The following is a 115,343-nucleotide window of genomic DNA, read 5'->3' as shown; positions in this document are numbered from 1 at the left end:
AAAAAGGAACAACCTGGAATTTTAAAGGTCGTGAAACTACTAGTGCTACTACTAGAAAAGCAAATAATACTTCGAAAAAAATTTCTTTGAAAATTAAAAATATTGATGGATATAGTACTGTTTATCTATCGTCACCCAGAGGAGGTCTTAATTATTCTGCTTCTGGAACAGCTAATTCAATAGATTATGATTCTATTGAATTACATGGGAACCCTAATAAAATTTTAATTACGGTTCATTTTAAGGAAAAAAAATCAAAATATATTTTTATAGACAATATACAAGATCAACAAAAAGTTAGTGTTGATGGAAGTGAATTAAAAGAATTTGATTCATATATACCTATTAATATACCAGACGATGGTAATACGTATTCTAAAGATTTAACAGCTCGTCTTACATCAGAAGAGTCATTTTCAACAGTTTGGTTTAGTGATATCGAAAGCGAGGCAGCGTCTAATTTTGGTATCCTTAAGGGTTTTTATGATTTTTACATACATATATTTGCATCAAATAATGCAGAAAACTATAGTTATAGATATATAAAAAGATCTCCTACACTCGATGCTATAACTGTTTCACCATACAGTACAGATTTTAAAGTAATCAATAGTTCTATGAACGCTTTTGAGTACACATATACAATGAATCAAAAACACAGTACTAAACAATCAACATGGACACTGTCAATTAACGATAATAAAAAGAATAAGTTTCGTACTGATAATTGGGCTTTCCGAAGTAATGAGCTTCCATATCAAACTATCCCAAAACTACCACAGGAATTTTTAGATCTCTACCCCTTCTTTAAGGTAGAGAATTTAGAATATAACAGTACTGGTTTTTCAAAGGGCGTAACTTATGAGAATTTTTTTACAGATGATAATTCTTTTGAAAACAACAATACATACATTAAAGAATCATTGATTTTCACAAATCCTGATTACGATAACAACAAGTCTAAATCTTTTAAAAAGAATAAAGAGTTTGAAGAAATGATGAAGGAATTTCAACATTATAATCATTAATTTTTAAATACCACTATAATTTTAATACCTATCCGTTTTTACTGGGTAGGTATTTTTTTATCTTAAAAAATCAATGTATCCAGCCTTTAGTTATACCCAAAATATATTAGTATTCTTATTCCGTTTCCACGTCTCTCACATCCGTTTTAGGCTGTAATGGCTGTAATACATGTAGTGCTTTATCTATAGTATCAATCTGCTCAAAAGTTAGTAGTAAACGTAATCCACTTCGGGTTTGTTTTTCTTTCATTTTACACACCTTAGGATTCTGCTGCACGAATTGCAATACAGATGTAAATGCTGGACTTTGATAAAAACCAGATTGTTGATCACTAATAAAATAACCTATCAACTTTTGTTGTTTCATGATTATTTTTTCTAATCCAATAGTGGTAGCAATCCATTTAATTCTAACGGAGTTTACTAAATCTGTTGCTTGGTCTGGTAATTCTCCAAAGCGGTCTATTAATCGTTTTTCATATTCTTGCAGCGCTGATTCTTCTTTAATAGCATTAAGTTCTGTATATAAACTTAGTCTTTCGGTAATATTATTAATATAATCATCTGGGAATAGTAATTCAAAATCGGTATCGATCTGTGTATCCTTTAGGTATACTTTTTCTTCGTTCGTATCTTCATATAGTTGCGCGAATTCATTTTCTTTCAACTCTTCTATCGCTTCATTTAAGATTTTTTGATAGGTATCAAAACCAATTTCATTAATAAAACCACTTTGCTCCCCTCCTAGCAGGTCTCCAGCTCCTCGGATCTCTAGGTCTTTCATTGCGATCTTAAAACCACTTCCTAATTCAGAAAATTGTTCTAATGCTGTGATACGTTTCCTCGCATCTTCGGTCATTGAAGAATATGGAGGAGTAATAAAATAGCAAAATGCCTTTTTATTACTTCGCCCTACACGACCTCGCATTTGATGAAGATCAGAGAGTCCAAAATTATTAGCATTATTAATAAAAATAGTATTAGCATTAGGAACGTCTAATCCACTTTCTATAATCGTGGTAGCAATCAATACATCAAACTCTCCATTCATAAAAGAAAGCATTAGGCTTTCTAGTTTTTTTCCTTCCATCTGACCGTGCCCGATTCCTATTTTAGCATCAGGGACAAGACGTTGTACCATCCCAGCAACTTCTTTGATATTTTCAACTCGATTATGAATAAAGAATACTTGTCCTCCTCGTTGTATCTCATAACTTACTGCATCACGTATTGTTTCTTCTGCAAATCGTATTACATTAGTTTCTATAGGATATCTATTAGGAGGTGGGGTGGTAATCGTTGATAAATCTCGCGCTGCCATAAGACTAAACTGTAATGTTCTAGGGATTGGCGTAGCAGTTAGCGTTAGTGTATCTACATTTTCTTTTATGGTTTTTAGCTTATCTTTTACTGACACTCCAAATTTTTGCTCCTCGTCAATAATTAATAATCCAAGGTCTTTAAATTTTACATTTTTATTCACCAATTGGTGGGTACCAATAATAATATCTACTTTCCCAGAAGCTAATTCTTCTAAGGTTTCTTTTTTTTGTTTTGCAGTACGAAACCGGTTTACATAATCTACTACTACAGGAAAATCTTTAAGGCGTTCTCTAAATGTTTTAGCATGCTGAAATGCAAGAATCGTTGTTGGTACTAAAATCGCGACTTGTTTTCCATTATCTACAGCTTTAAATGCTGCTCGGATAGCAACTTCGGTTTTACCAAAACCAACATCTCCACAGATAAGGCGATCCATAGGACGTTCACTCTCCATATCTGTTTTTACTGCAGCAGTGGCAGTGCTCTGGTCTGGAGTATCTTCATAGATAAAAGACGCTTCCAACTCATGTTGTAAATAGCTATCGGGGTTATACTGAAATCCTTTCTGCAATCTCCGTTTAGCATATAACTGAATTAAATTAAAAGCAATGTGTTTTACTCGTGCTTTGGTTTTTTGCTTAAGAGTTTTCCACGCTTTAGAACCTAACTTATATACTTGCGGGGGTTTGCCATCCTTACCATTATATTTGGATATTTTATGAAGCGAATGAATACTGAGATATAATACATCTCTTTCTCCATAAACTAATTTAATGGCTTCTTGCTTTTTACCCTCTACCTCTATTTTTTGTAATCCTCCAAACTTACCAATCCCATGATCGATATGCGTTACATAATCCCCTACCTCTAGACTTGTTAGTTCTTTTAGAGTTATCGCTTGCTTTTTGGCATATCCATTCTTAAGAGTAAACTTGTGGTATCGTTCGAAGATCTGATGATCAGTATAACAGGTAATCTTAGCATCATGATTAATAAACCCCTGAAAGGCTGAAAAAACAACTGTTTCATATTGTTTTACATCAAGGTCTGCATCATCAAAAATATCATGAAAACGTTTTGCCTGTTGCTGACTTACACAAAAGATATAGTTTTTATACCCTGCTTCGTGATTTTTATTAAGGTCTTCAATTAGCAAATTAAATTGCTTATTAAATGAAGGCTGGGCTTTGATATCAAATTTAATAGCATAATCAGCTTTAGTCATCGGTCTATCACCAACCTCAACTAATGTAAACCCTAATAATTGTTTTTTGATGATTTCTGAAGTTACAAAAAGCTCAGCAGGTTTACTATGCTTGATTGTTGTAGAAAGCGTTTTAAACGCCTCTTCTGCTTTTTCAAAATTTTTATCTATCCTTGCCGAAAGTAAATCGATATCCTTTGTAAATACTACCGTTTTTGAAGCAATATATTTTAAAAAACTCTCTCGGGTTTCTTGTAATGTTTTATTCTCTACATTAGGAATAATAGTAATTTTTTTGATTTGATCGGTAGAAAGCTGCGTTTCTACATCAAAAGTTCTGATACTATCTACCTCATCACCAAAAAACTCTATTCTATAAGGCTCGTCATTACTAAACGAGAATACATCTACAATCCCTCCACGAACTGAAAACTCTCCGGGTTCTGTAACAAAGTCTACTCTCTGAAACTGATACTCAAATAATACTTCATTAATGAACTCTAAAGAGAGTGTATCATTAAGACTAATTTTTAATGTATTTTTTTCAAGCTCTTTTCGAGTGACTACTTTTTCAAATAGTGCATCTGGATAGGTTACAATTAGTGCTGGTTTTTTTTGAGAATTGATACGATTGAGCACTTCTGCTCTTAACAATACATTAGCGTTATCGGTTTCTTCTATCTGATAAGGTCTACGATAACTACCTGGATAAAAAAGTACATTTTTATCACCTAGTAATTGTTCGAGATCATTTAGGTAATAGGCCGCTTCTTCTTTATCATTAAAAATACATAAAAATGGTTTTTCGGCTTGCCTAAAACTGTTTTCAATAACAAAAGATACTGATGATCCTATACTTCCTTGTATATGTGTTTTGGTTTGAGACTGGGCAATAGCTTTTCCTAGTTTCTGCACTTGCAGAGACTTTGAGAAGGTTTGCGAGATTATAGATGCACTCACTTGGCAGATTTTAAGACAAATATAAGCGCAATATCATTTTCAGGCAAAAAGATCATAAAATTCTTAATTGAATTGTGAAGTTAACCGATCAAAATCTATTTTAGAATTATATACATTAGGAGAAACCCGAATAGCATTACCTCTATAAGAAACAAAAATATCTTCTCGTTTCAGTTTAGATTTCAGTAGTTCTAAGTCTATATGATTAGGAAGGTAAATCCCAAAAAGATGATGTGCTCTATACAGATCATCTTCAATAAAGCAACCTAACTGTTTAAGGTATTCCACAGCTTCTTCAGAAATTCTTTTACAGTAGTCTTGGATAGCGGCTGGTGTCCATTCTATTAATTGTTCTATAGCACGAATTAGCATAGGCGTTAACACAAAGTTACTAGACTCACCAACAGAATATCTTGCAGCTTTTTCTTTATAACGATTTTCATATTGAGTTAGCCCTGTAAAATCTTCGCTATTATAGCGATTCATCCAGTTCTGCTCTATCGGTATTCCTTCATTAAAGGCGTCACTATAGTATGCCATTCCTATGGAATACGGTCCTAATAGCCATTTATAACCTCCGCAGATTAAAGCATCTGGCGCTATTTCATCAATAGAAAATGGTAATGCACCTACACTTTGGGTACCATCAATGATTAAAAAAGCATCTACCGATTTAGTTCTTTCTCTAATTGTTTTTAGGTCAAACAACGTTCCATCTGCCCAATGTATATGGGGCATAGCCACAACAGTAGTTTTTTTAGTGATTGCATCTAGAATATTCTGATTCCATAATGCTCCTCGGTTCTTAAAACTTACTGGAGGTTTAATTATTTTTATAGAAGCACCATGTTTTTGGGCAACTTCTTGCCAGATATATACATTACTAGGAAACTGCTCATCTACTACTAAAATCTCATCTCCCATATGTATCGGGATATTCTGAGCTGCATTAGCAATACCATAAGATACAGAAGGTATAATAGCCATATTTTTATAATCAAGAGCGCCAACTAAAGTAGCAAATCGCTGTTTTAAAATTTCTTTTTGGGTAAAAAAATCTTCTCCTGTAATTTTATACGGTTTTGCTTTTTGAGTAACTGCCATAAGACCTACTTCTGTTACTGATTGTAATTGAGGAGACATATATGCTCCATTTAAATACGTAATATCATTAGATAGGTCAAAAAGATGTTTTTGATGTTGCATTGTTTTATTTTAAAAAGAAATTACATTAATACAATATAAGTGCTATTGCATAAAGGTATGTATAATCAAAATTAGATCAGGAATATTTTAAATATTTAGGATTGATAAAAAAAAATGATTTTTTTTTTCGCCAGTTCCGAAAAATGAAACTGGCATGTTTTAATATTGCATTATAAATGGTCATCAAAACCATTTTATATCGTAAAAACCAACATACTGAAAACAATGATAGATGACAACTCCATTTTTTATAATCTTTACCACGGGTAGGACTACGTTTAGATTAAAACTATGGGGCACAAAAGGGTAGAGCCATCTTCATTACATTATCAGTATGTAATTGATTTTTACAATTCCCAGAGTTCTCCCACATTTAGGTGTGGGAGAATTTCTCTTATAACAACAATAAAATAACAAAGGTATATATCAAAACCTTAAAAACAGATTATGTTTTTATTAACAATACAAATTAAACTTATGATACTATTTTAAAATTTTATATTCGCGTTTTATTTTCAGTCCTCTACAAAAACAATAAAATTATTAAAAAAATCTATTTAGAAAAAACTTAGGTATCGGACAAAAAAGTAAAAAATTATACTTAAATCTAGGGAACAAATTTCTAGTACAAGACAACCTAGTTTTATTTTGGTAATCATTACATCAAGAGTAAATAGGATGTGTTCTTGTTCTCCAGCTAGCACGATGCCTCTACTCTTGCCGTCAACTGTCTCGTCCTAAAAAAAGTTTACATATTTTGTAGTAATTCTAAAATAGCTTTACTACTTATTCTTAGCCCTATTATTGTTTTACACTATAAAGTATATCAATAAAAAATATCGTAGACAATTCTTAAGAATTGTCTACGATATTTTTTAAAAGACTGGTATTTTTTTTAGGAAATACTATACATGTTTTCCTTTTTCCCAGCCATGTTTACCAAGATATTGTTCACCAGATTCGATCGCGCCTTCTTCTACCATTGTACCCATAGAGTCATTCCATCGGTTTAGGTATCCAAATAAAGAAATTACTCCTAGCATTTCTACAATTTCACCTTCATCCCAGTAGTTATATAATTCTTCTTTTATTTTATCATCTACTGCATTAGGAAGTATTGATGCTGCAAGAGAAAAATCAAGTGCTGCACGCTCTGCATCACTAAAAGCGGGATGAGTCTTATACTCCCATATATTATCTAATTGTTCCTGCTCTGCTCCATATCTTTCTGCAGCTCGGATTGCATGCGCCTGACAATATCGACATCCTGTAGCATTACTACTCACCCAAGCAATCATACGTTTTAAAGCAGAGGTTACTCTACCTTCATTAGCCATTACAGCTTTATTAAGGTTAATAAACGCTTTAGAAATGGCAGGTCTTCTTTGCATAGTAAGAACAGAATTAGGACAAAATCCTAGGGTTTCATTAAAAAATTCTGCTAATTTTTTAGTATCCGGATCATGATCCGCAGATAATGGAGTAACTAATGCCATGTGTATGTCTATTTTTTAAATTTAATTTTTCAGCTAACCAAAATACAAAACTAATAGCAAACTAAGGGTAGTCTAGATGTTTTTTGTACTTTGGTTTTTTAAAGCTCGAATTTAGTACATAAATGAGATGGACACTACAGCCAAAACCAGATATTTTAAAAATACAGCATTTAGAGAAAGTTCTTAATGTAGACCCCATAATCGCTTCCTTATTGATTAACAGAGGAATAGAGACTTTTGATCAAGCTAAAAAATTTTTTAGACCTTCTTTAGAAGATTTACATGATCCTTTTTTAATGAAAGACATGGATCTTGCTGTTGCTCGAATCCATAAAGCAATTGCTGCGGGAGAATATATAATGATATATGGAGATTATGATGTAGATGGAACGACATCTGTAGCATTATTATCTTCTTATTTAAAAACAGTATCTTCTCAGATTACCACCTATATACCTGATCGATATGATGAGGGATACGGGATATCATACAAAGGAATTGATTATGCCCACGATAATGATATTTCTCTGATTATAGCACTCGATTGTGGTATTAAAGCTATTGAGAAAGTAACCTATGCTAAATCAAAAGACATAGATTTTATCATCTGTGATCATCACAGGCCAGGAGATGAAATTCCTAATGCTGTGGCAGTGTTAGATCCTAAACGAGAGGATTGTAACTATCCATATAAAGAATTATGTGGATGTGGAGTAGGATTTAAACTCATTCAGGCATTAGCAATATATCAAGATCAAAAAATCGATGATTTAGTGCCATATTTAGATTTGGTAGCTACTGCAATTGGAGCAGATATTGTGCCTATTACAGGAGAAAATAGAGTACTGGCATATCATGGTTTACAGGTGATTAATAAAAATCCTAGAACTGGTTTTAAGGCATTATTATCAGAAGTAAAAAAGGAGGTTTTGACAATAACAGATGTTGTATTCAGTATTGCTCCCAGAATTAATGCAGCAGGAAGGATGAAACACGGATTGCATGCGGTTAATTTACTAACAGAAGAAAATCTAGAAACAGCATTACATTATGCCGTAGAAATAGAGTCATATAATAGTAATAGAAAAGAAACTGATAAAAAAATTACTGAGGAAGCTTTAATACAGATTCGTAGTAATAAGGAAGAAGATAAATATACCTCTGTAGTATATCAAGAAAACTGGCATAAAGGGGTAATTGGTATTGTAGCGTCTAGATTAATAGAAACATATTATCGTCCTACCTTAGTTTTTACCAAAAGTGGTTCAAAATTGGCTGCCTCAGCCAGATCAGTAAAAGGATTTGATGTATACAATGCATTAGATGCCTGTTCTGATTACATAGAACAATTTGGAGGACATAAGTATGCAGCAGGATTAACCCTATTAGAAGAACAGTACGAACCCTTTAAACAAAAATTTGAAGACGTAGTCTCTAAAACTATAGATAAAAGACTACTTACTCCAGAGATAGCTCTTGATGCTACTCTGGAACTGGGTCAGATTACCCCTAAGTTTTTTCGTATTCTAAAACAGTTTGCACCACATGGACCCGGAAATATGACTCCCATTTTTATGACAGAAAGATTGCAAGATACAGGATACGGGAAATGTGTCGGTGCTAATCAAACTCATCTAAAATGTAACGTACAAAAAAATAAAATTGCTATAGGTGCTATAGGTTTTAATCTTGGAGCAAAACATGATTTGATTAACAGACAGCAGTTTTTTAAAGCAGCGTATACTATCGATGAAAATGAATGGAATGGTGAGGTCTCTCTTCAATTAAAATTAAAAGACATAAATTAATTTATTTTTATTTAGATTTATTATAAATAGTTGTTATTTTTGAATTAAATATGGATTCAGAATGAACGCTATAGATAAAATTTACAGTAACGAGTTAGGCATTTCTTTTTTTTGGAAACAAGAAGAACATATTTTAAAACCTAAGGTTCAATTGATATTTAAAGATATTGGTTTTTTACTAACGTTAAATGAACTAAAAGATTTTTCAAACTCTTGTATTACTGCAATTAATGATCAGTGCTGTAGTCAATGCAAAAATACGCAATGTAGACCATTATTATTAAAAACACCTTCGGATAAAATAGATCTTGCTGTAAGTAAAAAAGAATTACATCAAATTCAGGAATTAATTACAGGCACTATTTTTAGGGTAGAATTAAAGTATTGGATCAAGAACCTTTCTCTTAATTAAGAAAATCAAGAATTTTATCTACGATTTCGTTTGATTTTGTCTCTTGCAAAAAATGTTTTTCATCTATAAAATGAATATGTTCACTATTAACTTTTAGAGCATTAGCAGCTCTTGTTTGTTGTGGTGGCCATTGTAGCATGGTATCATGGATCCCCCAGATAACAGAGACAGGGATATTGATGTTTTCAAAAACATCAGAGTAGTCGGGTAATATATTACACGTCTGACTATAAAAATAATACATGGCGTGTGTTTTACCTTCTAATAATGGTGTTTTATACCCCGCTACATCCAAAGAATTTAATGTATTTTCTTTTAACCCTCTATTAAAAAGGTTTTTTAGTAGTGTATTGGTTGTTACTCCATTTCGATATCCCCACATTGCTGTTTTGGCAAGCCCACCAGGTTTCATTCGTACAGGAGGATAAAACCCCACTTCATAAATAATCGTATTAAGTACAATCAGATTTTCGATCTTATCAGGAGCTTGTTTCATAAGTTCCCAAGTCCATAATCCACCAGCATCATGCATCACATGAGACCATTTTTCTATGCCTAATGCTTCCATAAGTTCTAAAAGACGTTTCGCATGGTTTTCTGCATTATAAATTTCAAAACCTTCTGGAGAATCACTGGATCCGTATCCTAACATATCTGGTACAATCACTCGATATCCATTGTTTACTAAAGGAGTAATCATCTTACGATATAACCAGCCAGAAGTAGGCACTCCATGTAATAATAGAATTGTAGGTCCTTTTCCTTTATCAATATATTTTAGTAAACCATCATCGGTAGGATACAATCGCTGATCTGCTCTAAAATCCTCATAAGTGATTTGGTTTTTTCTGATCTTGGTATTTTGATATGGTTTACAAGAAAAAAGTAATATCCCTATAAGTGTTAGTATAAAAAGCTTTTGCATAACAATGATAATTTATGGATTAGCAATTTACTCAAAATCATTTTTGTATACTATTGATTGAAGAATTTGATGATAAAAAAAATAATTTATATACAATTGGATATGAGTATGTCTTAAAGTAGAAAAATAACGTTTACTAAATTTTGAATATTTTTACTTAAAATATAGAGGTTATAGTGATTGTATTTCCATTAAAATTAAAAGAACTCCCAATGGTTTTTCCTAATATTAATTTACCAATAGGAGAATTGGCAGCTATGGCAAAATAGAATTGATTTTCTACAGTTAGCTTACCAACAGATATGCTTATAAAGTAATTACCTTGTGTAGTACTCACTAAGCTACCTAAGTGAATATGCTCTGAGTCAGAAAGCTTTATTTTGGATAAAATCTCTTGTAATTTCTGTACTTCGGCTAATTGTTTTCCAGCTTTTTCGCGTTCTAATTGTAACATTGCTCGACCAGTTTCGTGTTTGTCTCCTGCAGTACTTTTGGTTTCGGATGTTAATGATTGTTGGATATCAAAAATTGTATTTTGAATCCTTTGCAATCGTTGATCTACATAGTTTTGACATTGATATAATAATTCTTCTTTGGTTTGTTTTGGATTCATGAGTTGCTATAGCTGATTTAGAGTTTTAAAAGAAAATAGAGCGGATAGTCTAAAACATGAGTTTCATTAAAAACCTTAAAACCTAGTTTTATATAAAAATTCCTATTACGCTCTGTTGTAGTTTCTAAATATATCGGTTTTTCATTTTTATAATATGCCAGTACTTCACTCAATAATTTGGTACCTATTCCCTTACTTCTGTATTTAGGAAGTGTACCCATGATCCATAAATGCAAAAATGGAATTTTAGGGTGGTTATTTTTCAGGATCTTTTCTCTCTTGAGTACATTATATATACTACTGATACCAATACATCGAATTACTAGTTCCATATCCCATAATAGTGTTGTGAATGTTGTTTTTTTCTTTTCAGAATCTAGAAACAGTACACATCCCAACTGATCATCACTAAGAAATATTTCGCCAAAACGTAATGCCATTTTGCATTGATATTTCATTAAATGATAGATACTTTGTGATCTTTTTTTATCTTTTTTTGCAACAAAATTAATAGAATTAGGAAATGTTTCGGTTATAAAAGTAGTATGTAGAATGTTTATTATCGTATTTTGATCCTTAAAAGTAGCCTTTTTCATCATTTGTTATCTTCAAATACTAAAGTACCATAATTTTGCATTTGACTCATAATCCATTTTTTTCTTTTTTGGATATATTTAGAAGCAGGAGTTGCAAGCATTTTTTTTGGATTAGGGAGTATTGCAGCGATAGCGGCAGCCTCATTTTTGTTAAGTGCAATTGCTGAGGTATTAAACCAAAATTGAGCAGCAGCTTCAGCACCATATATTCCATCTCCCATTTCTATACTATTTAAATAGATTTCTAGAATACGTTCTTTATTCCAAAAAATCTCTATTAAAAATGTAAAATAAGTTTCCAATCCTTTTCGTACCCAGCTGCGATGTGGCCATAAGAAAACGTTTTTGGCTGTTTGCTGAGAGATCGTACTTGCACCTCGTAATGATTTTCCGGTTTTGTGTTCGGCTATTGCTTTTTTGATAGCTTTTGTATCAAATCCATTGTGTTTTATAAACTGCTGGTCTTCGCTACAGATAACGGCGAGCTGTACTACTTTAGAAATTTTGGTTAATGGTACCCATTGATGTTTACTGGTATAAGGATTCTCTGATTGTATTTTTCGAATGATCATTAATGGGGTAATCGGAACATTAACCCATTTATATACTACTACCCATAATATGCTCAAGGAAATGAATAGGATACAACTTTTGACAATACATCGGATAATTCTTTTCATAATCGTATTGATTGCCTATAATAAGTCTGCTAATTCTGCACCAATTAAACTACTGATCGCAGCCTCCATTCCTCCTTGTCGTACTCCACAATATACATTGTTTGATAATTGTTTTACAATTGATTTTTTTGCTTTCCGACTCCCATAATCCCACTCCATCGGTTGCTATTTTAGATATCTGGTAAAATTTCTGATAAAATCTCTTCTAACTTTTTTTGTATCAATCCTGTCAAACCAAAATTGGTGGTTTCTTCTTTTTTAACTGTAGCGTACACAGGAAAGCTCTACAGTTTCACTACCAAAATAGAAAATCGGTATTAGATAACAAAGCTTTATATTCCTAATAACTACAATTCATAAAAAAAGCCTCATTGCTGAGGCTTTATTATTAGTTATTTTGCTGGATCTTTCATTTCAAAATCTTCCATAAATTTAGTGGTATAATTACCAGCTACGTATTCTGGATGATCCATAAGTTGTCTATGAAAAGGTACCGTCGTTTTTATTCCTTCTACTACAAATTCATCTAGAGCTCTTTTCATTTTATTGATTGCTTCTTCACGTGTTTGTGCAGTAGTAATCAATTTAGCAATCATAGAGTCATAATTTGGCGGAATAATATATCCACTATATACGTGAGTATCTACTCGTACACCATGACCTCCTGGAATATGTAAATTGGTAATTTTACCTGGTGATGGTCTAAAATCTTTATATGGATCTTCTGCATTGATTCTACATTCTATAGAGTGTAACTGCGGGAAGTAATTTTTACCAGAAATTGGTACTCCTCCTGCTACAAGAATCTGCTCTCTAATTAAATCGTAGTCTACTACTTGTTCTGTAATAGGGTGTTCTACCTGAATACGAGTATTCATTTCCATAAAGTAGAAGTTACGATGTTTATCTACTAAGAACTCTACAGTTCCAGCGCCTTCATATTTAATATATTCTGCTGCTTTTACTGCTGCTTCACCCATTTCTTTGCGCAGTTGATCTGTCATAAATGGCGAAGGGGTTTCCTCGGTAAGTTTTTGATGTCTACGTTGTACTGAGCAATCTCTTTCTGATAAGTGACATGCTCTACCATTACTGTCTCCAATAACCTGAATTTCGATATGGCGAGGCTCTTCTATGAGTTTTTCCATGTACATACCATCATTACCAAATGAAGCTGCTGCTTCTTGGCGAGCGCTATCCCAAGATTTTCTTAGTTCTTCTTTTGCCCATACGGCTCTCATACCTTTTCCTCCACCACCGGCTGTAGCTTTTAGCATTACGGGATATCCCATTTCTTCTGCAAGCTTTTCTGTTTCTTCAAAAGAGTCTAAGATTCCTTCACTACCAGGGATAGTTGGTACTCCTGCTGCTTTCATTGTTGCTTTTGCAGAAGCCTTATCTCCCATTCTATCGATCATCTCTGCGCTGGCACCAATAAATTTTATTTCGTGCTCTTCACAGATCTTAGAAAATTTAGCATTTTCTGATAAGAAACCGTATCCAGGATGTATAGCATCTGCATTTGTAATTTCTGCAGCAGCTATGATATTAGACATTTTTAGGTAAGATTCACTACTGGGTGCAGGTCCGATACAAACGGCTTCATCTGCAAAGCGCACATGTAAGCTTTCTGCATCTGCTGTAGAATATACCGCAACGGATTTAATACCCATTTCTTTGCAGGTTCTGATTACTCGCATAGCAATCTCACCTCTATTTGCAATTAGAATTTTTTTAAACATAACTTTTAAAATTTAAAAATCTCAAATTCCAAACTCCAAACCTAAAATAACTAAGTTCTATGAGTTGTGTATTGGAATTTTAAAATTGGTTATGATGGGTCTACTAAAAATAATGGTTGATCAAATTCTACCGGAGAAGAGTCATCAACTAATACTTTAACAATTTTACCAGAAACTTCGCTTTCGATTTCGTTAAAAAGTTTCATAGCTTCAATAATACAAAGTACGTCGCCTTCTTTAATTGAATCGCCAACTTCTACGAATGTAGGTTTATCTGGTGACGGTTTTCTATAAAGAGTTCCTATAATAGGAGACTTTATTGTTATGTATTTTGAATTGTCTTCAGATGTATTTTCTTCTGTTACATTAGGTGAAGATGCAACAGGAGTTGTTTGTACAGGAGTTGCAGGTTGCTGAGGTGTAACGGTGTTACCTACAGGTATATGCTGTACAAATGTCGTCTCTTTGCTATCATCTGATGCGGTTCTGATGGTGATTTTAATGTCATCCATCTCTAACTTTACTTCGCTTGCCCCTGATTTGGCTACGAATTTAATTAAATTCTGAATTTCTTTTAAATCCATAATATGTGGGTATTGTATGTTTAGTTGTTTAGGAGTTATAAGCCCATTTAAGATAAATAGAGCCCCAAGTAAATCCACCACCAAATGAGGCAAATACTATATTGTCTCCTTTTTTTAGCTGCTTTTCATAATCGCTTAATAATAATGGCAGTGTAGCAGAGGTAGTGTTACCATATCGCTCAATATTCATAAGAACTTTGCTCTCATCTAATTCCATTCTTTTGGCTGTAGCGTCAATGATACGCTTATTAGCCTGATGCGCAACAAGCCAATTTACATCTTGCCCTGTTAGGTTATTACGCTCTAAGATTTTTGTACTGGCATCTGCCATATTAGAAACGGCATATTTAAACACCGTTTTTCCATCTTGTTGTACAAAATGTTGTCTTTTGGCTACGGTTTCTTCTGTAGGTGGTAATATAGATCCACCTGCTTCAATTTTTAAAAACTCTCTTCCGATACCATTCGTACGTAGATATTCATCTTGCAGTCCTAGTCCTTCATCATTTGGTTCAAAAAGGGCTGCACCACCACCATCACCAAAGATGATACATGTGGTACGGTCGGTATAATCAATAATAGAAGACATTTTATCTGCTCCTATCACTAATACTTTTTTATACCTTCCGGATTCTATATAACTAGCAGCGGTAGACATACCATATAGAAAGCTAGAACATGCTGCTTGTAAGTCATAAGAGAATGCATTAACGGCTCCAATCTGCGAAGCAGTATATGCTGCTGTTGCGGCAACGGGAAGATCTGGAGTAGCAGTTGCAAAAATTACCATATCAATCTCTTTTGGATCGAGATTTTTCTTAGCAATTAGATCTTCTGCTGCTTTTATACCTAAGAAAGATGTTCCTTTATCTTTATCTTTTAGTATTCTACGTTCTTTAATACCTGTACGACTGGTAATCCATTCGTCATTGGTTTCGACCATAGTGGCTAATATATCATTAGTTAACACGTAGTCCGGCACATATGCACCTACAGCTGTTATAGCGGCTGTTATTTTACTCATACGATAGTTTTAGTTTCGTGAACTAGGGCACAAAAATGTGCTTAAAAATTCGTTGAAATTACTAAATTGTACACAAATATGGCGCAAAATAATGGGATTTTGAGACATATTCAACTAAAAACAAAAAAACTCTCACAAATGTGAGAGTTTTTTTAAGATTTCAACACTATTATTATGCTACTTCTTCTTCAGTATTATCGATAACAATCTGACCTCGATAGTATAATTTACCTTCATGCCAGTGTGCTCTGTGGTACAAATGTGCTTCTCCTGTAGTAGGATCAGTCGCTATTTGTGGTACAGTAGCTTTATAATGCGTTCTTCTTTTATCTCTTCTGGTTCTCGATATTTTTCTCTTAGGATGTGCCATTGCTTAGCTATTATTTATCTTTATCGTTTAATAAGTTTTTTAACTTGTCCCAACGAGGATCTGTTTCCTCATTGTTCTCTACTCTTGTTTTTTCTTTTGGACTTAATTCTTCTAGTCTTTCAAGTATATCAGATTCTAATGTCCCGTTTTCAACACCAGGATGAACTCTTTTGGATGGTATGGCTAATACAATAAGCTCATATATATATTGCTGAATATTTACTTCATACGATCCGTAAGGGATAATAAGAAGTTCTTCATTTTCATTATTATATTCATCTCCAAACTTTACTACCAAAAAAATATCATTTTCGATAGGTAAGTCAAAAGGTTCATTGGTGAGATCACAATTTACATTTACAGTACCTGTTGCTTTAAACTGAAGTTCCAACATCGTTGTTTTTTTATTGAACTCCATATCAACAATTACTGCAGATGAATTAAACTCATCATACTCAAAATGTTCAAAGAACGTATTCTCAATTTGATACTCAAACTGGTGTAATCCTTGCTTCAGCCCAACAAAAGGAATAGTATACTCTTTAAGTTGTTTCATTTCATCATCAGTTTCAGGCCTCATCGATCTGATTAAGGCGGGTGCAAAGATAGTAAAAAAATTTTATGAAAGTATTTTTGTAAACAAAATTATATCAGATTGTTAGCAAATTAGTGGTGAGTACGCTTCGCTGTGAGATCTCTGCCATCGACAGATGCAAGAGATCAAGTATTTATTGATCTTCTTTTTGGTTAAAATCTCAAACCTAATTACCCTTATTCTGTGGTTTACGAGGTTGCTTCTTTAATGGGTTTTTGGTTAACTCGTCGTATTCATTTCTGTTTTTAAAAATTTTTAATGCCGCAAAAACAGCTTCTTTAAAAGAGCTATTGTCTGCTTTATTTTTTCCTGCAATCTCAAAAGCAGTGCCATGATCTGGTGAAGTTCGTATTTTATCTAGCCCTGCGGTATAGTTTACACCTTTACCAAAAGAGAGTGTTTTAAAAGGAATCAATCCTTGATCATGATATGATGCTACAATAGCATCAAAAGCCTTATATGCAGTAGATCCAAAAAAACTATCCGCAGCATATGGACCATAGACTAATTTACCGGATTCGTTAATTTTTTGAATAGTTGGTTTTAGAACTTCTTCATCTTCTTTACCAATTACACCATTATCTCCACTATGTGGATTAATTCCTAGTACTGCGATTTTTGGTTTAGAAATACCAAAATCTTGTTTTAGGGTGTTATAAATAGTATTTATTTTTTGCTCAATCAGTTTTGGTGTTATGGTTTCTGCAATATCTTTTACAGCTACATGATCGGTTAGTAATCCTATTTTTAGATCATCAGTAATCATAAACATCAAGCTATTGCCTTTTAGTTCTTGATCTAGATAATCAGTATGCCCTGGAAATTTAAATTCGTCTGATTGGATATTGTGTTTATTAATAGGAGCTGTAACGAGTACATCGATATCATTATTTTTTAAAGCTGCTGTAGCAGACTTAAGCGATTTAATGGCATAGCTACCTATTTTTTGATCTTCTTGCCCAAAATTAATATTTACAGGTTCTTTCCAAACATTAAGAACATTAATTTTACCATCCAGAACTTGGGATATTTTATCAATACCATGTAGATTAGTAGTGCTCTTATATTGTTTTTTTAAGAAAGAAAGAATTTTTACTGAAGCAAAAATTACAGGAGTACAAAAATCTAACATTCTAGAGTCTTCAAAAGTTTTAAGTACGACTTCGCTTCCTATACCATTAAGGTCACCAATAGAAATTCCTAATCTTATTTTTTCTTCTTTCTTCATTATATAAATTACTTTATCTGTATTTTTGAAATCTAAAATCAGACCTCAAACTTCAAGGTCACAAATTTAACTAAATATTTCGCATTTATGTTTACAGGAATTATTGAAGAATTAGGAACGGTGGTTTCTTTGCAAAAAACTAACGAGAATCTAGATATTACAGTGCGAGCAAATTTCACTTCTGAATTAAAAATTGATCAAAGTATAGCGCATAATGGTGTTTGCCTAACGGTGGTTTCTATTACTGAGGATATGTATACTGTTACAGCTATCAAAGAGACATTAGATAAGACTAATTTTGCTACTCTTAAGGAAGGTACTGTTGTAAATCTAGAAAGAGGTATGAAGTTAGGAGATCGACTAGATGGGCATATTGTACAGGGACATGTAGATCAAACTGCAATCTGTACTGCTATTGAAGAAGCTAATGGGAGCTGGTATTTTACATTTAATTATGATCCATCATTACATAATATCACTATAGAAAAAGGCTCGATTACTGTTAATGGAGTGAGCTTAACTGTCGTTAATTCTAAACAAAACGAGTTTAGCGTGGCTATTATTCCTTTTACTTATGAACATACGAATTTTAACACTTTTACTATAGGAACTGTTATTAACCTAGAGTTTGATGTTATTGGTAAGTATGTAAAACGAATTACCGAGCTAAAATAGGTAGTGATAAGAAGTAGAATGGTAATTATACCAATTCTACTTCGTTAAATTTAAAAAGTGAAACTCTGTTTCTTTCGATCTTTAGGAGTACTCCTCCCAGATCGTTTAATGTAGCGCAGGATTCAAAATCCAATACTTCACCAAAAAACTGGCTTTTTGTATCAATTACTTTATACTGCATAGTTCTATAATTTGATTTGATTTGTTTTCCTCTTTAATTTTGTAATAGTAGTTCTTTCCCCAAAAAACATATTCTATCTTATTAAAGACAGAGTAAATGTAATGGTCAGATTTCGTTTTTAAAAATAAACTTATTAAGTTTTATTAACAAGAAGAGTGCTTTTTTATCAACAACAACCTACCTATTAAATAGTTACACCTACACTTGTATTGCTTTTTAGACTGCTTTTTTAGGGAAAAATGCTTCTCATTATAGTATAAAACTTGATTTTGTTAGTGGGAATTATTCCATATTTTATATCTTTGCATTGGAATAATTCCTAATTATGTTTTTGTTTTGAAAAGAAATAAGAGTTTAAAATAGGGTATCATAAATTACTCTTTTTATTGTCTTGGCATGTGTTTTGTAAAAACAGACATAGTTGTAAACTTTATAGCTGTAATGATATAAATAGCTAACACAAATAATTTTTTTGTTATGAGTGGTATGAATTACGAGATACAAAATAGAAGACTAGAGTCATATAAACATACGTTTGATTATAATTTTTGCAAAAGAAAATATAATGAGTACGCTCGTATGACACTAGATGAATTTAGGGAATGTTTAAAAGATTCTCGAAAATTAGGAGAGATAGGTCATTTGTGCTGTTTTGTTTTATGGATAAAAAATAAAGAAAAGCATGAGTATAGAGATAGTTTAGGCGATTACGGGTTGATCCATTTGCTATTTCACTGTGTAGAAAATAAACACGATGCAGAGACTCATGCGGAATATATCCATATGTTATTTAAAGAAGATATTAAGTTATCATAATACCTTTTAATATATAGAGTTTATTATAAATCCGTAACTTACGATATAGCTAAATTTAAGGTTTATGAGGGTTTTACTTTTTTTTATGATACTCGTACTATTACAATCTTGTGCTACAAAAAAATACATCAATAAACAGTTGCTTCCTGAGGGAATAGCTTCTGCTACTGAAGAAATTTATGTACTAGTACATGATCAAAAAAAGCTTTTACAGAAAAAAGAGCTCGTTTTTACTAAAAATGGTCGTATCAAATATTCTAAAACGATAGATTCGTTAGGTAATTTATTACAAGAAACAGAAAAACGATTATGGTTTATAAAAGAGTCTTATGCAGATAAAGAACCTTATTATTGTAAGACTCGTTGGAAACCTAAACAACGCGAACGTATCAGTTGCTATACCAGAAAACAATATAAAGAGAATGAAGGTATCTATCACTATAATAAAGATGGGACAATCCACAAGATAGTAGATAATTTTACAACCTTCTATACACAGTATTTTTATTACACAGATAGGCAATTGTCTAAAATTGTTATTAAGGATAAGAATCACAAGCTTATTGATGAAATTCTAATCCATTGTATGGCTATGGATGAAAAAGGAACTTGTTTGCAACAGCGTAGAGTTTCTAGTAAAACAAACCACATAAAAGAGATTCTCTTTTATCCTAATTATCGTTAATCCCTCGTAACGATAGCTCTATATAACAAAATTTACGCCAGTCAGAGTAATTTCTGATAGGAAATTGTATCGAAGATAAGTGATTTTCATCAAAAGTAGTGTGATCTTAAGTCTTTTGATTTTGTTATAGACAGGCTATAAGGCCGAGAGGTTATTTATAAAGACTCTCTCCTGAACTGACGCTTTATAAACACTATAAATTACATCGAACTGAGGATCTATACTATTGTTTTTGGCTAAGTTCTAAAAAAGATATCTTTTACGCTTTGTACGTTTAGGATTTAGGTACAAAAAAATTAACGTTTTAGACCTTCAAGGTTTTTAAAAAACCTTGAAGGTCTGCGTTAAAAGCATAATAGATAAACAAAATATCCGTATAAAGTTTGTTTTAATCATAGAATACAGGGAATTAAACCCTCAATGAGGGATTAAAACAGATAGATAATCGATTACATAATTAGTAATTCAGTTGTTTTGTAGAACAAAGCCTTGTTTTTCTAATTCTTTTTAATAATAGGCTTAATGGGGTCGGCAATAGGAGTAGGAAAAAAAGTTGGGTCAAAACTATCTAGTATTTCTATTGTTGATGTGTTTAGATGTATTTTTAAGTGATATTGCTTAAACAGTTTATTAAAATGATTCGTATCTATGAGTTTATGATCTATTTTTCTGATCTTCATTTCATATACATTTTCATTATCTGTAGTGATTACAATAAGATAATTTTTAATCAATTCTAAAATTCCTTTGGAGGTAAAATATTTAATTTCTTCTAAGGTATTGGCTAGTAGTATGTCATTTATTTTTTTGATTATACTATTATGATTTTTTAGGAGTGTGCCATAAGAATAGGAATCATCCAAACGATAAAGGTTCATTATAAGATCTTCTGGTTTTGTTTTATAACCTATTTCAAATTCCATACCTCCATCCGGAGTTCTTATAACAGAAGGATCTTCCCAGCCTATACCAATGTTTTCTATTCCCCAATTAAATTTATCTTGTTTATAAACTCCTGGGTTAATAAAAAATACAATCTCGTTATAAGAATAATAGTCGTTATGTGTAAGAATTCTTTTGCTGAGGTGAACTCTTGTTACTTGATTAACAGGAAACCCATTATCTTTCATTTTGTTAGCAACTTTTATAATAAACTCTTGTTCTAAACTAGTATATGTTGCTATAGCAGGTTTAAGACCTCTGGTAATATTCATAGGTGAGTTTTTTGGATGTTTTTTTCCACTAAAGAAAAGTACAAGAATACAAAGAGCAATGGTTCGTTTATATGTGTGTTTCATAAAATTATTCTTCTCTTTGATACTTTCATTACTCCATATCCTTATCGTAGTAGTACTTCTATAGGGATATCAAAGTATATGGTTCTGGTATCCAATACTACAACAGTATCTTTATCTTTTATTGTTTTATCTCTAAACTCATATAGGTTATGTTCTTCAGACATTACAGTTGCGACTTCATTAAAATACCCTCGTATGGTATCCTTACCTAGTCGCTTAGGTTTTAAGTAGAAGACTACGGTTTTTTTATGATCAGCAGTATCTATTTTTGTTTTTTCTGCAGGGTATTTGGTATTGTATTTTAGGCTTAGGATGCGCTGTGTTGGGATTCCGTTTTGTGTAGAGCTTTCTTGGTTATAGAATTCTGCATCAAAATTTTCTTTGGTATAGTCTTTCGGTAATATCACTAAGAAATCTCCTTGTTTTTCTTTAAATTTAAAAGCAGGTACATCGGATTGAAAGAAAAACCGTATCGAATCTCCTAGTTTTACTTTCCTAGGATGTACTTTATATTTCATACTTGTTCCCTCTCGTATGGTATCACCCCCAGGGAGCATTAGCCATAGCTGATTGGTATAGGATTCTCCTCTAATAATCTTATATTCTTTTATAAAATCTAGAGTACCTTCTTTAGTATAGTATTTCCATTTTTTAATTTTTCTATCTTTTCCATCGAGAACACCTATCTTGTTTATTTTTCCATTTTCGTTAAAATCTTTGTAATAAATAGAACCATCATCATTCTTAAATTCAATAATCTCTATACTATTAGATAGGTTGTCGTAATAAAAAAAAATGGAATCGTTTCGTTTATCGTTTAAATATGAGGTCTTAGAAAAAACTTTTCCGTTTTTATGATATATTATTCGTTCTCCTTGCCTTAGCGAGTCTTTGTCAATAAAATAATATCCTTTTACTGTACCATCATCATATTTTTCAATAACCTTAGTCAATTCTTTTTTACAGCTTACTACTACTAATGTACTCATACATAATAAGAACAGTACAATTTTATTGTGCATATTTCGGTTCTATTTTAATGGTATATTTTAGCATAGGGGTATTCTTTTTAGTGTGGTATATCGAATCTTTTTCAGCATTTTCTTTTCCGATTAATTAATAAACTTCTATAGGAATATCAAAATAGATCGTTCGGGTTTCTGTAGTTATGGTATCTGAAGTATTGGTTTTTTTTGTTTCGTTAAAATATTCTATGAGATTAGGAACCCCTTTGTTAAATGATTTAACTTCGCTAAATAAACCTCTTATAGTATCTCTTCCTTTTGTTTTTGGTACAATATAAAATACCACAGTTTTGTAATGCTTCGTACTGTCTATTTTTTGTTTATCAAATAAGTAGTTGTTTGTATATTTAAGACTGTAGATATGTTTGATTGCAGAGTTCTTTATGGTATCGTTTGGAATATTAGAAAAATCAGAATTAAAATTATGTTTTGTATACTCTTTGGGTAATGTCACTAAAAAATCAGAATTAATATAGGTAGGCACATCAGATTGAAAGAAAAACCGTATAGAATCTCCATGTTTTATTCTCTTAGAAGACACCTTGTATTTCATACTGGTACCATTATTAATAGTATCACCACTAGGTAATAAATACCATAGCTGGTTTGTATATGATTTATCATTAATTATTTTATATTCTCTAATATAGTCTAAATTCCCATTTTTATCATAATTCTTCCATTTTCCAATTTTAATAGAATCATTATAATATTTCCCTTTTTTTACTATTTTTCCTGAGCTATTGAATGATTTAAAAAAAACAGTATTCTCGTTAATTATATGTTCTATTGCTGTTATTTTCTTTTCTTTAGAATCATAATAATATATAGAAGAATCGATTTTTTTTCCATTTTTATAAATCGATTCGTAACTTATATTTCCACTGTTATAATACCCAATTAATTTTCCTTCTAGGATTGAATCATTGATTACAGTATACACTTCTTTGGTACCGTCTTTATAATTCCTAATGACCTTTTTTTTGTTTTGACTATTAAAACAAGAAACAATGACTATAGAAATAACACACAGGAATATTAGGTGTTTTGGTAGTTTCTTGTCTATGTTTAATCTATATGCCATATATAGCTTTACTATCGTGGTGTTACTTGTATAGGAATATCAAAATATATGGTTCTGGTTTCTGTAGTCATCATGTTATTTTTTGTTTTGTCGATATACTCTTCTAGGTTGTGTTGGCCAGGGGTCATGTTTACTACTTCATTAAAATATCCTCGTATGGTGTCGTTACCTATTCGTTTAGGCTTTAGGTAAAATACTACTGTTTTTTTATGATCAGCAGTATCTATTTTTGTTTTTTCTGTGCGGTATTTGGTATTGTATTTTAGACTTAGGATACGTTGTGTTGGGATTCCTTTCTGTGTCAAGCCTTGTTGGTTATAGAATTCGGGATCAAAATTTTCTTTGGTATAATCTTTAGGGATCTCTACAAAAAAGTCAGACTTATTCCTGTATTGAGAAACATCGGATTGAAAGAAAAATCGTATCGAATCTCCTAATTTCAATTTCCTAGGATGTACTTTATATTTCATATTAGTGCCCTCATTTATAGTGTCACCTGTTTGTAGCATTACCCATAATTGATTGGTATAAGATTTCCCTCTAATTTTTTTAAATTCTTTGGTGTAGTTTAATGTACCATTATCATTGTAAAACTTCCAGATGCCTTTTCTTAATAAGCTATTTCTTTCTGCAAGACCTTCTTCTGATAGACTACCATTTGTATAGAAAGCTTTATAATAAATTTCTTTATCACTTTTCCAGTGCTTAATTAATTTTACTTTTTTATCAGTAGATTTATAATAATATATTGTTGAGTCTATCTTTTTTCCATTTTTATAGAGCGCAATATAATCAAGGCTATTATTAGGGTAATATCCTATCATTTTACCTTGTATTAATGAATCTTTATCAATAGCATACTCTTCTCTACTACCATCTTTGTACATTCTTTTAATTTTCTTAAGGTTATAAGTGCAATTTGTAATGATTTGAGATATAAAAAAAAGCAATAGAACTGATTTATTCTTCATATAAGTGATCTTATTACTCTATACTCCTAACTCCTATCGTGGTAGTACCTCTATAGGGATATCAAAGTATATGGTTCTGGTATCCAATACTACAACAGTATCTTTATCTTTTATTGTTTTATCTCTAAACTCATATAGGTTATGTTCTTCAGACATTACAGTTGCGACTTCATTAAAATATCCTCGTATGGTATCCTTACCTAGTCGCTTAGGTTTTAAGTAGAATACTACGGTTTTTTTATGATCGGCAGTATCTATTTTTGTTTTTTCTACGGGGTATTTGGTATTGTATTTTAGGCTTAGGATGCGCTGTGTTGGGATTCCGTTTTGTGTAGTACTCTCTTGGTTATAGAATTCTGCATCAAAATTTTCTTTGGTATAGTCTTTCGGTAATATCACTAAGAAATCTCCTTGTTTTTCTTTAAATTTAAAAGCAGGTACATCGGATTGAAAGAAAAACCGTATCGAATCTCCTAGTTTTACTTTCCTAGGATGTACTTTATATTTCATACTCGTTCCCTCTCGTATGGTATCACCCCCAGGGAGCATTAGCCATAGCTGATTGGTATAGGATTCTCCTCTAATAATTTTATATTCTTTTATAAAATCTAGAGTACCTTCTTTAGTATAGTTCTTCCAAATTTTAATACGTTCATTCTCTTGACTATACAGCCCTTTTTGTCTTACTTTTCCATTTTCATAAAAATCTTTGTAATATAAAGATCGATCTACATTCGAATATCTAATAGCATAAAGATTATTTTTTTCATTATCCCTATAGTAATAAATAGAATCGTTTCTGAAATTGTTTTTATAAAAAGTTTGAGATGATATTCTTCCACTTTTATAATATATCACTCGCTCCCCTTGTTTAATAGAATCTTTGTCGATAAAATAATATCCTTTTACTGTACCATCATCATATTTTTCAATAACCTTGGTAAGTTTTTTTTTACAACTGATTAGTAGTGTACTCATACATAATAAGAACAGTACAATTTTATTGTGCATATTTAGGTTCTATTTTGATAGTATATTTCTAATGGTTTCATTACTCCATATCCTTATCGTGGTATCACTTCTATAGGTATATCAAAGTATATGGTTCTGGTGTCTGATACTATGGTATCGTTTTTTGTTTTATCAAAAAATTCTTTTAGGTTATGTTTTCCAGGAGTTATAGCAGCTATTTCATTAAAATACCCTCGTATGGTATCCTTACCTATTCGCTTAGGTTTTAAGTAGAATACTACGGTTTTTTTATGATCGGCAGTATCTATTTTTGTTTTTTCTACGGGGTATTTGGTATTGTATTTTAGGCTTAGGATGCGCTGTGTTGGGATTCCGTTTTGTGTAGTACTCTCTTGGTTATAAAATTCTGCATCAAAATTTTCTTTGGTATAGTCTTTCGGTAATACCACTAAGAAATCTCCTTGTTTTTCTTTAAATTTAAAAGCAGGTACATCGGATTGAAAGAAAAACCGTATCGAATCTCCTAGTTTTACTTTCCTAGGTTGTACTTTATATTTCATACTCGTCCCCTCTCGTATGGTATCACCCCCAGGGAGCATTAACCATAGCTGATTGGTATAGGATTCTCCTCTAATAATCTTATATTCTTTTACAAAATCTAGAGTACCTTCTTTAGTATAGTTCTTCCAAATTTTAATACGTTCATTCTTTTGACTATACAGCCCTTTTTGTCTTACTTTTCCATTTTCATAAAAATCTTTGTAATAAATAGAGCCATCATCATTCCAATATTTTATCATATATAAATTATCATTCTCAGAATCTTCGTAAAAATATACAGAATCATTTTTTACATGATTCTTATATGATGTTTTAGACATTATTCGCCCACTTTTATGATATACTATTCGTTCTCCTTGCCATAGTGAATCTTTATCTATATAATAATAGCCTTCTATAGTACCATCATCATATTTTTCAATAACCTTAGTCAATTCTTTTTTACAGCTTACTACTACTAATGTACTCATACATAATAAGAACAGTACAATTTTATTGTGCATATTTCGGTTCTATTTTAATGGTATATTTTAGCATAGGGGTATTCTTTTTAGTATGGTATATCGAGTCTTTTTCAGCATTTTCTCTTCCGATAACATCACTAATACTACCATTGATCACTTTAGCATCAAGCTCTCTTGTAAGACTACGACTAACTCTATAAGTAACTGTATCTACCATATTTTTAGTGTATAACTTTTCACTTTTCCCTTGTTTCTCACTCCCACCATATACTTCATCTGCTTTTACATAGATATCATAGAATTTTTTTATTGATTTGATGCCACTTACGACTAGGTTAAAGACTAGTAGTATATTTTCTCCTTTTAGGGGTCCTTCTCCACGGGGTGCTATCCCTGGGCTTCCCCACTTATTATGGTCTGTAGGATTGCTATCTCTGGGTTCTATACCATAGCCTCCTGCCTGATCAGATGACCCCCATAGGGTTGCACCACCTCGGTCTGTATTATGCCTGCTGTATTGCAGTTGGGGCATTCCCCATTCTTTTCTTTCATCTACTTTTCCGTAGTGATTGGGATGGTCTTTCAATAAGTACCACTTACAGGTACCCTCGTGCCACTTATAGGTATTGCGGATCTCATCTTGCCATAGTTGCCCATCTTCTCTGCCAGGGTATCCTGGTTTTCCATACTTTACAGGGTCGTGTACATATCCATTAGCGATCACCATAGTGCCTCGTAGCTCTCCATCGCGCAGGCGATCTGTATAGGTAATGTCTTTGATCTCTAGTACATCCCCAGGAAAATCTTTTCTAAACAAAGGGTTTCTTGCCAGTTGATTAACTCGTGCTGTAATATTTTTATGTAGTGTATGACTAAGGTTAGTGCTAGGTTGCCCTGCTGCTTCTTGTAGTGTCCTGGCGATGGTTTTTTGTACCTCTCTGCCTACTTTATTTGCCATGCTTCTAAATCCTAGATGCCCCAGATAGATTTCTATATCAGTCATGTGTATATGTATATTGTATGAGTATATGCGTTTAAAAGTACTAAAACTGTTACAGGATACAAAATATAGAGGATATAGATTATATTATTATTTGTATGAAGGCAATCTTACTCTAATGTAAGACCCCATAATTAGGATAAAAAAAGGGGGTATATCGTATTCAATAAGGGCTTTGAGATACAATCCATCATAAAAAATAAAACAACCAGATTATTTAAGTAATTTTGGTTTCGATATATGTTATAGGGTTAGTGTATTTAAAAAATCTGATATTTATTGCAAATGAAAAAATTACGTCCTATTATGTTTGTAGGTACAGGGTCTGATGTAGGTAAGAGTATGTTGGTAACGGGGGTCTGTAGGCTATTAAAACAAAAGGGATACCACCCGGCTCCGTTTAAGGCGCAGAATATGTCGCTTAATAGTTTTGTAACCCCAGATGGGTTAGAGATTGGGAGGGCACAAGCGGTACAGGCAGAGGCTTGTGGTATTGCTTGTACTACGGATATGAATCCTATTTTATTAAAACCCTCGGGAGCGAATACTTCTCAGGTAGTACTCCACGGTAAGCCAATTGGAGATCAAACGATCAGAGATTATTTTTTAGGGAATAATAAGGAGCATCTTTTTAAAGAGGCTAAGACGGCATTTGCTAGACTACAGCAAACCTATAGCCCTATTGTGTTAGAGGGAGCTGGTAGTATCAGTGAGCTGAATCTAAAACATCGTGATATTGTAAATATGCGTATGGCAGCTGCCGCGGATGCTGATGTGTATCTTATTGCAGATATTGATAAAGGAGGGGTTTTTGCTAGTGTATATGGTTCTATAACACTTCTCGAGCCTTGGGAAAAAGCACTGATAAAAGGAGTGATCATCAATAAGTTTAGAGGGGATGCTTCTTTGTTCGAAGAGGGTAAATTGCTCTTAGAGAAACTTACAGGGGTTCCTGTACTGGGAGTGATCCCGTATGCAAAAGAGATCTATATCGAAGAGGAAGATTCTGTAGGGTTACAAAAAAAGAATACGACTACAGCAAGCGGATTGGTTACTATTGCCATTATACTGCTGCCGTATATTGCTAATTATACCGATTTTAATGTATTAGAAAAAGATCCCAGAACTCATGTTTTTTATACCACTGACCCCCAGAGTATTGCTACATCGGATATCATTATACTCCCGGGGAGTAAAAATACCATACAGGATTTACTATTTCTTAGAAATCAGGGGATTGCTACAGTAGTACTAGAGGCGTATAATCAACAAAAAAAGATTATCGGAATCTGTGGAGGATACCAGATGCTAGGAAAAATGATCGAAGATCCTATGGGGGTAGAGAGTAGTATTAAGGCGATCCCTGGGTTAGGGATTTTACCAATAACTACTCGATTGGCTACAGAGAAAACAACGACACAGTGCCGTTTTAGGTTTAAGAATATGACTGCAGCCTGCGTAGGGTATGAGATCCATATGGGAGAGACTACCATTATGGGAGGTGAGCCGTTAAATCATATCGGAGCCACCCCAGAAGGGGTAATTGTTGGTAATTGCTGGGGGACTTATATCCACGGAATCCTAGATAATACTACCGTGATCGAAGCGCTGTTACAGGAGTATACTACTGCTAAGGCTATTCCTTTTAATTATAAAGCGTATAAGGAAGAGAATTATGATAAGCTAGCGACTTTATTAGAAGAGCATCTGGATATTAATGCTATTATTTCCCAAACACAGATACCATTATGATATATGGACACGGCGATGATGGCTATCGCTATGCAATAGATTTTAAAGCTAATTTTAGCTCTAATATTTGGCATGAGGGGATTTCGGAACAGCTCATATCGCATCTTATGGAACAGTTACCCCGTATTGCCAATTACCCGACTCCTAATGCTGATGTATTGACCAAGAAAGTGGCAGAGTACCATCAATTAAATCCATCGCAGGTCGTAATGACCAATGGAGCTACTGAAGCATTTTATAGTATTACTCATCTTTTTTATACTAAAAAAGTAGCGATTGGTATTCCTACTTTTTCGGAGTATGAGGATGCGTGTTTACGTAGTGCTATGGAGATTACATACTATAATCGGGCAGAGGTAATGCAGTCCTCTTTTACAGAAGACTTGGTCTTTTTATGTAACCCTAATAATCCAGATGGAGTGAGTACTACAATAGTAGCGATAGAGAAACTGCTATCCTCTTTTCCTAATACTACCTTTATCATAGATGAGGCGTATATTGATTTTACTGTTGGGATCACATCGTGCGTACCCCTTTTGGCACACTATACCAATCTGATTATTGTAAGATCGCTAACCAAGTTATTTGCGATACCAGGATTGCGATTAGGATATATCTTATGTTCCTCGGATATAGGAGAAAAACTACAACAGTCTAAAATGCCGTGGACCGTAAATACAATGGCAATTGAGGCAGGAAAATATATCTATGATAACTACCAAGAGGTATCACCTAATATGGCAACCTTATTAAACTATAGCAAGGTACTGCAACAGCAAATTGATGCAATATCAGGGTTTACAGTTATCCCATCAGAAACAAATTACTTTTTGGTACGCCTAGAGCATCCTAATGCGACTGCTCTAAAAGAGTATTTGATCCATACACATCAGTTATTGATTAGAGATGCTTCTAATTTTAGAGGACTAGACGGGCACTATATTCGTATTGCTAGCCAAGATCCAAAAAAAAATGAGCTACTCCTTAATGCCTTACATCAATGGAGCAAGCAGTAGTATTGATTCCTTTGCTTATCGGGTATATACTCGATCTGATACTGGGAGATCCCAGGTGGTTACCCCATCCGATACGATTATTTGGTAACTGTATTGCGTATGGCGAAAAATTATTGAATACTTCTTCTTTTCGTTTTATCAAAGGAATGGTGCTTACGCTAGGATTAGTAATGGCTACTGTTTTATTTTTTTATTATGCTCAAAAAATGAGTACTCCATACCCGATTATCTACTATACATTTACTTCGATATTTGTATTCTACGCCTTGGCAAATAAAAGTCTGATAGATGAGGGAAAAGCTGTTTTTAAAGCGCTGTCAGAAGGGGTGATACAGGGTAGAAAACGACTATCATGGATCGTAGGGCGAGAAACAGATCAGTTACACCCACAACAGATCAAAACGGCAGTTTTTGAAACCTTATCAGAAAATCTTAGCGATGGGGTAATCGCTCCACTGTTTTATTATGCGTTGTTTGGGGTATCTGGAGCAATGGGATATAAGATGATCAATACACTGGATTCTATGATTGGGTATAAAAATAAACGTTATATTGATTTTGGAAAATTTGCTGCTAAACTCGATGATGTGGCTAATTATATCCCTGCTAGAGTTACGGCATTCTTAATGCTGCTAGTGACCTTAAAACTGCATAAAATTCCCTTTGTACTACGGTATGGCAAACAGCATTCTAGCCCTAATGCAGGGTATCCCGAGGCAGCATTGGCAGCGATTCTGGATTGTAGGTTTGGAGGACCTAATTATTATCATGGTACATTGGTAGATAAGCCTTTTATCGGTACTAATGATAGAATTCTACAGGATTATGAAATAAAGATTGTAGCAAGAGTAAATCAAAAAGTAACTCTAGCATTTGTGATTATAATTTGTATTGTATATTATTTATTGTAATGCATAAAAGATTTATCATCACCGGAGCTCCTGGTACAGGAAAAACAACGGCTATTAATACGCTACGCAAATCTGGATATCAGTGTTTTGAAGAAATTTCTAGAAAAATAATATCTCATCAACAAGAGAACGGAGGGACTAAAACGCCTTGGGGAGATCTTACGGGATTTACCGATATGATATACCAACAAACGATCATAGAACTACAATTAACTATTACCAAACATACATTTGTAGATCGGGGATTGCCAGATATCATTGCATATCTACAAGCAGGGACACATCCTATCCCAGAATATTTATTGGATTTTCCGTTTAAGAAATTTTATAACACTACGGTGTTTTTAATGCCACTATGGGAGGAGATTTATAGTACTGATCCACAGCGCCCTCAGTCTTATGAGGAAGCGATGCTGATTCATCAACATCTTATCCGAGTATATAAGCGTTTAGGGTTTAAGGTTATTGTAGTGCCTAAAACTACGGTAGCACAACGAGTGGATTTTATGCAATCGATTATTACTACGGATTGATTTTTTAAGCTTCATAACCAAGTTGTATTACATACTCTGGGTTTAAGCATTATTCTGCTTCTGCTAATAAAACAAAGGAATTGTTTGACACAGGAGAAACATTGTATTCTTTTATATGTTCAATAGTTTTGAGATATTTTTCTGCCTCTTCAAATGCTGCTTGCATAGGGCTTAATGCAGAATTTCCTTTGATCGTTATAATTTTAGACATAAATCCCCCATCTATAAATTCTACTGTGATTTTCCATTTCTTTATAGAATGAAAACTTTTTACTTTGGTCTCTTTTTTTGCTTCTTTCTCCTTTGGTTCTTCTGTTATAGAAGAGGTATATCGTATAGTATCTGGTAAAAAGGATCGTGTATTAATATCTTTAGCATTTGCCTGAATGATGATTAAGAAATTTAATACGATCGCTATTTTTCTTTTTATGTTTTTCATTGTAAAAATAATTATGATGTTTTGTATAGTGCAAATATCTTCTTGATTCTTCTTTGGCAATACACCAATACTAGTGAAAATGATAATCCCTTTTTTCCGTGAAGCTCAATAATGTAAACCTCGATAAAAGACCATATTATCTCGTTATTGTGCTAAGAAAAAGGTTAAAAAAAACACAATCAATTATAAATCAATAGTATATCGAAATAACATGTGCGTTAAAAAGAGAAATCTGAAAATATAGAAATATATTTCCTTGATACTACTAGAACTACTCTTAATACCTAAATGCAATAAGTGCTTAAAATCGTTAAAAAAAAAATGCCAGTTCCGAAAAATGAAACTGGCATCTCTTATACTTGTAGTATAAAAATAATAGATAGACATCTTAGAGAAATAACGAAGTATGTAATTAGAGAGCATACGACACATGATGTACTATATATAAAACAAACCATAATATGGCGTTAGAAAATTTAATCAGTATTGCATTTACCGATGAGGAATTAACTACCTTAGATCAACATCTTACCGGAATTAAAAGAGTATTAGAAGGCAAAACGGTAAACCTTACTCCAGACCAAAGACAGCAGTATGGTCGTATCGCTAATCAAAATAAATTGATTGTAGATAAAGCAAAAAGTTATATGGAGCAAAACCCTACTTGGATACCCCATTTTTTGGACAAAGAAGAGTTTGATAGAGATTATATTACTCGCAAACAAGTAGAGGATAGGATACAATTATTAAGAAGCTTATCACAACAATTAGTAGATACCAAGACATTGCTGGATCATGATAATTATACAAATTCTATTACATTTTATAGAATGGTACGTTTTTTAGCTGGCGAAAATGAACCTGGAGCAAAAACGGTATATGAAGATATGAAAGTATTATTCAAAAAATCAACCTCTACTACTGCTACTACAAAGAATACCCCTACATAAAACAATACCCATCTTAGATATCAATAAAAGCTGCTTAATGCAGTTTTTATTGGTTTATATCCTATACTACCAACCTGAATTCGACATAACAAAATTCACGTCAGTCAGCGTGATTTTCGATAGAAAATAGTATCGAAGACCAGTGATTTTTCCATCAAAAGCCTTGTCATCTTGAGCCTGTCGAAAGGTCGATACAATTTTTCTCCATGTCATCTCTAGCCCTTCAACTTAGCTCAGGACAGCCTAAAGTCGAGAGGTCACTACGAAAAACCACTCATTTTGACGACTTTTTAAAATCAAGCCCTTACATCGAATTCACGTTTTTACGCTTTGTACTTTTAGGATTTAGGTACAAAAAAATAACGTTTTAGACCTTCAAGGTTTTTAAAAACCTTGAAGGTCTGCGTTAAAATCATAATAGTTTTGATTAAAAAATCAACTTTAGGGATTAAAACAGATAGATAATCGATTACATAATTAACATAACCTGAGTTCGACATAACAAAATTCACGTCAGTCAGCGTGATTTTCGATAGAAAATAGTATCAAAGACCAGTGATGCCTATTCTAAAGGGTCCTAGCCCTGTATAAGGTACTATGAGGCTTTATCTTATAGGCTACTATCTATTATTCTTACCCATTAGACCCCTTATGAAAGTACTTCTAAGCATTACAGAAGTACTCCGAAGGAGTGTAATAAGGGATATGATGCCTATTATAAGGGGTTCTATCCCTATATAAAGTATTACGACGCTTTATCTTATAGGCTCTACCTACTATTCTTACCTATTAGACCCCTTATGGAAGTACTTCTAAGTATTACAGAAGTACTCCAAAGGAGTATAGTAAGGGATATGATACCTGTTCTAATGGGTTTTATCCCTATGCAAAGTATTACAAGGCTTTACCTTATGGACTCTATCTACTATTCTTACCCATTAGACCCCTTATAGAAGTACTTCGGGGTACTTTAATTAAGCTATAGACCCCCTAGCCTGATGGGGGTAAAGCCCATAAGATAAGGGCAGTGATATATTAAGAAATGTATTGTAACTGGTTGATAGAGTGTGTGCAAGGAGAGAATAGTGGTATGGTATATTTTTTTTGATCATTGTGGGATATAACTTGCTCTTCGAAGTCAGCAGACTTTGCCTTTATGGCATAAGAACAAGTCCGTTTGTATACATGCAATTTTTTAAATTGTATAGCTTATAATTTGTACGTTTGTTTATATGTCTATAATTATGTTTTTATAGTTTATATAGATCAATAGAGTGTTTATGAAGAAAAAAGAAAATGGAACTAGGAGAATAAAGAAACCTTGGCCAACTAAAGCTGCTATGGAACAGATTTATGAGAAGAAGCTTTGGGGAGGTAACACATCTGATTTTTATTCGGGTATAGGGTCGCATCGTCCTGAGATAGTAACTCCATATATAGCTGTTTTAACATCATTTTTAACCTCTTTTAAAAGCCCTATTGTAGTCTGCGATTTAGGTTGTGGAGATTTTAATGTAGGAAAAGAATTGGTACAACATACTAAGAAGTATGTTGCGGTAGATATCGTAACAGCTCTTATAGCTTATAATAAAGAAAAATTTAAAGTAGAACATTTAGAATTTCATTGTTTGGATATTGCAGTAGATGATTTGCCTACTGGAGATTGTGTTTTATTAAGACAAGTACTACAACATTTATCGAATGCTGAAGTGCTAAGTATAGTACGAAAACTAACTGACTTTAAATACATTATTATAACAGAACATGTACCCGAAGGAGATTTTACACCCAATAAAGAGATTATTTCAGGACAGGGAACTAGGTTAAAAAAACAGAGTGGTTTAAACCTATTAGCTCCGCCCTTTAATTTTAAAGTAAAAGAAGAAAAACAATTATTGTCTATTGTTTTAAATGATTGTAAAGGGGTTATAACAACTACACTTTATAAAATGTTTTAACCTATATCTAGTTTACTTAAGGTTGTTTTAACGTGTTTTTACTAGTGACAGCAGAGAATTACCGGACTACTCAATTGGCAAATGTTTTTTCCATTATTATATAATTAATATCTCCTTTAATAAAGTTTTTGGTAGTTTGTATCATTCCAAATTTTTCATAAAATGAAGTTTTATCCGCTCTAGCGTTACACCATAGTTTCTCAATCTTTTTTTCATTAGAAATAAGCTCTATTACATGATGAAGTAAGATAGAGCCATATCCATTGCCTTGTTCAGAAGTTTTAGTTGCAAATTTTCTGAATTGGGCACAATTATTCTTTATAAATAATGATACAACAGAAATAATGGTTGAGTCTTTTAAAAGTCCAAAATGTATGCCTTCTTCATCGTTATTCAGTATTATAAATTCACGTGGTTTATCTGGCCACATTACTTGGTGCCTAAGATTATATGTTTCTTGAGCGTTTATGACTTTAATTTTAATACTCATTTCAGTTTTAATATTTGCCAATACTTTTCCCAAAATAACTATATTTCTTATATGAGTAGTTAAATTAGTAAATCTTTTATGCCTTTATTGCGCCATGAGTATGCCTCTGCTGTTGTTATAGGGAGTGTAACTAAATAGTAGGTTAAAGGAAATATGGTATTCTATATTTTGTGGAGCAATGACTTAAGATCTTTTTTTCTCTCGATAATTATTGATAATATAAACGGTACTACAAGAAAGAATGAAACTAATAATAAAAATAAATATCCTCCCAAACTCTCGGCAAGCTTGTGTATTACAATTAAACTGTAAATAAAAATTAGTTATAATCATATTATAAAGTCCTAATGTGATTATAAAAAAGATTAAAAAAAGTAAAAGCTTGAAAAAATTACGCATATATAAAAGAGTTAAAAGTTAACTATATTTTTTATTCCCTTATAGAAAGGTTACTACCAGAAACTTGCTTCAAAATTAAACTATTTTTTCGGAATCATACCTCGCAGGCTTGTCCCGAGATCATTGATTGAAAATAAATGAAACTTATCCGTGTTTTTGTAATTACTTACTAGCAAGAACAAAAAAAGTAATGCTCCCTAATTAGTAGAGCGTATTAAATCCACATTCTATGATAGAAAATATAGTATAGAATGTGGATTTAATTGCTAATGTACTATAAAAATAGATGGAACCATAGGTTTTATAAGTTATCTATTGTTATACACAAACGAACTTAAAAAATACAAACTTAAATTTAGATATCATAAAATACAGTATCTTCGCGGCTGATTTATGGTTCTTTTAGAAATAAAAGATGAAAAGGGAATTTGGTGAAAATCCAAAACTGTTCCCGCAACTGTAATACATAGTTTAATATGTTATGATTAATAGGCCACTGTAGAGATATTCTATGGGAAGGTAATTATAACGATGTAAAGTCAGGAGACCTGCCACAAATCACAATGTAATAATAACTCTCGGGTAAAGAGTTAGATATAGCTAGGAGTCTTATATGATCTATAACAAAGACTCTATTTATTTCTATAACTTTTCCCACAATAACTTCAGTTTTTTAAATGAAAAAAAATGTGTTTTGTGGTGTATTGGTTTTGATTAGTCTATCAGTCTTTTCACAATCCAACACCGTTTTAAAAGGAATTATAAAAGATACCAATACAGGTAGTAATATCCCTGATGTATCCATTTCAATCTTAGAAAAAAATAAAGGAACTACTAGTGATCCAGATGGGCGATATCAGATAACGCTTCCTGTTGGAGAATATGATGTGCAATTCTCTGCAATAGGGTATATGACTTTTACTAAAAAGATTACTTTAAATGAAAAAGAACAGGTACAACATATAGGGCTTACTATATCTGAGACAGCGCTATCCGAGGTGATTATCCAATCGGGCAGAAAAAAAGAGATAGGGGTTAATAATGTATCCAAAATATCATTAAGGTTAAGACCTATAAATAGCGCTCAGGATTTACTTACAACAGTTCCCGGTCTTTTTATAGCACAGCATGCTGGTGGTGGTAAAGCGGAGCAAATATTTTTACGAGGATTTGATAATGATCATGGGACTGATTTTGCTGTATTGGTAGATGATATCCCTGTAAATCTAAGTTCGCATGCACATGGACAAGGGTATGCAGATATGCATTTTTTGATTCCAGAAACTGTAGGAGATGCGAATTATTATAAAGGACCTCATGAGGCTTCTTTAGGAAATTTTGCAGTATCTGGTGGTGCCACTTATACTACTAAAAGTAGGCTAAACCAAAACTCCCTAAAATTAGAATACGGGCAGTATGATTTTGTAAGAGCTCTGGGGATGGTGACACTCTTGGATAAAAAGAATTTTCTAACCAAAAACTATGAGAATGCCTATATTGCAGTAGAGGGAACCTATAATAAAAGCTTCTTTGAAAGTCATCAAAACCTAAGGAAAATAAATACATTCTCTAAATATACGGTGGCCATTAATGATCGTAATACCTTAACTACTTCGGTATCGACTTTTCATAGCAATTGGAATGCATCTGGGCAAATCCCCCTACGAGCAGTACAGTCTGGGATAATAAATCGATTTGGAGCAATAGATGATAGTGAAGGTGGAGATACAGAACGTATCCATATCAATACTCAGCTACAGTCTAAGCTATCAGAGAAGATCAGTTTTAAAAACCAATTGTATTACATCTCTAATCTGTATAATCTATTTTCTAATTTCACCTTTTATTTAGATGACCCGATAAATGGAGATATGATCCATCAATTCGAAAACCGAGATGTATTTGCCTATAATGGAACACTACAGATAAATACCTTAATTGGAACAATGAAAAGCAACACCAAATTAGGGCTTGGTGTGCAACATACTAGGAATAAAACCAGCCTTAATAGGAGTGTCAAAAGAGAGCTATTGGAAACAGTAGGCACCTTTAAAATTAAAGAAACTAATTATAGCCTGTATATTAGAGAACAACTAAAACTAACAGATAAGTTCTCTATTCTGGCGGGGCTTAGAGGAGATTACTTTACATTTGATCTAGAAGAATTGGTTCCTAATGCTAGCGCAGATGATACTAATGCATTTAGATTTAGTCCTAAATTGAGTCTTTTCTATGATATTACACCAAAGATTCAGTTGTATGCCAAGGCGAGTTCTGGTTTTCATTCTAATTATACGAATGCTGCAGTTACCCAAAAAGAAATACACCCACTACCTAAAGCTATTGGATATGATATCGGTACTGAGTTTAAAATAGGAAAACAGTTCATCGGTAATCTTGCCGGTTGGTATATCAAAAGTGATGCAGAATATGTTTTTGTATCCGATAGTTTTGAGTTCGAAAATAAGGGGCGATCAGAACGGATCGGTGGAGAAGCTTCTTTTCGTTATCAACCATTACCTTATTTTTGGTTAGATACAGATCTTAATTATAGTTATGGTACCTTATTAAATGAACCTGCAGACGCTAATAAAATCCCCTCTGCTCCAAGATTTACAACTACAGGAGGAGCTACCGTAAAATTAAAAAATGGAATCAAAGGATCTCTGAGATACCGATATATGGCAGAACGACCATTGGTTGAGGATGAATCGGTTACTGCACAGGATTATTTTTTGATGGATACTACAATTAAATATACTAGATCAGCCTATGAAATAGGGCTGTCTGTAGAAAATATTTTTGATCAAAAATGGACCGAAGCGTTATTCTATGATGCTTCACAGCTAGCTAACGAAACCGCTCCGGTTGATGATTTTCATTTTACTCCAGGAAACCCTTTCTTAGCGAAACTAAACGTAACATATTTCTTTTAATTATGGGAAAAAATATCAGTAATGTAACTACTACTTTTCAATTCTGTGATGGAGGATCTTGCCAAAAAGCAAAAAGTGAAATTGCTATCCGAGAGGCTAGAGCATACCTGCGTAATAATGGATTATGGGATACTACTCATACGATAAAAACTAGATGTAATGGCAGGTGTGAGGATGCCCCAACATGGATCGTACAACCTGGTAACTTCTGGTATAAAAATGTAACCCCAGAAAAAGCTACAGCTATTATGAAATCTCATATGGAAAAAAATCAGCCTGTAGAAGAACACTTATTATATAAAGAAGGATGGTCGGTGTTGCTAACTGATAATGAGAGAACAATAGCACCTATTGTTTTTAAAAATAAAATAGATCCAGAACTAGGAGAAGCATTAGTCGCTAGGTCATTTGCTTCGGATCAACACCTCTATCCGTTATTTCAATACTTATGTACAGAACCTAAGCCTATCGCAGTACAGCAATATGATACCGAGATTATTGAGTTAAAATCTTCTCATCAGGTGCTGTATACAGACCCTTATGAGGTAGAGATTAAAGGAAAAGAAGTACAGCTAAGACTTGCTATTGCTGGGATGCCTAAAAATATCTCAGAAGAGATAATAGATCGCAAAGTAAGTGTTGCAGAGGTGATTTGGCTAAAAAAAATAAGTACCTTTACCAAAGCAATACGACTAAAAAATAAAAAAGGAAAACACTTGGTTACATTTTGGATAAAAGAAGATGATAGAACTACCTGGAATCATATTCTAAGCATATACCTAAATATGTCACCAGATCATATTAGAATTAGTGAAGAAGTCTAAGAACATAAGCATATTAGGATGCGGATGGTTAGGATTGCCATTGGCTATTGACCGTATTGGTAAAGGAGATACCATAAAAGGATCTACAACTACAGAGGGTAAGTTAGAGCGTTTAAAAGCAGAAGGGATTATTCCTAGCCTTTTTACGCTTGGCACTGCTACAAAAGAAACATATATAGATTTTGTATCCGATAGTGAAATTATGGTTATCAATTTTCCACCAAAGAGGATTCCTAATATAATAGATATCTACCAAGAACAACTACAATCTATACTTCCGTATATTCCTAAAACCCAAAAAGTAATCTTTATCAGTTCTACCTCAGTATACCAGAATACAAATGATGAGGTGAATGAGACATTAGAAATTACTCCCGAAAAAGAATCAGGAAAAGCTGTTGCAGCAGTAGAGCAGTTACTGCAAGAGCAATTAGGAGATCGTGTAACCATCATTAGATTATCAGGGCTTATTGGAGATGATCGCTTGCCGGGGAGATTTCTTGCCAATAAGAAAGAAGTCCGCAATGGAGATGCCCCTATTAATGTCATTCATAGAGACGATTGTATTGGGTTGATCAATGCAGTTATAGAAAAAGAAGTGTGGGGAGAGGTTATTAATGGTTGTGCGGATCAACATCCGATACGAAAAGAATATTATACCCTTGCAGCTAAAAATATAGGGCTTACTCCACCAAGTTTTATTTCACAAGAAAAAATAGCATATAAGATTATATCTAATGCTAAGAGCAAAACACTTTTAGGATATTCGTATATTCACCCCGATCCTTTAAAATTGATTTAAGAATGTACCCTGTAGCAATTGTAGGTGCTGGTCCTGGAGATCCAGAATTATTAACCGTTAAAGCATCACGTCTTATTAAGAATGCAGACGTGGTTCTGCACGATAACCTCGTCTCAGACGCTATATTAGCAATAAGTAACGGAGAAAAAATCTATGTAGGACGTAAGTTTGGAGACACCTCGGATCAGATAGAACGCCAACAAAAAATTAATGAATTGCTAGCAAGCTATCACCTACAAGGTAAAAAAGTAGTACGGCTAAAGTCTGGAGATCCATATATCTATGGTAGAGCGGCAGAAGAAGCACGGTATCTTACAGAAAAAGAAATTCCTTTTCAGGTAATACCAGGTATTTCTGCAGCACTAGCAGCAGCTAATATTTTTAATATTCCGATTACGGAGAGAAATAAATCTAATGCGATGCTGATATGTACTGCACATACGGCAGATTATTCTTTTGAGCAACTTACTGGGATCGCGCATATGCTAAAAGCTGGTAATACTATCTCTATATACATGGGACTTAAAAGCCTACACAGAATTATCCCTAAACTGCTAGAGGTTTGTAAAGATGACACCATACCAGTTACTATTGCCTCTAGAGTATCAAGAGAAGATCAAGCAACCTTAACAGGTACTCTAGGAACAATTCAGGAACTTGTAACCTATAGCGATATACAAATGCCCGCAGTCTTACTGATCGGAGCAGATCCTATAGTATAATAGTCATATCTATGACGTTTCCTTACAGGTCAGGCTTTTCGCTATATCTTTTTCTATATGAACTCCATCAAAGGAGTGCTTATAAAAAAAGGATGTCGCTGCAATCCTTAACGCAAGTATTATTAATTGATTCGATTAATCTCTTTTGCTAACATAGTTTTAATTTGTAACACCTCTGTTGCTAATTTTGTTTGTTTTTTTATAGCATAATAAAATATATCCTCTACCTCTTTATTTCCTTCCCAAAGAATTTTAATACCTCCTGTTGCTAATTGATTTTTACATAAAAAACTAGGAATCAATGCTAGTCCATTTTTATGAGATATACATCTAAGAATTGAAATCATATTAGGCACTAAGTAATTAGGTTTGTTGTAGCGTTTTTTATTAAAATTATGTGCCCAGAACCGTTTTAAAAACCCCATTACATTAGAGGAACTGTACCATATTTGAGTTTTAAGCTCTTCTTCTAATTCTTTCCAGTTTTTAGTATCAATTAATGATTCGATGTTTTTTGTATCAGTTTTACTTCCTGCAACTAATAAGATTTTTTGTTTAAAAAAAGAAGTGTACTCTAGATAAGGGTTCTCTATTTTTTCTGGCGTAATAACGATATCCAAAATCCCTTCATTTAGTTCTTTTAGTAGCTGAGGGTATTCCCCAAAATGCGCAATGATATCAAAATCAAACTCTCCGATATGGGGTTCAAAAAAAGTCTGAAAAACCTCAGAGCACATTCCAATACTTACTGTTATTCTATCTTTTATTCCAGTCTTTTTAAAATGTTGTTCTGCTTTTTCTAACCTCTTTATAGCATCAATGATATAATCATATAAGATAATTGCCCGCTCTGTTGGAATCATTTTTCGAGATGTTCTTTCAAAAAGCTTGTATCCAATATAAGATTCTAATGAACTGATATGTAAACTTACCCCAGGTTGTGAAGAAAAAAGCTCTTCTGAGGCTTTAGTTAAATTCCCTAATTCATATACTGTTTTAAAAGTTCGGTACCATTCTAGATGTATCATGCTATTATAATTATAATACAAAAGTATAGTATATACTATTTATATTATAGTTCTCTTTAAAATATATTTGTATTAAAATTTAAAAAATAGTATTATGAAAAATATTCTTATCATCAATGGGTGGCATACTTTTGCAGGTTCTAAAGGAACCTTTAACAAATCTCTGTTTAAGATTTCAACATCTTTTTTTAATACTTCTGATATGTATACCATTAAAACTACCGAAATAGATAATGGATATCATATCGAGGATGAAGTTTTAAAATTTATCTGGTCGGATATTGTTATCTATCATACTCCTATCTGGTGGTTTTCTATTCCTTTTAATTTTAAAAAATACTTAGATGAAGTATTAACGGCAGGCTACAAAAACGGAATGTGGGAAAGTGATGGACGTACTGCTAAAAATCCTGAAATCAATTATGGAACTGGCGGACTCCTAACCGGCAAAAAATATATATTAACCACAAGTTGGAATGCCCCAAAAGGTGCTTTTATACTTCCTAATGAATTTTTTAATGAGATAAGTGTAGATAATGGTCCAATGTCTGGGTTTCATGGAATGAATAAATATCTAGGATTACAACGTATTGCATCATTACAATTTCATGATATAGAAAAAAATGCGAATGCTAATCAAGAATTAGAGAACTATACATTATTTCTTGAGCATTACTTTTCAAAACAGAAGATAACAACTAATTAAAGGACTATGGAAAAGTCTAAAGGAAGTTAATAATAAGTGTTGTTTTATACAGGGATTGATGTTAAATACTCTTAAAATCTAACCTGATATTTATCAAAAATATGGGATATGATTTTTATTACTTAATTTTGAAGATTAAAAACGATACATGAAGATACTTCACTTAGACACTAATCATCCATTACTTATTAATGAGCTTAAAGAGATAGGTTTTCAGAATGATGAAGCGTATACTGTTGATAAATCTGAAATTGAAGATAGAATCGAAAATTATGATGGCATCATTATTCGAAGTCGATTTGCAATTGATAAACCTTTTTTGGATAAAGCTAAAAGCTTAAAATTTATTGGTAGAGTAGGTGCAGGATTAGAAAATATCGATATAGAATATGCAAAACAATTAGGAATTAAACTTTATAATGCCCCTGAAGGGAATCGTAATGCCGTAGGTGAACATGCATTAGGGATGATACTCTCGTTATTTAATAAATTAAATAATGGAAACCAAAGTATTAGAAATGGGCAATGGCTTAGAGAAGCACATAGAGGTATCGAATTGGATGGAAAAACAGTAGGTATTATTGGATACGGTAATATGGGAAGAGCTTTTGCAAAAAAATTACGCGGTTTTGCAGTAGAAGTTATCTGTTATGATATCAAAGAAGATGTAGAAAATAGTGATGCTACTCAAGTAGAACTCAATGAGCTGTTTGAAAAAACAGACATATTGTGTCTTCATACCCCAGAAACCAAGGATACTATAGGTATGATTAATACAGAATTTATTAATAAGTTTAAACGACCATTTTGGCTAATCAATACAGCGCGAGGAAAAAGTGTAGTAACCGCAGATGTAGTAGAAGCGATAGATAATAAAAAGATTCTGGGAGCAGGTTTAGATGTTTTAGAATATGAAAAATCATCTTTTGAAAACTTATTTACTTCTAAACAAGAAATCCCAGATGCATTAGCAAGGTTACTGAAAATGGATAATGTGCTTCTAAGCCCTCATGTAGCAGGATGGACTGTAGAATCCAAAGAAAAATTAGCGCAGACTATAGTGGATAAAATTAAATCCGAATTTTGCTAAGAGATATTTTTATACCATTAGCTCATAACTATTGTGATGATGCTACACATATTGAGTCCTTATGGAACGCTATTGAAAATGCACATAATACAAAGGCTAGATATTATCATAATCTTGCTCATTTAGAGCATTTATATCGATGTTTACTCAATGTAAAAAATAACATTAAAGATTGGGATATGATACTATTTGCGCTGTTCTATCATGATTATGTCTACAATGTACTTCAGCAAAATAATGAAGAACAAAGCGCAAAAAAAGCCATCGAAGTGTTGAGTTCATTATCAATAGATAAAAACCGTATCACATCTTGTTCAGATATGATACTAGCTACTAAGGGACATCATATTTCTAAAAACAATGATGTGAATTATTTTACTGATGCAGACCTCTCTATATTAGGAAGCGATTGGGGGCAGTATACGATCTATTTTGCAAACGTAAGAAAAGAGTATAAGTACTACCCTAATTTTATGTACAATAAAGGAAGAGTAAAAGTGCTTCATCATTTTATACAGATGCCTACTATCTTTAAAACTGATTATTTTTATCGTAGGTATGAACAACAGGCAAAGAAAAATCTTCAACAAGAGATGGATACACTTACTAAGTAATATCATTTAGCTATTGATTGCATTAGAATTTAATAGCTAGATTTTATAATTTTCATTTTTAGTAACTTTATAAATCAGAAGTAAGAGGTACTCATCTAAAAATTCTGATTAAAGATTATAGTTATGCAATATAAAGCGAAAACACCTGACGAATATATAGAGGCGATCCCCAAAGAAAGACAAGCAGTGATGAATACGCTTAGAAAGGTAATAAAAGAGAATTTACCACAGGGGTTTTCTGAAGAAATAAACTATGGTATGATAGGATATGTCGTCCCACACAATATATATCCTGATGGGTATCACTGTGATCCTAAGCTACCTCTGCCTTTTATGAATATTGCTTCACAAAAGAATTTTATTGCAGTATATCACAGCGGCATCTATGCTAATGCTGATTTAATGAAATGGTTTGTAGAAGAATACCCTAATTATATAAAAACAAAATTGGATATGGGTAAAAGCTGTATCCGGTTTAAAAAAATAGATCAAATCCCTATGAAACTTATCGGAGAATTAGCTGCTAAAATGACTCCACAAGAATGGATTGATATCTATGAGTCTAATATAAAAAAGAAGTAAGAATATTCTTGCTAAAAATTATTATAACTATGAAACGAGTAACAGGTATTGGAGGGATATTTTTTAAAACCGCAGATCCCAAAAAAACAAAAGACTGGTATAGAGATCATCTAGGACTAAATACTGATGATTATGGATGTACATTTTGGTGGAAAGATAAAGAAGGTAATAATTGTTCTACGCAATGGAGTCCTTTTAAGGATGACACCACTTATTTTGCTCCTAGCAAGAAAGAATTTATGATGAACTTTAGAGTAGAAAACCTAATCGATTTACTAGAGGTACTCAAAACTGAAGGGGTTACTGTACTTGATAAGGTAGAAGAATATGAATATGGAAAATTTGGTTGGATTATAGATCCTGAAGGTAATAAAATCGAACTTTGGGAGCCTGTAGATAAAGCTTTTTAGTATGTAGACAAATGCATCTTTATTCAGAAGAGAGTATCAGTTTTTGGGTTATAATTTTATTGATCATTTCCTTTGTACCTTCTTTGTACAGGAAAAAATTAATATTCTTTAAGGAGAGATATTCCTTAAAATTCTACAGAATTATCCAAAAATTTTGAATCCCAATTTATGAAGGTGTTATTAGTTAGTAACATAGAATATAATTTATAAAGCATTGAGAATTATAATTAATTCACCTAGCGAAAAATTGAAGAGATAAAAAACATTCTTACAAGACTTCTGATTTTTAATTGTTTTTTTTTGTATTTTTCTCAAAATTAATAAACCATTATAGACAATTATGAGTGAAGAAAACAACAACTTAGGAGACGATATAAAAAAAGGAGCAGAAGCAGCAGCAGATTCTGTTAATGATTTTGCTAACGAAGCTACAGGAATTGTTAATTCTACAGAGAACAAAAAAATGCTAGCTGGTATTCTAGGAATACTATTAGGTGGTTTTGGAGTTCATAAGTTTATTTTAGGATATACTAAGGAAGGTATAATTCAAATAATAGTAACTATTGTAACTTGTGGTATCGGTTCTTTTATTGGTCTAATAGAAGGGATTATTTATCTGACTAAATCAGATGAAGAGTTTTATCAAACATATCAAGTAGGTAAAAAACCTTGGTTCTAAATAATATAAAAGCTAGAGTTTTTAATTCTAGCTTTTTTATTTTAGTTTATTATCGTAATATTGCAATATTATAATATGAATTATGGGTATTACTAAAACAGAAATATTTGATCATCATCAAAATGAGCTAGCTCAATTCTTCAAAATATTGGGGCATCCAGCGCGTATTGCTATTCTTCAATATATCAGCAAACAAAATACATGTATATGCAATGACTTAGTTGAAGAAATAGGGTTAGCACAGGCGACAATATCGCAGCATCTTAAAGAGTTAAAAAGCATAGGGTTACTTAAAGGAGAAATTGAAGGTAAAAGCATATGTTATTGTATAGATGTTGATCGATGGAATATGTTACAAAAAAGTCTAAACTCATTTTTTAATACTACTAAAACAAATTGTTGTTAAACCTATTTAATACTACAACTCATGAATACATCAGATTTTATAACATTACTAGCAGAACACCAAGATAAATCATTACTATTCGAGTACGCTCCTGGGATGTTAGTAGGAACTAATTACCATATTACCGAAGTAAAACATATGACTGTAGATTCTGTAGATTGCGGTGCTGGAACAGATTCTTGGAAAGAAACTATTATTCAACTTTGGGAAAGCCCTAGTGAATTAGGTAAGCCTAATTATATGAGTGCCTATAAAGCCTTAGGAATTCTGAGAAAAGTTGGCACGATAAAAACTTATGAGATGGAAGCTACAGTGAAAATAGAATATGGAAATACAACATTTCATACGGCACATTTGCATGTTTTGGATTATGAAATCAAAGACTCGCAATTGATTCTAAAACTGACTGTAAACCCTACTGATTGTAAAGCTAAAGAGGCTTGTGGAATTTCTGAAACAGATACCGCAGAAGTATCTTCTTGTGCTCCTGGTAGTGGTTGTTGCTAATGAATAATGAGATCCAAATAGCGCACTTTACAAAAGAAGATTGGTCAATGATTTCTACTATTTATCAAGAAGGAATTGATACAGGAATAGCTACTTTTGAAACTGAAGTGCCTAGCTGGAAACAATGGGATAATTCTCATATAAAATCATGTAGAATTAAAGCAATCGTTAAGGAAAAAATACTAGGTTGGGCAGCACTATCCCCTATATCAAAACGAAAAGTGTATAAAGGGGTCGGAGAAGTAAGCATTTATGTTTCAAAAAAATATAGAGGCAGAGGTGTTGGGAAATTACTCCTATCTCAATTGATTAAAGAGAGTGAGCAAACGGGGATTTGGACCTTGCAAGCTTCGGTATTTAGTAACAACAATACTAGTATTATATTGCATAAAAGCTTAGGATTTAGAGAAATAGGCTATAGAGAGAAGGTAGCCAAATTACATAATAAATGGTATGATAACACCATTTTAGAACGAAGAAGTAAAAAAATAATATAACCACAAAAACCACATTATGAATGTTTTAGTACTATGTACAGGTAATTCTTGCCGAAGCCAAATGGCAGAAGGCTATTTAAAATTTTTTGCAAAAAAAAATGCAACTATCTATAGTGCAGGCGTAGAGACTCATGGAGTAAACCCTAGAGCAATAGCAATAATGAAAGAAGAGGAGATTGATATCTCAGAACATACTTCTAATAATCTGGATGAATATTTAGATATATCTTTTGATTATATTATTACTGTCTGTGATAATGCTAAAGAAAGATGTCCTTTCTTTCCAGGAAAAGCAGAACGTTTACACTATAATTTCTTTGATCCTTCTAAAGTAGAAGGAACAGAAGAAGAAATTCATGCTGCATTTACAAAAACTAGAAACCAAATCAAGGAGTACTGCAAAGATTTCATAGAGAAAACTATAGTAAAATCAGTACCTCAATAAGTGGATTTAGTAAATGATGTTATTAGACCTCACAGGTTTTAAGACCTGTGAGATCTAATTATTTCTAACCTAAGTATCTGTAATTAACTAATAATCAGTTGTTTAATATCTATTTATTGTTTTTTAGAATAAACATAGATTAAACAATTAGAGTTAAATACTTATTTAAACTAATTAAGGAATTAAAATATAAACATTCATTTATATTATATTCAATGTTAAAAAAAAGATATTTTTTTTTGACAAGTTGCAACATTACATACTTTTAGTCGTTTTATACTTGTATATTTTAACTTTTGGTTGATTTTTAGTACTTAAAAGGCAAATAAGTGTACACCCCAACAAAAGCTTTATCCTACCTGAGCTTTTTTACATATTTTTTCTTTTATATGCTTAGATCTGACGTTTTAACGCTTAAAATTTATTTTTTAAGCATTAAAAATCGGAAAAAAGCCGCTTTTTTTAATGTTCATTAGCGTTTATTAAAACACTTTAACAAAAAATTAACTTGCCTTTAAAGTTCATTAGAGTGTATTAAAGAACAAAACTGCTGTGCCAATAGAAAAGGTATTGATTTTCTAAGATATTTAGCCAAAATTTACATCAAGGATTTTTATAAATCCCACTTTGCAAAGTGTATACATCTAATTTTTAATTAAGTAAGAAGGAAAAAATTATGAAAGGTAAATTTATCGCTTTCGAAACTGAAGCGTTTTACAGGTTAATTGATGAGCTAACGACTAGAGTAGTAAAAAAAGTACAACCTATCAAAGAAGAACCCAAAATAGAATGGGTAAACGGGGCAAAAGCAAAGCAACTTCTATGCATCAAAAGTACAGGAAAACTAAACCGCTTAGTCAAAGAAAAACATATTACAGCAGCTCAACATGGTAGGACTATTGTTTATTCTCGTAAAAGTATCATGGAATTTTTAGAAAAAAGTAAAATTTAATGACATTTAAAAAAGAAAATATGAAAACCAATGTATACTCAGATAAAAAACATTTCAAATCCTCATCCAAAAAAATCGTTGCACAAGCTTATAGTGTTAACGATAAAACGTTAAATAAATGGCTAGAACCCCATAAAAAAGCCATAGGAGTGTATCGCTCTCGATTTGGACTTGCAAGATAAATTCGGACAATTTTTCTAAGACCTATGCTACATTTTTAAGTTTATAAAATTCTATTTCAACTTCTATTGGAGTTTTGTATCCCAAAGAAGAATGTAATCTTTTCCTATTATACCAGACCTCTATGTAATCAAATACAGCTGTTTTAGCTTCTTGTATTGTTTTGAAACTATGATGGTAAACAAGTTCTGCTTTTAATGTTTTAAAGAAAGATTCTGCTACTGCATTATCCCAACAATTAGCTTTTCTACTCATGGATTGGGTAATCAACTTATTAGTAGTAACAACTTTTCTAAACTCTTTACTTGCGTATTGAACCCCTCTATCAGAGTGAAAAAGTAAAGGCGCCTCTATTTTTCTTTTAGAAGTTGCCATTTTCCAAGCGGGTACTATGGTTTGATCAGTAAACAAAGAAGTACTCAATGACCAACCTATCACCTGACGGTCATAAAGATCAATTAATGTTGTTAAATATAACCATCCTTTATTGGTTTTAATGTAAGTAATATCAGAGACCCAAACCTGATTTAATCTCTTGGGGTTAAACTCCCTATCCAAATGATTTTTGAATATGGGAAAACAATGATTTGAATCTGTAGTAATCTTATATTTCTTTTTTAATTTACTTCTTAACCCGTTAGATTTCATTAATCGGGAGATCCTACTTCTGGATACCTTATACCCTCTTCTAAGAAGTTCTTGTTTAATTCTAGGACTCCCATAAGTTTGTCTACTATCATAGAAGATATTTTTTATTTCCAAAGTTAATTTCTGGTCTTCTAAAACCCTATTACAAGGGCCATTACTATACCATCTATAATAACTACTTCTACTAACTTTTAGTACTTTACACATTCTCTCAATGGAATACATATGTTTATATGAAACTATGAATTGATAGATTTTCCATCGCTCTTGGAGAAAATGTGAACGGCCTTTTTTAAGATTTCTAGTTCTAATTGAGCATCTTTAAGAGCTTTACGTAACTCCTTCACTTCTTGGTTATCTATTTGAGAAGAAGGTGGTTTAGAAGCTTTTTTAGAAACTCCATCTTCACTATCTAGCTTACGCCAACGATAAATCCTATCAACTTTAACTCCTAATTCATCGGCTAATTCTTTTATGTTTTCTCGCTGATAGCTTAACCGAACAGCTTCTGATTTAAATTCTTTACTGTAAAATCGTTTCTTCATTTTTCTAAGATATTTATTTAAACATAAACTGTCTTAAATATCTGTCCGAATAAAGGTAGCAACTCCAATGTTATACTCCTAAGCAAATAGAAACAATTGTATCTGTTTTAGGAATACCAGAACATTACAACTTGATTTGTGTCTAAATCAGATAAGGATACTTCTATAAATTTTGAAAAGGCAATTCATCAAATGCAGAATGATTTGCAGTATCTAACAGATAAGGGAAGCGTAAGTAAACGATTTATTAAAAAACAAAATCAGATCCTTAAATCCCTTATCTGCTATTACAATCATACGCAAAAAGAGTTAGAGACTTCAAAGTCAGAGCTTATAAAAACGCGAATAGCTAATAGTACCTATAGGGAAAGACTCGAAAATCGTATCGTACAGTTTGAAGCAATTTGCATTATGTATGGAATTTTAGACTTTCCACGTTTTCTAGCCTTGCCTAAAAATACACTAATAGACTGGGCGGAACAACTCTATAAAGACAATCATTTTTTATATGCAGACAGCTTTAAAGACCTTATAAAAGAATTGCCTGTAGAACAAAAAGAAGTGCTTGAAAATATCCTATTTGAGAAATCAAGAAAAGAAATAAGTGAGTTATTAAAAAAAACAAAAAACAGTAATGTTTTAAAGAATGGCACTAGAATATAGAGAAATTGGGGGCGAGTATGAGCCTAAAAAAAATACTAAAGAAACAAACAAAAGGGAAAACAACGTGGCTAAATAAATTATGTCCTAAAGAAATGAGAGATTATTTGTCTTCTGGTCATATCACTCCCTCAATGACTGACAAAAACACAATTAATCTTCTCGCGGAAAAATGGTTTGTGAATATAGACGATCAGCTACAAAGTATCTTTAAAAAGGATTTTAATAGCCTTAAATCAATTATTACAGTTCCTTTTGTATCAAACCGTAAGGCATGGGCTAAAATATCTAAAACACGAGCTAGGGTGTGTTCTTTTATGGGATCTGTAGATACCGCAGAGTTTTTAACAGATAATCAAAATAGAAGATATTTAGTATTTGCAACTGATACTGTAAATTACAAACATAAAATACCAATGCAAAAAGTGTGGGCACAGGCATTACATCTTTTTAAAAACAATCATTCTTATTGGTTTTCTGATTCCGAAATTACGACACTCAATAAAATGAATGAATACTTTAGAAGTGCTAGTATGGAGGAAGAATGGTTATCTAAGATGTTTGAAATATGCAAAGAATCAGACCCTAAAGCAAATTTTTTAATGGCATCAGAAATACAAGCCCACTTAAATGCACATTCTGGATTACGGTTTAATAATAGGAGATTGTTACAAGCATTAGAAAAACTACATGGTAGACCTTTTCCAAAACGAGTACAAGGAAAAAGCCCCAGAAAGGTATACGCCGTTAAATATCTCTTAGAAGAACAAGACGGAGGAATACAACGAGAACTAAAACGTTCTTTTCAACAAGATGTAAAGAATAGATACCCCCCTACAGGATCTATGAAATTATAAAACTTAATTATTTCTCTTTAACCGATAGTTTACGCTATCGGTTTTTTTTGCGACTACATTTTTTGAATTTTAATAAAAAACCATTTTTTAAGAATATTACCGACTACAACGACTACAGTATCTTTAATCTCTATTATAAATATATAATATATTAATATATAAGTATTTATAATAACCAGCAGTATTGCTTTGGTGTAGTTTCTTTGTAGTTTTTGTAGTCGCAAATTCATCTTTTTTTCAAAATGTAGTCGCTGTAGTCTGTAGTTTTTAAGTTTTCAAACTTTTTATTTTCTTTTTTTCTTGTAATAGTTTTGTGAAACTATTGACTGTAAGTAGTCAAAATATAGGCGTACATAAGCTCTTTTTATACTAATATTGGTCAATATCGAGTAAAAAACACGCTACATATCACTAGATTTCAATATTCAGTATCATTGTTTTCTTATTCTATTTTTCACATATCAGTTAGAAACCTCTTTAATCCTCTTTATCCCGACTTTTAGTAATGTTAGGCTTTTTTTTCGGAAACCATATTCCCACATAGTGGCATCTTAACCCTATGAAAAAAATACTACTTGTTTCCCTATTTATATTTATTTTCATTGCCAGTACGCAAGGTTGGCGTATCTACGAAAAGATACGCCATGCCAAGCGTTTAAAAATAGGAGTACAAAAATTTCAACTGCTAAACCTCTCCTTAACTCCTGTAAGCAACATCATAGTATCACTTGGTAACTTTAGCAGTTCTACATTTACGATAGCACAAATTAAAGTAAATGCCTATACACAAGACGGTAAACTACTGGCAGAACAAACAACCCCATTAGCGCAACCATTTGTATTAAAACCCAATCAAAATAGCATCTTACCCCTATCCTTTACTATTGATACCACAGTAGTTTTACTTGCTTTAAAATCCATAGGAGGATTAAGCAGTTTAGCAGCTAATTATCTCACTACAGGTCAGTATGGTTTGCCAATCATTTTAAAAGGTTTTGTGGAGACAGAAAACATACAAGTTCCTATAAATCAATCAATAACTATATAAACGACAGTTAACTATGGAAGATTTAGGCAAAATAGAAGATGCAGGGGCAATTGTACGAGGTGGCGGAATAGATCGACATTGGCAAAGCATTGAACCTGAACAAGAGTTTTTAAGCATGTTTAGAAAAAAGTCAAAACACGATTGGCTTTTTGATAGCAACTTAGCCTTGTCTCATTTCAATTTACGGAGTATTGAATTTGGTAACTGGATGACGCAACAAGACCGAGCCAATTTTTTATACGCATCTACCCTATCCTTACATCATTTAGCCCAAGTTTTAAAGATCAAAGATGCTGATATAGGTCTAGGGGGGCGTTTATCAATTGCACTAGGGGCAAGAGGTTCTGGGGCAGCAGCAGCGCATTATGAAAGCACACCATACGCAGTAATTAATTTAACTAAAACACAAGGTTTTGGCGCATTAGCGCACGAATACGCCCACGCTGTAGATAATATCATTAGTTACCTTACTAAAAGTAGGCAAACATTTGTTTCAGGAGGGCGAATAATCCGAAGAGGATATAACTCCGATATCGCAAAAAACGGTAATTTCTTTGAGCAACAATTCGAGGATTTTTTTAACCTCTTATACTTTACAAAAGATGGTGAAGAAACTCAATTTTCTAAAGATATTTCTAGCTTTAATAAAGGGGATTATTACGAACGTAGAAATGAGGTTTTCGCCCGTTCCTTTGAGGTCTATACTTTTAACCTTTTAAAAGATGCTAAAATCAAGGATACTTTTCTGGTAGAATCTTCTTATAAATCTATTATTTATCCTAATCAAACACTTTCTGCATTAGTAAAACCTATCATAGATCATATGATAAAAAAAGGATTTATTGAAATCAGAAAGCATAAAAACACAACCCTACAAGGCATTACCACCCCTACAGGCTACAAAGGATTTAGAAAAACATTAAAAGAGAGTGCTAACCTTGACGATACGCTACTAGCCATGAAACGTATAGCTTTGCGCGATTTTAAGCAAGTTGAAGGGCTAGCCATAGAACTACAAGGAAATACCATTGCAAAAACAAGTCAAAATATTTGGGAATATCTACGGGAGAATACACGATATAAACTAGATCAAAAAGGCATTGAAGAGTTGCGTACCCCTACACGAAGTATCATTGACGGACAAAAAGGTGTATATGATACCTATTATGGTATTGATTGCGATGATTATACCATACTAGTCAGTGCTTTACTCCTAAATTTAGGTATAGATCATGAATACCGCGTAGCAGCGTATGAAGAAGTAGGTAAATTTCAACATATCTATCCCGTTGCTTTTGATACAGACGGCACACCTTATATTATTGATATTGTGCCCGAAATCCCACATTTTAACTACGAAGAACACCCAATTATAGACTTAAAAACAATACCTATGGAATTACACGAATTATCTGGAATAGATCCAGAAATCGAAAATTTAGAATACCCGATTACAGACGAAGAAATTTTAAACGATTATGCCGAAGAAATGCACGAAGCTAACGAGTTAGAGGGTATTGAAGATGATTACGAGGATGCCATTTTAGACAGTAATTTTTTATCTGGTTTTGCAGAAGTATATAACGAGAATGAAGCTGATATTGTACTACATGGAACATCTGATACCATTGCGCTTTTAGAACGTGGTATTTTAGCCGAAGTAAACAAAGCTCGCCAGACATTAGCTAACGAAAGTAGACAACCTACTGTATTAAGTCAATTGGTAGACGTTAGCAAAGAATTACGCTTAATTGATACCGTAATGAAATCGTGGAATAATGAAGATCTACGAGACAGTACCCTTATGGCAGCAATGCGCTCTGATAGTGCCTATACTAATTTTTTTAGAGCGATCAAAAAAGCATTAGACGAGTTAAAAAACGAGCAACTTAGCGGTATAGATGATGAGGAATTAGACGAACCGTTATATTTAGCGAGAACAACAGAAAATCATCCAGACTTTTTACAAGATGTGATAGAAGACCAAGAGGATGACGAGCTAGAGGGGTTTGAAATAGATGATTTTGAAGAGGATGAAGAAGAAATGCCGAATCTTAGTGGTTTTTTTAAAAAAGTATTCCGAAAAGTAAAAAGAGGAGTAAAAAAGGCGATCAAGTTTGTTACCCGTTTTAATCCCTTTACCCTTGCCATGCGTGGTGCAATCATCTTAGTGTTAAAGCTTAACCTATTCAAGTTTTCTGAAAAATTAATCTACGGGTATTTAACCCGAAATCAAGCCAGACAACAAGGATTAAATATAGGAGAATGGGGATCGAGAGTACGAAAATTACGTAGAGCAGAACGATTTTTTACAAAAATAGGGGGTCGAGCAAGTAAGTTTAGACGTGCAATTGTAAGAGGTCGCGCACGTAGAAAAACAAGACTCCCCCTAAGTGGTTTAGGTGCAGTTGCAACTACCAGTACTGCTGCTGCTAGTGGCTTTGTAATTTTTGTACGGAAATTACTACAAAGCATAAAACCTATTCGATTAGTAAAAAAAATAGTTCATAAAATAAAAAATAAAAATAAGCCTACAGTGTATAGACCTCCTAATTCTTGGAATCCTCCAACACCTAGAGGAGATACACACCCATCTACAAACCAAGCAACATACAATAACGTAGATACAGATCCTATAAAACAAAGCTTTTTACAAAAGGTGAAAAATGTATTTACCAAGCATAAAAAGAAATGGATTTTTGCAATTGTAGTAATGGTGATCGCTATTGTAGGGCGTAAATATTATGTCAAAAATCAAAAAAAACACAAACGCTCCCTAGCAGGTATAAAAGCAGCCAGAACTAGAGCTAGAAACCGTAAACAACTAGCCACACCACGCAGAACAACAACCCAAAAACGAAGAACTCCACAATTAAAAGGAAGTACTACCACCATACGGCTACCCTCTAAAGCAGTGAGTCGAAGAACGCGAAAAACCTCTAATGCTACACGATTAAGAGCCATGCACAAAAAGGCTAAAGAACTACAAAAAACTAGCCCTAAAACAAAATATAGCACACTATTAAAACGCGCAGCAAAACAAATATAATCATACACAAAAAGTAATTTTTTTAAACACCAAAAACACAATGGACGATTTAACAAACGATGAAATCATATTAGCAGGATTAGGAGAAATAGACGGACGAAGAGGAAGACATACTAAAGCTCAACAGGCTGTAAAATCCGAAATCGGAGCATCCCGATTCAGACGACACTTTTTAGACAGAGTACATAAGTTACCACGACAATTACAACAAGATTTAATACGTGGTAAAGCACAGATAAGTGATGCCCCCTATTATGCTACAAATGAACTAAAAGGTACACGTTCTGAACTTATCAAACTATCTACCTCAGAAAAATTAGGTATGACAAATATTGATAATGGTAAGCTGAACAAAGACAGGTTTTTAACACTCTCAGGAATCCGTTTGCTCTTTGATAAAGATAGCATAGAAGGGCGTTTTACAGATACATTTCCTGCGGACTTACTTAATGGCGAATGGGAACTAGAATTGAACGGTCAAAAAGTTTTTGAAAAACAACCGATTCGTAAATTTTTTGATGGTTTTTTCGGCTATAATACGACTAAACCTTTTGGTTTGTATGTCCTAAATAACCCTAAAATAATCAACCCCCAAACACCAATTGAGTTTAATGTTAATCTACCAAATGAGGTTCAAGGATTTTTAAAAATATTTCTCGAAGGAACAAGCGTATACAGCTATTAATTATTTCCCCAATGTAACCCTAAAGCTACTGTACTCCTACAAAATATATACAGTAGCTTTTTAAAAACATAACATAATATGAGTACAATGAACAATCCTGATTATACTAATCTTGTCAAAGTAGAGCTAATTGACTTGCTAAAAAAAAGAGATATTCAAGTAAAAAAACAAGTTGAAGAACTAGAAAAAGTCAAAAAAAATGCAAATGAGAACGTAATAAAGTATGAAGCCAAAATAAAAAACATACAAAAAGAGCTTACCGAATGCCAAAACAGTGATACTGCAATAAGTCTTATTGATAGGCTTATCAAGCTACCAAAAACAGAGACACAAAAACTACCATTTTTAATGCGTACCACCAATAATGGTATAAAAGGCTTTATAGCATTTAATTACGGAATGTAAATTACCCTCTAGTCTACTCCATAACCTCCAATTACAACATAATGAAAACAAAAATTCAATTATTAGAAACCACTGTTAAGGCAGCAAATGAAGTGATACGACTCAACGAAAACCTAGACATTAACTATAAAAAAATAGGTGGAATAGCAATATTAAGTAGTATAGGAAAAGGACATCTACTAAGATCATTTACGATTGCAGGCGCAGAGGTGTTTCCTAAAAATTTCGAAGTCGAATTTTTACAATCTTCTAGCCATGTCACACCGAACGAACGTTTTTTTTCATTATCAGAAATTGCAGATGGTAAAAAAGTGGAGGTTGAGTACATAGACAGTGGTAATGCAACTGCATACCCTTATAGTTTGAAAATATATATGCTCCTAACCAATGACTAATAAAACACATATCATTCGCATTGTTGGAGCTGTTATTGAAGCTAAAGAACGTCTTACCTTTCGGTACGTAGTAGGCAAAAACATGAAACAAATGACGGGGGTATTATGTAGCAACGATACACAGCTAACAATTAGTTTTTTAAACGGTGTTGATTTAGAAATGAACAGCTTAGAAACAATGTTTGTTGATTCGCTTGATTTACCTCCAAACACACGTATACTATCATGGGATCAAGATCTTAGCCAATGTCGTGTTATCGTGGGGAACATCACCAACATTAAAAGTACAGCTCAGTACGTCAGTCTTTATCTATTAACGTATAAAAATGAATAAATGAAAAGTAATGACTCCTTACTCTCCCACATGATTACGCAAGATGATTACGTAAATCATAAGTTAGCAAAACTAGTTACTGATGAAAGAATAACGAATCCGAAAACAATTAAAGTAAAAGCTAATGAGGTGGTTTACTTACATTATTTTCATTCCAATGTAGCTAAATTCAATATAACGATGACCACAGCTACAGAAACAATAGTACTCGATAGAAATAATACAGTACATCACTGTAGCAATACGATACTTAGAGCCGTATCTGACATTCATTTTAAAAGTGTAGAGCAAGCCAATTTTTTTGTACAACTGCTAAGAATACAATATTAACATGAAAAAAGTAAAAAACTACATCGCCCCTGATCTGGCAAAAAAGAAAATAGCAAGATACAAGTACTGGAATATAAAGGACGAAAGCGGAATAAGTATTACATCTAGCGAAGATATAACCGATGGGCGTAGCTTCGGTGAAGTATTAGACGCAATTATAAGCGACAATGTAGACGCAGAAGTACAGGTAAAATTTGGAACTAACGAACAATCAAGCCGACAAAACGCACCTATTTTTATTCGTATTAATGAGACAATCGAGTGGGTTGAGCCAGAAGAAGAAGAAACGATAAACATTAACGGTGTAGCCCATAAAGTAGATAAAAATGGTAATGTGAACATTAATTTTTCATCTCCACAAGACGCAACACCAATTATCGAAGCTCCTAGCGATATAATGCGTCAAGAAATGGAAATACAATTGGAGGGATTGCGAAAAGAAAGCGAGCTAAAAGAACAACGCTATCAATCTGATTTACATAACAAATTAGCAGAACAAACGCTAAAATTTAAAGAAATGATGCTTTCCGAGCGCGAAAGTAGAATAGCAGAGCGAGAGCAAGATCTAACGATTAAAGAAAGTATAGTAGCAGAAAAAGAAGCAGAAATGACCGATCAGTTAAAAGGTTATGTCAAGCTCATCCCCTCTACACTAGGAGGTGTTATCAATGAATGGATAAAAACAAATCCGTTTGGAAAAAAAACACCATTAGGAACAGTAGAAAAAGAAAAATCAAAACAAAAGCCAAAACCTAGAAATCCCGTTCAGTTTTCTATCGATGAGCCAGAAGAAAATGAACTAACAGAGGATAACGAGCTATTGGATATAGCGGTGTACGATCATCAAGAAGTAGACCAAGCTCCAGAAGTCGAAAACAGTCAAATAGAAAACAATACAAATGATAATCTGCCTACTGATGATGATGACCAAACACAAAACACAACAGACCATGAAGGACTTTAATATATCGCTTACCGTACCTGCCGAAAACAAAGAACAACTACAGGAAAAATTACAAGCGTTTCAAGATCTTCAAGATCATTTAGAACATGAGGACTTTATAACTTCTACTTCTATTATAGTCGAGCATCCCGATATTGTTGATTTTATAAAAGAAGTAATACCAGAAGAGGGGGAAGAATTGAGCATGACAGACTACATTAAAATAGCTAAAAAAGCCTTTGAACGTTTCTCATAATACCTTTTTATAACCCCCTTACTCTATATATCATGAATCCATTAATCATTGCAGAAGCTCTAAAAGGTACAACCGCTATGTTTGGTAATCTATTATCAAACAGAAAAGTACAAATAGTACTGCTCATTGTTATTCTGTATTTCGTTTTTAGAAGAAAAATTAAAAAAATGATCTACAACTACAGACAGCGAAAATTTAACCAAAACGAAGCTAGAGACGTTAACCAATTAGCGCAACAATATAGGTCGGCAGCTAATCCCTCTGGTATATCGTGGATGATTAATGCCGACGGAACGGACGAAAAGGAAATTGAGCGTTTAGGCTACCAAACCAAAGGGCAATTACAGCCCATTGCAGACGCATACCGCTTAAAGTTTGAAGAATCGCTAACCGATAGATTACGAAAAGAATTAAGCCCTAAAGAATTTCAGGACTGGAAAAATATTATTGACTAAGATTATGAATATCAAATTTACCCCTAATCGAACTGCTAAAATACTCCTTGTCATTGTGCTATTCATCATCATTGCTATTGCTTACAAAAAAAGAAAAAAGCTTAAAAAAACTGCTATGAATACCATTAACTATATCAAGCAAAAAACATGGGATATCTATTCTAATCGTAGAATAGATACCCTACACCCCGATATAAGAGCTAAAACAAAAGAGTTTATTATAAGAGCAGAAAAAGAACTAGGCATTAAATTACGTGTTACCTCTGCCCTTAGAACATGGCAAGAACAAAACCGATTATACAAAAAAGGAAGATCCGCTCCTGGTAAAAGAGTAACCAATGCAAAAGCAGGGGAAAGCTATCATAATTACGGTCTTGCGTTCGATGTCGTAGAAATCAAAAACGGGAAAGCGTTATGGAATAATCCCAATTGGCAAAAAATAGGCAACTTAGGAAAATCATTAGGCTTTGAGTGGGGTGGCGACTGGAAACAAGTTAAAGATAAACAAGATAAAGACAAACCACACTTTCAAAAACGATTTGGTAAACACCATACCACACTAGCGAAATTATACAAATCAGGACAACGTAAAGGAAATTATATATTGTTGTCATAGAAACTATAAATGTTCTTTCCATTTCCTACTTTATCGTCTACACTCCTTCTCTAAATCCTAAATTACGGAAAACCACATTTTTTAACTAAAAATTACGGTAAAACCATAGTAAAAATACTTATTACCAATACATGTAATCTTTTGATTATTAACGAATTAAAGATATAAAAGGTTGATTTTTATAACGGACAATTAAATATCTGACGTTTTCAGTAAAAAAAAATGTTAAAAAAAGGTAAATTTTTACCCTTTTTAAGGGAAAAAAAGGTGTAAAACCACATTTAAAATACTGTTTATCTAAAACATAGGATTAGTATTTCTGAATAGTTAGGGGAAATCAGCATTTTTAACAAAAAAAAAACATCGTATAAACCTCTAATTACCAATGGCATAATATTGTTTTACTCACACAAAATTAGCGATTTACGGGGAAACCGTATTTAAATACACTTTCTTCTTTAGTATATTTGACTGTTTTCTAACAACATATAGAGAATCAAATATTTAGTTGTATTTTAGAAACACTAATTCATAAAATACAACTCCAAATGAAAACCCTAATTACTTTAGTAAGCATGTTACTTATGATCGTTTTGATAAGTAGCTGTGAGAAACAAACAATAGATAATGAAACAGGAATCGAAGAGGTGCAAAAACCTCAAAAACTTATTGATAAAGACGAAATCGAACCAGGATCGAGAGGGTGAAAATTTAAAAAGTATATTCTGCTATACTTCGATAGCTATATTACCTTTTATTTTATATAGCTATCGTTTTTTTCCGAAGGTAGAAGTTGTTTCAATATTAGGCTATGAATGGGATTTTAATGGTTTTACATCATCCTATTCATTTCTATTTGCTTTTTTATCTAAAGTATCACCAATTATATTCATTTCTATTTTTTTCTTAAACCCTAAGCCAATAACTATTCTCAAAAAAAAGTTGACGATTAAACAATTTTTATTCCCTACTCTTTTAATATATTGCTATCAACTTACATTTATTCTTCTTCCTGTAGATAAAATTGATGAAGGTTTTTACACAGAATTAGTAGGCTGGAGTACAGCATTAATAATGTCTTCAATAGTTATTTTTTCTAACGAATTTTTGATTTTAGTATCAAGAATATCTTATCTGATTTACCTTAAAGTAATACGTAATTCTTACCACCTAAAGTTAAAAATACGAGACTTAATTTCATTTATTGTAAGTACAAGAAATAATGATTTCCATACATTGGATAAGAAATCCTTTGATAAAGATATGTGGGAAGTTCTCAAAAAGACAAGTAAATAAGGCGATGATGGGGAAAGAAGAAATTAAAATAGTAAAAGAATTAGAAAAGAAAGGATTTATAACAAGTAGGGATAGCCTTAATCAATTGATGATTTTGGCTATTAAGGAAAATGAAAAAAAAATAGGAGAAATAAAAAAAAAATCTATTGAGGCTTTTAGAAACCAAAAAATAATGACAAAACATCAATTTTTAGAACGATTAACTATAAAGTTAAAAAGTTACTAAGTTCTATTCTTTAGTTTCTGACCTTTTCTCTATTAAAATACTTTGCATTTCAAGCTCAATAATCTTCCATGCTTCTGATTTAATAATAGATTTTATCAAAGGATTTTTTAACATACTCTCTTTTCTAGAATTAAAATATAATGCAACTTCATCTTCTGTAATTCCTTCAAATTTTTCAGTAATCACTTTTATAACTTCATTATTATTTACTAGACTATTATCATCTTTAAAACCATAAGATATATCATAGTTTTTAAGGATATTTCCAAATAACTTCTTTTTATGTTCGGGAATATTACTCCCAGACTCGTAGTTCACAATTGTTTTTCTAGTCACACATAATAAATCAGCAAAATCTTGCTGTGTCATACTTCTTTTCTTTCTCTCTTCTTTGATATTCAAAACACTATAAATCAGTTAAAAATTTAATAATAAATACATGATGAGTAAATAAAGAGAAATATTTCTCTTTATTTATATTGTTTTTGATAAAAATTACCCTTATTTTTACCTAAAGTAAAATACAAAATACAAATATATGAAAACAGTATCAACAATTGATGATTTACGTACTATTGAGCTTATAGGCTATTGGTATATCATAGAACTATAATTTTTTTGAGATATGGCATCAGATAATAACAATCCTATAAGTAGTGTATTATCTACATTATTAAAAGAATCATTATCTACATCGCAGCTACGCGCAATAGCTAAAAAATATGATGTGCATTATAATACTATTATTAATATAAGAGATCGAAAAAAAAAATCCCCAGATAAAACTATTCTAAAGGAGATGATAGAAACAGCGATAAATACGCAAAAAGATCAAATCAAAAAGGGAAAGAATCTTTTGATGCTATTACAAAAAGAGTTTACTAAATTAATACAACACCCCTAAAATAAAATAGATATGAAAACAAGTACCACCCAAGAAAAAGAAAGAAGAGTACGTCTTTTTGAAGAACGTGTATTCGCTATATTACACATTAAGCAATGGGAGTTTAATTGCTGTGTAGAAAGCTATAGAGGCTACGCCTTATTATTACGACTATGGATACAAGAATCTAATCGGCAGGGATTAAACTCTGGTGAGATTGCATCCATAATCCGTAAATCTCCTTTAAATATAGATGATATTAGACAGTATAAACCATTATCCCTAAAAAAGGTGATCCCTAAAAATAGTAGAGTGAGTGTAAATTAAGTTGAGTTAGTTTGTGCAAAGATGTCGGGTACGATAGCAATGTAATACATGATGTGTTATAGTAAAAAGGTATACATAGAGTTTATTTTCTATTTTGACAATCTTCCTTTTTTCTATCAGTATACCAATATGCTACGTATCAGATGTCTTTGCTAACTAGCAAACAAACTAAATACCTCGCTCTAAACATAAAAATATAGATAAATGATAGACCATATAGTATTATTTCTAATAGGTTTTGGAATAGGCTGTCTAATAACTAAAAAAAGTAATTAATAAAATATAGGTCAGGGGCAATACTATAGTAATGATAGGTTATAGCTTGGGGACATATAATGTATACTATATACCAATCAATTGCCCCTGTATTTTTTAAAAATTCTAGTAGTCCCCCAATGAGGAAAGCAAGAGTAATTTTTGTACACATTACCCCCACTGTAGTCCTCTGTGTACATAAATGCTCTTGTATCCTTTTTTAGATCAATAATAACATATATAAAAAAACAATAATGCTAGTAGAAGACAACTTAGAAGAAGTACCAAAAGAAATCGTATTCGGTATCCTAGAACTACTAAACATCAATACATCAGATTTTGAAAATAAACTATTAGAGGATGACCCCCGTTACATAAAAATATATGCATGGATCTATGCTAGGTATCATGAGCATAAAGACACTTAAAAACATTAAAAAAGATCAAAAAGATAGGTGTAGGAATAATCGTAATAAAAAAAGGGGTTTTTTCCCCTGATCAACCCCTTGTATACCCCTATATATAAGGGTACATTTGGGTAACAGTATTTAAAAAAAACTACAAACCAACAACCATAAAAAAGCAGTACTAATTCTACGGTTTTTACGCAGCAACTAATCCATAGGTATAGGGTATATGTACTCTCTGATGATCCCAAAAACCTTTACGGATTTAGTTAACTAAGACCTAAACATAATCGTAAGTCAGTAACTAAAAAAAAACATAAAGGATGATACAAGAAATTAATGTTTACATCGGTGGTACACCGCTATTGGGGTACACCGCTTTTAATGGATCAATTACACAGCAGATAGGTAAGCATCATTTGTTTAGCATATCGTTTTCTTCATTTTTGGATAAGGATTTACAATCTGTACCCTTCCAAGATCATGAGAAATACCAGAATCAGGAGATTTCTATCTTCTCATCAGATGGCGCATTACAATTTACAGGGATTATTCTTAGTGTACAGCATACTAAGAACGATGATGGCAATCATGGAGGGATGCTCTTTAGAGGAGCCAGCCCCACTATAGGATTACAAAAATCAACACAGTGCCAGAGCTTTGATACAGGTACTACATTAAAGAATATGAGTACTCATATCCTACGAGACTACTCCACACTACCCACTTACTACGGCTCAGAAACCGATAAACAACTAGGCTATACCGTACAGTATAATGAGTCCGACTGGGATTTTATTACCCGTATGAGCAAGCGATATGGCATATTTACCTACTATGATGGTGAGCAATTAAATATTGGTAGAAATCCCACTAAGGTAGTAGAATGGTCTGGCACATTCGGGCAAGATATCAAAGAGTTTACCATCAATGACGATCTAGAGGAGCAGCTAGCCACATTACACTACCACGATCATATCACACAGCAGCCCCATACTGCTACTACTATACAATCCAATAGTAGTACCCCAGATCTATTAGCACCTACCGCCAATAGATCCGAAGCAGCATTTAGTAAACAGAGTACATACTATTATACACATCTACAGGATGATTATTTTGCACAGCAACACCTAGATTACCTAACCAAAGTACATGCAGAGAGCCAAAAAGCCCGTATGATTACTGCTATCGGTAGGACTACGATACTGGGTTTAAAACCCTGCGACCACCTACAGGTAACAGGGCATCACTATAGTAATAGTGCTACCTCAGAGCATCCCTATGGTACTTATGAGCTGACTAAAGTAACCCACCATTTTAATAACACGGGCTATTACCATAATGAGATTGAGGGAATTGTAACAGGAGTAGAACACCCCCCTTATAGTAATATTAATGCTGTACCTAAGACAGAAGCCATGTCTGCTATAGTAATGGATAATAGAGATACAGAGGGATTAAACCGAGTAAAACTACAATTCCCTTGGCAGCAACAAGCCAATACGACTACTGATTGGGTACGCTGTGCCAATACCCACGCAGGGGCAGCACATGGCAGTTATATGGTAGCGGAGATCGGAGACGAGGTATTTTGTAATTTTTTAGGCGATAATCCAGAACGTCCATTGGTTATAGGATCTGCATATAATAAAACCGCCAAAAGCGAATTCTATACCCCAGATAATACGATCAAAGCGATACAAACCAAAAGTGGTAATACTATCATTTCTGATGATGAAACTGGTAGTATCACCGTACAGAACCAGAGTGGTAGTACTATTACCTTAGAACCCAATGGTAATATTAAGATCAGTGCTCCAGAGACACTAACCTTAGAGGCTAAGAATATACTACTACAAGCCATAGAGAATATACAAATCATATCCCAGCAAGACACCAGTATCACCACACAGGGCAATATCACTACCAATAGCACAGGTACACTATCGCTACACTCGCAGGGTAATGCCAGTATGAATAGCGATGCTAATATGAACCTACACGCACAATCGGACACCATTATAGAGGGGCAAAATATCCGTAGCCAAGCCCTATCCAATGCCGATATGATAGGCAGTCAAACGACCATAAAAGGAACTACAATAGCTACTGTACAAGGAGCTAGCGGTAAACAAGAAATTAGATAAACTATGTCTGCAAAACCAGTAGCCACGCTAGGTAGTACACATCAATGTCCAATGTATACAGGTACAGTACCCCATGTAGGTGGTACAATTACAACAGGAGATCCTACCGTATTAATGAATGGTAAGCCCGTAGCGGTATTAGGAAGCTTATGCACCTGTGTAGGAGCTACCAATACTGTTGTACAAGGGCAAGCCTTTGTTTTTATCAATGGTAAGCCCGTAGCCTGTGTAGGAGATATGACCGCACATGGCGGAACGATTACCAGTGGAGAAGCCAATATCACCTATACCGCCTTTGCGGATATAGCTCCTATAACCATGCCTATACATAATATCCCATTCCCTGAGATTACCTTGGTTAATCGAATACTAGGCAATACCAGAGTAGCGCAACAACATCAAGACGCACTACGAGAAGACCCAGAAGAAGTACCCAAAGTAGTACACCCTCGATGGATCAAAGACGAAACGATATTACGGAACTCCCACCAGATACGGCAACTTACCCTAGTCGCAGAGGTATCTAATATCCCCGACGGAAATACCGCCACACTTACCTTTAGCGTACCAGAGGTATTTAATCGACCAGAAGAAACCGTAACCCTATCAGGAGAGGTACACAATAAACAGATAGAAGTTATTTGGGAAATCGAAGACCTACAAACCACCACATAGTATGAGAAATCCAACCACATTACAAGAATACCAAACCCCTGCCATAGACGAAGTTTTGATGACTCTTCGATTTAAAGTGAATTGCGGTGGCGCACCAGAGGTAGAGAGTCCACCACTAGATATTCTCGCATCGGGGATTCGGTTACATTTCTTTAGATATGCTTTTTTTAGAAAACAACCAGAGCAAGGGAAAGCCCCCTTTATTATCTATGCCCCCGATAAACAAGCGGATCATGATTGCGAGATGAGCTATAAAGAGCCTTACGTTTTTGAGCAAATCAACCTAGATACTGCCGTACTCGATACACCACTAACTCCGCCAGATAATGCCCCGACACCGCAGCACTATACCTATCAGCGTACTACCTTAACCAAGGGATATGTCTATATCTTTGATGAAGAGAATCCCCTTTTTCATAAAGAATACCAAGTTAATGACCACGGACAGATGCATAACATTACTTGGGATTGCAGTACCAATACCAATCAGGATGGTACATATAAGGATATAAGAAAACCCAATAGAAAAGATAGAGAACGAGTAAGCGCCTATCATCTAGTACCTAAAAAAGGTACGAGATTACGAGTATGTTTTAGCCCCGTACAATGGTCAGTAGCCTATCATCAAAAAGTGCAAAACGATCCACAGCTAAAAGCCCAAAAAACGCAATTGATCGTATGTGAGGGAGTTCCTAAAGAAGGAGAGAGCTGCCAAGAAGGGGTTACTGGGTGCAAAGATGTATTAGCACACTTTACCAGCGATCAGCATACCGAAGCACTGTGGTTACAATACAAGCTACGAGATATTACAGAAGATGAAACCCAGCAACAAGATGACACCTACGAGGATATGTTTATCACCCTACACGATCCCCTACGATGTGCCGACACCATTTGTGCTGATATTGATAGGGAGATTACAAGACTTAGAGCTGTAGTACTATCTACACAGACAGGTAAGCCCGATTTAGATATTTATAGACAGCTCTTAGCAAACGAAAAAATAACACCAGATCCAGATCCAGAAAAAGCAACACAAATACGATACTTACATAATCTAGCAGCAACCACCTATAAGTTTGTATATAGTAATATCGATAGAGAGGAGGAGTATAGTGCTTTTAGAAGTTCTTTTATTCCTGTTACATCAGGGATTACCCCTATTATCCCTGTAAAAATATCCGATAAGCCTATTACGTTCGAGGCAGGGGTGAGCAAACAGAAATTAGAAAAACTATTAGCCGTTAAAGAACGTAGCGCAATCCGTACTCTTATCAATCAGTATAGAGATGATCTAGGGCATTTTATGGAGTCTGAGTACTACCATAATGTATATGATGACTATCTAGAAGCGGTAACTGATTATATAGAAGATGGTAAGGAGTATGCTATTAATCATTTATTGATACTCTCTCAATATCCTAATTATTATGATAAAGACCTAGACCTAGATAGCCTATACCGACCAAAGAAAGATCCTTGGGTACAAAAGATACATAGCACTCTAGATCCTAATCATACAGAGCATTTTACAAATCTAAATATGATCCTATCCAAGCCCTTGGATTTGGTAGATATGCTATTAGGCAGTTATAGTAAGAAAACGGTAAGTGTAGGTAAAAAAATAAGTGATGCCTATAGCCGTATCACAGGGCAAGAAAACTATGCGTTTATACTAGAAAAGGTTTTTTATTTTAAAAATAAACAGACAGGCAAAAAATATGTATACGCCAGAAAAGATAAGTTAATGACCTATCTAAAGGAAAGTAATAAAGAGTTTTCCAAAACAAATAATAGCTTATTAGCATATAACAAAAATCTACATATAGAGATTAAAGGGAAGACTGCACAGCAAATCTATAGTATGATTGATAACGAGGAGATTGGTGTTAATCTACAGGATGTTCCGAGAAAGCACGCTGATGCGATCAAAAATATCATCCAAAGCCCCGATTTTGCAAGTTTTGTAGTACTCCTAGAGATCATTGCACTAAGTAAAGCAATTCAAACCTATACAGAGGATAAGACCGAATTAAATTTTGGGCTAACTGTTGGCGCAAGTATTAAATTAGGGGCAGCATTTATGAAATTTAAAGAATCTATATATATCAGGCAAGGGATTACTGAAAGAATGTCTTTTGAAACATTGAAAAAATTTAATACCAAAATAAAACTATGGGGTATTGCAGGATCTGCGGTTACTGTCTTAACGACTGCTAGGGATACTTATCAAAGTATTGCATTTCGGGATTATGATGCAGCAGCAGCGTATGGAGCTGCTACAGTAATGGCATCGGTGTTTTTATATTCCGATATTGTTGCTTTTACCACAGGATCAGTAGTATTAGGGTTTTATCCTGCTGCAATATTAGGCGGGGTAATGATTGCTACTTATGGAGTAGCGATGTACTTATCAGATTCTGAGATCGAAGCTTTTTTTAAAAACTGCCCGATTAGCGAGTATGGCGTATTACCCAATACCGCAGAAACTCCCTATCACTATATCCATCGGTTATATGATAATAAAGCCTATACAATTAGTACACCTATGGTTAAGGATTTATTAAAAACAGATTATACAGAGTATACCAATTTTCAAAAAGCATATCTGCGGTTAATGGATCTGATTGTACCAGGAGTGATTAAAATAACTCCTAAAATGACTTATAACAAGACTAATAATAGTATTATGGAAGGCTATACCAATTGGTTTAGTGCAGTGATACAGTTTGTACAATACTTCGAGGATTTTGACCAATTAGATCTACAGGTATGGTTCTATCCTAATGGAATTGGTAAACAAAAATTAAAAGCACACCCTTATAGAGTACAAATTACATTTATGGGGCATCAGGTGGTTAATGATCGCAATTACCCGACACGTTGTAAAATTAGTTTTGGGCTACCCGATACCTACCGTTATCAGCAATGGCAATATGGCGAAATTTTAGTACTTTGCAGATTAAATACTCGGCAGAATGAGTATATTCCATTAGAGGACGGATGCACCCCTCGGTATCTATGTGCCAATGCACTAACCTATCATAAAATACAACAAGGGATGGTAACAGGGATGGGGTCTTCTTTAGGTGTGATGGAGGTAAGATCACTGCATCTAGGCGATACTAAGGTAAATGTAGTATCAGAAAACAGAATTATGGATTTAACAACACGATAATGGCTAACTATTTAGAACATAGAATTTTTGAAAAACCTAGATATACACATAGTTATGAGGTACAACCACATAAGGGGGCTACAATTGCACATTTAGACGATGAAAAATTAATATGTGATCGCTCATACGCATTAAAAGCTAACTGGGAATTTGGTTTAATGCTTTTAGCTATTGGAGTTAGCTTTTTTATATTTACTGAAGGGAATTCTAGTGTCCTTTCATTTATTTTTGTTTTGGTAGGTTTACTAGGACTATTAATGGTTATTTATGGTCTTTTTAGAGATAAGAAAAAAGAACGTATTATTTTAGATCGGTTAAACGGCACTATTACGTATCCTATTGGTTGGTTTCAAAAGCCTATAAGTGGTCGTTTTAGCAGATTAGATGTTGTCATCGGTACTTCTGGAGCTACAGATGGGTATGCCCATAGAGAGTACCTAAATGTTATCAATACGTGGCAACCTACGATATTTGGTAATGTAAAAACACTATCCTATGATAATCCACCAATCAAAGCATGGAGTTTTTTTGTATGGTATATGGATAAAAACAGACCGTTGCCTAATGGTACAGCATTTGATCCCTACCGAGAAAAAGACCGAAAACGACGAGAAGCAGAGGGTAATCCACCACCCCTATATCCTAGTAATATAGATACCCCCTATGATATGAAGTAAGCAGTAAAAACAATACTAAAAATAACCAGAACATATTGGTAAGATCAATTTTATAAAGTGATCGTTACTTAGCTTTATATGCAATACTAAAAGCATATTAAGTTGATATACCCTAATTTATCTAAAAACACCTTGTAATACGTCTTAAACAGTCGTATTGGAGAATGGTAGTTTTTTTTAGATCTCTACTATTAACTATTTTTTATAAACAATTCAATAATAAATAATTATGGCATTTCGATTTTTTTCGTCAAAAAATATAGACGATCTTACAACAGAACTATCTAATAAACAATCAGTAATCATAGTTTTAGAAACTATAGAGAAATTAAAATGGTACGTTGATTCTTTTCATTATGAAAAATCTATTATTATCGCCTTTACTAGATTCTCTTGGCGATCATGGAGAGAAGAAATAATTATTACTATCAATAATGGTACTATTAATATAGAAAGTAAATGCGTTGAAAGTCAATTAACTGATTTTGGAAAAAACAAAAAGAATGTTTCTCAATTTATTTCGACATTTAACACTATCAAAGAGAAGCTGTCTATATCTGATATAGAACATAAAATAACGGAGTTAGAGAATAATTTAAAATCTGCAATTGAAATAGATTAAAATAGTAGCTATAACTCTTTATTATGAGTTATAGCTACTGTCCATTTAGGTAAAATTTAAACTTTGACATAGTTTATTGAACACTGCTAACTTTAGAAATCGAGAACATTATTCAAGGCTTTGTCTGTTTTACTATGGTCAAAATGACTTTGATACCCTATAGTTGTGCTTATATCAGAGTGCCTATACAACTTTTGTAACATCTGTACTGGTATTTTATCTCCAGCAATATTTCCAAAACTGTGACGGGAGATATGAAATGTTATTTTTTTGTCAATCATAGCTAATTCTGCAATATCTTTTAATAATTCATTTATTTTTTGATTAGCATAACTAATCCCGTTTAAGACTTCTTTTTTATTTTTAAAAGAATATGATTTTAAGTAAGGAAAAATTAAATTAGTTTGATCCTTAGCAGTTTGGTAAAGTTTCAATATTTCAATTGCTTTTTCAGGAAGTTCTAAAGAATCACCCTTGTCATTTTTACGCATTGTATAATACAAACGGTTTTTTTTGATGTTTCCCCAGTTCATCGTTAATGTATCACTGATACGTATACCTGCCAGATAAAAAGAAAATAAAAATGCATTACGAGCATCCCATATAGGTGTATTAGGTTCTAGCTTTAACGTTTCTATTTTTTTTATCTCGTAAGCGTCTAGCCCTATTTTTAGACCATTAGGACGTTTGATGATTATTTTACCACGTCCAAAAGGATAGTTTTTGTGTTCTGCTTCGCCATGTCGAATAGCTCTATTATATAATGTTCTTAATAAAGATAATCGATTGGCAGTTGTATTGTCACTACAGCCTTTTGATTTTAAATACAGTATATATTTATTTAATAAGGGCACATCTATTTGGTCAAAAAATAAATCTTGACCATTTAGAAAATTTTTAAACGTTTCAAATTTCGTTATATATGTTGTTCTAGTACTGTAATTTTCTAATTTATTTAGTTCATCAAAATACTCTTGTGCAACTTTAAAAAGAGTTACAGAATCACTCCTATTGTTTTTAATCCTATCCGCAAGCTGGTTTAAGTTTAGATCTATATTCTTTGCTTCTGCTTCAAGAATTAAGTTATTTGCTAATGCAAGCTTGTTTATTGTAAGATTATTAATCCTTGCACTATGTATATGCGAGGTTTTTACTTTATTACGTTTTATATCCCAATCTTTTTCGTTGATGTAGTCTAAAAAAATATATTTAGGCTTTCTATTTTTTATTAAACGTAATGCTATTGGAAATTCACCATTTGCTTTTTTTTTACTTTTATATAATAGAATTTTTGTAGAAACCATAACCTATTTAGTATTTGTTTTTATCAAATATAACAAATTAAAGATTAAACATAGGTTAAACAAATACTTAGTTCTAATGGTTTCTAAAATTTTTTAATGTTTATCAAAAACCTTTTAATGTATTGTTATTAAAAGATTTATTGTTATTTGATAATATTAAAGAGCATTAGAAAACACAAATATAAGACCTGTGAGGTCTAATTTTTTATTATTATATACTTTAACACGTAAGGGAAAATAAGATTACTTATCTCCAGTTTTGAAATACTTCTTTTCTAGCTCTTCCTGAAATTCTTCCATTACAGGTTTTACCGTACTTTCAGGAAGATCTGCGATACGAATATACATTAGACCATCAACCGCATTATTAAATAAAGGATCTACATTAAATGCTACTACTTTAGCATTTTGCTTAATGTATTTTTTTATTAAAACAGGAATACGAAGGCTCCCAGGCTCTACCTCATCAATAATTTTATCGAATTTATTAAGATCACTTTTACTCTCATCAAAAACAAAATCTTTATCCGCATCTTTTAGCTTTACCTTAAACTCTTTTTTTGGTCTTACATACTGTGCTACATAAGGGTCGTAATAATGAGATTTCATAAATTCTATCATTAGAGATTTAGAAAAATTGCTGAATTTATTACTAATACTAACTCCTCCAATTAAGTATTTATGGTCTGGAAAACGAAGTGTGCAATGTACAATCCCTTTCCATAATAAAAATAATGGCATAGGGCGTTGCTGATATTCTTTAATGATAAAAGCTCTACCCATCTCAATAGACTCATTCATCATTTTATATAATTCTGGTTCAAATCTAAATAAATCCTGAAGGTAAAACCCATCAATACCACGATTAGCATAGATTTCTGATCCCATTCCCATACGATAAGCTCCAACCATTTTTTTAGCGCCATTATCCCATAAAAACATATGATGATAATATTCATCAAAAGGATCTAAATCCAAAGAATTATTCGTTCCTTCTCCAATTTCTCTAAAAGTAATTTCTCGTAACCTACCTATTTCATGAACCACATTAGGAATGTGATTTTTCTTTGCTAGAAAAACCTCATAGTTTTTACTAACTAATAGTCTCTTATCATTATCTCTACAATATTGTAATTCTGATTCTATTACATTAATACTTCCTTCGAGGGCTATTTCTTTAGGTGATTTTGGTAATTTTAAATTTTGAGGAATGGATTCTCGTAATGTTTTCTTTTCAAAAGGTTTAGCTAACATATACGTTTTCTTCCGCAAGAAATTTGTGAAATCTTTAAGATCAGAATACTCTTCTTGATCTTTTACAGAAATCGGATTTCCTATTCGCACCTTAATGACTCTTTTTTCTTGAGAAAAAAGTTCACTAGGTAATTTTGCTGTTCGTAGTAGATGACTTATACTAGCCATACGATAAAAGAGTCGACTGTTACGGGCATGAAAGTATATAGGTATAACAGGAACTTTAGCCTTTTGTACCAATCGCATAACACTAGGTTCCCACTTTCTGTCTACATGGCTTTTTCCTTCTTTTACCGTAGAAACTTCTCCTGCCGGAAAAATACCCAATGGTTTGTTTTCTCGAAGATGCATGATAGCTTCTTTAATCCCTTTATGACTAGATTTTGCTTCTTTCCTATCTTCAAAAGGATTAACGGGCATGATATAAGGTTGCAAAGGAACAAACCGGTAGAGTAAAAAATTAGCAATAATCCTATAATCAGAACGATGTTCTAACATTAACTTAAGCAATAATCCTCCATCAAGTCCTCCCAAAGGATGATTCGATAATGTGATAAACCCCCCTTCTTTTGGCAATCTTTTCAAGTCTTCTTCAGGAATTTCAAAGGTAACTCCATATAAATCTAGAGTTTTATTGATATACTCCAACCCTTCAAGATGACTAAGTTTATCATATTGTCGATTTATTTTTGATATCCTAGTAATTTTTAGAATTAACCAACCAATAAAAACACCGATAAAACCTAGTTTATCTAGTTTTAGTCCTTTGGCTATTTCTTTTGCTTCAATTATGGGCATTAATTAGTATTTATGCTAGCTTACAAATATAGCAAAATCATTGAATTGGGTTACTTTTTATCGAGAAACCATTTGATAAGTCTCTCTTGTAATTTGTTTTAACAAAATATCCTTATTTGTTTCCAATGATTTAATAGCCTCATTTGTAAAATGTCTAATTGTAAACAGTGATACGCCTGTATTATAGGTAACTTTAAACTTTATTTTAAGTTTAGCTAAAAGCTCATCCAAATGATTAAATTTATCATCTAGACATAGTGAAAAACTAATCGCAGAATTTTGGATAAGATCTACTTTTATTTGATATTGATGTAACAGACTAAAGATTTCACTAACCATATCTTCGACAATAAACGAAAAGTCTAAAGAAGATAATGATACTAAAATCTGATTCTTTTTTACAATATAACACGGTAGATGAGGGTCTAATGGTTGCCCTTTTTTTACAGAAGTACCTTCATTCATTGGTTTAAGGAATGATTTAACATATAATGGTATTTCTTTACGTTGTAATGGCTGAATAGTTTTAGGATGAATTACAGATGCACCATAAAATGCAAGTTCTATTGCTTCTTCATAAGAAATATGAGATAATAATTCAGTTTTATCAAAAACACGAGGGTCTGCATTAAGAACTCCAGGAACATCTTTCCAAATACTCACACTATCAGCATTTAGGCAGTATGCAAAAATCCCAGCTGTATAGTCACTTCCTTCTCTACCTAAAGTAGTTGTAAAATTATTGTCGTCAGATCCGATAAAACCTTGCGTGATACTAAGTCCGTTTTTTATATCTTTTTCTTGTATCTTTTTTTGGGTAGTCTCCCAGTTTACCTGAGCATCTCTATAGGTATTATCTGTTTTAATAAAATTTCGAGCGTCTAACCACTCATTTTTAAGTCCTTCGTGATTTAGGTATTCGCTAATAATAGTGGTTGAAATTAATTCTCCAAAACTTACTATTTGATCATAGATGTAGTCATACTGAGTAGATTTATTTCTCTTTAATGTTGTTTGCATATCCTTAAATAGTTTTTTAACTCTTTTAAAAACAGAATGTTTCTTGTCTTCAAAAAGGGTTTCCAAAATTTCTTTATGATAATGCTCCAAATCTTGGATTAATGGTTTGAATTCAGCACCTTCCTTAAGATATAGCGCTACTAAGTCTTCTAAAGCATTAGTTGTTTTTCCCATTGCAGAAACAACAACAACAAGATTAGAGTACCCCGTTTCTTTAAGTACATTAAGTACGTTTTTTACTCCATTGGCATCTTTTACAGATGCCCCTCCAAATTTAAAAACTCTCATTAATTAGGTTTTAAGATTATGATTTAAATTATTAAGATATAGTATACCATTTACAGTAAATTAGTAATATAAATGGGTATTATAATTTTGATACAAATTTATTAACTCCTTCTTTATCCATTTGAACCAAATGCCAGTTTTTTAAAAGCTTGGCGCCAGTTTTTTCATAAAAATCAATTGCATGTGTATTCCAATCCAAAACTACCCACTCTACTCTTCGTACTCCTTTTGATTGGGCATATTTTAATACTTCTGCATATAATGCACTACCTAAACCTGTTCCTCTCATAGATTCTTTAACGATAAGATCTTCTAGATGTATAGAACGACCTTTCCATGTAGAAAATCGATAGTATACTAATGCAATCCCTACAATTTCATCGGCTACTTCTGCAATAAAACAATGAAATAACGGATTATCCCTAAATCCCTCATTAACAAGTTCTTCTACAGTTATTTCAACCGCATCAGGTTCTTTTTCAAAAATTGCCAATTCTCGAATTAAACCCAATACATCTACCATATCTTGTTCTTTGGCAGTTCTAATCACATAGTCCATAAATATAAAATTTTGTCAAAACTATAAAATTAGTGTTTAATAACAAGTCAATTTTTTATTGCTATACTGTTATGATATTTGTTTTTGGCATTCTTAAACGAAGATTGATAATTTAAATCTACTAAAACGTTATAGTTGCCTAAAAAATAATACTTTTGCACCAAATATAACTCACTTTTAAATGACAAGAAAAAATCAAACCTTAGGAGAATTTATTATAGAGAATCAAAAAGATTTTCCTTATGCAAGTGGAGAGCTTTCTCGTTTGATTAACTCAATTCGATTGGCTGCAAAAATGGTGAATCATGAGGTGAATAAAGCAGGATTAGTCGATATTACTGGGGCTATAGGTGAAACTAATGTCCAAGGAGAAGATCAGCAAAAACTTGATGTTTTGGCTAATGAAACTTTTATAAATACGCTTACCAATAGAGAAATTGTATGTGGTATTGCTTCTGAAGAAAATGATGAGTTTATTACTATAAAAGGACAAAAGAATGATCATCGTAATAATTATGTAGTTCTTATGGATCCTTTAGATGGTAGTTCTAATATAGATGTTAATGTTTCTGTAGGAACAATTTTTTCTATCTACCGAAGAATAACGCCAACAGGAACACCTGTAACTTTAGAAGATTTTTTACAACCAGGTAATCTACAAGTAGCTGCAGGATATATTATTTATGGAACTTCTACAATGCTTGTGTATACGACAGGGCATGGTGTGAATGGTTTTACATTAAATCCTGCACTAGGAACCTATTATTTATCACATCCTAATATGAAATTTCCTGAAGATGGCAATATATACTCTGTCAATGAAGGGAATTATATTCATTTTCCACAAGGGATTAAGGATTATATAAAATACTGTCAGGAAGAAAAAGAAGATCGCCCATATACCTCTAGGTATATTGGTTCTTTAGTTAGTGATATCCATCGTAATATGATAAAAGGTGGAGTTTATATGTACCCAAGTACTTCAAAATCGCCTAACGGAAAACTTCGATTACTATATGAATGTAATCCTATGGCTTTTATTACAGAGCAAGCAGGAGGTGAAGCAAGTGATGGATATAGACGGATATTGGATATAAAACCAACAGAACTGCATGAACGTACTCCTTTTATTTGTGGCAGTAAAAACATGGTTAAAAAAGTAGAGTCGTTTATGAAATAATATCAAGTGAGTTTTAAAACATGGTATGTATAAATGAAACCTATTTTTATTACTAGGATTAAATAACCTAACATCTCTATTGATTATGTTTTTTTGGTTATTCAGGTATTACTAACTAGTTTTAGGATTTCCTACCTATAAGGTTTTAAAAATTAAAAAGAATAAAATAAATCTGTGAAAACACAAGCTTTGGCACGCTAAAATTAACATTATCTATAATTACAAGTGATTCTTTAACCTTTTTGTGTTAATTTTACGTGAGTTCAAAAGTAAGAATCTAAATAAACTAATAGAAATGGCTAAAGAAAACAAAGCTGTTGAAGAAACAATTTCTAATGATCCTTCTTCAAAAATAGAAGCAATCAAAAATCTCATCTTCGGAGAAAATATTGCTGCTTATAATTCAGAATTTGAAAAAGTAAAAAATGATATTGATTCTAAAAAGAAAGAGTTAGAGGATTTTATCGATGAAACTCGTAAAGAATTAAACCAAGCCATTGATAGTTTAAGTACTGATATAAATATCAGAATCACTGAATTAGAAGATAACTTAACTGATAAAATAGAGATATTGGATGCTAAAAAAGTTGACAAAAAAACATTAGGAGACTTATTGATCAACCTAGGTGAAAAAATCAACCAAAAATAATCCATCTATCCAAAACTATGGAAGATCAGGATAAACTTAAAATTCTTAAACAACTTCTTCTTTCCGAAGAAAAAGAGTTTGCTGATTCCATTACTCAAAAAGTTGAAGCTTTACATAAAATAGTTCACCAAAAAAAAGAACTTTCTTATAAGGTCGATCCTATTATTGATGAAAAATTAGAAGAGTTTGTACAGGAGATTCCCAAAACCTTAGGTCCCACTATTACAGAAGCTTTACGAGAAGAAATTAAAAACTCTCAGGATGCTGTAGTAGAAGCATTGTTTCCGATAATCGGTAAAATGATCAAGAAATATATCGCTCACGAAATGAAATTATTGAGCGAGAATATTAGTAACAAGACTAAAAAAGCATTTTCTTTTAGAAATTGGTTTCGTAAAACCAAAGCTAAAGTTCAAGGAATTAGTGATGGAGATATTGCTTTAAGTGATTATGCAAAACCTAGATTAATCCAAATGTTTGTCATTGAGAAAAACTCAGGAATACTTCTAGCAGATTATAGTCCATTATCTGATAATACTGTAGATAAAGAGATGGTTGCAGGAATGCTCACAGCAATAAAAAGTTTTGTTGAAGATGCTTTTCAGGGAGGAGATCAAAATCTAGAGCTTATAGAATATGAATTGTACACCATACATATTCAAAATTTTTATTCATATTATGTAGCTGCAGTAGTTTCAGGAGCATATACTATGATGTTTAAAGAAGTGTTGGAGGATCAAATTATAGATTTTGCCAAAAATCATGTTTCTAATAAAGAATTAAAAAATAGTAACCTTTTTACTAAAAAAATAAAAAAACATTTTGCAGATGAAATTGTCTAAAAAAGTAGTGCTTTTAGGGCACTTCGGTGTAGGGAAAACTTCTCTTTTCAGACGTTTTGTAGATAACGAATTTTCTGAAGAATACAAGGTAACCTTAGGGGTTCAGATAAAAAAGAAATTAGTACAACTACCAGATGGTAGAGAATTATCTATGATCATCTGGGATACAGAAGGTCATTCTGATAGTATTGAAGATACTAGAAAATCATATCTTCTGGGGTCTCATGCTTTTATTTATGTTTTTGATATTACCAGAGAACAAACATATTCGACACTTAAGCAAGATCTAGAGTATCTAGAAAAACACTATACTAAAGTTCCTGCAAAAGTATTAGGTAATAAATTAGATTTAGTTAATGAAAAAGAAATTACTAGTCATTTAAAATCTCAAAACATTCCTTTTGATTGTCTTACTAGTGCTAAGACGAATAAGAATGTCCAAGATTTCTTTTCTGATTTAGCAAAAGATATAACTAAATAAGCGTTATGCAGTATCAAGACGACCATTTACAGTTTAATCCTCAGATACAGGTTATTAATGTCTCTTACGATGGTGTTATTAAAGAGACAGATAATACTTTTTTTAATTGGTCAAAAGGAGCTTTGATTTTTGATTCTCATCCTTTTTTCGAAATGCTTAAAGTGTATGAAAAAGATAGTCATACAGAAGAAGAAGATCCTATAAATTTTCCATGTATACATATAGAAGATGATAATACTCAGAAGATTTGTGATGTTACTTTTACTCTAAAAAAAGATGAAATTACAATTCTTCTTTATGACTATACAGTAAAGTACAAAGATCTAAATCAAATTGCGCAACAAAAAAACGAATCAATACTACTAGCTAAAGAGCTAGAACTTAGAAATAAATATTTATTAGAAAAAGAAGAGTTTAAAAATAGTTTTATTGCTAATATTAATCATGAGATTAGAACTCCATTAACAAGTATATTAGGATTTGTAGAGATTCTTGAAAAAACAAAATTAACTTTTGAACAAGAGGAGCTTGCAAGAATTATAAAACGAGAAAGTAAGCACCTTAATGCTCTTATAGACGATATGATTGATCTATCTAAGATAGAATCAGGAACACTTAAGGTTGTAGAAGAACGTTTTGCTTTTAAGGATTTAATAAATGGGTTTAGTGAAGGCTATGCAAAAATAGCTGAAGAAAAACAGATTATCTTTGAAACCAATATCGATTCTAGTATACAGGAATATCTAATTGGTGACAGAACTAGAATATACCAGATCCTAAATAATGTACTTTCTAATGCATTTAAATTTACGGAAGAGGGTAAAATACTATTTTCTATTAGTAAAAACTACCAACGTACCAATAAACTGAGTCTTAATTTTAGAATTGAGGATACAGGATTTGGTATTTTAGAAGAAAATATACCGTATTTGTTTGATCGGTTTACTCGTTTTGAAAAAGATAAACAAGTTTCTGGTACTGGGCTTGGACTTGCTATAGTAAAAAGCCTAGTGGATCTTTTAAATGGAGAAATAAAAGTAACCAGTCAGCCAGAAAAGGGAACGGTTTTTAATATCAAACTCCCTTTTAAATTTGAGGTAAGAAAGACAATTCCAGAACGAAAAAAGAAAAAATATACACTACCTAAAAGTACTACTAAATTTAGAGTTCTTGTTGTAGAGGATGAAGAGGTAACACAATACTTAATCATGAAAGTATTGATCTCTCATGGTCGTTTCTTTGTAGATGTTGCTATTAATGGAGAAGAGGCAATTAAGTATATAGAACGACGTAAATATGATTTGATCTTAATGGATCTCAATACATCTAAAATAGACGGTTATCAAGCAACCCATATGATTAGGAATAATTATGGAGATAAATTTATATCAGAAGTACCAATTATAGGTTTTTCTGGTAAAGCAAATGAGGCAACAAAAGATAAATGTATTAGATCAGGAATGGATGATTTTATAGCAAAACCATTTGAACAAGAAGATTTGATCTACAAAATTGTAAAACAAATAGCAAAAAAGGCTACTGATTAAGTAGCCTTTTTGTTATTCTAAGAATATAAATAATCGTATTATTATCTATTCATATTTTTAATCTCATCTACGAAAGTATCTCCATCTACTCCTTGATCTACAAGTTTTAACGCTTTATCAACAACGTAGGCTGCATTTTCTGATCTAAACCCTAAACCAATACTTAGTTTTTGTAGTAAGCTTACCTGCCCTTCTCCCTTAACATGATCAGCAAATACCATTCTAGCAAGATCATATAATCGCTCAATCCTTCTTTCGTAACTCGTAGGTGGATTAATAGGATGTGTATTATAATCTTTTAAAATTTCTTTATAGTCATTTTCAGAAATATCCAGTCTTCTGGCGAGTCTATCTAAAAAAACCTTCTCATCATCATTAATTACTCCATCACTCATCGCTACTCTTACGATTGCAGCAAAGTGATCTTGGTTTCTTTTCTGAAATCCACTATCAAATAAATCAGATATTGACATCATGTATTTTTTTTAATTTCTCGCAAATATAACTAAACTATAGCCCTTTTAAAATTTAAAATTGTCATTTTTTAATGCAAAATAATTTCTGTTATTTTTTTAAACAATAGCTTTTAGATAGTTATAGTCGTTTTTAATTCTAATTATATATGCCCTTGCCAAGCATAATTTAATCAGAATTACTATCCTAGTTATTCATTAGGAGAATTTAGAGCTATACGTTTTTTATACATCACTATATAATGATGATAGTTCAGGTATGTAGGGTTTTAATCTCTCTTCGAAGGTTTAATCTCTGAGTTTGTTAATTTATGCCCTTACCCTATCACACTACTTAATCTAAACATAGGTAAATACATGGCAATAAGAATTACACCAACAATAATACCTACAAATATAGTTAGTAAAGGATTTAATACATTAGAAATAACCTGAGATTGGTATTTAACTTGCTGATTATATTGTTCATTTAGTTTCTGAAAAATAAACTCTGTTTGATTTGTTTCTTCTGCTACACGTACCATAGCAATCATTTTTTTATCAAAAATTGGGCTTTGTGCAAAAGCAGTACTTAATGAATCTCCTGTAAGCACCATTTTTTTGGTTGTATGCAATCCTTGTTGAAGGGGGTAAAAATTAATCATGTTTTTTACCAGGTCAATACTTTCCACCATAGGAACCTTAGCCGAGGTTAATAAAGAAATAGCTTGAGTAAATTGTGCCATATAAATTCTTTGGAAATAGTTCCCCAAAATTGGTAATTTTAATTGAACGTTTCCTAATATTTTACGATACCACTGTTTTTTAGAAATAAAAATAATTCCAAAAATTATAATTCCAAAGCTGCCAAATAAAAATAGTCCATTGGTACCTATAAAATTAGAAAAATTAATAATTCCCTTGGTTATAGCAGGAAGTTCTACATTATTTTGTTTAAAAATATCCACAAACATTGGTACTACATACCTAAGCATAAAAATGATAACAATCATAGCGGTACACATTACAATAATAGGGTAGGTAAGTGCAGCAACAATTTCTCTTCGCAATTCGTTTTTGCGTTTATAAAATTCACTAAGCTCTAAGGTTATTTTCGCTAGTTCCCCTGTTTGCTCTCCAATCCTTATAGCATAATATTCATAATCGGTAAAATTCTTGTCTTGTTTTAGAATTTCTGAAAAAGGAGTTCCGGAAACTAGTAGAGAAAGCATTGATGTCATCAATTGTTTATCTTTTTCTTTTTTCTGAGTTTCTGATAGTAACTCTAATCCACTTCTAAGATCGATTCCGGATTTTAATAATACACTAAGCTCAGCATACCATTGTTCTTTCTTTTTAGCTGTAAATGAATTACCGAATAAAGTAATTTCTTTAGTTAATAAAGAAGAGATATCATAAGAGGTGTCTTTTTGATTTTTCTTTTTGGCAGTATCTATTTTTATTCCCATATGTTAGAAATGTATAGTAGGGTCATTATATTTAAATACAAAAAGTCGGTGTAACTCTCGGGTGTTATCGAAAGTTAACTTCATAGCATCAATGGCTCCAGAATTTACAGGCGTTCCTTCAAAATAAAACTTTTTTTCTTTTACTGCTACAATATAGCTTTCCATATTTGTTATGATACTATCATTAAAAATCTGATATACTCGTTCTTCTATAGGAGAAGATGCTGTTAATACATTTTTAGAGGGATCCCATTGTATGGATGTAAATCGATTAAAATCAATTGTTAAAGCAGTCTCTAATGATTGTATCTGTTCTCGAGATTCATAGTTTTTACTAATGCTACGCATGTTATTTTGTACTATTCTTAATACAGAAAAGGCTAAACCTACTACTATTGTAGAAATTACAATAACTACCATAAGTTCTGTTAGTGTAAAAGCTTTTATTTTATAATTTCCTTTTTTCATTTTGTAAATAGTAATTTGGTATATGTCTCACTTTTTCTGCTATACGATAAAACCATATGGTTTTTTACAGGAGTGATGATAATTTCCCATCCATCGAAATCTTCTACATATGGGATTTTTATTTTTTCATGTATAGAGAGGTATTCTATTTCTTTTACTCTATTTTCTATAGTACTATGATTTCTTTTTATTTGAGTATTAAAAATAGTATTAAAGCTTAGGCTAGCAATCATAAATACAATGATTATTAATACTGAAGCAGTGAGGACTTCTAGTAAAGTGGCTGCTTGTATTTTTTTTAGTATAACCATTTTGCGATATCGTTTTCTGAATTTACAAAAGGTAATCCGGCATAATCATCAATTGGATTGATCAATATCTTACCATTATATACATGATTAAGATATACAGACCCAGATTGCCTTGCAATACATTGTCTAGCATATAAAGAACCTAATATTGTTCCTTGAAAATCAATATTGCCTTGGCAATATACTTCTCCTACAACTGTAACATTAGGAGCTATAGCAAGATGGGGGTTAATTCTATTTTTTTTGGTTTTATGATCATTAAGATACACTACTGTACCATCGATTACTGTTCCTTCATCAAGTATAAAATCTGGTTTAGTATACCGCACTTGATTGTTATGAGTATTTTCCGAGATAACTTTTTGATCTAAAAGTATAAGAGAAGAAGGATACGATAAATGGCATTTCTTTCCTACTTCAATATTTTTTGTTGCAATTCCTTGAAAACGACCTTTTACATTGTTCTTTATAATAATTTTAGGGGCAATAAGAATAACATCTGTTAATTGAGATGTTGCAGTAACAACAATTTTTGTTTTGGATTGAATGATTATATTTCCTGATATTTTATGGTCTTCTAAAAAAATAGGGGCAAAATCATATATAATTTGGGTAGGGTTCTGAAATGAATTACGAAGTTCTTTTTTTAAATCAATTAATCCTTTTTGATCGATATAAGAACCTTTTACGATAGTATTTAGATATTTAATCCAATTAGAATCTAGCTCAGGTAATGTCGTTTTACTTTTTAATATGCGTCCATAATGTAATGCAGAACCCTGATAATAGTTTCCGGAAATAGTACCAGCTTTAATCCCTTGTTTAGGGAGGTAGCTATTTCCTTCTAATCGAGTATTACCTGCCACTACTATGGGTGAATTAGTATCCTCTATATAAAAATTTGGAGTGTTGTCAGATCTCTTAGATCCTGTATACATCATTTTTATAACTTTTCTATTATGCATACTAACAGATGCATATCGTTTTAACCATGCGCCATGATATTTCAGTATTTGTTTTGTAGTTTTATGATCTACTGTAGTAGTAATCGTGTCTTCTGTTATCGTATTGTTTTCTAATGAGGCAAATAATAGTGTATTAGATTCTTCAAAAGCCTGTAGTATTTCTTTGGACTTAATCCTAAAAAAAGAATGCACATGGGTCAATAATAAAAAAGCACTTAGAATCACTGCGATTAGTACTGAGATCAGTATCGCAAATTGCATAGCCTGTGCTTTTATTTTTGAAAATAATTTCAATCCCCAATCTTAAAATTCTTTACTTTTCCTTTATATCGTACCTTAACAGAATTAGAAGTAGTGCTCAATAGTGTTACATTATCAATTGTTTGTTTTAATTTCATAAATTGATCAGCACCATTGATCTCCATTAGATAAATTGCATTTGTATTACTTTCTCCAGAAACTACACCTTTAAATCTAATAGAGGGCCATACTAAAGGAGACTTTTTAATTTTTGGTTTAGATACAGATTTCTTTTCTTTCTTTTTAGTACGATATGTTTTTCCTAAAAAAGGGTCCCTTTCTATAGTTCCTAAGCTAAACTTATCTCGTTCTTTACCTTTGATAGGAGTTACTAATACTTCTATAGTATTACTAGCAATAGGATCTTCATCAGAGAATGCTCCAATAACTTGAAAAATAATTGCTCCCCATATAAAAACCACTACTGGTAATAAGATGTATATTATTTTTTTGCCTTTTAACATTATAAATCTTTATTTATTGTATAGTTAAACGAGATACTGTACTGGGTTCACTCTGATTACCTGCTTGATCAAATGCTTTTAAGAACCAATAGTATGTGGTACTCGCATCGAGATCAATATCAGAAGGAGAGGTTACCTTATTTTTTATTGCTAATTGTGTTAATTTCTGATCTTTATAGATATAAATACTATCGAACTCTGTTGTCCCTGCTACAGTCTCTCTGGTCCAACTAAAAGTAACTTTGGTCGCTGCTTGTGTAGTTTCATTTGCAGGAGCTGTAGCTACTGGTTGTTTAGGGTTTTTACTATCTATAGTCAATGTTCTTTTGGTATACAAGGTGCTCTGAGTATTATTTTCTGCTCGTACCTGCCATTGTGTTACCCCTTCTGGAAAAGTAATAGATATTGAAGTATCAGCGGTTGTTTTATCGCTTACCACTTCATTGTTTTTGTTTAATAATTGTACTCTATATATTGTGGCGTCGGTTATAGCTTGCCATTGTAGATTTAAAGCGTTTTTATTGACAACCTCATTATCTTGCGGAGCAATTAATACGATCTTACGAGCTGAAAAATCTTCGCTTTCTACTACGGTAAAACTAGCTATAGCATATGGAGTTGCAGAGCCAGAATTCTGAGCTTTAACTCTCCATTGATACGTGTTTTTAGTTAGAGTGATATTAAAATTAGTATTTGTTACAGTAGTATCTACTACAATTTGAGAAGCGCTTTCAAAACTAGGTTGTGCCAATTGAAGGCGATATCCTGTAGCTTGATCTACCGCTTCCCAACTAAAGGTAACTGAAGTTTTTTCTACTGTTGTACCTTCAGCAGGTGCTATAAGTACTGTTTTTTTGTCTTTTAGATCTTCTTCAAAAAGTACTTCTTCACAACTGAATAGTATCAATACGCATACAGGTATATATATAAATAGTTTTTTCATCTGTTTAAACTTTTTATTGCAATCCAAACAATTCATTTTAGTTGTTAGAATTGCATTTAATCATTATAATTTAAAATAATTCATTTTTGCTTTCGCTTTCTCTACATCTCGATAAGTATTTCTTGGGCAAGAAGATTTTTCGTCAATGATATCTGCCAAAACAATTTGTTTTCTATCATTTTCTCCCCAACAGAAAAAAGATAACGTATATGCAAAAATTGTAGTTTCTGAAAAATCAATAGACTTATATGGTTTTCCTTTTTTAATTAGGGATAATTGATACTGCTTATATCCGCTAGTATTTAAAAATAGAGCCTCTGCAACATCTATTTCTTGTATTAATTCTTTTGATAATGCTATAGATACAGAAGTTACAATTGCTGCTTCTTTTTGATTTTTTAGATATGTAATTGCTTGTGCATTGTATTCTTCTTCGAGCTCAGTAATTGTGATAACACGATCTAATAGTTCTAAAGTTATAAACTGAGGTTTCGTTTCTATAGAATCTACGTAATTGATTTTTTGTTCATTACCTTTTGATCTTTTTAAATAGGTTTTAAAAGTATCTTTAGTAAAGTCTACAGTACTACTCCCTACTCTAATAGGATTCTTATATTCTGGTATTGCAGAAACCTGAAATTCTGAGCTATAGATATCTTCTTCTTGTAAACCTACAACTCCTAGTGCTATCAGTGTTTTAGACCCTGTATGCATTGTCTTTTGATTAATCCTAACACTGTGGCAACCTATACAGCAAAGTGTTATTAGTATGATAAAACAGTATATTCTATACTTCATAGTATTATTTTATAGTATTAATTGAGACGTTGTAGCAATATTCTGCATTGCAAATATCTTGTCCCTGTTCTAAAGTTTTTCTTTTTTTCAAAATGTACCTGAGCAATATTTCCAAAACTATAGTGCTGTTCTAAAGCATATAGTATTTCAATTAGTGACTTATAATCGCCTTGTAATATAAAATCATAAGTAATAATATCTTCTTTCGTTATTTCATTACTATAGTTATGAGGTTCTTCAAAAGCAATAATTTTAATATTTGATGTATTGGATAAGGTGTTTAGAGTTTTTAAAAGATTGTGTTGTAAAGAGCTTCCTTCTACATTGTTTTTTGCTAGGATGGCATCTAGCTGTTTTTCTTTTTTTGTCAATGCTGCTAATTGCATAGGTGCTGCCAAATAGGTTTCTTTTTCATGTTCTAATTTGGCTACTTCAGATTGTATTGCAAATGTTTTGGAAAAACCAAAACGATATGCAATAAATAGTATGCATAACAGACCTGCTATCAATACTATGTTTTTAGTCTTCTGTTTCATCCGTTTTTATACTAAGTGTTAATTCGAAATTAGAAGCATTTTTTTTATCTAATCCATATTGTATGATCGTTACAGTATTGACAAAAGGTAATCCTTCGATTGTTCTGAGCCATATTGTAAAATCTGTTTTGTCAGTTGATGTACCTGTAATAGAAATGTGATGTTGTGTCAGCTCTATAGCTTTATCTTTTCTAATAGGTTTTTCTAAAGGTTGATATGCAATTGATGCTAAAATGATAGTAGAAGGTTGCACCTGTGTTATCGTATTAATATAATACGAACTTTTAGAGAATCCCGTAGCTAATATGCTTTGCACTAAAGTGTCTTTGATACTCACCTCAGCTTGTTTTTTGAGAATTTGCTCTTTCTGAGTTGTATATACCTGAAGCTCTTCTTGCAATCCTTGCCATTTTTTATAATTAGCATTGAATACAAAAAAATTGATAAGTAAAGTAATTAGAAGGAATCCAACTCCAATCTGTAATGTGTTTTTAAAAAATTGAGATTCGGTATACTCCTGATATAATTCTTGATTTTTAATTTCTAGATTTCCAGAAATTGTATCCGAATTTAATACTGTGTTTAAAACGACTGCTAATGGTAATGTATGAATGGATAAAAAGGAAAGTCCTTCAATAGTATACTCTTCTTCGATATCTTCTTTTTTGGGTAGTAAAGAAACTACTTCTCCATTATTGAAACTTACTGTAGTAGTATAGCTTTTCAAATTTTCATTATCAGCATATCCTGATAATGCTTCTAGTTTTAATCCTCCTAAGGAAATAGCAACAATTTTGATTGCTTCTTTTTTAAACTGCTCGATACTATTTTCTACATGTTCTTTTCTGCATACAGCAATAAAAGATTTCTCTGATGTACGTAAAATTTGATAGTAAAAATCATTTAAATTTAGATTAGGAAAAGCTTCTCCTACGATCTCTATATCAGTTCCTGTATGCGAGACTTCTTTTGATAATACATTATCATCAGTAATAACCAAACTAGCTTTTTGGTTTTTTATAAGTTCAGATAACTCATCAGCAGAGGCTACAGTAAATGTTTGTGTGTTCTCTAATTCTCCTTTTTTCTGAGCTAACTCTAGACCTATGATAATAGGTGTGTCCTTATTATTAGAATACTCTAGTGCAATCAATTTTTTTCTAAATGGGCTGTATGATGCCAGAAATCCTATCATTAATAAAATACTGTAGGTTTAATAATTACATTTAATTTTTTCTTAGAGTCTTCTCTCTTTCTTTTACTAAATAACCATTTTATAATCGGTATACGAGATAATAAGGGAACTCCTGATCCCGAATCATTTTTTACTTTTTGTTCTATCCCTCCTAGAATTGCTACGTCGTTAGCACGCATTCTCATGATTGATGAGAATCTACGGCTATTAATATCTGGTGGAGCATTTTCTGCAATACGTTTACCACTAAAACTAGACTGAATTACTTGGATATCTAATGTTATCTGACCATCTCCTGATACAAAAGGTTTAAACTCTAATGCTAATTCTGCATCAATCGGGAGATAGTTGACAACCTCGGATGTTTGGGGAATCTGTGATCCAAAAAAGTTTTGATTAGTTACTGCATAATAGGTGGTTTGTCCACTAGATAGGTAGGCTTTATGACCATTTAAAGTACTGAGCTTAGGTGTAGACAATATTTTTACATTTCCATTCGTCTCCATGGCTTTAATATCCATGTAAAAATTAGGGACTACTTTACCTAAGTTTAAAGATCCAAAACCATCAAATCCTCCAATAACTCTATTTATAGTAGAAGCTCCTAACGTAATACTAGTGTTCGGAAAAACTTTTCCTTGGGTTATAACAGGTTTTTCTCCTATCCCAAACTCTACTCCTGCTTCTACTGTAGCAGACCTATTAACCTCTAGAATCATTACTTCTATTAATATTAATGGAACTGGCTTATCGATATATTTGATGAATTTTTTAAATTTTTCGACGCGAGCTCCAGGACCGCTAACCACAAAACTATTGAGTTCTGTATCTATTTTTACATCTAATCCGTCAGTGATAGTTAAAGGAAAAATATCAGAAATAGAACCTACTTGTTGCGACCCTCCGGAAGAGCTAGAGTTTCTAAAAGAAGATCTTCGTTGGTTTCTGTTAGTTCCATTATTTTGATTCAGCCCATTAGTAGAAGAGCCAGAAATATAATTGACTCCTCCTGTTGTAAAATTAGAATTATTAAAACTATTGCTAGAAGAATTGGCATCTCCTAACATGGCTATAGAACGATGCATCATTTGCACCATTTCTATTTTTTTTAAGGCTAGCTGATCTTCTGTTCCATAGTAATATATATTTCCTTCTCTTTTAAAAGTAAAAGATTTAGAACGACCTCCTCCGGTAGCATTCTGTGAAGACTGTTGTCCATTATAATTAGTAGTGTTATTTTGATTTGATGTGCTACTATGATCAGCATTCATCTTACTTTCAAAAATTTTAACTAATAGGGAGTCAAAAGTAATTGATTCTGCTTTTACTGTTACTGTTCCTGCATTTTCTAAAGGGGATGCTGTAAAAATATCTAATTTTAGATCTTCTGACAGGGTATAAATTACATTAGATATTGGAGTATCTCTTAAGTCTACAGATACAATTCTAGCAACCGTATCCAATACTTTATAAGAAAAATTAGAACGACGTGAACGATAATTTACGGACCCATTTCCTGAATTTCCTGATTGTGGTAATGTATTAAATTCATAAAACCCATCTCTTGTTTTATTAAAATCAAGATTATTGGCTTCAGCTAATTTTTTCATTGCTAAATCAAAAGGGACATTACTGATAAAAAGGTTTAGCGTTTTGGAATTTAATTCTGGGGTGAATAGCAAGTTTTTACCAGAGATTTCGGTTATCTTTCTAAACACTTTGGGTAAGGGGTCATTATTTAAATCTGTGGATAGCGTAGTGGCAAGAACATCATATTGCACCATTATTTCTTTTTCTACAGGCGCAATGATAGGAGCAATATATGGCTTTATGGATAGGATATTACCTGTAAATTCGATATCTAATTGATATTCTTTTACTAAAAAAATCAATAAATCCTGGACGCTTACATCATTAAACCCATTAACAATAGTAATGTTATTTAATTCTGCTGCTAGATTGATATTAATTTTATGTACCTGAGATACTGCTTTTAAAAAATTAAGTAATGACGTATTAGAAATATTTACATTTACTTTTTCTACTAGTCCAGGAATGTCTATGTTTAGAAGTTGTAATTTGTTTTCTATGATAGAAATTCTAGTGTTATTTTTGGCTTGATTCTGAAAACCTTCTTGTGTCCAAGCTTGTATCCCAATAGCAAGTACAATAAGTAGTATATATTTTCTCATTTATTTTTGTTTACTTTTTCCATTATTTAATGGATTAATTATCTGATAATAATGCATATACTTCTTCTACAGAAGTTGTTCCATCGATGACCATACGTATAGCATTATGTTGTAATGTTTTTATATTTCTTTTTTCTATATAAGTATCTATTTGCAGTTCATTATGTCGTATTGCTATTTCTAAATCTTTAGTAATTGGTAGTATTTCATAGATTGCTTTACGCCCCATGTACCCTGTGTGATAACATTGGTTACATCCTACCGCAATATAATGGTGGTGTATTTCTTCTGGGATATCAAATCCTTGGGGAAAATCTTTAATCTCAGTATTTTTTTTTGTTTTGCAATGTGTACACAACTTTCTCACTAAGCGTTGCGCAATACTCATTGTTATTGTATTAGCAAGTAAGAATGCAGGGACTTTCATATCGATTAATCTAGAAATTGTTGCCCATGCAGAATTAGTATGTATTGTAGAAAGGACTAGGTGGCCTGTCAATGCTGCTTTAATTGCCATTGCAGCGGTACGATCATCTCTGATCTCTCCTACCATAATAATATCTGGATCTTGTCGTAAAAATGCTCGAAGTGCTGCCGGAAAATCAAATTCAATATCTTCTCTTAGTTGGACTTGGTTAATCCCTTGTAGTGTATATTCTATAGGATCTTCTATCGTAAGAATATTGGTAGTTTCTTTATTTAATTCTTTTAGCGTGGCATATAGTGTAGTTGTTTTGCCCGATCCTGTAGGACCCGAAATTAAAATAATCCCTTGAGGGTTTTTAATAGCCTCTCGATAATTCTCTAGTTCTTCTTTAGTAAAGCCTAAATCATTTAAAGATACTTCTTGTGTATTCCTGTTCAGTAGTCTAAGTACTATTTTTTCACCATATAAAGTAGGCATTGTAGATACTCTAATATCAAACTCTTCTGTTCCTTCTTTAAAAGTTATTCTTCCATCTTGTGCTAATCTTTTTTGAGAAATATCAAGCCCTGATTGTATCTTAATCTGATTGACTAACTGAGGATACTCGGTATTAGAGATTGTATACTGCTCTTTTAACTTACCATCTAATCTAAATCGTACTCTACATAATTTTTCATAAGGTTCCATATGAATATCACTACTTCCATAATCTTTTGCTGTAGTAATCAATTTTTGTAAAAACCGATCTTCGTACTGTAGTTTTTCACTAGAAGAAACTGTTGTTTTTCTATAATTAAAGGTTAGGTATGACTCTATATTTTCTGTAGTTTCAGGAATTATAATAATGGTACACCCTAGAATAATTGCAAGTTCTTTTTGTAAACTATCAGGATCAGTATTGTCTGTTTTTAGTTGTAATGTGTTTTCATTTTTAGACATAGGGACTACTCTATAATGAAATGCCTGATTAGAAGTAATCAGTTGTTTTAATTCTAGAGGAATCTCATATGCTGTTTTACTCATCATATTCATATCAAGTACAGTGTTATAGAATTAGTTGTCCAGTAACATATGAGTGTGATGATTAAAAATATGGACATATATCCTGCCAATGGTATGGTATCGTATTTTGATTCTTTTTTAAGAAATAACCATATCACTAATGAGAAAAGTAAAGAAAATACTAATATAATTATAAATGCTACTGTAGGAAAACCAATAGCGAGTGCTACAAAAAACAATAGGTCTCCGATCCCAAATACTTCTTCAAAAAATGGTCGTTTTAACTTTATTAGTGTATATAAATAAAGGATTCCCATAAGTATAGCAAGGACTCCTATATTGATTAGAATAGTATACAAGAAATTAATACGGACTACATTTTGATAATGTAATATTCCTAATAAACTAATCAAAATAGGGAATATAAACCCATAGACTTCCCTATCTTTAAAATCTTGGTATATAATGACTCCTAGAAAACCTAAAATTGCTATTTTAATGAAAATCATTAGTCTTTTATAATTTGTTTCGGGCTACCATTTTCATCAATCTCCCATACGTTAAACACACCATCTCCATCAAAATCTACGACTGCAGTAGCTCGTGCTTTAAAACTAGATACCGAGGCTTCTAATATCTCATAACTATAATTAGCTGTCCCTCCATTTTTAACCGTTTTTGGGGCTTCAAAATTAAGTGCTGTGAAATCTAAAGAATACTTAGAATTAAGATAACGATACTGAGTTTGCATATTCGTAATCGTTTTAAGCTGTATTTTTGCTTCCTGTGCTTTAGTCTGAGCGATTAATGGTAAAAAATTTGGTAATGCGATTAGGAGTAAGATTCCAATAATTGCTAATACCAAAAGCATTTCTTGAAGGTTAAAAGCTTTTATTTTTATGGATAGGACTTTTTTCATGTATATATTGTTTGACTGATTTTGATTACTAACCAGTATCTTTTATAACTCTTTAACTAGTAAGCTCTTATTTTATAATAAAAAAACAGCATCAAAAATAAGGTTTTTATTAATTATCATTTTTTTCATCATCTTAAATACCTTTCTTTTATAATTTGATTAAGAGATATTCATTGTTTATAAACTTGATAGCTCTATCACATTATACGTTTTATCGAGATACTATTTCTATTTGATAGGGCAATGATAAAACATATGAGTTTCATTTTTCGGAACTGGGAGTTTTTTTTTAAAATTAAATTTTAATAAAGCATAAAGGTTTAGCTCTTTGTTTTAACCAATTTAAAAAGTAGTGCTTGTAAACCTTTATTATTATTGAGTTACAGAGGTTTCTTGATTTTTGGCATGGCAATTGTTTATAAAACAATCAAAGAAATAATAATATGTTAAATAAAATAAAATATGAAAACTTTATACACTTTTTCGTTTACGCTAAATTTTAAACCTTTAATTCACTTTTTAAAAGAACTTCCTGCTTCTTGTAGTTATGCAATCCATAGATAATCATGAGGAGGTATAGGATAACATCAGAAATGAAGTATGAAAAGTAAAAAAAGCGAGGTAATTCTAATCTCGCTTTTATTTTTTGTATCCTACTTGATCATAACAAAAAAAAACAGTCACATTACTATGACTGCTTTAACACTGTTTTTACTCACTTAGAAATTAGTACTACCTAACAATTTAATTGCTAAATATCCTAAAATCAATTAACTGTTCATTTTTATTCTTGACATTGGTAAATATACACTAATCAGTATTATCTTAAATTAATTAGTGGGGTTTTGACATAGATATGTGGTTTAACGACAGAGCCTTGAGTATAAAAGGTATTGTGATTTCATTGATTTATAAAGATAAATTATTACTAATGCTCTGAACTATAATTTTAATGCCACAAAACATACTTTTCTTACAATAAAACAATCTCATTTTTTCACAAACATGACTGACTATTCTACTATTACTATTATCTTAATTTATCATCTTTGGTTATAGTGGAGTAATCTTCCGGCTCTATTTACTAACTCTTTATAGAATGAACAAATTATAACATCCTAAACTTTTCGATCCAGAATTTATATGTGTTTTTATTTGTTCTTATTCAGGTGTTATTTTGGATCAAAACCTCTTGTGATAGACATTGTATTTTTTCCTATAAATGATTTTACATTCTTCTGTAAATATTTTCTGATATTGCCTTTTCAAGTTGTACTTCCTTAATCTACATTCAGCAAGTAAAGTTCTTACACATATAAGTATAGTGCTACCAATAACAATCGTAATAGACACTATCGGATTGTTATTTTTTTAAATAATATCTATAACTCTTATAAAACAGATAAATACTTATCAATATAATTAGGATCGCCCACATCCAATACATACCTATGGTATTTTTTGCAATAGCCTCTGTATCAGAAATCTGAATTACTCCATCTCTTTCAAATTGTTTCGTAAATAAGTAATCTAACTGAAGATATGTACTTAATACAGATTGTAACCCTAGAAATAAAATCGTTATCACTTCTAATTTTCGATTTTTAAACAACGTAATCACTATTAAAATTACTACAAAAGAAAGTAGCACTACTATTCCCCAAAAAGATCGAATCCATAAAACTAATGAAAGCACCATAATTCCAATCAAAATTCTTAAGGCTATTGTAGCACTTTTATCAGATCTTCCACTAATAATCAATAGAGATCCTGTAATAGCTGGTCCTAACAATCCTCCTGCTGCAACTAAAGCGTTTGCAATAGAAACCGATAAATATCCACTACTAATCGTATAGTATGCAACTCCTCCTCCGTTTTCATAAATTTCGAGGTACTTAAAGTCTCCTCCTACAAGTATTGCAGTAAGCCCATGCCCCATCTCATGAAACCAAGTTCCTAATAGAATAAATGGATATTGAATCCATCCAAAATATGGTAATTGCCATAGTGCAAATACAATAGCTGCAATCAAAAAAATAGTATACTTAGATTTATTTCTCAAGCAGTACCTGTTTTTCGAATGAAATACCTTGCCAACCAGTTTTTATAAAATTGCGAATATTTTGATGATCTTCTGCCTCTGGATGTTGCAATACATCTTCTCTATAATATTCTCCAAAACAGTGCAATGTTTCTTCTTCTGTAAATCCCTGAAGTTTAGCAAAATAAAATAGTTTACAAGAACCAGAATTTTGTCCTTCTTCATTATTTTGATTTCCATTGGTAAATGCTGAGGGAGTAAATTCATAATTTGCATCAATACTATTCATCGTATCCTGAAAAGAAACCTCTTCTGGATTAGTTCTTAACTTTTTTAAAAAACTTAATATATTCATCTGTTATTTTTTTCCTGCTACAATAATAACTATTTCTCCTTTTGGCGGTTTATTTTCAAAATGTTGTGTCACTTCTTCTGCAGTACCTCGTATCGTTTCTTCATATAGCTTACTCAATTCTCTTGATACTGAGACGTGTCGTTCTGCTCCAAAATATGCTACAAAATTACCTAGAGTTTTCACTAATTTATGAGGAGACTCATAAAAAATCATCGTTCTAGATTCTTCTGCTAAAATTTTCAATCTCGTTTGTCTTCCTTTCTTTACAGGTAAAAAACCTTCAAAAACAAACTTATCATTAGGTAATCCACTATTAACTAATGCTGGTACAAAGGCTGTTGCGCCAGGAAGGCATTCTACAATAATTTTTTGTTCTACACATGCTCTAGTAAGTAAAAATCCTGGGTCACTTATTGCCGGAGTACCTGCGTCACTGATCATAGCAATAGTTTCTCCTCCTCTTAGTTTTTGAATAACACGATCAATCATCTTATGTTCATTATGCATATGATGGCTTTGCATAGGTGTTGTAATCTCAAAATGCTTTAATAATTTACCACTAGTTCGGGTATCTTCTGCTAATATCAAATCTGCTACTTTAAGAACTTTTATTGCTCTAAAAGTCATATCTTCAAGATTACCTATGGGTGTGGGTACGATATATAATTTTGACATTAAGGTCTTATTTTTTTACCAATACTATAAGAAATAATAAGAAGTAAGATCGCATATACTGACATCCCTATAGGGTGTCCTGCATAATAATGAGCTAAACTTGCCAATACTAAATCAAAGAAAAAGCCCGCATATGCCCATTCTTTAAGCCATGATATTTTATTCGTAAGAATAGCGAGTATTCCTAATATTTTAACCACAGCTAGCGGAATTACAATATAGGATGGATAATTAAAACTTTCAAAAAAGCTTTTTACCATGTCTGTATTAAAAAAATACATCTGAGCAGAGTACAACATAATAGCACATAAGGCTATTGTTGCAATCCAATATATAATTTTCATAATTACTATTGTTTAATTCTTCATTAAAGAGTTTAATTTCCCAAGTTTTACTTCTAAATCGTAACGTTTTTTTTTAAGAAATATACTTTATGGATATGAATTAAAATTTACTTAAAATAATATTCATAAAACGTTCTTCATACTCCTCTTTACCTTGCCAATTATTGTAATCTGGTTTTATCATCGTGGTAATAAAATCTTCTGCTTCTTTTGTACTTCTTAATGTGCTCAATTGGGAAAGTACTCGATTATAATCAGGGCTACTACCATCAAAAAGGTATTTAACAAAAGCCAACCGGTCATTTAGTCCTATATGAATATCTTTTCTTAATTGATCATTAAGAGATGCTGGTCGATCATCATTAGTTTCTGTGTACTGTGTCGAAGATACATGTTCTTTATCATTCTCTTCATATGATGATTGAGTTGGTGTTATGGGGTCTAAGGAAGAAATTTCTTCTACAACAGGTTTATCTGCTCGAATAAAAAGATCTTCGGTAACACGTGCATTGATTTCTTCAATAATAATTTCGGGCTTACGTTCTACATCAGGTATAGGTATTTCTATCTGCTGTTGCTTACTTACTGGTGTATCAACTGGCTCTGGTATAGGATCAATAACTACCTCTGTCTCTTGCTGTATGTCCTCTACTGAATCAGTATCTAAAGCTTCTCTAATCTGACCAATCGTAGGTTGTGGTCCTGCAAAATGAGACTCCGAAAAACTAAGAATAGTTAACTTTTCATAAAGCTGTCGGGCTTCCTCTTGTAATTGAGTTACCGTAGATTTGCTTTTGAGTTGTAATATTCTATGGGCAATACTTATAAGTTCTGCCTCTAACTTCTTCTTCATAACTTTCTTATTCGTTTACAATACTGCTTTCTGTTTTTTAATAAATTTACCTCACCTTTAGAGTAAGGAGAAGGGATTTCTTTAATTGATGCTGAAAAATACAAAATGTTTCTCGAAAATACAGTAAATCATAAAGAGCAATTTGGATGGATAGAAGTAATCTGTGGTTCTATGTTTTCGGGTAAAACCGAAGAATTGATTCGCAGATTGAAACGCGCCCAATTTGCTAAACAAAATGTTGAAATTTTTAAACCCGCAATAGATGTTCGCTATAATGATGAGATGGTAGTATCTCATGACGCTAATGAAATTCGTTCTACGCCTGTGCCTGCTGCTGCTAATATACGTATCCTAGCTGATACCTGCGATGTTGTTGGTATTGATGAGGCTCAATTTTTTGATGATGAGATCGTAGCAGTATGTAATGATCTTGCTAATAAAGGCATTCGTGTTATTGTAGCTGGACTAGATATGGATTTTAAAGGAAACCCCTTTGGACCTATGCCAGCATTAATGGCTACTGCAGAATATGTCACCAAAGTACATGCTGTTTGCACCCGAACTGGTAACCTTGCACAGTTTAGCTATAGAAAATCTACTAAGGATGACTTGGTTCTATTAGGAGAAACCGATGAATATGAGCCTTTAAGTAGAGCCGCTTACTATAAAGCTAGGTTAAAAGAAAAAATAAAAAAAATAGAGGTTAAAGACCCTAAAGAAGTATCCAAAAAAGATAAAAAATCTAATGAGTAATATAAAAGAAACTGTTCTAGAAATTAATCTTGCTCATCTTACTCATAATTATAAGTATCTAAAGAGTAAACTTTATCCAAATGTTAAAATATTAGCCGTAGTAAAAGCGTCTGGTTATGGTAGTGATGCTTCAATAATTGCAAAACACCTCGAAAAAATAGGAGCTGATTATTTTGCAGTTGCCTATGTTTCAGAAGGAATAGCACTCCGTGAATCAGGGATAAAAACTCCTATTCTTGTATTACATCCACAACCTGTAAATTTTCAGAAATTAATTGAATATCAATTAGAACCTAACTTATATAATATTAGAGTTCTTAAAATGTTTATTGCAACAGCTATTACTTTACATCAAAAGGAATATCCCATTCATATAAAATTTAATACTGGATTAAATAGGCTCGGTTTTTCAGAAAATGATATTGACCAAATCATAAAAAATCTCAATGAGGCAGAAACAATTAAAGTAATTTCTCTTTTTTCTCATTTGGCAGCTAGTGAGGATGTTTCAGAAAAAGAGTTTACTATAAAACAAATTAGTTCTTTTAAAAAAATAACTCAAAAAATGATTGATAAGCTAGGATACACCCCTATACTTCATCAATCTAACACTTCTGGAATTCTTAATTATCCCAAAGCACATTTTGATATGGTGCGTGCCGGAATAGGTTTGTATGGCTATGGTAATGATGCCAAGTATGATACTAAATTAAAGCCTGTTGCAGGATTAAAATCCATCATTTCTCAAATTCATAGCCTACATATAGGAGAATCATTAGGGTATAATAGAGCATTTATTGCTTCAGAACTTACTAAAACAGCTACAATACCTATTGGACATGCAGATGGGATTGGTAGACAATATGGTAATAAAAAAGGGTTTGTAACTGTTAATAATAAAAGGGCTTATATTATCGGTAATGTATGTATGGATATGATTATGATAGATATTACAGATATTGACTGTAAAGAAGGTGATGAGGTTATTATTTTTGATATAAACTCTAGCGCTGCACTAATTGCCGAAAACTCTGGAACAATTTCTTATGAACTGCTCACAGCAATATCCCCAAGAGTAAAACGCGTTGTTATCGATGATAATTGATCCTTGTCGAAAAACCACCCTTATTTAAAGGTAGTCACTTCAAATAATTCTTTAATTTTTTGTTAAATTCGTATATTACTAACTATCTAAATATAATTAATTATGGGGTTTTTTAAAGATTTCAAATCTTTCCTATTAAAAGGAGACATTGTTTCACTAGCTACTGCTGTTGTAATCGGAGGAGCTTTTAACAAAATTGTTGGCTCTGCTGTTGCAGATATTATAATGCCCATTGTTGGAGTTATAACAGGTGGAACAGATTTTACTCAAAAATTTATTGCTCTTGATGGTGGTGAGTATGCTACTCTTGCAGCTGCAAAAGAAGCTGGAGCTGCTGTAATGACTTATGGTAATCTAATACAAGCTGTAATTAATTTTATAATTGTAGGGCTATTTATTTTTATAGTACTTAAAGCCTATGAAAAATCTAAGAAAAAAGAAGCTGCTGCTGCACCTGCACCTGCCGGACCAACTCAAGAAGAATTACTAGCAGAAATAAGAGATTTACTTAAAAATAAATAATCTCCTACTGATGAATTATCTATAGCTACCGCTATACTACATATTCTAATCTTAAACCGCTCTAAAGGGCGGTTATTTTTTTACAAATTGTTGCATATATAACAAATAATAATAATTTTAATATTTTTTATAGAAACACTTGTCATCTAGAAAATAATCCCCAAATTTGTGTACCTATAAGATAAAACAATCTAGTATAGGTTTATAAAAAATGAATTAATCATACACCATAAAAGTACATTTAACTATTAAAAACAATAAATTATAAACTAATGAAAGTAGCTGTCGTAGGTGCTACCGGTCTGGTAGGAACCGTTATGTTAAAAGTATTAGAGGAAAGAAATTTTCCGGTAACAGAATTAATTCCTGTAGCATCAGAACGATCTATTGGCAAACAAATTTCTTATAAAGACAAGACATTTTCTGTAGTGGGTCTTGCTACTGCTATAGAAATGAAACCTGACGTAGCATTATTTTCTGCTGGGGGTAGTACCTCTTTAGAATGGGCTCCAAAATTTGCAGAAGCAGGAATTACTGTAATTGATAATTCATCTGCATGGAGAATGGATCCTACAAAAAAATTAGTTGTTCCAGAAATCAATGCCAAAGATTTAACAGCAAATGATAAAATCATTGCTAACCCTAACTGTTCTACTATACAATTAGTAATGGCTTTAGGTCCATTACACAATAAATATAAAATAAAACGTGCCATAATTTCTACATATCAGTCTATTACAGGTACAGGAGTAAAAGCAGTACAACAATTAGAAAATGAATATGCTGGAGAAAAAGGGGAAATGGCATATCCATACCCTATCCATCGAAATGCAATACCGCACTGTGATGTTTTTCAGGAAAACGGATATACTAAAGAAGAAATGAAATTGGTTAATGAAACTCAAAAAATTCTTGATGATCGTACTGTTGCTGTTACAGCTACAGCTATTCGTATCCCTGTAGTAGGAGGACATAGTGAAAGTGTAAATCTAGAATTTGATCAAGAGTTTAATGAAAATGATATACGACAATTACTAAATGAAACTTCGGGTGTTACAGTACAAGATAATCCTGATACCAATACTTATCCAATGCCTATCTATGCCGAAGGTAAAAATGATGTTTTTGTAGGTAGAATCAGAAGAGATCACTCCAGAGAGAATGCTGTAAATATGTGGATTGTAGCAGATAATCTACGTAAAGGAGCTGCTACAAATGCAGTTCAGATTGGAGAATACCTAGTAGAACACAAGCTTATAGGATAAACATATAGCGCTTTATTAATCTCTCTCACTGAGGTATAAATTCCTCGAGGCATGCCTCGTGGCAAGTTCACGAGGTTATTGATTTTCTTAAAAACCCTTGTTATTTTAATGATAACAAGGGTTTTTTGGCTATAAAATTAGCATCAAAACAATATTTAAGTTACAGAATGTAAGGTTTTTAAAACTATTCCCTCTATTATAGTATTCAATAAAAAAGTTATGAATACATTAATTTTAGTCTTAAGAATCCTATTAGGAGCGATACTAATCATTTTTGGAAGTAATAAATTTTTAGAATTTATACCTGCTCTAAAGTTTGCTAACCCAGATGCAACCGTATTTTTTAGCACTTTAGCAGATAGTTATGTTCTAAAAACTGTAGGAATTATTGAAATAATTGTTGGGTTTTTATTAATTTTTAATAAGGCTATTCCCTTTGCTTTAGTAATACTAGCTCCTATTTCAGTAAACATTGTATTATTTCATCTTACATTAGATATAGCCAATATTGGTCCTGCTACATTTGTATTTCTAGTAAATGCATTTTTGATATTTAAACGTTGGAACAATTATAAAATCCTTTTCTAACATCAAAATTTTTCGTTTCTTACAAAAAATTCTGACTGCTCCTACATAGTATTCCTACATGTTCATGTTACTAAACCCCAAAGTAACATAGTTTATTTTCCTGATGAATAAATGTGTAGAGCAGTCTTTTTTTATATTTTATTTAGCATTTATCGCAACTTCTTTTGATAGATTTGTGAAGTATATTAATAATTCAATATTATGAAAAAGGTATTCTTTGTACTATCCATTATTTTAACAGTAATGGCATGCAAAAATCAGACTAAAGAAGAAACCACTAAAACTACAATTGCATTGAACTATCCTGAAACTAAAACAGTAGATACAGTAGATACTTATTTTGAAACTAAAGTTAAAGATCCGTATCGTTGGTTAGAGGATGACAGAAGTAAAGAAACCGAAAACTGGGTTACTGCTCAAAACGAAACTACTTTTGGTTATTTAGAAAAAATCCCTTTTAGAGAAGATCTTAAAAAACGCTTATCGGATCTATGGAATTATGAAAAAGTAGGTTCTCCATTTAAAGAAGGAGACTATACCTATTTTTATAAAAATAACGGTCTTCAAAATCAATACGTTATTTATCGTTTTAAAAATGAGGGGGATCAGGCAGAAGTTTTTCTAGACCCCAATACTTTTAGTAAGGATGGTACAACATCATTAGGACAAGTTAGTTTTTCTAAAAACGGAAAACTTGTTGCCTATTCTATTTCTGAAGGAGGTAGTGATTGGCGCAAAGTAATTATTAAAAATGCTGAAACCAAAGAAGTAATAGAAGATACTATTATTGATGTTAAGTTTTCTGGATTATCATGGAAAAATAATGAAGGGTTTTATTACTCTAGCTACGATAAACCAGAAGGAAGTGAACTTTCAGCAAAAACAGATCAACACAAAGTATACTATCATAAGTTAGGAACTTCACAAAAAGAAGATGCTTTAATTTTTGGAGGGACTCCTGAAGAAAAACATAGATATGTAGGTGCTACTGTAACCAAAGATGGTCGATACCTTACTATATCTGCTAGTGTTTCGACCTCAGGAAATAAATTATTTATTAAAGATCTTAAGAATCCAAATAGTAAACTAGTTACTATTTTGGGTACTACAGATAGTGATACTTATGTTATAGAAAACACAGGATCTACATTATATTTGGTTACAAATTTAAATGCACCTAATCAAAAAGTTGTTACTGTAGATGCTTCTAATCCAACACCAGAAAACTGGAAAGATTTTATTTCAGAAACAGAAAATGTATTAAGCACAAGTACAGGAGGTGGATACTTTTTTGCTAGGTATATGGTTGATGCAGTATCTAAAGTACTACAATATGATTATAGTGGTAAGTTAATTCGTGAGGTAGCTCTTCCTGGAATAGGAAGCGCTAATGGGTTTGGTGCTAAAAAAGAAGAAAAAGAACTATATTATTCGTTTACCAATTATAAAACACCTACTAGTATTTACAAGTATAATATTGCTGAAGGTACCTCAGAACTATATCGAAAGCCAAAAATTGATTTTAATTCCGAGAATTACGAGAGCAAGCAAGTTTTTTATACTTCTAAAGATGGTACAAAAGTACCTATGATTATTACCTATAAAAAAGGTATTGAACTTAATGGTAAAAACCCCACTATTCTATATGGTTATGGAGGGTTCAATATTAGTTTAACACCCATATTTAGTATTGCCAATGCAGTATGGATGGAACAAGGTGGTGTGTACGCTGTGCCAAATCTAAGAGGTGGTGGTGAATATGGTAAAAAATGGCATGTAGCAGGTACTAAAATGCAAAAGCAAAATGTATTTGATGATTTTATAGCCGCTGCAGAGTATTTAATCCAAAATAAGTATACTTCTAGTGATTATCTTGCTATTCGTGGAGGGTCTAATGGAGGGTTACTTGTTGGTGCTACGATGACGCAACGACCAGACCTTATGAAGGTAGCTTTACCCGCCGTTGGAGTTTTAGATATGTTACGTTATCATACTTTTACTTCTGGAGCAGGATGGGCGTATGATTACGGTACATCAGAAGAAAGCAAGGAAATGTTTGAATATATAAAAGGATACTCTCCCGTTCATAATGTAAAAGAAGGAGTACAATATCCTGCTACAATGGTTACTACAGGAGATCATGATGATCGAGTGGTACCTGCACATTCTTTTAAATTTGCAGCTGAGCTACAAGCAAAACAATCAGGTAATAACCCTACATTAATACGAATTGAAACGAATGCTGGACATGGAGCAGGAACACCTGTAAGTAAAACCATTGAGCAATATGCTGATATTTTTGGTTTTACACTCTATAATATGGGGTATGAAGTATTACCAGAAAAAATTATTAATGAAATAAAAGGATAAATATTATTCTCTTAAATAAAAATAAAAAATCCGTTTTCTGAAAAGAAGCGGATTTTTTTAGTAAAGTTCAATATCTTTGGAATAGACTATATTAACCACATTTATACTTCTATAATATATTAAGCAGTTAATTATGTATTGATATAGTAGTACTAAAAATAATAACAAAGAACAGCTAACTATGCTTATAGTCCACAATGTATCTTTTGCTTACGATACCCAACCTGTTTTAAAAAATGTTAGTTTTACCATCAAAAAAGGAGAACATATTGCTCTTATAGGAGCAAGTGGCTGCGGAAAAAGCACTTTATTAAAAATCATTTACGGTCTTTTACATATACAAGAAGGAGAATTATCTTGGAATAACACTAAAATACTAGGACCTCTTTTTAGCCTTGTCCCAGGAGAGGAGAACATGAAATATCTATCACAAGGATTCGAGTTACAATCGTATCGAACTGTTGCAGAAAATATTGGGCAATATTTATCTAGTTTTGAGCCTGAACTTAAAGAAAATCGTATTCAGGAATTATTAGAAATTGTAGAAATGACACATTTTTCTGATATTAAAGTGGAAAATCTAAGTGGTGGACAAAAACAAAGAGTAGCATTAGCTAAGGCACTAGCAAAAAGACCAGAATTATTATTATTAGATGAACCTTTTGGAAATATAGATAATTTTAGGCGAAGTTCATTACGTCGAAATTTATATCGATACTTAAAACGAAATAAAATTACGAGTATCACTGCTACACATGATAAAACTGATATTTTATCGTTTACCGATCAGGCTATTGTTATTCATAAAGGTGAAATCCTAATTAAAGAAAATACAACTATCCTATATCAAAATCCAAATAATTACTACGCTGCATCTCTTTTTGGAGAAATAAATAAAATACGTCTTTCTTTATTTAGTACTACACATACAGAAGAAGTCATTCTTGTATACCCCCATGAAATAAAAGTGGATTCTGATTCGGTACTAAAAGTTAGAGTGAAAAACGCATATTTTAACGGTGATTATTATTTGATAGAAGGCATCCTTGATAGTACTATTATCTTTTTCAATCATCATAACATATTGACCCCTCCAGAAATAGTCGGAATTACAATTTCAGACGAAATCATTAAAAAGAGACAACGAATCTAGTCTGTATAATTCACTAATTTCAATTGACTTCCATCAAATACAGCATAGGTATAATGACTAATCCAATCTCCAAGGTTAGTATATTGTGATTTTTCGTTTAATTGTATTTCCATAGGTAGATGTCTATGACCAAACACAAAGTAATCTCTGTGTCTATCTTCTAATTTTCTTTTACAATATTGCACTAACCATTCATTATCTTCTCCTAAAAAAGTGACATCTTCATCTCCTGAAATTAATTTATTTTTTACGGATAAGTACTGCGCTAATTTTACTCCCAGATCAGGATGTAACCATCTAAAAAACCATTTAGCAACAGGATTAGTAAATACTTTTTTCATTCGTTTATACCCTTTATCTCCTGGTCCTAGACCATCACCATGACCAATAAAAAAAGTAGTCTCATTAAATGTAAATTCTTGAGGTTTATGATAGACAGGTATATTTAATTCTTCTTCAAAATACCCATGCATCCATAAATCATGATTTCCCACAAAATAATATACTGGTATCCCAGAATCTGTAATTTCTGCTAGTTTTCCTAGTGTCCTAGTAAAACCTTTAGGAACTACCGTTTTATACTCAAACCAAAAATCAAAAAGGTCACCTAGTAAAAAAATCGCTCCTGCATCTTCTTTAACTTTATCTAACCATTTTACAAATTTTTGTTCTCTGGGAAAACTTTTTTGTGATGTTGGTGCTCCCAGATGATTATCGCTGGCAAAATATATTTTTTTCCCTTCAGGAAGGTTCATAGCTATAATTTATAAGGTAAAAAAAGAATTAATCTTTCACTAGTTTTTAAAGCTGTGAAGTGATTCAAATAGTTTATTCATTATCGGTAGCATACCATTCTGCATAAGAAGTTTCGGTTTCTTGCAGTTTTAATGCATATAACATAATACTTTCTGGTAATCTGGCTTTAATCTTTTTAGCAAAATCAATTACCATATTCTCACTAGTAGGTTGGTAATCTACCAGAATCACATTATGCCCTCTATCTTGTAGTTCTTTTGCTAGTTCTTTATGTGGAGTATTTTTATTAAATACCGTAGCATGATCAAAAACATCTTCAATATCTTCTTTTACGATCTTTTTTAGATCTCCAAAATCAATTACCATCCCTAGTTTTACATGCGAAGTATCTGTGATGGGTTCTCCTATTACAGTAACACTTAATTTATAACTATGCCCATGAACATTTCTACACTTACCATCATAGCCATATAAGGCATGACCCGTTTCAAAAGAAAATTGTTTGGTGATACGAATTTTACTCATTACTTACTTTATAATTTTTGACAAAGTTACATAAACATTATCGTCTCTTTCTCTTATTTACAAAGTAAACCACAACCAAAACGATTCCTAGTATTAGAAACAATCCATTCCCTCCTAAAAAATTTAATATATCCATAGTAAAAAATAATCTAAAAAATTTCTGCTATTTAATCTTAGCTTTATTATGATTAAGTCCCCAGTTTGCCATTTCATTAAGTACAGGTACAAGACTTTTTCCGTACTCTGATAATCTATATTCTACTCTTGGAGGCACTTCGGGGTATATCTTTCGTAAGATAATGTTATTTGTTTCCAATTCTCGTAATTGCTGGGTTAACATTTTTTGAGTAATAACTCCAAGACGTTTTTTTAATTGCCCAAAGCGTAAGAATTCATTATTTTCTAATTGCCATAATATTGCAGGTTTCCATTTGCCTCCTATAACTTCTAATGTTGTCATAACAGGACAAGATGTAAAAAGATCTTCTTCATTTTCTAAAAAACCATAAATTTTATTCATTTTAACATTCTGATAATCAGCATTAGTATATTTTAGTATAGTATGTATTATTAATGTACCTACTTGCACAAAGATACTATACTTAATATCTTGTTCAAAAATTTAAAAGAAAATTATGGCAAGTTATTTTATTACAGGCGCTACAGGCACTATAGGAAAAGAAGTAGTAACATCATTACTCGAAAATAATGCTACTGTTATTGCTGCAACAAGAAATCCAGAAAAATCACAAGACCTATTTAATAATAAAGCAACATCGGTTCATTTTGATTATGGCAATAAAGATACTTTTAATCAGGTACAAGGTACTGATGGAATACTTATTATAGGTCCGCCATTAAATCCTGCACTTTTTGAATTATTAGAACCTTTTGTAGGTTATATACAAGATAATTATACTGGTAGAGTAGTATATCTTTCTGGTTATGGTATGGATGCTCTTAAGCAAATGCCTTTTCATGCATTAATGGAAAATAAATTAAAAAGCACTAATCTTAATTGGAATATTGTACGTCCAGGTTTCTTTATGCAGAATTTTGGTAATTATGAAAGAGAAAATATTGAGCAGCGTAATGTTTTATTCTCTCCTGCAGGAGAAGGAAAAACCCCTTTTGTTTCTGCAACAGATATTGCCAGTGCCATCTCAGTATTACTTACTGATCAGAATAGGAAACATCAAACACATATATTAACAGGAGCAAAGGCATATTCTCATTTTGATGTTGCAGAATTACTTACTACCATTCTTGGAACTCCCATAGCATATGCTAATCCAGATCAGCACACTTATCGTAAGGTACTAAAAGACTCTGGAGCGCCAGATTTTATTGCAGACTATATGATCCCAATATATGGATTAGTTAAAAATGGTACAATTCAAAACACTACTAATAGTATAAAGGAACTAACAGGAAGAGATCCTGAAACATTAGAGGAAGTATTAAAAAGAGATTTTTCATAAAAATCATGAATATATTAAACTTTTTTAAGTAAGATTCTTTATTCTTTTTATATTACTTTTTTAAGAAATAATAAAATGTTTTGAATTCAATTCCAATAAACTGATTATCAAATAATTATTGAATTAATTTTGTTGTAACAATTTGTTAATCACATCCAATTTTAATGAGTATTCATAACACTCTACTACTATATTCTTATCTACATTTTTTTATACTCAAAATATAATTACGATATTGAAGAAATAAGTATCTGTAAACTATCCAGTTTTAATGAGTGAAAAACATATCAGGTAAATTATAAAAGTGAGGACTGGTCGATACTATTTTAAATTTTCAATAAAATTTTGTTCTATCTACACAACCAGTTGAAAAACTCTTATTAGAACTTTTCTAAATATTGAAAAAAAATATAAAATAACATTAATAAAACAATATATATGGAAAAATTAATTAGGGCAATCATAGCGGGATGGGGTGCAAAAAAAATAGGAGGAGGAAAGTGCGGTTGTATTGGTACTGTATTTGTATTTATTATTTTATACTGGCTTTTAGGATTTGTATTTAAAGTATTATAACTATAAACAGAACCTAATCTTAAAGTCTTTTTTAGACAAGTATATAAAAAAACAACCTCTGGGTTAACTACTCCCAGAGGTCTGAATTGAAACTTAATTGTATTTAACACAAACTCAACTTATACTAATTATAATAGTTTCAATTTTATTATTATTTGACAACGGTAAATTACTTGTAAAATACGATATATTTTTAAGTTTGCGGACAAAAGTAGTGCTATAGATTAACGCAAAACATGACAAATATCATTTTAAAAAATCAACTTATATACCTACTTGATTCTATGATATGTTGAAAAATAAATCTTCTTATTAATACTAAATTCTATAGTACTATTCAAAATGATTTATGCATTACTAAAAGCAGGTCATACTACTATTTTTGATAAGAAATGGTTTTGAGGCAGTATTCAATCAGATTGAAAAAAGGTAATAACAAAACTATTGTAAATTACAGTAAACTTTTTTCTTAAAAAAACCGAAAACAGTATTATAAAACATAAAATTAATGTATTAATCTTATGTTAAAAAATGATACTTTATAGTTGTACCTATTCGATAACAGCTGTATAAAAAAAGCAACCCCCGGGTTAACTACTCCCAGGGGTCTGAATTGAAACTTAATTGTATTTAACACAAACTCAACTTATACTAATTATGATAGTTTCAATTTTGCTGTTTTGCTCCTCTCGGTTGACACCACGAAGATAAGCCCTATATCCTAAATATTTTAACGTTTTATTGATAATAATTAACATTTAACAATGTGATAATATCATTGTCTTAAGATTCCTAAAAACGATTTTATTTAACATTATTAATAATTATTTAACATTCTTATTTCCAGAGTATTAGTCTATTTCTCATAAAACTCCTTACAAAATAGTATAGCTTTATTAAGTTCATCAAAATTCATACCATTATTAGTTTATTTTGTCTTTTTTTAAATAAAAAACAAAACCCCTAAGAAACAAGTACTTAGGGGTTAAAACTGAAACTAATTACGTAATTTTTTACACAAACTCAACTTACATAATTATTAAGTTTCAATTATATTTTTGTTAATATTTTAACTTTTCATGCCATTTCGAATTAAAAATGGTATTATTTGTTATTCAATTGTTATATTAAAGGTTTGATCAATATCTGTATCACCACCTGCATTGGTGATATCTCCTTTAACTACTCCTTCTGCGTCTTTTTTAGGTTTATGCCTTAAGGTTATTCTAAAAGTTCCTGTTCCAGCATTAGTTGTCGTTAATAGAAACTTAAGCCCTACGGGATTTGCAGAAGTAAAAGCTGTCCCATCTTCTTTTTTATAATCAGATTCTTTGTCTGCATATGCAGCTGTAATATTTAATCCCGAAGCTAGTACATAAAAAAACTGATGTTCATCCGCTTCTTTTTTAACTTCATCGCTAATCACATCAACAGGATTTTTAGACTCATTAAGCAACTCTATAGATCCACTATATTGCGTATTTACCTTTAGCTTACCAGAAACCGTTACTTCTGGTTTTGATGGGCCTTCTTCCCCATCTTTATCTACGACCACCAAGTTTATAGTTTGCCCTCCTCCTACAAGGGACACCGACATTTTGGTTATTAACTCTTCTTCGTTAACAGGTTTAGGGTTATCATCATCATTAGAACATGACATAAATAAAATACTGCCAGTGATCGTAAGGATTGATAAAAATTTGCGTGTGTTCATTACTTTTTTCATTTAATAGTTAATAGATAATCGTAGTAAAAAATTTCGACCCATATCATCTGCAAAATATCGCTGACGATTTAGATAATTCCTATACTTTATATTGAATATGTTTTTTATGGCTAACCCTACTTTTAGTTTATTTTTTTCTCCTAAAGAAAATTCCATACTTGTATCTGCATTTAATAAATTATATGCGCTAGGAGGTGTATTAATTTCTAGTAATACATCTTTCTCTTGTTGTGGAGAAAATACAGATATATTAGAAGGGTATTCGTTTTGTCTAAAAAAATATTGATTTTCTAATGACACATTAAATCCATACCAAGTTTTATTCTTATAGGTAATACGATTATTAAAATTAGGGGCGGGTATCGTAATCAATGAGGTATTATTTTTATTCTCTTTTCCTTTTACGATAGAAAAACTATGATTGGTGCTCCAGTTATGATGCCAATTGGTATATAGTTTAGCATCCAACCCCAATATATTAACATTAGTTTGCCTGTATTCCCAAACAGGAAATGCTCCTCTTATCGAAAGTTGTACATCTACAGGCTCTAGCAAAATATAATCATTTATAAGATTAGCATATGGAGCAATTTCCCATCCCCATTTTTCTGTCTCTTTCTTAGCAACTATTGAGATTTTATGAGATGTTTCTTGATCGATTCCTAAATCTCCCAATTCAATTCTGGCAGCAGAATGATGCAATCCATCACTAAACAGCTCTGAAGGGTTAGGCGCTCGTTGTGCCATAGCATAATTAAACCTAAATTCATAGTCTTCTTTATAAGTGTATTGTGCTCCTACAGTGGCTGAAATATTGTGATACTCAAAAACTGGATTAGTGAGCCATTGGGTATTAAAATCTTCGATAATAAAATCCGAAAAATCTGATTCATATTTTCTTTCTTCCCATCTCGATTTTAAATAAAACTTTTTAGCATCCATACGATTATAATCATATCGAACACCTCCATCTATTATAATACTACTTGTTACGTCATGTTCTCCAGTAATAAAAATTCCGACATCATGTTTATCATAATCAGGAATTAACCTTCTTACACCTGTATTAGGGTTTGCAAAATTATTCTGATATCGTAATACAGCTCCTACATCCCACAAAAATTCTGGATTGGAATCAAAACTAAAACCAGAAGTTATTGTATGCGTTTTTAACTCAAGATCTATACTAGCTTGTTTGCTTAGCGCTTCTGTTCTTCGAATATCAAACTCAAACCTTTTATTATATTGAAAATCATATTGTGTACTCCATTTACCTAGTTCTTCAAAACGCTTAAAATATCGTAACCTACCTAAATGATGTGTCACTTCTTGTTTAGGATTATCAATCTTATAAGTAAAATCTCTAATGATTGCTGGTTGCTGACTATTAATCGCATTAATAAGATCATCTATACTACCAACATGTGATGCTGCTAAAACCCCTATTTCATTATTAAAAAAAGAATAATATATATCCCAGCCATGAGTAAATTTATTAACTCCAAAAGATAGAGAAGCTCCTTTTTCAAATACTCCTGTGTTGGAGAGAACGTAATCTGGTGCTTCTACATCTCCAAAGCGTTTTATAGTTCCTTGTGCTTTAAAAAACCAACCATTTTTATATCCTTTTATCAGTTCTGAAGAAATTGATCCTCCTCTTCCATTTACTCCTCCTGTGGCTATTGTTTTACCAAACAAGGTGTCTTTTACAGGCGCTTTAATAGGTTCTAGAATAATAACACCTCCAATAGCATCGCCACCATAACGTAATGCAGAAGCTCCTTTGACAACAGTCACATTCCCTGCGGTATTAATATCTATATTAGGAGCATGCTCGTCTCCCCACTCCATATCTTGCATACGAACACCGTTATTCATAATCAACACACGACTCCCACTAAGACCCTGAATAACAGGCTTAACTATAGTTGCTCCTGTATTTAATGATGAAACACCTGTAATTTCTTTAAGAGCATCTCCTAAAGAGCCACTACTATATTTTTCAATAATATCAGAATCAATAGCCTCTTCTTGAGCAGAAGTTGTTTTATTAGTAGTAGCACCTGCGACTTTTACCTCTGATAATTCATTAAGGTGATGCTCTAGATAAAAATCTTTTGATGAGATCTTTGCTACATCTAACGTTATTACCTGAGAGTTACATTTCTCATGTGATATAGTAAAAGCGTATGCTGTTGCGCATAAATCTTCGATATAATATCTACCAGTAGCATTTGTCACAATAGTACGATTATTAAATGTTATTGTAGCGCCTTCTAGGGGAACTCCGTCATGAAAATCTATGACTCTACCAGAAAGTATATGATCACATTCCTGAGCAGATAAGAGATTAATCCCGAGAAGAAACACCGCTAACCAAGTGTATCTTTTCATTTATAAAATAATGGAATAAGCTATTAATATGGTATATATCAATAGTTAGTTGTCAATAAAAAAGTTTGAATAAAACTAAGCTGTAGGAGGGGCTTTGTTTAAAAATGAATAAGTAACAGATGAACCAAAATATTGTTTTATATATGTAGTTCTAACAACATCAATAGGAATCTGTATTACTTTAGAAATAGTAAGTGTATCTACTGGTGTAAAATCATCATTATGATGATTTAAAGTAAACTCACAAAGAGAACAGTCTTCATCATCAGTATCATGACCTACAATATGTATGTCTGCCAATTGAATGATACCAAAAAATATCAAAAATATGGATGCTAATATTTGCCTGTTTAACTTCATTACAGCAAATAAACGAAAAAAAATGATTGATTATTATATTTTTTAACTAAATAAAGTGTTAAAGACTTATAAAAGTAATTGTTTTTTGTACTATTTTCTTAAGGTGTTTTGGCAAAGTATTCTTTATCCATGGGTGTTTCGCGCCAAATATATGATCTGCACCTTCTACTAAAAATAATTTAGTATTAGAACCCCAAGAGTGTAAATCTTTTCCTTCTTGTACAGTAACTGTTGGATCATTTGTACCATGAATAATTAAATGTGGTACTTGATTTTTTATAACAGCTCTAGATATCGTAAGCCTTTCTTCATTTTCTATAAAAGATGTATAAAATTGAAAATAATGTGGCATCTGCTGTTTTGTTCTACTATTCTCAATGTATAATACTCTGGCCTGCTTCCAATGCTCTAAAGCATCTTCTTTTGGAAATCTTTTTTTATAATCAGAAACACTTGCCCATGTTATTAGTTTGGCAATTCTACTGTCTTCTGATGCTTTAATCGTAGCAATACCACCGCCTCTAGAATGTCCTATTAGAGAAATATTTGATGAAACTATTACATTTCTAAACTCAAATCCTGAAGAGGTAATCCAATCTATAATAGTTTCTAAGTCATCTAATTCTTTTATATAATTATTAGCTCCAAAAGCTTCTAGATCAGGAAAATCTATAGGTTGCTCTACAGTGCCTCCATTATGAGAGAAATTAAACTTTACAAAGAAAAAACCTGCATTAGCAAATGTTTCTGCTACCATATTCCAAGCTCCCCAATCTTTAAAGCCTTTATATCCATGACAAAAAATAATCACGGGCTTGAGGTTTTTATCATCATTATAAAAAACATCTGTTAAAATTGGTTTTTGATGTTTTCCTTTAACTATTATGTTTTTTCTCTTTACTATCATACTTTAATATTGTATTATACAACCATTACGGGCTCGTGCTTTTTCTTTTTTTATCAACTATACTTCTTTCTCGATAAATGGAATTTTAATATTAAAAATTTCTCGTATGAGATTTTTTAACTGTAATAGATATTCCTCAAACACAACATTAGTAATCTCATAATCTGTTTTACCTCTTATACTCTCTTTTGTTCCAAATTTTAGATATCCTTCTTGAAGGTTTTTAAATGAAATTATCCCTGCTTGAAATGCTTCAGTAATTGGATTTTCATTATGCTGCATATAAGCATATGCTAAAACTTGCACAACCTTACTGTATTTATATTCTTCTGTAATCATATTCCAATCCATAATAACAACATCACTTCGGTTTACTCTTCCTGTTTTATAATCGATAATACGTACTTGATTATCTAATTGATCTATCCGATCTACTTTTCCCTTAATAAAAACAGGGAAACCTAATTCAGGAACTTCTAATTTGGTTTTTAGATTACTTTCTACTGATAAGATCTTTAATTGAGCTCCTTGGTTTAGTAATTCTTCTTCAGTTTTTAAAAAATTATAGATATAACGCTTAGCTACTTCAAAAATTAGTAAATTTTTACCCTGTGTTATATCTAGTTTTGTATACTCTTGTTTAAACTGATACTTAAGCTGTGTATCTATTTGATTTCTCATCTTCTTAATATCTTCGAGTGTAAGAAATCTGTTTTCTATCGGTTTATAAAATATTTCGAGTGTATTATGAATAACTGTTCCTAACGTATTTGCAGCAATAGTTTCTTCTACTTCTTCTACTTCTTTAACTCCTAAAATATATTTATAATAAAAATCCATAGGATTTCTTATATAAGTTGTTAATGCAGAAGGAGATAATCCATGAGTTACTAATTGTTTTAGTTTTAGTAAAACTTCTTCGTTTTTTTCTACTTGTAATGGTTTACTAATTAAT

General features: G+C 32.1%; 125 protein-coding genes and 1 riboswitch (2 of these 126 cut by a window edge). Of the genes, 66 read left to right on the top strand and 59 right to left on the bottom strand.

All coding sequences use genetic code 11. From position 1 onward, the window contains the following. Positions 1-1,028 carry the 3' portion of a hypothetical protein gene (locus N456_RS03350; protein WP_062053885.1) on the top strand. 355 nt of this gene lie to the left of the window's left edge, so 1,028 of the gene's 1,383 nt are visible here — the last part of the coding sequence; its start codon lies off the left edge, out of view; its stop codon occupies positions 1,026-1,028. Positions 1,029-1,143: 115 nt separating this feature from the next. Here the strand turns inward: N456_RS03350 and mfd are convergent, their stop codons facing one another. From mfd to N456_RS03335, 3 genes are all read right to left on the bottom strand, one after another. Then, a complete protein-coding gene (mfd, locus tag N456_RS03345; RefSeq protein ID WP_062053883.1) occupies positions 1,144-4,515 on the bottom strand; it encodes a transcription-repair coupling factor in 3,372 nt (1,123 codons plus the stop codon). 63 nt (positions 4,516-4,578) lie between these two features. After that, on the bottom strand, positions 4,579-5,721 hold the full coding sequence (locus tag N456_RS03340; RefSeq protein ID WP_062053881.1) for an aminotransferase class V-fold PLP-dependent enzyme: 1,143 nt from the start codon (positions 5,719-5,721) through the stop codon (positions 4,579-4,581). A gap of 905 nt (positions 5,722-6,626) precedes the next feature. Further along, positions 6,627-7,217 carry a carboxymuconolactone decarboxylase family protein gene (locus N456_RS03335; protein ID WP_062053879.1) on the bottom strand — a complete coding sequence of 197 codons (591 nt, stop codon included), beginning with the start codon at positions 7,215-7,217 and terminating at the stop codon, positions 6,627-6,629. 122 nt (positions 7,218-7,339) lie between these two features. On the opposite strand from N456_RS03335, the gene recJ reads away from it, so the two are divergent. Both recJ and N456_RS03325 read left to right on the top strand, forming a co-directional pair. Continuing rightward, complete coding sequence (recJ, locus tag N456_RS03330; protein WP_062053878.1) at positions 7,340-9,025, top strand: single-stranded-DNA-specific exonuclease RecJ; 1,686 nt, start codon at positions 7,340-7,342, stop codon at positions 9,023-9,025. Positions 9,026-9,086: 61 nt separating this feature from the next. After that, positions 9,087-9,437, top strand: coding sequence for a hypothetical protein (locus N456_RS03325; RefSeq protein ID WP_062053875.1), 351 nt, complete (start codon positions 9,087-9,089; stop codon positions 9,435-9,437). Here the strand turns inward: N456_RS03325 and N456_RS03320 are convergent. From N456_RS03320 to pdxA, 11 genes are all read right to left on the bottom strand, one after another. Beyond that, positions 9,430-10,362 carry an alpha/beta fold hydrolase gene (locus tag N456_RS03320; RefSeq protein WP_062053873.1) on the bottom strand — a complete coding sequence of 311 codons (933 nt, stop codon included), beginning with the start codon at positions 10,360-10,362 and terminating at the stop codon, positions 9,430-9,432. The genes N456_RS03325 and N456_RS03320 overlap by 8 nt on opposite strands. A 157-nt stretch (positions 10,363-10,519) precedes the next feature. Further along, positions 10,520-10,975, bottom strand: coding sequence for a hypothetical protein (locus tag N456_RS03315; protein WP_062053871.1), 456 nt, complete (start codon positions 10,973-10,975; stop codon positions 10,520-10,522). 17 nt (positions 10,976-10,992) lie between these two features. Continuing rightward, positions 10,993-11,571 (bottom strand): GNAT family N-acetyltransferase, encoded by a 579-nt coding sequence (locus N456_RS03310; protein WP_158447814.1) that lies wholly within the window; start codon positions 11,569-11,571, stop codon positions 10,993-10,995. Continuing rightward, a complete protein-coding gene (gene mtgA, locus N456_RS03305) occupies positions 11,571-12,251 on the bottom strand; it encodes a monofunctional biosynthetic peptidoglycan transglycosylase (protein WP_082422411.1) in 681 nt (226 codons plus the stop codon). The genes N456_RS03310 and mtgA overlap by 1 nt, the downstream gene beginning before the upstream one ends. Positions 12,252-12,266: 15 nt before the next feature. Beyond that, positions 12,267-12,410: a hypothetical protein gene (locus N456_RS25325; RefSeq protein ID WP_158447813.1), complete on the bottom strand. Its 144-nt coding sequence runs from the start codon at positions 12,408-12,410 to the stop codon at positions 12,267-12,269. A gap of 233 nt (positions 12,411-12,643) precedes the next feature. After that, positions 12,644-13,993 carry an acetyl-CoA carboxylase biotin carboxylase subunit gene (accC, locus tag N456_RS03300; protein ID WP_062053865.1) on the bottom strand — a complete coding sequence of 450 codons (1,350 nt, stop codon included), beginning with the start codon at positions 13,991-13,993 and terminating at the stop codon, positions 12,644-12,646. Between the two features lie 89 nt (positions 13,994-14,082). Then, positions 14,083-14,577, bottom strand: a complete 495-nt coding sequence (gene accB, locus N456_RS03295; protein ID WP_062054024.1) for an acetyl-CoA carboxylase biotin carboxyl carrier protein — start codon at positions 14,575-14,577, stop codon at positions 14,083-14,085. Positions 14,578-14,605: 28 nt separating this feature from the next. Beyond that, positions 14,606-15,601 carry a beta-ketoacyl-ACP synthase III gene (locus tag N456_RS03290; RefSeq protein WP_062053863.1) on the bottom strand — a complete coding sequence of 332 codons (996 nt, stop codon included), beginning with the start codon at positions 15,599-15,601 and terminating at the stop codon, positions 14,606-14,608. A 172-nt stretch (positions 15,602-15,773) separates the two neighbouring features. Then, positions 15,774-15,971 (bottom strand): 50S ribosomal protein L32, encoded by a 198-nt coding sequence (rpmF, locus tag N456_RS03285; RefSeq protein ID WP_062053861.1) that lies wholly within the window; start codon positions 15,969-15,971, stop codon positions 15,774-15,776. A 10-nt stretch (positions 15,972-15,981) separates the two neighbouring features. Beyond that, positions 15,982-16,527, bottom strand: coding sequence for a YceD family protein (locus N456_RS03280; protein ID WP_062054022.1), 546 nt, complete (start codon positions 16,525-16,527; stop codon positions 15,982-15,984). A gap of 205 nt (positions 16,528-16,732) precedes the next feature. Further along, on the bottom strand, positions 16,733-17,794 hold the full coding sequence (gene pdxA, locus N456_RS03275) for a 4-hydroxythreonine-4-phosphate dehydrogenase PdxA (RefSeq protein WP_062053859.1): 1,062 nt from the start codon (positions 17,792-17,794) through the stop codon (positions 16,733-16,735). A gap of 87 nt (positions 17,795-17,881) precedes the next feature. Between pdxA and N456_RS03270 the strand changes: the two genes are divergently transcribed. Then, positions 17,882-18,469 (top strand): riboflavin synthase, encoded by a 588-nt coding sequence (locus N456_RS03270; protein WP_062053857.1) that lies wholly within the window; start codon positions 17,882-17,884, stop codon positions 18,467-18,469. Positions 18,470-18,494: 25 nt separating this feature from the next. Here the strand turns inward: N456_RS03270 and N456_RS24205 are convergent, their stop codons facing one another. Beyond that, a complete protein-coding gene (locus N456_RS24205; RefSeq protein ID WP_158447812.1) occupies positions 18,495-18,650 on the bottom strand; it encodes a hypothetical protein in 156 nt (51 codons plus the stop codon). Positions 18,651-19,127: 477 nt separating this feature from the next. Here N456_RS24205 and N456_RS03265 point away from each other — a divergent pair, with 477 nt between their 5' ends. Continuing rightward, positions 19,128-19,466: a hypothetical protein gene (locus N456_RS03265; RefSeq protein ID WP_062053856.1), complete on the top strand. Its 339-nt coding sequence runs from the start codon at positions 19,128-19,130 to the stop codon at positions 19,464-19,466. A gap of 64 nt (positions 19,467-19,530) precedes the next feature. After that, the gene (locus N456_RS03260) at positions 19,531-20,151 is read left to right on the top strand and encodes a hypothetical protein (protein WP_148639166.1); all 621 of its coding nucleotides are present in this window, start codon (positions 19,531-19,533) and stop codon (positions 20,149-20,151) included. A gap of 497 nt (positions 20,152-20,648) precedes the next feature. Here the strand turns inward: N456_RS03260 and N456_RS03255 are convergent, their stop codons facing one another. The 7 genes from N456_RS03255 to N456_RS03225 form a co-directional block, all read right to left on the bottom strand. Further along, complete coding sequence (locus tag N456_RS03255) at positions 20,649-21,449, bottom strand: hypothetical protein (RefSeq protein WP_062053852.1); 801 nt, start codon at positions 21,447-21,449, stop codon at positions 20,649-20,651. A gap of 41 nt (positions 21,450-21,490) precedes the next feature. Further along, positions 21,491-22,438, bottom strand: a complete 948-nt coding sequence (locus N456_RS03250; RefSeq protein WP_062053850.1) for a toxin-antitoxin system YwqK family antitoxin — start codon at positions 22,436-22,438, stop codon at positions 21,491-21,493. Between the two features lie 127 nt (positions 22,439-22,565). Beyond that, complete coding sequence (locus N456_RS03245; RefSeq protein WP_062053848.1) at positions 22,566-23,558, bottom strand: toxin-antitoxin system YwqK family antitoxin; 993 nt, start codon at positions 23,556-23,558, stop codon at positions 22,566-22,568. 11 nt (positions 23,559-23,569) lie between these two features. Further along, on the bottom strand, positions 23,570-24,529 hold the full coding sequence (locus tag N456_RS03240) for a toxin-antitoxin system YwqK family antitoxin (RefSeq protein ID WP_148639165.1): 960 nt from the start codon (positions 24,527-24,529) through the stop codon (positions 23,570-23,572). A gap of 33 nt (positions 24,530-24,562) precedes the next feature. Then, a complete protein-coding gene (locus N456_RS03235) occupies positions 24,563-25,507 on the bottom strand; it encodes a toxin-antitoxin system YwqK family antitoxin (RefSeq protein ID WP_062053845.1) in 945 nt (314 codons plus the stop codon). Positions 25,508-25,593: 86 nt separating this feature from the next. Further along, positions 25,594-26,532, bottom strand: a complete 939-nt coding sequence (locus N456_RS03230) for a toxin-antitoxin system YwqK family antitoxin (protein WP_062053843.1) — start codon at positions 26,530-26,532, stop codon at positions 25,594-25,596. Between the two features lie 22 nt (positions 26,533-26,554). Beyond that, on the bottom strand, positions 26,555-27,529 hold the full coding sequence (locus N456_RS03225) for a hypothetical protein (RefSeq protein WP_062053840.1): 975 nt from the start codon (positions 27,527-27,529) through the stop codon (positions 26,555-26,557). Positions 27,530-27,811: 282 nt separating this feature from the next. On the opposite strand from N456_RS03225, the gene N456_RS03220 reads away from it, so the two are divergent. The 4 genes from N456_RS03220 to N456_RS03205 are packed head-to-tail and all read left to right on the top strand — an operon-like array spanning position 27,812 to position 31,738. After that, positions 27,812-29,278, top strand: coding sequence for a cobyric acid synthase (locus tag N456_RS03220; RefSeq protein ID WP_062053838.1), 1,467 nt, complete (start codon positions 27,812-27,814; stop codon positions 29,276-29,278). Next, positions 29,275-30,294 (top strand): pyridoxal phosphate-dependent aminotransferase, encoded by a 1,020-nt coding sequence (locus N456_RS03215; protein ID WP_062053836.1) that lies wholly within the window; start codon positions 29,275-29,277, stop codon positions 30,292-30,294. The genes N456_RS03220 and N456_RS03215 overlap by 4 nt, the downstream gene beginning before the upstream one ends. Next, a complete protein-coding gene (cbiB, locus tag N456_RS03210; protein WP_062053834.1) occupies positions 30,279-31,205 on the top strand; it encodes an adenosylcobinamide-phosphate synthase CbiB in 927 nt (308 codons plus the stop codon). Before N456_RS03215 ends, cbiB begins: the two co-directional genes overlap by 16 nt. Next, positions 31,205-31,738 (top strand): AAA family ATPase, encoded by a 534-nt coding sequence (locus N456_RS03205; protein WP_062053833.1) that lies wholly within the window; start codon positions 31,205-31,207, stop codon positions 31,736-31,738. Before cbiB ends, N456_RS03205 begins: the two co-directional genes overlap by 1 nt. Positions 31,739-31,787: 49 nt before the next feature. On the opposite strand, the gene N456_RS03200 is transcribed toward N456_RS03205, so the two are convergent. Further along, a complete protein-coding gene (locus N456_RS03200; protein WP_062053831.1) occupies positions 31,788-32,177 on the bottom strand; it encodes a hypothetical protein in 390 nt (129 codons plus the stop codon). A 461-nt stretch (positions 32,178-32,638) separates the two neighbouring features. Here N456_RS03200 and N456_RS03195 point away from each other — a divergent pair, with 461 nt between their 5' ends. Both N456_RS03195 and N456_RS03190 read left to right on the top strand, forming a co-directional pair. Beyond that, positions 32,639-33,127: a hypothetical protein gene (locus N456_RS03195; protein ID WP_062053829.1), complete on the top strand. Its 489-nt coding sequence runs from the start codon at positions 32,639-32,641 to the stop codon at positions 33,125-33,127. 1,280 nt (positions 33,128-34,407) lie between these two features. Continuing rightward, entirely contained in the window at positions 34,408-35,085 is a 678-nt protein-coding gene (locus N456_RS03190) for a class I SAM-dependent methyltransferase (RefSeq protein ID WP_062053827.1), read from the top strand. Positions 35,086-35,155: 70 nt separating this feature from the next. Here N456_RS03190 and N456_RS03185 read toward each other — a convergent pair whose 3' ends face one another. After that, complete coding sequence (locus N456_RS03185; RefSeq protein ID WP_240315469.1) at positions 35,156-35,608, bottom strand: GNAT family N-acetyltransferase; 453 nt, start codon at positions 35,606-35,608, stop codon at positions 35,156-35,158. Positions 35,609-36,351: 743 nt separating this feature from the next. Then, a riboswitch (cobalamin riboswitch) is annotated at positions 36,352-36,544 on the top strand. 107 nt (positions 36,545-36,651) lie between these two features. On the opposite strand from N456_RS03185, the gene N456_RS03180 reads away from it, so the two are divergent. Genes N456_RS03180 through cobA form a run of 4 tightly spaced genes read left to right on the top strand, consistent with a single transcriptional unit; the run spans position 36,652 to position 41,258 of the window. Further along, the gene (locus tag N456_RS03180; protein ID WP_062053825.1) at positions 36,652-38,910 is read left to right on the top strand and encodes a TonB-dependent receptor; all 2,259 of its coding nucleotides are present in this window, start codon (positions 36,652-36,654) and stop codon (positions 38,908-38,910) included. Positions 38,911-38,912: 2 nt separating this feature from the next. Beyond that, positions 38,913-39,734, top strand: coding sequence for a (2Fe-2S) ferredoxin domain-containing protein (locus N456_RS03175; protein WP_062053823.1), 822 nt, complete (start codon positions 38,913-38,915; stop codon positions 39,732-39,734). Further along, positions 39,721-40,536, top strand: a complete 816-nt coding sequence (locus N456_RS03170; RefSeq protein ID WP_062053821.1) for a Rossmann-fold NAD(P)-binding domain-containing protein — start codon at positions 39,721-39,723, stop codon at positions 40,534-40,536. The genes N456_RS03175 and N456_RS03170 overlap by 14 nt, the downstream gene beginning before the upstream one ends. Positions 40,537-40,538: 2 nt before the next feature. Further along, positions 40,539-41,258, top strand: coding sequence for a uroporphyrinogen-III C-methyltransferase (gene cobA / locus N456_RS03165; RefSeq protein WP_062053819.1), 720 nt, complete (start codon positions 40,539-40,541; stop codon positions 41,256-41,258). A gap of 122 nt (positions 41,259-41,380) precedes the next feature. Here the strand turns inward: cobA and N456_RS03160 are convergent, their stop codons facing one another. Beyond that, complete coding sequence (locus N456_RS03160) at positions 41,381-42,286, bottom strand: LysR family transcriptional regulator (protein WP_062053817.1); 906 nt, start codon at positions 42,284-42,286, stop codon at positions 41,381-41,383. A gap of 94 nt (positions 42,287-42,380) precedes the next feature. On the opposite strand from N456_RS03160, the gene N456_RS03155 reads away from it, so the two are divergent. From N456_RS03155 to N456_RS24200, 12 genes are all read left to right on the top strand, one after another. Beyond that, a complete protein-coding gene (locus N456_RS03155) occupies positions 42,381-42,992 on the top strand; it encodes an NAD(P)H-dependent oxidoreductase (protein ID WP_062053815.1) in 612 nt (203 codons plus the stop codon). Positions 42,993-43,140: 148 nt separating this feature from the next. Continuing rightward, complete coding sequence (locus N456_RS03150) at positions 43,141-44,082, top strand: 2-hydroxyacid dehydrogenase (RefSeq protein WP_062053813.1); 942 nt, start codon at positions 43,141-43,143, stop codon at positions 44,080-44,082. Next, positions 44,076-44,696 (top strand): HD domain-containing protein, encoded by a 621-nt coding sequence (locus N456_RS03145; protein WP_062053811.1) that lies wholly within the window; start codon positions 44,076-44,078, stop codon positions 44,694-44,696. Before N456_RS03150 ends, N456_RS03145 begins: the two co-directional genes overlap by 7 nt. 123 nt (positions 44,697-44,819) lie before the next feature. Next, positions 44,820-45,278 carry a DUF1801 domain-containing protein gene (locus N456_RS03140; protein WP_062053809.1) on the top strand — a complete coding sequence of 153 codons (459 nt, stop codon included), beginning with the start codon at positions 44,820-44,822 and terminating at the stop codon, positions 45,276-45,278. A 29-nt stretch (positions 45,279-45,307) separates the two neighbouring features. Then, positions 45,308-45,688, top strand: coding sequence for a VOC family protein (locus N456_RS03135; protein ID WP_062053807.1), 381 nt, complete (start codon positions 45,308-45,310; stop codon positions 45,686-45,688). Positions 45,689-46,028: 340 nt separating this feature from the next. Then, entirely contained in the window at positions 46,029-46,367 is a 339-nt protein-coding gene (locus tag N456_RS03130) for a TM2 domain-containing protein (protein WP_062053805.1), read from the top strand. Positions 46,368-46,449: 82 nt separating this feature from the next. Further along, positions 46,450-46,773: an ArsR/SmtB family transcription factor gene (locus N456_RS03125; RefSeq protein WP_062053803.1), complete on the top strand. Its 324-nt coding sequence runs from the start codon at positions 46,450-46,452 to the stop codon at positions 46,771-46,773. Positions 46,774-46,794: 21 nt separating this feature from the next. Next, positions 46,795-47,280, top strand: coding sequence for a DUF6428 family protein (locus N456_RS03120; protein WP_062053801.1), 486 nt, complete (start codon positions 46,795-46,797; stop codon positions 47,278-47,280). Next, positions 47,280-47,777, top strand: a complete 498-nt coding sequence (locus N456_RS03115) for a GNAT family N-acetyltransferase (RefSeq protein ID WP_062053799.1) — start codon at positions 47,280-47,282, stop codon at positions 47,775-47,777. The genes N456_RS03120 and N456_RS03115 overlap by 1 nt, the downstream gene beginning before the upstream one ends. Positions 47,778-47,793: 16 nt before the next feature. Continuing rightward, positions 47,794-48,222: an arsenate reductase ArsC gene (locus N456_RS03110; RefSeq protein WP_062053797.1), complete on the top strand. Its 429-nt coding sequence runs from the start codon at positions 47,794-47,796 to the stop codon at positions 48,220-48,222. A 676-nt stretch (positions 48,223-48,898) separates the two neighbouring features. Beyond that, positions 48,899-49,174, top strand: coding sequence for a MerR family transcriptional regulator (locus N456_RS03105; protein ID WP_062053795.1), 276 nt, complete (start codon positions 48,899-48,901; stop codon positions 49,172-49,174). Between the two features lie 20 nt (positions 49,175-49,194). Next, positions 49,195-49,356: a hypothetical protein gene (locus N456_RS24200; RefSeq protein WP_158447808.1), complete on the top strand. Its 162-nt coding sequence runs from the start codon at positions 49,195-49,197 to the stop codon at positions 49,354-49,356. Positions 49,357-49,378: 22 nt separating this feature from the next. Here the strand turns inward: N456_RS24200 and N456_RS03095 are convergent, their stop codons facing one another. Both N456_RS03095 and N456_RS03090 read right to left on the bottom strand, forming a co-directional pair. Next, the gene (locus tag N456_RS03095; protein WP_240315472.1) at positions 49,379-50,245 is read right to left on the bottom strand and encodes an IS3 family transposase; all 867 of its coding nucleotides are present in this window, start codon (positions 50,243-50,245) and stop codon (positions 49,379-49,381) included. Further along, entirely contained in the window at positions 50,242-50,547 is a 306-nt protein-coding gene (locus tag N456_RS03090) for a transposase (protein WP_033566529.1), read from the bottom strand. The genes N456_RS03095 and N456_RS03090 overlap by 4 nt, the downstream gene beginning before the upstream one ends. 138 nt (positions 50,548-50,685) lie before the next feature. Here N456_RS03090 and N456_RS03085 point away from each other — a divergent pair, with 138 nt between their 5' ends. The 16 genes from N456_RS03085 to N456_RS03020 all read left to right on the top strand — a co-directional run bounded on the left by N456_RS03085 (position 50,686) and on the right by N456_RS03020 (position 62,102). Then, positions 50,686-51,210, top strand: a complete 525-nt coding sequence (locus tag N456_RS03085) for a hypothetical protein (RefSeq protein WP_062053789.1) — start codon at positions 50,686-50,688, stop codon at positions 51,208-51,210. Positions 51,211-51,227: 17 nt separating this feature from the next. Then, positions 51,228-52,064 carry a VapE domain-containing protein gene (locus N456_RS03080; protein ID WP_148639162.1) on the top strand — a complete coding sequence of 279 codons (837 nt, stop codon included), beginning with the start codon at positions 51,228-51,230 and terminating at the stop codon, positions 52,062-52,064. A 559-nt stretch (positions 52,065-52,623) separates the two neighbouring features. Next, positions 52,624-53,112: a hypothetical protein gene (locus N456_RS03075; protein WP_062053785.1), complete on the top strand. Its 489-nt coding sequence runs from the start codon at positions 52,624-52,626 to the stop codon at positions 53,110-53,112. Positions 53,113-53,125: 13 nt separating this feature from the next. After that, positions 53,126-56,161 (top strand): transglutaminase-like domain-containing protein, encoded by a 3,036-nt coding sequence (locus N456_RS03070; RefSeq protein ID WP_062053783.1) that lies wholly within the window; start codon positions 53,126-53,128, stop codon positions 56,159-56,161. A gap of 40 nt (positions 56,162-56,201) precedes the next feature. Beyond that, a complete protein-coding gene (locus tag N456_RS03065) occupies positions 56,202-56,846 on the top strand; it encodes a hypothetical protein (protein ID WP_062053781.1) in 645 nt (214 codons plus the stop codon). 78 nt (positions 56,847-56,924) lie between these two features. Then, positions 56,925-57,251, top strand: coding sequence for a hypothetical protein (locus tag N456_RS03060; protein ID WP_062053779.1), 327 nt, complete (start codon positions 56,925-56,927; stop codon positions 57,249-57,251). 41 nt (positions 57,252-57,292) lie between these two features. Further along, entirely contained in the window at positions 57,293-57,646 is a 354-nt protein-coding gene (locus N456_RS03055; protein ID WP_062053777.1) for a hypothetical protein, read from the top strand. After that, complete coding sequence (locus N456_RS03050; RefSeq protein WP_062053775.1) at positions 57,639-57,980, top strand: hypothetical protein; 342 nt, start codon at positions 57,639-57,641, stop codon at positions 57,978-57,980. The genes N456_RS03055 and N456_RS03050 overlap by 8 nt, the downstream gene beginning before the upstream one ends. Further along, entirely contained in the window at positions 57,981-58,310 is a 330-nt protein-coding gene (locus N456_RS03045; protein WP_062053773.1) for a hypothetical protein, read from the top strand. 1 nt (position 58,311) lies between these two features. Continuing rightward, positions 58,312-59,274: a hypothetical protein gene (locus tag N456_RS03040; RefSeq protein ID WP_062053771.1), complete on the top strand. Its 963-nt coding sequence runs from the start codon at positions 58,312-58,314 to the stop codon at positions 59,272-59,274. Continuing rightward, positions 59,261-59,509: a hypothetical protein gene (locus N456_RS03035; protein WP_062053769.1), complete on the top strand. Its 249-nt coding sequence runs from the start codon at positions 59,261-59,263 to the stop codon at positions 59,507-59,509. The genes N456_RS03040 and N456_RS03035 overlap by 14 nt, the downstream gene beginning before the upstream one ends. 32 nt (positions 59,510-59,541) lie before the next feature. Continuing rightward, positions 59,542-59,964: a hypothetical protein gene (locus N456_RS03030; RefSeq protein ID WP_062053767.1), complete on the top strand. Its 423-nt coding sequence runs from the start codon at positions 59,542-59,544 to the stop codon at positions 59,962-59,964. A 4-nt stretch (positions 59,965-59,968) separates the two neighbouring features. Continuing rightward, complete coding sequence (locus N456_RS03025) at positions 59,969-60,580, top strand: M15 family metallopeptidase (protein WP_062053765.1); 612 nt, start codon at positions 59,969-59,971, stop codon at positions 60,578-60,580. A gap of 548 nt (positions 60,581-61,128) precedes the next feature. Further along, positions 61,129-61,287 (top strand): hypothetical protein, encoded by a 159-nt coding sequence (locus tag N456_RS24195; protein ID WP_158447807.1) that lies wholly within the window; start codon positions 61,129-61,131, stop codon positions 61,285-61,287. Between the two features lie 235 nt (positions 61,288-61,522). Next, on the top strand, positions 61,523-61,876 hold the full coding sequence (locus N456_RS23980; protein WP_148639161.1) for a hypothetical protein: 354 nt from the start codon (positions 61,523-61,525) through the stop codon (positions 61,874-61,876). A gap of 7 nt (positions 61,877-61,883) precedes the next feature. Then, the gene (locus N456_RS03020; RefSeq protein ID WP_148639160.1) at positions 61,884-62,102 is read left to right on the top strand and encodes a hypothetical protein; all 219 of its coding nucleotides are present in this window, start codon (positions 61,884-61,886) and stop codon (positions 62,100-62,102) included. Between the two features lie 3 nt (positions 62,103-62,105). On the opposite strand, the gene N456_RS03015 is transcribed toward N456_RS03020, so the two are convergent. Further along, positions 62,106-62,504, bottom strand: a complete 399-nt coding sequence (locus tag N456_RS03015; protein ID WP_262482798.1) for a helix-turn-helix transcriptional regulator — start codon at positions 62,502-62,504, stop codon at positions 62,106-62,108. Positions 62,505-62,727: 223 nt separating this feature from the next. Here N456_RS03015 and N456_RS03010 point away from each other — a divergent pair, with 223 nt between their 5' ends. The 8 genes from N456_RS03010 (at position 62,728) to N456_RS02980 (ending at position 71,276) form a co-directional block, all read left to right on the top strand. After that, positions 62,728-63,006 (top strand): hypothetical protein, encoded by a 279-nt coding sequence (locus tag N456_RS03010; protein ID WP_062053759.1) that lies wholly within the window; start codon positions 62,728-62,730, stop codon positions 63,004-63,006. Positions 63,007-63,018: 12 nt separating this feature from the next. Further along, complete coding sequence (locus N456_RS03005; protein ID WP_062053757.1) at positions 63,019-63,312, top strand: hypothetical protein; 294 nt, start codon at positions 63,019-63,021, stop codon at positions 63,310-63,312. Between the two features lie 509 nt (positions 63,313-63,821). Continuing rightward, positions 63,822-63,995, top strand: a complete 174-nt coding sequence (locus N456_RS24190) for a hypothetical protein (protein ID WP_158447806.1) — start codon at positions 63,822-63,824, stop codon at positions 63,993-63,995. 302 nt (positions 63,996-64,297) lie between these two features. After that, complete coding sequence (locus N456_RS03000) at positions 64,298-66,124, top strand: type VI secretion system Vgr family protein (RefSeq protein WP_062053756.1); 1,827 nt, start codon at positions 64,298-64,300, stop codon at positions 66,122-66,124. Between the two features lie 3 nt (positions 66,125-66,127). Beyond that, entirely contained in the window at positions 66,128-66,799 is a 672-nt protein-coding gene (locus tag N456_RS25220) for a PAAR domain-containing protein (protein ID WP_082422410.1), read from the top strand. A gap of 1 nt (position 66,800) precedes the next feature. Then, a complete protein-coding gene (locus N456_RS02990; RefSeq protein ID WP_062053754.1) occupies positions 66,801-69,977 on the top strand; it encodes a toxin VasX in 3,177 nt (1,058 codons plus the stop codon). After that, positions 69,977-70,654 (top strand): hypothetical protein, encoded by a 678-nt coding sequence (locus N456_RS02985; RefSeq protein WP_062053752.1) that lies wholly within the window; start codon positions 69,977-69,979, stop codon positions 70,652-70,654. The genes N456_RS02990 and N456_RS02985 overlap by 1 nt, the downstream gene beginning before the upstream one ends. A gap of 229 nt (positions 70,655-70,883) precedes the next feature. Then, positions 70,884-71,276 (top strand): hypothetical protein, encoded by a 393-nt coding sequence (locus tag N456_RS02980; RefSeq protein ID WP_062053750.1) that lies wholly within the window; start codon positions 70,884-70,886, stop codon positions 71,274-71,276. 92 nt (positions 71,277-71,368) lie between these two features. Here N456_RS02980 and N456_RS02975 read toward each other — a convergent pair whose 3' ends face one another. The 4 genes from N456_RS02975 to N456_RS02960 form a co-directional block, all read right to left on the bottom strand. Then, the gene (locus N456_RS02975) at positions 71,369-72,580 is read right to left on the bottom strand and encodes a site-specific integrase (RefSeq protein ID WP_062053748.1); all 1,212 of its coding nucleotides are present in this window, start codon (positions 72,578-72,580) and stop codon (positions 71,369-71,371) included. Between the two features lie 243 nt (positions 72,581-72,823). Further along, positions 72,824-74,632, bottom strand: coding sequence for a GNAT family N-acyltransferase (locus tag N456_RS02970; protein WP_062053746.1), 1,809 nt, complete (start codon positions 74,630-74,632; stop codon positions 72,824-72,826). 57 nt (positions 74,633-74,689) lie between these two features. After that, the gene (locus N456_RS02965) at positions 74,690-75,940 is read right to left on the bottom strand and encodes an aspartate kinase (protein ID WP_062053744.1); all 1,251 of its coding nucleotides are present in this window, start codon (positions 75,938-75,940) and stop codon (positions 74,690-74,692) included. A 79-nt stretch (positions 75,941-76,019) separates the two neighbouring features. Next, on the bottom strand, positions 76,020-76,499 hold the full coding sequence (locus N456_RS02960; protein WP_062053742.1) for a GNAT family N-acetyltransferase: 480 nt from the start codon (positions 76,497-76,499) through the stop codon (positions 76,020-76,022). A 181-nt stretch (positions 76,500-76,680) separates the two neighbouring features. Between N456_RS02960 and fbp the strand changes: the two genes are divergently transcribed. From fbp to N456_RS02935, 5 genes are all read left to right on the top strand, one after another. Continuing rightward, a complete protein-coding gene (fbp, locus tag N456_RS02955) occupies positions 76,681-77,679 on the top strand; it encodes a class 1 fructose-bisphosphatase (RefSeq protein ID WP_062053740.1) in 999 nt (332 codons plus the stop codon). Between the two features lie 295 nt (positions 77,680-77,974). Further along, a complete protein-coding gene (locus tag N456_RS02950; protein ID WP_062054018.1) occupies positions 77,975-78,328 on the top strand; it encodes a hypothetical protein in 354 nt (117 codons plus the stop codon). A gap of 17 nt (positions 78,329-78,345) precedes the next feature. Further along, positions 78,346-79,170 (top strand): hypothetical protein, encoded by an 825-nt coding sequence (locus N456_RS02945; protein WP_062053737.1) that lies wholly within the window; start codon positions 78,346-78,348, stop codon positions 79,168-79,170. Next, positions 79,157-79,651 carry a Rab family GTPase gene (locus N456_RS02940; protein WP_062053735.1) on the top strand — a complete coding sequence of 165 codons (495 nt, stop codon included), beginning with the start codon at positions 79,157-79,159 and terminating at the stop codon, positions 79,649-79,651. Before N456_RS02945 ends, N456_RS02940 begins: the two co-directional genes overlap by 14 nt. Positions 79,652-79,656: 5 nt before the next feature. After that, positions 79,657-81,198 carry an ATP-binding response regulator gene (locus N456_RS02935; RefSeq protein WP_062053733.1) on the top strand — a complete coding sequence of 514 codons (1,542 nt, stop codon included), beginning with the start codon at positions 79,657-79,659 and terminating at the stop codon, positions 81,196-81,198. Between the two features lie 41 nt (positions 81,199-81,239). Here N456_RS02935 and N456_RS02930 read toward each other — a convergent pair whose 3' ends face one another. The 19 genes from N456_RS02930 to N456_RS02840 form a co-directional block, all read right to left on the bottom strand. Continuing rightward, entirely contained in the window at positions 81,240-81,671 is a 432-nt protein-coding gene (locus N456_RS02930; protein WP_062053731.1) for a TerB family tellurite resistance protein, read from the bottom strand. 317 nt (positions 81,672-81,988) lie between these two features. Then, positions 81,989-83,119: a type II secretion system F family protein gene (locus N456_RS02925; protein ID WP_062053729.1), complete on the bottom strand. Its 1,131-nt coding sequence runs from the start codon at positions 83,117-83,119 to the stop codon at positions 81,989-81,991. 3 nt (positions 83,120-83,122) lie between these two features. Continuing rightward, entirely contained in the window at positions 83,123-83,587 is a 465-nt protein-coding gene (locus N456_RS02920; protein WP_062053727.1) for a prepilin-type N-terminal cleavage/methylation domain-containing protein, read from the bottom strand. Next, on the bottom strand, positions 83,584-83,898 hold the full coding sequence (locus N456_RS02915) for a hypothetical protein (protein ID WP_062053725.1): 315 nt from the start codon (positions 83,896-83,898) through the stop codon (positions 83,584-83,586). The genes N456_RS02920 and N456_RS02915 overlap by 4 nt, the downstream gene beginning before the upstream one ends. Further along, positions 83,886-85,157, bottom strand: a complete 1,272-nt coding sequence (locus tag N456_RS02910) for a hypothetical protein (protein ID WP_062053723.1) — start codon at positions 85,155-85,157, stop codon at positions 83,886-83,888. The genes N456_RS02915 and N456_RS02910 overlap by 13 nt, the downstream gene beginning before the upstream one ends. Then, a complete protein-coding gene (locus tag N456_RS02905; protein WP_062053721.1) occupies positions 85,154-85,627 on the bottom strand; it encodes a hypothetical protein in 474 nt (157 codons plus the stop codon). Before N456_RS02905 ends, N456_RS02910 begins: the two co-directional genes overlap by 4 nt. Before the next feature lie 13 nt (positions 85,628-85,640). After that, positions 85,641-86,570 (bottom strand): fibronectin type III domain-containing protein, encoded by a 930-nt coding sequence (locus N456_RS02900; protein ID WP_148639159.1) that lies wholly within the window; start codon positions 86,568-86,570, stop codon positions 85,641-85,643. Positions 86,571-86,633: 63 nt separating this feature from the next. Continuing rightward, positions 86,634-87,284, bottom strand: a complete 651-nt coding sequence (locus tag N456_RS02895; RefSeq protein ID WP_062053717.1) for a hypothetical protein — start codon at positions 87,282-87,284, stop codon at positions 86,634-86,636. 101 nt (positions 87,285-87,385) lie between these two features. Next, complete coding sequence (locus N456_RS02890) at positions 87,386-87,904, bottom strand: hypothetical protein (protein ID WP_062053715.1); 519 nt, start codon at positions 87,902-87,904, stop codon at positions 87,386-87,388. Further along, the gene (locus N456_RS02885) at positions 87,888-89,099 is read right to left on the bottom strand and encodes a hypothetical protein (protein ID WP_062053713.1); all 1,212 of its coding nucleotides are present in this window, start codon (positions 89,097-89,099) and stop codon (positions 87,888-87,890) included. Before N456_RS02885 ends, N456_RS02890 begins: the two co-directional genes overlap by 17 nt. Further along, entirely contained in the window at positions 89,099-91,291 is a 2,193-nt protein-coding gene (locus tag N456_RS02880; protein ID WP_062053711.1) for a type II secretion system protein GspD, read from the bottom strand. Before N456_RS02880 ends, N456_RS02885 begins: the two co-directional genes overlap by 1 nt. Positions 91,292-91,325: 34 nt before the next feature. Further along, on the bottom strand, positions 91,326-92,741 hold the full coding sequence (locus N456_RS02875) for a GspE/PulE family protein (protein WP_062054017.1): 1,416 nt from the start codon (positions 92,739-92,741) through the stop codon (positions 91,326-91,328). A gap of 5 nt (positions 92,742-92,746) precedes the next feature. After that, complete coding sequence (locus N456_RS02870) at positions 92,747-93,229, bottom strand: hypothetical protein (RefSeq protein WP_062053709.1); 483 nt, start codon at positions 93,227-93,229, stop codon at positions 92,747-92,749. Beyond that, entirely contained in the window at positions 93,229-93,639 is a 411-nt protein-coding gene (locus N456_RS02865) for a prepilin-type N-terminal cleavage/methylation domain-containing protein (RefSeq protein WP_062053706.1), read from the bottom strand. The genes N456_RS02870 and N456_RS02865 overlap by 1 nt, the downstream gene beginning before the upstream one ends. 1,363 nt (positions 93,640-95,002) lie before the next feature. Beyond that, positions 95,003-95,701, bottom strand: coding sequence for a M50 family metallopeptidase (locus N456_RS02860; RefSeq protein ID WP_062053704.1), 699 nt, complete (start codon positions 95,699-95,701; stop codon positions 95,003-95,005). Further along, positions 95,691-96,035, bottom strand: coding sequence for a HopJ type III effector protein (locus N456_RS02855; RefSeq protein ID WP_062053702.1), 345 nt, complete (start codon positions 96,033-96,035; stop codon positions 95,691-95,693). Before N456_RS02855 ends, N456_RS02860 begins: the two co-directional genes overlap by 11 nt. 3 nt (positions 96,036-96,038) lie before the next feature. Beyond that, on the bottom strand, positions 96,039-96,710 hold the full coding sequence (gene rsmI, locus N456_RS02850) for a 16S rRNA (cytidine(1402)-2'-O)-methyltransferase (RefSeq protein ID WP_062053700.1): 672 nt from the start codon (positions 96,708-96,710) through the stop codon (positions 96,039-96,041). Next, complete coding sequence (locus N456_RS02845; protein ID WP_240315468.1) at positions 96,710-97,054, bottom strand: DoxX family protein; 345 nt, start codon at positions 97,052-97,054, stop codon at positions 96,710-96,712. The genes rsmI and N456_RS02845 overlap by 1 nt, the downstream gene beginning before the upstream one ends. A 100-nt stretch (positions 97,055-97,154) precedes the next feature. Next, a complete protein-coding gene (locus N456_RS02840) occupies positions 97,155-97,907 on the bottom strand; it encodes a hypothetical protein (protein WP_062053695.1) in 753 nt (250 codons plus the stop codon). A 105-nt stretch (positions 97,908-98,012) separates the two neighbouring features. Between N456_RS02840 and N456_RS02835 the strand changes: the two genes are divergently transcribed. The 7 genes from N456_RS02835 (at position 98,013) to N456_RS02805 (ending at position 105,663) form a co-directional block, all read left to right on the top strand. After that, positions 98,013-98,660 (top strand): thymidine kinase, encoded by a 648-nt coding sequence (locus tag N456_RS02835; protein ID WP_062053693.1) that lies wholly within the window; start codon positions 98,013-98,015, stop codon positions 98,658-98,660. Next, entirely contained in the window at positions 98,653-99,765 is a 1,113-nt protein-coding gene (gene alr / locus N456_RS02830) for an alanine racemase (protein WP_062053691.1), read from the top strand. The genes N456_RS02835 and alr overlap by 8 nt, the downstream gene beginning before the upstream one ends. Before the next feature lie 102 nt (positions 99,766-99,867). After that, the gene (gene mscL, locus N456_RS02825; protein WP_062053689.1) at positions 99,868-100,287 is read left to right on the top strand and encodes a large conductance mechanosensitive channel protein MscL; all 420 of its coding nucleotides are present in this window, start codon (positions 99,868-99,870) and stop codon (positions 100,285-100,287) included. A gap of 272 nt (positions 100,288-100,559) precedes the next feature. Continuing rightward, positions 100,560-101,552 (top strand): aspartate-semialdehyde dehydrogenase, encoded by a 993-nt coding sequence (locus N456_RS02820; RefSeq protein ID WP_062053687.1) that lies wholly within the window; start codon positions 100,560-100,562, stop codon positions 101,550-101,552. A 219-nt stretch (positions 101,553-101,771) separates the two neighbouring features. Further along, positions 101,772-102,140, top strand: coding sequence for a DoxX family membrane protein (locus N456_RS02815; RefSeq protein WP_062053686.1), 369 nt, complete (start codon positions 101,772-101,774; stop codon positions 102,138-102,140). Positions 102,141-102,341: 201 nt separating this feature from the next. Next, positions 102,342-104,510 (top strand): prolyl oligopeptidase family serine peptidase, encoded by a 2,169-nt coding sequence (locus tag N456_RS02810; protein ID WP_062053684.1) that lies wholly within the window; start codon positions 102,342-102,344, stop codon positions 104,508-104,510. 181 nt (positions 104,511-104,691) lie between these two features. Then, complete coding sequence (locus N456_RS02805) at positions 104,692-105,663, top strand: ABC transporter ATP-binding protein (protein ID WP_062053682.1); 972 nt, start codon at positions 104,692-104,694, stop codon at positions 105,661-105,663. On the opposite strand, the gene N456_RS02800 is transcribed toward N456_RS02805, so the two are convergent. From N456_RS02800 to N456_RS02790, 3 genes are all read right to left on the bottom strand, one after another. After that, positions 105,660-106,418: a UDP-2,3-diacylglucosamine diphosphatase gene (locus tag N456_RS02800; RefSeq protein ID WP_062053680.1), complete on the bottom strand. Its 759-nt coding sequence runs from the start codon at positions 106,416-106,418 to the stop codon at positions 105,660-105,662. The two genes, N456_RS02805 and N456_RS02800, sit on opposite strands and share 4 nt — an antisense overlap. 73 nt (positions 106,419-106,491) lie before the next feature. Continuing rightward, entirely contained in the window at positions 106,492-106,944 is a 453-nt protein-coding gene (locus tag N456_RS02795; RefSeq protein ID WP_062053678.1) for a 6-pyruvoyl trahydropterin synthase family protein, read from the bottom strand. Positions 106,945-107,107: 163 nt separating this feature from the next. Then, on the bottom strand, positions 107,108-107,464 hold the full coding sequence (locus N456_RS02790) for a winged helix-turn-helix transcriptional regulator (protein WP_062054015.1): 357 nt from the start codon (positions 107,462-107,464) through the stop codon (positions 107,108-107,110). 115 nt (positions 107,465-107,579) lie between these two features. Here N456_RS02790 and N456_RS02785 point away from each other — a divergent pair, with 115 nt between their 5' ends. Together N456_RS02785 and N456_RS24755 are read left to right on the top strand one after the other, a co-directional pair. Continuing rightward, on the top strand, positions 107,580-108,425 hold the full coding sequence (locus tag N456_RS02785; protein WP_062053676.1) for an NmrA family NAD(P)-binding protein: 846 nt from the start codon (positions 107,580-107,582) through the stop codon (positions 108,423-108,425). Positions 108,426-108,863: 438 nt separating this feature from the next. After that, the gene (locus N456_RS24755) at positions 108,864-109,001 is read left to right on the top strand and encodes a hypothetical protein (RefSeq protein ID WP_162838815.1); all 138 of its coding nucleotides are present in this window, start codon (positions 108,864-108,866) and stop codon (positions 108,999-109,001) included. Between the two features lie 1,111 nt (positions 109,002-110,112). Here N456_RS24755 and N456_RS02780 read toward each other — a convergent pair. From N456_RS02780 to N456_RS02760, 5 genes are all read right to left on the bottom strand, one after another. Continuing rightward, positions 110,113-110,715, bottom strand: coding sequence for a hypothetical protein (locus N456_RS02780; RefSeq protein ID WP_082422416.1), 603 nt, complete (start codon positions 110,713-110,715; stop codon positions 110,113-110,115). 12 nt (positions 110,716-110,727) lie between these two features. Continuing rightward, entirely contained in the window at positions 110,728-113,121 is a 2,394-nt protein-coding gene (locus N456_RS02775) for a TonB-dependent receptor (protein WP_062053672.1), read from the bottom strand. A gap of 75 nt (positions 113,122-113,196) precedes the next feature. Further along, positions 113,197-113,481 (bottom strand): hypothetical protein, encoded by a 285-nt coding sequence (locus N456_RS02770; protein WP_062053670.1) that lies wholly within the window; start codon positions 113,479-113,481, stop codon positions 113,197-113,199. A 58-nt stretch (positions 113,482-113,539) separates the two neighbouring features. After that, positions 113,540-114,388 (bottom strand): alpha/beta hydrolase family protein, encoded by an 849-nt coding sequence (locus tag N456_RS02765; protein ID WP_062053668.1) that lies wholly within the window; start codon positions 114,386-114,388, stop codon positions 113,540-113,542. Positions 114,389-114,445: 57 nt separating this feature from the next. After that, positions 114,446-115,343: the final stretch of a PD-(D/E)XK nuclease family protein gene (locus N456_RS02760; protein WP_062053666.1), read on the bottom strand. Its footprint extends 1,838 nt past the window's final position; only the last 898 of its 2,736 coding nucleotides appear in the window; its start codon lies beyond the right edge, outside the window; it ends in the stop codon at positions 114,446-114,448.

The sequence above is a fragment of the Aquimarina longa SW024 genome (assembly GCF_001401755.1).
In the GTDB taxonomy this organism is placed as follows: domain Bacteria; phylum Bacteroidota; class Bacteroidia; order Flavobacteriales; family Flavobacteriaceae; genus Aquimarina; species Aquimarina longa.
This window is presented reverse-complemented; position numbering and strand designations above follow the sequence as displayed.

Bases quoted from the DNA above. Each gene is read 5' to 3' on its own strand.
- N456_RS03340 (WP_062053881.1), bottom strand. From the start codon at position 5,721: ATGCAACATCAAAAACATCTTTTTGACCTATCTAATGATATTACGTAT.
- N456_RS03335 (WP_062053879.1), bottom strand. From the start codon at position 7,217: ATGGCATTAGTTACTCCATTATCTGCGGATCATGATCCGGATACTAAA.
- recJ (WP_062053878.1), top strand. From the start codon at position 7,340: ATGAGATGGACACTACAGCCAAAACCAGATATTTTAAAAATACAGCAT.
- N456_RS03325 (WP_062053875.1), top strand. From the start codon at position 9,087: ATGAACGCTATAGATAAAATTTACAGTAACGAGTTAGGCATTTCTTTT.
- N456_RS03320 (WP_062053873.1), bottom strand. From the start codon at position 10,362: ATGCAAAAGCTTTTTATACTAACACTTATAGGGATATTACTTTTTTCT.
- N456_RS03315 (WP_062053871.1), bottom strand. From the start codon at position 10,975: ATGAATCCAAAACAAACCAAAGAAGAATTATTATATCAATGTCAAAAC.
- N456_RS03310 (WP_158447814.1), bottom strand. From the start codon at position 11,571: ATGAAAAAGGCTACTTTTAAGGATCAAAATACGATAATAAACATTCTA.
- mtgA (WP_082422411.1), bottom strand. From the start codon at position 12,251: ATGAAAAGAATTATCCGATGTATTGTCAAAAGTTGTATCCTATTCATT.
- N456_RS25325 (WP_158447813.1), bottom strand. From the start codon at position 12,410: ATGGAGTGGGATTATGGGAGTCGGAAAGCAAAAAAATCAATTGTAAAA.
- accC (WP_062053865.1), bottom strand. From the start codon at position 13,993: ATGTTTAAAAAAATTCTAATTGCAAATAGAGGTGAGATTGCTATGCGA.
- accB (WP_062054024.1), bottom strand. From the start codon at position 14,577: ATGGATTTAAAAGAAATTCAGAATTTAATTAAATTCGTAGCCAAATCA.
- N456_RS03290 (WP_062053863.1), bottom strand. From the start codon at position 15,601: ATGAGTAAAATAACAGCCGCTATAACAGCTGTAGGTGCATATGTGCCG.
- rpmF (WP_062053861.1), bottom strand. From the start codon at position 15,971: ATGGCACATCCTAAGAGAAAAATATCGAGAACCAGAAGAGATAAAAGA.
- N456_RS03280 (WP_062054022.1), bottom strand. From the start codon at position 16,527: ATGAAACAACTTAAAGAGTATACTATTCCTTTTGTTGGGCTGAAGCAA.
- pdxA (WP_062053859.1), bottom strand. From the start codon at position 17,794: ATGAAGAAAGAAGAAAAAATAAGATTAGGAATTTCTATTGGTGACCTT.
- N456_RS03270 (WP_062053857.1), top strand. From the start codon at position 17,882: ATGTTTACAGGAATTATTGAAGAATTAGGAACGGTGGTTTCTTTGCAA.
- N456_RS24205 (WP_158447812.1), bottom strand. From the start codon at position 18,650: ATGCAGTATAAAGTAATTGATACAAAAAGCCAGTTTTTTGGTGAAGTA.
- N456_RS03265 (WP_062053856.1), top strand. From the start codon at position 19,128: ATGAGTGGTATGAATTACGAGATACAAAATAGAAGACTAGAGTCATAT.
- N456_RS03260 (WP_148639166.1), top strand. From the start codon at position 19,531: ATGAGGGTTTTACTTTTTTTTATGATACTCGTACTATTACAATCTTGT.
- N456_RS03255 (WP_062053852.1), bottom strand. From the start codon at position 21,449: ATGAAACACACATATAAACGAACCATTGCTCTTTGTATTCTTGTACTT.
- N456_RS03250 (WP_062053850.1), bottom strand. From the start codon at position 22,438: ATGAGTACATTAGTAGTAGTAAGCTGTAAAAAAGAATTGACTAAGGTT.
- N456_RS03245 (WP_062053848.1), bottom strand. From the start codon at position 23,558: ATGGCATATAGATTAAACATAGACAAGAAACTACCAAAACACCTAATA.
- N456_RS03240 (WP_148639165.1), bottom strand. From the start codon at position 24,529: ATGAAGAATAAATCAGTTCTATTGCTTTTTTTTATATCTCAAATCATT.
- N456_RS03235 (WP_062053845.1), bottom strand. From the start codon at position 25,507: ATGAGTACACTACTAATCAGTTGTAAAAAAAAACTTACCAAGGTTATT.
- N456_RS03230 (WP_062053843.1), bottom strand. From the start codon at position 26,532: ATGAGTACATTAGTAGTAGTAAGCTGTAAAAAAGAATTGACTAAGGTT.
- N456_RS03225 (WP_062053840.1), bottom strand. From the start codon at position 27,529: ATGACTGATATAGAAATCTATCTGGGGCATCTAGGATTTAGAAGCATG.
- N456_RS03220 (WP_062053838.1), top strand. From the start codon at position 27,812: ATGAAAAAATTACGTCCTATTATGTTTGTAGGTACAGGGTCTGATGTA.
- N456_RS03215 (WP_062053836.1), top strand. From the start codon at position 29,275: ATGATATATGGACACGGCGATGATGGCTATCGCTATGCAATAGATTTT.
- cbiB (WP_062053834.1), top strand. From the start codon at position 30,279: ATGGAGCAAGCAGTAGTATTGATTCCTTTGCTTATCGGGTATATACTC.
- N456_RS03205 (WP_062053833.1), top strand. From the start codon at position 31,205: ATGCATAAAAGATTTATCATCACCGGAGCTCCTGGTACAGGAAAAACA.
- N456_RS03200 (WP_062053831.1), bottom strand. From the start codon at position 32,177: ATGAAAAACATAAAAAGAAAAATAGCGATCGTATTAAATTTCTTAATC.
- N456_RS03195 (WP_062053829.1), top strand. From the start codon at position 32,639: ATGGCGTTAGAAAATTTAATCAGTATTGCATTTACCGATGAGGAATTA.
- N456_RS03190 (WP_062053827.1), top strand. From the start codon at position 34,408: ATGAAGAAAAAAGAAAATGGAACTAGGAGAATAAAGAAACCTTGGCCA.
- N456_RS03180 (WP_062053825.1), top strand. From the start codon at position 36,652: ATGAAAAAAAATGTGTTTTGTGGTGTATTGGTTTTGATTAGTCTATCA.
- N456_RS03175 (WP_062053823.1), top strand. From the start codon at position 38,913: ATGGGAAAAAATATCAGTAATGTAACTACTACTTTTCAATTCTGTGAT.
- cobA (WP_062053819.1), top strand. From the start codon at position 40,539: ATGTACCCTGTAGCAATTGTAGGTGCTGGTCCTGGAGATCCAGAATTA.
- N456_RS03160 (WP_062053817.1), bottom strand. From the start codon at position 42,286: ATGATACATCTAGAATGGTACCGAACTTTTAAAACAGTATATGAATTA.
- N456_RS03155 (WP_062053815.1), top strand. From the start codon at position 42,381: ATGAAAAATATTCTTATCATCAATGGGTGGCATACTTTTGCAGGTTCT.
- N456_RS03150 (WP_062053813.1), top strand. From the start codon at position 43,141: ATGAAGATACTTCACTTAGACACTAATCATCCATTACTTATTAATGAG.
- N456_RS03140 (WP_062053809.1), top strand. From the start codon at position 44,820: ATGCAATATAAAGCGAAAACACCTGACGAATATATAGAGGCGATCCCC.
- N456_RS03135 (WP_062053807.1), top strand. From the start codon at position 45,308: ATGAAACGAGTAACAGGTATTGGAGGGATATTTTTTAAAACCGCAGAT.
- N456_RS03130 (WP_062053805.1), top strand. From the start codon at position 46,029: ATGAGTGAAGAAAACAACAACTTAGGAGACGATATAAAAAAAGGAGCA.
- N456_RS03125 (WP_062053803.1), top strand. From the start codon at position 46,450: ATGGGTATTACTAAAACAGAAATATTTGATCATCATCAAAATGAGCTA.
- N456_RS03120 (WP_062053801.1), top strand. From the start codon at position 46,795: ATGAATACATCAGATTTTATAACATTACTAGCAGAACACCAAGATAAA.
- N456_RS03115 (WP_062053799.1), top strand. From the start codon at position 47,280: ATGAATAATGAGATCCAAATAGCGCACTTTACAAAAGAAGATTGGTCA.
- N456_RS03110 (WP_062053797.1), top strand. From the start codon at position 47,794: ATGAATGTTTTAGTACTATGTACAGGTAATTCTTGCCGAAGCCAAATG.
- N456_RS03105 (WP_062053795.1), top strand. From the start codon at position 48,899: ATGAAAGGTAAATTTATCGCTTTCGAAACTGAAGCGTTTTACAGGTTA.
- N456_RS24200 (WP_158447808.1), top strand. From the start codon at position 49,195: ATGAAAACCAATGTATACTCAGATAAAAAACATTTCAAATCCTCATCC.
- N456_RS03090 (WP_033566529.1), bottom strand. From the start codon at position 50,547: ATGAAGAAACGATTTTACAGTAAAGAATTTAAATCAGAAGCTGTTCGG.
- N456_RS03080 (WP_148639162.1), top strand. From the start codon at position 51,228: ATGAGCCTAAAAAAAATACTAAAGAAACAAACAAAAGGGAAAACAACG.
- N456_RS03075 (WP_062053785.1), top strand. From the start codon at position 52,624: ATGAAAAAAATACTACTTGTTTCCCTATTTATATTTATTTTCATTGCC.
- N456_RS03070 (WP_062053783.1), top strand. From the start codon at position 53,126: ATGGAAGATTTAGGCAAAATAGAAGATGCAGGGGCAATTGTACGAGGT.
- N456_RS03065 (WP_062053781.1), top strand. From the start codon at position 56,202: ATGGACGATTTAACAAACGATGAAATCATATTAGCAGGATTAGGAGAA.
- N456_RS03060 (WP_062053779.1), top strand. From the start codon at position 56,925: ATGAGTACAATGAACAATCCTGATTATACTAATCTTGTCAAAGTAGAG.
- N456_RS03055 (WP_062053777.1), top strand. From the start codon at position 57,293: ATGAAAACAAAAATTCAATTATTAGAAACCACTGTTAAGGCAGCAAAT.
- N456_RS03050 (WP_062053775.1), top strand. From the start codon at position 57,639: ATGACTAATAAAACACATATCATTCGCATTGTTGGAGCTGTTATTGAA.
- N456_RS03045 (WP_062053773.1), top strand. From the start codon at position 57,981: ATGAAAAGTAATGACTCCTTACTCTCCCACATGATTACGCAAGATGAT.
- N456_RS03040 (WP_062053771.1), top strand. From the start codon at position 58,312: ATGAAAAAAGTAAAAAACTACATCGCCCCTGATCTGGCAAAAAAGAAA.
- N456_RS03035 (WP_062053769.1), top strand. From the start codon at position 59,261: ATGAAGGACTTTAATATATCGCTTACCGTACCTGCCGAAAACAAAGAA.
- N456_RS03030 (WP_062053767.1), top strand. From the start codon at position 59,542: ATGAATCCATTAATCATTGCAGAAGCTCTAAAAGGTACAACCGCTATG.
- N456_RS03025 (WP_062053765.1), top strand. From the start codon at position 59,969: ATGAATATCAAATTTACCCCTAATCGAACTGCTAAAATACTCCTTGTC.
- N456_RS24195 (WP_158447807.1), top strand. From the start codon at position 61,129: ATGAAAACCCTAATTACTTTAGTAAGCATGTTACTTATGATCGTTTTG.
- N456_RS03020 (WP_148639160.1), top strand. From the start codon at position 61,884: ATGGGGAAAGAAGAAATTAAAATAGTAAAAGAATTAGAAAAGAAAGGA.
- N456_RS03010 (WP_062053759.1), top strand. From the start codon at position 62,728: ATGGCATCAGATAATAACAATCCTATAAGTAGTGTATTATCTACATTA.
- N456_RS03005 (WP_062053757.1), top strand. From the start codon at position 63,019: ATGAAAACAAGTACCACCCAAGAAAAAGAAAGAAGAGTACGTCTTTTT.
- N456_RS24190 (WP_158447806.1), top strand. From the start codon at position 63,822: ATGCTAGTAGAAGACAACTTAGAAGAAGTACCAAAAGAAATCGTATTC.
- N456_RS03000 (WP_062053756.1), top strand. From the start codon at position 64,298: ATGATACAAGAAATTAATGTTTACATCGGTGGTACACCGCTATTGGGG.
- N456_RS25220 (WP_082422410.1), top strand. From the start codon at position 66,128: ATGTCTGCAAAACCAGTAGCCACGCTAGGTAGTACACATCAATGTCCA.
- N456_RS02990 (WP_062053754.1), top strand. From the start codon at position 66,801: ATGAGAAATCCAACCACATTACAAGAATACCAAACCCCTGCCATAGAC.
- N456_RS02985 (WP_062053752.1), top strand. From the start codon at position 69,977: ATGGCTAACTATTTAGAACATAGAATTTTTGAAAAACCTAGATATACA.
- N456_RS02980 (WP_062053750.1), top strand. From the start codon at position 70,884: ATGGCATTTCGATTTTTTTCGTCAAAAAATATAGACGATCTTACAACA.
- N456_RS02975 (WP_062053748.1), bottom strand. From the start codon at position 72,580: ATGGTTTCTACAAAAATTCTATTATATAAAAGTAAAAAAAAAGCAAAT.
- N456_RS02970 (WP_062053746.1), bottom strand. From the start codon at position 74,632: ATGCCCATAATTGAAGCAAAAGAAATAGCCAAAGGACTAAAACTAGAT.
- N456_RS02965 (WP_062053744.1), bottom strand. From the start codon at position 75,940: ATGAGAGTTTTTAAATTTGGAGGGGCATCTGTAAAAGATGCCAATGGA.
- N456_RS02960 (WP_062053742.1), bottom strand. From the start codon at position 76,499: ATGGACTATGTGATTAGAACTGCCAAAGAACAAGATATGGTAGATGTA.
- fbp (WP_062053740.1), top strand. From the start codon at position 76,681: ATGACAAGAAAAAATCAAACCTTAGGAGAATTTATTATAGAGAATCAA.
- N456_RS02950 (WP_062054018.1), top strand. From the start codon at position 77,975: ATGGCTAAAGAAAACAAAGCTGTTGAAGAAACAATTTCTAATGATCCT.
- N456_RS02945 (WP_062053737.1), top strand. From the start codon at position 78,346: ATGGAAGATCAGGATAAACTTAAAATTCTTAAACAACTTCTTCTTTCC.
- N456_RS02940 (WP_062053735.1), top strand. From the start codon at position 79,157: ATGAAATTGTCTAAAAAAGTAGTGCTTTTAGGGCACTTCGGTGTAGGG.
- N456_RS02935 (WP_062053733.1), top strand. From the start codon at position 79,657: ATGCAGTATCAAGACGACCATTTACAGTTTAATCCTCAGATACAGGTT.
- N456_RS02930 (WP_062053731.1), bottom strand. From the start codon at position 81,671: ATGTCAATATCTGATTTATTTGATAGTGGATTTCAGAAAAGAAACCAA.
- N456_RS02925 (WP_062053729.1), bottom strand. From the start codon at position 83,119: ATGGGAATAAAAATAGATACTGCCAAAAAGAAAAATCAAAAAGACACC.
- N456_RS02920 (WP_062053727.1), bottom strand. From the start codon at position 83,587: ATGAAAAAAGGAAATTATAAAATAAAAGCTTTTACACTAACAGAACTT.
- N456_RS02915 (WP_062053725.1), bottom strand. From the start codon at position 83,898: ATGGTTATACTAAAAAAAATACAAGCAGCCACTTTACTAGAAGTCCTC.
- N456_RS02905 (WP_062053721.1), bottom strand. From the start codon at position 85,627: ATGTTAAAAGGCAAAAAAATAATATACATCTTATTACCAGTAGTGGTT.
- N456_RS02900 (WP_148639159.1), bottom strand. From the start codon at position 86,570: ATGAAAAAACTATTTATATATATACCTGTATGCGTATTGATACTATTC.
- N456_RS02895 (WP_062053717.1), bottom strand. From the start codon at position 87,284: ATGCATACAGGGTCTAAAACACTGATAGCACTAGGAGTTGTAGGTTTA.
- N456_RS02890 (WP_062053715.1), bottom strand. From the start codon at position 87,904: ATGAAACAGAAGACTAAAAACATAGTATTGATAGCAGGTCTGTTATGC.
- N456_RS02885 (WP_062053713.1), bottom strand. From the start codon at position 89,099: ATGATAGGATTTCTGGCATCATACAGCCCATTTAGAAAAAAATTGATT.
- N456_RS02880 (WP_062053711.1), bottom strand. From the start codon at position 91,291: ATGAGAAAATATATACTACTTATTGTACTTGCTATTGGGATACAAGCT.
- N456_RS02875 (WP_062054017.1), bottom strand. From the start codon at position 92,741: ATGAGTAAAACAGCATATGAGATTCCTCTAGAATTAAAACAACTGATT.
- N456_RS02870 (WP_062053709.1), bottom strand. From the start codon at position 93,229: ATGATTTTCATTAAAATAGCAATTTTAGGTTTTCTAGGAGTCATTATA.
- N456_RS02865 (WP_062053706.1), bottom strand. From the start codon at position 93,639: ATGAAAAAAGTCCTATCCATAAAAATAAAAGCTTTTAACCTTCAAGAA.
- N456_RS02855 (WP_062053702.1), bottom strand. From the start codon at position 96,035: ATGAATATATTAAGTTTTTTAAAAAAGTTAAGAACTAATCCAGAAGAG.
- rsmI (WP_062053700.1), bottom strand. From the start codon at position 96,710: ATGTCAAAATTATATATCGTACCCACACCCATAGGTAATCTTGAAGAT.
- N456_RS02845 (WP_240315468.1), bottom strand. From the start codon at position 97,054: ATGAAAATTATATATTGGATTGCAACAATAGCCTTATGTGCTATTATG.
- N456_RS02840 (WP_062053695.1), bottom strand. From the start codon at position 97,907: ATGAAGAAGAAGTTAGAGGCAGAACTTATAAGTATTGCCCATAGAATA.
- N456_RS02835 (WP_062053693.1), top strand. From the start codon at position 98,013: ATGTTTCTCGAAAATACAGTAAATCATAAAGAGCAATTTGGATGGATA.
- alr (WP_062053691.1), top strand. From the start codon at position 98,653: ATGAGTAATATAAAAGAAACTGTTCTAGAAATTAATCTTGCTCATCTT.
- mscL (WP_062053689.1), top strand. From the start codon at position 99,868: ATGGGGTTTTTTAAAGATTTCAAATCTTTCCTATTAAAAGGAGACATT.
- N456_RS02820 (WP_062053687.1), top strand. From the start codon at position 100,560: ATGAAAGTAGCTGTCGTAGGTGCTACCGGTCTGGTAGGAACCGTTATG.
- N456_RS02815 (WP_062053686.1), top strand. From the start codon at position 101,772: ATGAATACATTAATTTTAGTCTTAAGAATCCTATTAGGAGCGATACTA.
- N456_RS02810 (WP_062053684.1), top strand. From the start codon at position 102,342: ATGAAAAAGGTATTCTTTGTACTATCCATTATTTTAACAGTAATGGCA.
- N456_RS02805 (WP_062053682.1), top strand. From the start codon at position 104,692: ATGCTTATAGTCCACAATGTATCTTTTGCTTACGATACCCAACCTGTT.
- N456_RS02800 (WP_062053680.1), bottom strand. From the start codon at position 106,418: ATGAACCTTCCTGAAGGGAAAAAAATATATTTTGCCAGCGATAATCAT.
- N456_RS02795 (WP_062053678.1), bottom strand. From the start codon at position 106,944: ATGAGTAAAATTCGTATCACCAAACAATTTTCTTTTGAAACGGGTCAT.
- N456_RS02790 (WP_062054015.1), bottom strand. From the start codon at position 107,464: ATGAATAAAATTTATGGTTTTTTAGAAAATGAAGAAGATCTTTTTACA.
- N456_RS02785 (WP_062053676.1), top strand. From the start codon at position 107,580: ATGGCAAGTTATTTTATTACAGGCGCTACAGGCACTATAGGAAAAGAA.
- N456_RS24755 (WP_162838815.1), top strand. From the start codon at position 108,864: ATGGAAAAATTAATTAGGGCAATCATAGCGGGATGGGGTGCAAAAAAA.
- N456_RS02780 (WP_082422416.1), bottom strand. From the start codon at position 110,715: ATGAACACACGCAAATTTTTATCAATCCTTACGATCACTGGCAGTATT.
- N456_RS02775 (WP_062053672.1), bottom strand. From the start codon at position 113,121: ATGAAAAGATACACTTGGTTAGCGGTGTTTCTTCTCGGGATTAATCTC.
- N456_RS02770 (WP_062053670.1), bottom strand. From the start codon at position 113,481: ATGAAGTTAAACAGGCAAATATTAGCATCCATATTTTTGATATTTTTT.
- N456_RS02765 (WP_062053668.1), bottom strand. From the start codon at position 114,388: ATGATAGTAAAGAGAAAAAACATAATAGTTAAAGGAAAACATCAAAAA.